Here is a 114,527-nt window from a genome sequence, read left to right as displayed (position 1 = left end):
CCGCGGACACGATCGCCAGGTCCAGCGGATCGCGCACGTCGTAACAGCCCACGCCGGGCGCGTTCAGGCAGGACTGGCCGTACTGCCAGACCCCGATGAAGGTGTACGCGCCGAACACGATCACCGAGGCCCCGGTCGCCAGACCGTCCAGACCGTCGGTGAGGTTGACGCCGTTGGAGTGCCCGGCGATCAGGATGTAGGCCCAGATCACGAAGAACACCGGCGTCAGGTCGAGCGCGGTGTCCTGCACGAAGGACAGGTGTGTGGACGCCGGGGTGAACCCGCGCGCGTCCTTGAACTGGATCGCCAGGAGCGCGAACGAGATGCCCACGAAGGACTGTCCGGCCAGCTTGGCCTTGGCCCGCAGACCCAGACTGCGCTGCTTGACGATCTTGATGAAGTCGTCGACGAAGCCGACCAGGCCCAGGCCCGCCATCAGATACAGCACCAGCAGCGCGGACGCGCTGGGTGTCTCCAGGGTGATCGCCTTGGCGCCGCCGTAACCCGCCAGCGCCGCCAGGATGATCACCGCGCCGCCCATGGTGGGCGTACCCCGCTTGCTGTGGTGTCCGGCCGGACCGTCGTCCCGGATGAGCTGGCCGTAGCCACGCTTGACCAGGATCCGGATCGCGAGCGGCGTACCGATCAGCGACAACACCAGGGCGATGCCGCCGGCGATGAGGATGGCCCTCACCCGTGCACCTCCGCGTTGCTCACGTCGTCCCCGGCGGCGTCCGCCAACAGCGCGGCCGCGAGCCGTTCCAGGGCCACCCCTCGGGACGCCTTCACCAGTACGACGTCGCCCGGGGCCAGTTCGCCCCGGAGTAGTTCGACGGCCGCCTCTACGTCGGGCACCAGCACCGACTCCTCACCCCACGAACCCTCGTTCTTCGCGCCCATGTCGATCCAGGCGGCCTCCCTGCCGCCCACGGCCACCAGCCGGTGGATGTTCAGGCGTACCGCGAGTCGCCCGATCGCATCGTGCTCGGTCAGCGACTCCTCGCCCAGCTCACGCATCTCGCCCAGCACGGCGAACGTACGATTGCCGCCCGCCATCGCGACGAGCGCCTTGAGCGCGGCTCGCATCGACTCGGGGTTGGCGTTGTACGCGTCGTTCACGACGGTCACCCCGTCGTCCCTGCGGGTCACTTCCATCCGCCAGCGGGAGATCGTACCGGCAGCGCCGAGGGCCGCCGCGATGTCCTCGACGGTCATGCCCACTTCGCGTGCCACCGCGGCACACGCGAGAGCGTTCGCCACGTGGTGCTCACCGTACAGGCGCAAGATCACCGGCGCACTGCCCTCCGGCACGCACAGCGTGAAGGAGGCTCGGCCCTGCTCGTCGAGTGTCACGTTCTCGGCCCGTACGTCCGCCTTCGCGCTCTCGCCGAAGGTGACCACGCGGGCCTTGGTGCGCTGCGCCATCGCCCGCACGAGCGGGTCGTCCTGGTTGAGCACCGCCACGCCGTCGGCGGGCAGCGCCTCGACGAGTTCGCCCTTGGCCCGGGCGATGCCCTCGCGACCGCCGAACTCGCCCATGTGCGCGGAGCCGACGTTGAGCACCAGACCGATCCGCGGCGGGGTGATCTCGCACAGGTAGGCGATGTCGCCGATGTGGCGTGCGCCCATCTCGGCGACCAGGTATCGGGTTTCCTCGGTCACGCCGAGGACGGTCAGCGGCAGGCCGATCTCGGTGTTGAAGTTGCCGCTCGGGGCGATCGTGGGGCCCATGCGGGCGAGCACCTGGCCGATCAGGTCCTTGGTGCTCGTCTTGCCGGAGGACCCGGTCAACGCGATCACCGTGGTGTTCGGCAGTCGGCCGGTGATCACCCGGGCGAGCACGCCCAGACCGCGGACCACGTCGTCCACGACGATCGCCGGGACATCGAGGTCGTGGTCGGCCAGGACCGCGACGGCACCGGCCTCGATCGCGGCGCGCCCGTAGTCGTGCCCGTCGACGTGTTCGCCGCGCACGGCCGCGAACAGCGAGCCGGGGCCGACCTTGCGGGAGTCCACGACCACCTCGGCGGTGATGCGGGCGTTCGGGTCCGCGTCGCCCGCGAGCCGCCCTCCGAGAGCTTTCGCGATCTCGGCAAGAGTGGTGGAAATCACTGGTTCGTCTCCTCGGCACGCGAGGTGCCGGTCGCCGGGACGCCTGGGTTCGGGGTCTCGGACGTCGGGGTGTGCGTTGATGGTGCGGGAGCCACGATCCTCGCATCGTCGGACTGCTTCGGGGACGCGGGGCCGCCGTGCATGGTTCTGGCCGCCGCGCGACGCAGCTCGACGCGGTCGTCGAAGGGGTGTTTGACCCCGTTCGCGAACTCCTGGCCCTGCTCGTGTCCCTTGCCCGCGACCACGACCGTGTCGCCCGGGCCGGCCTGCTCCACCGCGAGCCCGATCGCCGCGACCCGATCCGGCTCGACCAGCACGCTGCCGTGCGGGTCGGCGAGGCCCGGGATGCCGGTGAGCATCTCGGCCAGGATCGCCGACGGGTCCTCCGAGCGCGGGTTGTCGCTGGTGAGCACGACCCGGTCGGCGAACCGGGCGGCGGCGGCGGCCATCAGCGGGCGCTTGGCCCGATCCCGGTCGCCGCCCGCGCCGAGCACGATGGTCAGCGTGCCGGCGGTCACCGGGCGCAGCGCACCCAGCAGCGTCTCCACCGCGTCCGGAGTGTGCGCGAAGTCGACCAGGGCCAGGAACGACTGCCCCGCGTCCACCCGCTCCATCCGCCCGGGCACGCCCGGGGTGCGGCCCACGCCCTCGACCGCGTCCGCGAGCGATACGCCGCCCGCGGTCAGCGCGACGATCGCCAGCAGCGCGTTGGAGACGTTGAACGTGCCGGCCAGCCGCACGCTCGCCTCGGCCTTCTGCCCGTCCGGGCCCACCACGGTGAAGCGGCTGCCGTCCGGGCCCGGGTCGATGTCCTCGGCCCGCCAGTCGGCTTCCGGGGCGCCCGCCGCGGACACGGTCAGCACCGGCACGCTCGCCGTCTTCGCGAGCCGACGCCCGTAGGCGTCGTCCACGTCGATCACGCCGATCCGCGAGCGGCGCGGGGTGAACAGCTCGGCCTTGGTCTCGAAGTACTCCTCCATGGACGCGTGGAAGTCCAGGTGGTCCTGGGACAGGTTGGTGAACAGCGCGACGTCGTAGACGGTGCCGTCCACCCGGCCCAGCGCCAGCGCGTGGCTGGAGACCTCCATGACCGCGGCGGTGACGCCGTTCTCCCGCATCGACGCGAGCAGCGCCTGCACGTCGGTGGCCTCGGGGGTGGTGCGCACGCTGGGCACCACCTCCTCGCCGATCCGGGTCTCGACCGTGCCGATCACCCCGGTCGTGCCGCCGCCGGCGCGCAGTCCGCCGTCGAGCAGGTAGGCGGTGGTGGTCTTGCCGTTGGTGCCGGTGACGCCGAACAACACCAGGTCCTGCGCGGGCCGCCCGTAGACCCAGGCGGCGATCTCACCCAGTCGGCCGCGCGGATCGGCGACCACCAGGGTCGGCAGGCCGCTGTCGGCGGCCAGTTCGGCGCCCGCGGGGTCGGTCAGCAGGGCCACCGCCCCTGCCGCGGCGGCCTGTCCGGCGAACGCGGCACCGTGGAAGTTCTCGCCGGGAAGCCCGGCGTACAGATCCCCCGGGCGCACGGCCCGCGAGTCGTGGGTGACACCCGTCAGCGTCGTCTCCGGGTCGCTCGGGGCGCCGGTGAGGGGGACGGAGACGAACCCGGCCAGGCCGGTCAGCGGTTGGGGGCGCACCTCGGCTGGGCGGCGCAGATCACGGTTGGGCACGGCGGGCAGGCTACCGCGCTTTGGGCCGTCGACTCGTCCTCGGTGGTGCCGCGGCCGGCGACGGGGAAGCCGTCGCGAACGGGCGCGGCACCCTCACCACTCGATCGGCAGGTCCAGCGGCGCGCTGCCGCTCGGGGCGATCCGGCGGCTCTGCAGGGCGAACGTCATCACCTGTTGGAACACCGGTGCGCACAGGCTGCCGCCGCCGCCGTCGATGCCCGGCGCCTGGAGCGTGACGGACACCACGACCTGCGGGTTGTCCGCCGGGGCGAAGCCGATGAAGGACGTCGTGTAGCCGTTGTAGCGGCCGGTCTTGGGGTCGACCCGGTTCGCGGTGCCGGTCTTGCCCGCGACCCGGTAGCCGGGGATCCGGCCGTTCTTGCCGGTGCCGCCGTCGTCGGCGACCACCGTCTCCAGCATGTCGCTCACCTGGCGGGCGGTCTCCGGGCTGACCACCACGTTCGACTTGGGTGCCTCGGCGGGCTTGAACTTCCCGTCCGGGCCGGTGCTGCCCTTGACCAGGCTCGGTTCGATCCGCACGCCGCCGTTGGCGATGGTCTGGAACACCGAGGTGGCCTGGACCGAGTTGACCGACAGGCCTTGGCCGAACGGGATCGTGTACTGCTGGCTGCCGTTCCACTTCTGCGGCTGGGCCAGGATGCCGGGCGTCTCGCCCGGGAACTTCAGCCCGGAGGGCTGTCCGACGCCGAACCGGGTCAGGTAGTCGTGCAGCTTGGCGTTGGCCTCGGCCCGGTTGGGCGAGAGTTGTTCCGAGGCCAGGATCGTGCCGATGTTGCTGGACTTGGCCAGCACGCCGGCCAGGGTGAGCTGCTGGGTGGGGTGGTCGTGCTCGTCCTTGAACAGTTGGTCGGCGCGCGCGAGTCGGTTCGGCACGGTCACGTGCGTGCCGGGGGTGGCCCGGCCCTCCTGGATGACCGCGGCCATGGTCATCACCTTGCCGGTGCTGCCCGGCTCGTAGGCTTCCTCGACGGCCCGGTTGCCGAGGTTGTGCACGTCGCCGGGGCCGATGTGGTTGGGGTCGTAGCCGGGCGCGGTGGCCATCGCCAGGATCTGTCCGGTGCGCACGTCCTGGACCACGACCGTGCCGGATTCGGACTTGGTCTCGGTCACCTTGGCGCCGATCAACTGCTCGGCGTACCACTGGAGGTCGCGCGAGACGGTCAGTTGTACGTCGGCGCCGGGCACCGCCTCGCGGCCGGTGAGGTCGGAGGTGGGCACCCGACGGCCGTAGACCATCTCCTGGGTGGTCCGGCCGTCCTTGCCCGCCAGTCGGCCGTCCAGGGTCATCTCCAGGCCGCCGCCGCCGTGGCCGGTGGCGTTGACGAAGCCGACCAGGTTCGCGCCGACCGGTCCGGCCGGGTAGACCCGCTTGCTGTGCTTGGTCGAGTAGATGCCGACCAGGTCGTTGCGGCGTACCTTGCCCAGGTCCTTCTGCACCTGGCGGATGTGGTTCCACACCGCGGGCTCGACCTGTGCGGCGAGCACCACGTAGCGCGACTTGGGGGTGCGCAACTTCTCCTCGATGGCGACCGGGTCGCCGTTCACGAGCGGGGCCAGCGCCAGCGCGGTGGCGTGCGGGTCGTACTTCTGCACCTGGGCCGGGTCGGCGGTGACGTCGTACGCGTCCACCGACTTGGCCAGGCTGACCCCGAAGGCGTCGGTGAGCGAGCCGCGTTCGGCCGGGACATTGACCGTCTGGGTGCGCTTGGCGGCGGCCTGTGCGGCATAGGCGGGCGCGTCCAGGGCCTGCAACTGGAGCAGTCGGCCGGCGAACAGGGTCAGCACCACGCCGAGCGCGATCAGCCCGATCCGCAGCCGCTTGCGCGGGTCGCCCATCCGCACGGCGGACCGCGGCCGGCGGGCGGGCCGAGGCCGGCCGGCCGGATGCGCGTCGCGGGTGCGACCGGGCCGGGCCGCCCCCGGGCGCGGTCGGGCCGGGCGCACCGGGCGAGCGCCGGCGTGGTCGGCCCGAGCGGCGTCCCGAGCGCCGCGCGCACCCTCACCGCCGGTCGGGCGCGGACGCCGCACGCGTTCCGGCCGGCCGGGCGCCTCGACCCCGCGCGCGTCCGGCCGAGGGCGCGGCCGCGGGCCGGGACGCGCCCCCGCGCCACCCTCGACCGGTGCCTCGCTCGACCTCGGCCGGGGTCGCCGCGCGGCCGAACGTTCCTCGCGAGACCGCGCGGCGCCCTCACCCGCCCGCCGCCCGGCCCCGGCCGCACCCGCGCCGGATCCACCGTCGCCCGCGCCCGAGCGACTCGACCGGTCACCGTCCGCCGCTCCGCCGCGCGGGCGCACCGACCGCCCACCGGCCGCCGCGGCACCGTCCCGGCCACGCGCTCCCGAGCCCGAGCCCGCGTCCCCGGGCCGGGCCGAACGCCCACCCGAGCCCGCGTCCCCGGCCCGCAACCGCGACCAGAGCCCACCCGAGGCACCGGCGCCGGGCCGCGGTCGACCGGGCCGCCCACCGGAGGCCGATTCGCCGCCCTCCGGGCGCGCCGACCGCCCACCGGAGGCCGCGTCACCCGCACGTGGTCGGCCCTCCCGCCCACCCGAGGCACCCGACCGTGCCGAACCCTCGCCACCCGCCCCGACCTCACCCGAGCGCGGCCGAGCCGGTCGCCCGCCCGCCTCTGTCGCATCGCCGCCACGCGGCCGAGCCGGTCGCGCGCCGGCATCCCGGGCGCCCGAACGGCCCGCCCGAGGCGCGTCGGAGTCGGCGGCCCGACCACCGCGGCGCGCCGACGACGCGTCCTCGCCACCGGGCCGACGCGAACCCGAACGCGGGGCCCGGGCACCGGACTCGCCTGGCTCCCCGACACCTTCGCGGGGCCCACCCACACCGGCACCGCCCCGCCCCCCGGCACCCGCCCGAGGCCGACCCGCCCCGGACTCGCCCCGCCCGTCGTCGCCCGCGCGCGGACGCGCGCCACGCGGCGCGGGCGGGTCGGCACGCGGGCGTCGCCCGTCCGGCGCACCCGAGCCGTCGGCCGGGCGCGGCCGGGCGGCCGGCCGGGGCCGGCGGTCCGAGGACGCGGCCGGGTCGGCGCCACGCTCCGGGCGGGCCCGGCCGGCCGAACGCGGCTCGTCGGGATCACGCGGATCACGGGGGTCACGGCGTCCGTCGGTCAACGCGAGGTCCCTTCACCTGAATTGGGCCGCACGCCACTCACGGCGACTCATACGTACAACGAGCGAACGAGCGGGCGGCGCCGTTCCCGGCCGCACCACGTCGCCCGATCCCGCCACCGGGCGACCGGCCGACCGGCGACGGCACCCGAACCCGAGCAACCGACGACACCACGCACACCGGACGGGAGATCATCCGACCACCCCGCCCACCGAACACACCACACCCGCGCCCGAGGCCCACCGACCGGCGGCCCCACCCGGACCCGGCCACCCGAAAACGCGCACCCCCCGGCGGTTCGACGCCGCCGCACCACCGCCGACCGCGGCCCGCACCTCGTCCGACATGGTCGAGGAAAGCCGGAAGGGCAAGGCCGCGCGCCCGGCACCGAGCCGACCCGTCGAGCCGGGTGGGCCGGTCGCCGGGGTGGGCGAACCGGGGTGCGGCGAACACCGTCAACGGGTCGCTTCCGGCGTCGTGGAGCCGGCCGAGGCGACCGGCGCCTCGGCGGCCGGCGCAGCCGACGCGGTGGCCTCGGGCGTGCCGGAGGCACCGGCCGAGGTCGGCCCGGCCGACACGGGTGCCCCCGGCCCACCACCGGCCGCCGGCGGCGGTGCGGGCGACGTGGGGGCCGCCGGCGACACCGGGGCAACCGGTGTCTCGGGCACCAGCGGCGGCTTGGACGTGGCCGGCTTCGGGACGCCGAGCACCCGTCCGGTCGCCGGATCGATGAACACCGGGCTGCCGCCCGGGACCAGGCCCAGTTCCTGGGCGCGTCGCGCGAGGTCGCCCGGTGCGGCCTTGGCGTCCAGCTCCCGCTGGAGCGCCTCCCGGTCGTCGGTGAGCTGGTCCTGGCGCTTTTGCAACCGGCCCAACTCGAACGAGCCCTGGTTGAGCGCGGTGTTGAGCAGCAGCAGGGACAGCAGGCCACCACCGAGCAGGCCGACCACGAGCACCACGAACGGGGTGCGCGTCGAACCCTTGGCCTGGTGTGCGGCCAGCCGGATCCGGGTCATCGTCCTTGCCGCGCCGCTCATCCCCGGCTCCCCCGTCCGCCGCCCCGATTCACAGGTCTTCCCGCACCCGTTCCGCCGCTCGCAGCCGCACCGAGGCCGCGCGCGGGTTGTCCGCGTTCTCCCGCTCGCTCGCCTTCTCCGAGCCGCGGGTGAGCAACTCCAGCCGGGGCTGCAGGTCCTCCGGGACCACCGGCAGGTCCGGCGGCGCCTTGCTGGTGGCGCCGGCCGCGAGCACCCGCTTGGTCATCCGGTCCTCCAGCGAGTGGTAGGACATCACCACGATCCGCCCGTGCAGCGCCAGCGCCCGCACCGCCGCAGGCAACGCGCGCTCCAGGACCGCGAGTTCGCCGTTGACCTCGATGCGCAGCGCCTGGAACGTGCGCTTGGACGGGTTGCCGCCGGTGCGCCGCGTGGCGGCCGGGATCGCGGTGCGCACGATGTCGACCAGCCGCGCGCTGTTGGTGAACGGCTCCTTCTCCCGCTCGCGCACGATCGCGTCGGCGACCCGGCGGGCGAACCGCTCCTCGCCGAAGTCGCGCAGGATCCGGGCCAGATCGCCGGCGGTGTAGCTGTTGAGGATGTCGGCCGCGGTGATGCCCACGGTCGGGTCCATCCGCATGTCCAGCGGCGCGTCCTGCGCGTAGGCGAAGCCGCGATCGGCCCGGTCCAGTTGCAGCGAGGAGACCCCGAGGTCGAACAGGATGCCGTCGATCCGCTCGATGCCCAGTCGGTCGAGCACCTGCGGCAGTTCGTCGTAGACCGCGTGCACCAGCGTGGCTCGTTCGCCGAAGCCCGCCAGCCGGGCGCCGGAGCGCTCCAGCGCCTCGGGGTCGCGGTCCAGGCCGATCAGCCGTGCCTGGGGGAAGGCCGTCAGCAGGGCTTCGCTGTGCCCGCCCATCCCCAGCGTCGCGTCCACCACGACCGCTCCGGGCGCGCGCAGCGCGGGGGCGAGCAGTTCGACGCACCGTTCCAGCAGGACCGGAATGTGGGCGGGCGCCGTCACGGCCCCTCCACCATCGTCGCGTTCACTCCGGGCCCTTCGTCGTGCGGAAACCCGCAGTCTAGAGGCTGGGTCGCGAGGTGCCGGGAGAACATGCCGCCAGGTCCCCGCCCGCTCGTCTGGGGAAGTGACCTCTGGCACCGGGGAAGGAGTGCCAGAAAGCTCGGAGCGGGTGGAGACCTCGCCGCAGGTGCGCCGCGGTCGAGATCGCGTTCGGGAGGGGTGCGGGAGAGTGCGCGGCACCGGGCGTCGCCGCCTCGGTCACAGCAGGCCGGGCAGCACCTCCTCGGACAGTTCGGCGAAGGACTGCTCCTGCTCCGCGAGGTAGTCGTGCCAGGTCTTCGCCGCCCACAGCTCGACCCGGGTGTTGGTTCCGATCACCACGCAGTCGCGGCTGTCCCGGTCGAGCCCGGCGTAGTCCCGCAGCGGTTGCGGCACCAGCACCCGCCCCTGCTTGTCCGGCACCGCGTCGGAGGCACCCGCGTAGAAGACGCGCGTGTAGTCCCGGGCGGCCTTCGAGGTCACCGGGGCGCGGCCCAATTGTTCGGCGATCCGGGTGAACTCCGCGATGGGCCACACATAGAGGCAGCGTTCCTGCCCCTTTGTGATCACAAGGCCCTCCGCCAGCTCGTCCCGGAACCGGGCCGGCAGGATCAGCCGGCCTTTTTCGTCCAACCGGGGCTCGTACGTGCCCAGGAACACCGAGCACCTCCGGCCGCCACGTGGAGCTTTTCAGCTCCATTTCCCGCCACTCTACTCCACCAAACCCCACGGTCAACCCTTTTCGGGCGCGTCACTCTGTTCCCATCCGTGATAAAAGCCCAGGTCAGAAGGGGTACGTCGGGAGAACCACCCGATTGCGCGCCCCCCGCGCGCCACTCCCCCACATCGGGCGCGGGTTTCCACCTCCGCAGCATTGGGCTCCCGGTACGAACCTCCCATTTCGGGATTGGCACTCATAGACCCGAAATGGTGACGAGACCCTCGACGCGCGGGCAGTGTGACTCCCCCCACGAGGCGAAAGACGGCCGGGATCGGTACGGTCCTGACCATGGTCGATCGTCTTGTCGCTGCCAACCGCCACTATGCGGAGAAGTACCGCGATCCCGGCATGTCCGCGATGCCGGTCCGACACACCGCAGTCGTCACCTGCATGGACGCCCGCCTGGACGTGCACGCGATGCTCGGACTCGAACTCGGTGACACGCACGTGATCCGCAACGCGGGCGGCGTGGTCACCGACGACGTGGTGCGTTCGCTGACCATCAGTCAGCGACACCTGGGCACCACACAGGTCGTGCTGATCCACCACACCCGGTGCGGCATGCTCACCGTGACCGAGGACTTCCGCCGCGAACTGGAGGCCGACACCGGTCTGCGCCCGCAGTGGGCGGTCGAGGCGTTCGTCGATCTCGACGGCGACGTGCGCCAGTCGATGAACCGGGTGCGCAGGTCACCGTTCCTGCTGCACAACAACACGGTGCGCGGGTTCGTATACGACGTCACCACCGGCCTGTTGCGCGAGGTTTTCCCCCTCCCGGACGTGCAACCGGAAGACGCTCCCGAACAGTCCTAGGGTCCGTCGCCCCGATCCTGCCGACCCGAATTCCGGCTCGGCGCGGCACTATCGAGGAGACCGTCCCGTCTCGGCCGAGCCATTTTCTGCCGACCGGATCGTCCCTGCGGCGCGTCGACTACCCTCCGGAGTCGCATCGTGCGTCGTCCGGGCCGGCCAACGGGGTGACGGCAGCGCACGCGACCGGGAGAATCGGCCTGTGGCCCTACCCAGGGCGTGCACAACGCGGTTCCAGGGAGGGGCACGGGTGTCGACGTTCAACGATCAGGCCGGTCTGGGGGATCTGACGGTCACCACCGATCGGATCCGCGGGGCCATGGAGACCGTGATCGAGGGCAAGCCCGAGGTCGTCCGCCTCGCCTTGACCGTATTGCTGGCCGAGGGCCACCTGCTCGTCGAGGACGTTCCGGGAGTCGGCAAGACGATGCTCGCGAAGGCCCTCGCGCGCTCGGTCGATTGCGAGATGCGCCGGGTGCAGTTCACCCCGGACCTGCTTCCCTCCGACATCACCGGAGTAAGCGTCTTCGACCAGGAGAAGCGCGAGTTCGAGTTCAAGCCCGGCGCGATCTTCGCGAACATCGTGGTCGGCGACGAGATCAACCGGGCCTCGCCCAAGACCCAGTCCGCGCTCCTGGAGTGCATGGCCGAGCGTCAGGTCACCGTCGACGGCACCACCTACGAACTGCAGGCGCCGTTCATGGTGATCGCGACGCAGAACCCGGTGGAGATGGAGGGAACGTATCCTCTCCCCGAGGCACAACGGGACCGGTTCATGGCCCGGGTCTCGATGGGCTACCCCGCGGCGGACGCCGAACTGCGGATGATCGGCGGCCACAGCGCCGGCTCGCCGCTGACCGACCTGAGCCCGGTGGCCGACGCCGAGGACCTGGTCCGACTCGCGGACACGGTGCGCCGGGTGCACGTGTCCCCGGCCGTCGCGCGCTACGCGGTCGACCTGGTCGACGCCACCCGCCGCTCCCCCGAACTGCGCCTGGGCGCCTCGCCGCGGGCGACCCTGCACCTGGTCCGCGCCTCCCGCGCGGCGGCGGCGCTGGACAACCGCGACTACGTGCTCCCGGACGACCTGCAGGCGCTGGCCGTCGCGGTGCTCGCACACCGGCTGCTGCCGACCGCCGACGCGCAGATGGCCCGGCGCACCCCCGAGCAGATCGTCGCCGACATCGTCCGCCAGGTCCCGGTCCCCGGCTCGCCGAACGGGCAGCTCCCGCCGGCCCAGGGTCGGATCGGCGCCCCGCAGACCGTGCAGGTCCCGCCCGCGCCGCCCGCGCACCTGCCCTACCCCGGTGGCGTCCCGCAGCACAACGGCGGCCGGCCGTACCCGACACAGGCACCCACCGCGCACCAGGGCTACGCGCCGGTGCCGTCCGACGGTCGCCTCGGCGGCACGGGCTCCGGGGCGGCGCGCTGACGTGCGTACCGCCCTGTCCGGCCTGACGACGCGGGGGCGGTCCTTCCTCGCGGCGGGGGTCGCCGCGAGCATCTGCGCGGTGATCCTGGGCCAACGCGACCTGTTGCGGGTCGGTTTCCTGCTCACCGCGCTGCCTCTGGTGTCGGTACTGATCGTCGCCCGCACCCGGCACCTGGTCACCAGTGCCCGGGCGCTGGAACCGCCCCGGGTGGCGGCCGGTCACGAGTCACAGGTACGGCTGCGCGTGGACAACGTCTCGCGCATCCCCACCGGCCTGCTGATGCTGGAGGACCACGTGCCCTACGTGCTCGGCTCGCGACCGCGGTTCGTGCTCGACCGGATCGAGCCGCACGGCAGTCGGCACGTGTCCTACCGGGTCCGCTCCGACCTGCGTGGGCGCTTCCCGGTCGGGCCGCTGCGGTTGCGGATGGCCGACCCGTTCGGGATGTGCGAACTGACCCGATCCTTCGCCGCGCGGGACACCCTGGTGGTCACCCCGGCGGTACAACCGCTGCCCGCAGTGGACCTGGGCGGCGAGTGGACCGGCTACGGCGACAGCCACGCCCGCAACGTGTCCGCGTCCGGCGAGGAGGACGTGGTCCCGCGCGAGTACCGGCACGGCGACGACGTGCGCCGGGTGCACTGGCGCTCCACCGCCCGCCGCGGCGAACTCATGGTGCGCCGCGAGGAACAGGCGTGGCAGAACCGGGCCACCGTGATGATCGACACGCGCGCGGGCGCGCACGTGGGCGAGGGACCGGCCTCGTCCTTCGAATGGGTCGTCTCGGCCGCCGCCTCGGTGGGCGTGCACCTGTGCCGTCGCGGCTACACCACCCGGCTGCTCGACGCCGAGGGCGACGCCCTGGCCGGGGACCTGGAGGGGATCCGGGCCGCGCCCGGCGACCTGGAGGGCTTCCTGCTGGACGCGCTGGCCGTGGTGGAGACCGTGCCGGTGGCCGCACTCGACCAGGCCGAGCCCGCACTGCGTGATCCCAACGGCGGCGGGCTGACCGTGGCCGTGCTCGGCGCGCTGACCGAGGACGACGTCAAGCGGCTCGGTCGGGCCCGGCACCGATCCGGCCGCGGCGTCGCGGTCGTCCTGGACGTGAGCACGTGGGGCCGGGTACCCGGCGCGTTGCCGCACGACAGCGCGGTGGCCCTGCTGCGTCAGGCCGGCTGGCGGGTGTTGTCCGCCCGGGCCGGTTCGCGGTTGTCCGAGCTGTGGCGCTCGGCCGGTCGGGTGGGCGACCCCGCCGCGGCCGGTTCGATGTCCTTCGCCGGCACCTCGCGGGCGAGTGCTCCCGTCGCGCCCGCGAGCGCCGGCAACCCCTCGCCCCCGCCGCCGCGCCCGCGCGCGGCGCCCACGGTCGGGGGCGGCACCGTCGATGGAGGGGGAAGGTCATGACCGGTCGGCTGCGCCTGGCCCTGGTCGCGGGACTCGCGACCGCGCTGACGTCGTCCTCGCTGCTCCCGCTGGTCGACGCGGGCGGCTGGATCGCCCAGGGTCTGGGCGCGATCCTCCTGGTCGCCCTGGTCGGCGAGGGGGCCCGACGCATCCGGGTGCCCCGCCCGATCGTGGGGTTGACCCAACTCGCCGCGCTGGTGCCCTATCTGCTGCTCGTCTGCGTGCCCGACGCCAGCGGCCCGATCCCCACCCCGAGCAGCATCGACGCGTTCGTGCAACTGCTGCGCGTGGGCGGGCAGGACATCCGCGAGTTCACCACGCCCGCGCCGGCCTCGCCCGGGATCATCGCGATCCTGCTGCTGGTGATGGGCGGCATGGCCGTACTCGTGGACCTGATCGCGGTCACCTACGCCCAGGCGGCCCCCGCGGGCCTGCCGTTGCTGGCCCTCTACAGCGTGCCGGCCGCGCTGTCCCGGTCCGGACTGGGCTGGGCGATCTTCCTGATCGCGGCGCTGGCCTACGTGCTGCTGCTGCTCGCGGAGGGCCGGGAACGGTTGTTGCGCTGGGGTCGCCCACTGACCCCGCCGACCCCGCCCGGCTATCCGGCGCCGCGCCAGTACCGCCCACCCGCGCGCGGCGGCGGCCGGATCGGCCTGACCGCGCTCGCGGTGGCGGTGGCCGTCCCGGCGCTGATCCCGCTCAGCGCCAACCGGCTGATCGACAAGACCGACAACGGACCGCAGTCGCACCGCCTGACCACGATCAACCCCGTGGTCAAGCTCTCCGACGAACTGAACCGCGCGGACAACGTCGAGCTGATGCGCTACCGCACCAACGCGGCCACCCCCGGCTCGATCTACCTGCGGATCTCCTCCCTGGACCGATTCGACGGCCGCACCTGGCAGCCCTCGGAACGGCAACTGACCGACGTGCCCAAGGACTTCCCCAAGCCCGCGGGACTGGACCCGGCGGTGCGCACCGCCGAGGTGACCACCCGGATCGAGGCCAACGACGGATATCGGCAGGGCTCGTTGCCGATGCCCTACCCGGCGTCGCAGGTCCAGGTGAAGGGCAGTTGGCGGTTCGAGCCCGAAGGTCGGCTGCTGCTCGGCGACAACAAGCAGGACACCCGGGGGCTGGGCTGGACGGTGACCAGCCTGGACGTCGAGCCGACCCCGGCCCAGCTCAAGGCCGCCGGGCCGCCGCCGCCCTCGCTCGCGCCGTACGTGTCGTTGCCGCTGCCGGCCGACATGGTGAACCGGATCCGTCAGCAGGCGCTCAAGATCGGCGGGAACGGCACCTCCTACGACCGGGCCCGCAACCTGGAGGAGTGGTTCGCCCGCTCCAACCAGTTCCGCTACGACACCAAGGTCCCGCAGGGCAACGGCGCCTCCGCGCTGGAGAACTTCCTGGAGCAGAAGGTCGGCTACTGCGAACAGTTCTCCTCGGCGATGGCGGTGATGGCCCGCACGCTGGGCATCCCGGCCCGGGTCGCGGTCGGCTTCATCCCCGGCACCCTGCAGACCGATCTGACCTACAAGGTCAGCAGCCACGACGCGCACGCGTGGCCGGAGCTGTACTTCGCCGGAGCGGGCTGGATCCGGTTCGAGCCGACCCCCTCGCGGGGCAACTCGCCCTCCTACGCCCAGCAGGACGTCGCGCCGGTCGCGCCGTCCGCGCCGCCGGGCAGCGCGGGCGAACTGCCCACGAAGCAGCCGCAGAGCTCGCAGAGCGCGACGCCGTCGGCGTCCGCGAGCACCGCGCCGGTCACCGCCGGCGGTTCCTCGGACGGGCCCTGGTTCTCCGGCCGGGCGCTGTTGATCGGCTCGGCGATCCTGTTGGTCGTACTGCTCGCGGCGGCGCCGATGTTGGCCCGGGGCCGGGTCAGGGGGCGTCGACTCGCCGCGCTGACCCGAAACGTGGCGGCGGACGGGGCGAACACCGAACCCGGTGATCGTGCCGGGCCGGTGCTCGGCGGCTGGGCCGAGGTGTTGGACACCGCCCGCGACCTGGGCCATCCGGCACCGGACGGGGAGACGCCGCGGCAGGCGGCGCAGCGGTTGTTGCTCGTGCTCGCCGAGCGATCCGCGGCGGCGGACGACGCCGCGAACCCCGAGTCCGCCGCGCTGCTCGCGGCCCGCGAGGCGCTGCCGCGCGTCGCACTGGCCACCGAGCGGTTGTTGTACGCGCAGACCCCGCCGACCCGGGAGGCCGGGCTGGGCGAGGATGTACGGGCGATCCGCAAGGGCCTGCTCGCACGGGCCGGGCGCGGCGCGCGACTGCGCGCCACGCTGCTCCCGTCGTCGCTGCGCCGCCGGGGTCGACCGAGCCTGGCCGAGCGCCGGTACACGTTCGTCGAGCGGTTCCGACCGCGCCGTCGCCGCGGCGACGGCCCCGGGCCCACCGTGAAGCCGGCCGACGTCGGCTGAGTACGGCGGGGCCGGGGTGCAGCGGCCGCCCGAAACCTACGAAAAACGCCGCCGGCGGTGACTCCCGAGGATCTCGGGAGTCACCGCCGGCGGCGTTTGCTGTGTGCGTAGCGAATCACCCGGGTGGGTCGATGGGTCTCGACCCCGGGTCCGCCCGTCGGCCGGGCGGCGGCGGGGTCTCCCCCGCCGCGTCGTCCGGATCACCCGAAGGGTCAGCCGCCGTTTTCCTCGCGCCGACGGCGCCAGCGGTCCTCGATGCGGTTCATCACCTTGGCCTTGCGCCGGCGCGGTGCGCGCCCGGGAGCGCCGCCGCCTTCGCCCGCGTTGGCCGTCGCGGGTCCCCGGCGCCAGCCGGTGACCGCGAGGAGCGCCCCACCGAGCATCGCCAGAAAGCCGATGACGCTCACCCAGATCTGTTGGACCATCATGCCGGTCATCAACAGGACGATGCCGAGCAGGAATCCGAGGATTGCCTGGACGGTGCGTCGCCGGGTGTGCCGGCGCATGCCGGCTGCTTCGAGCGCTGTCGCGAATTTGGGATCTTCGGCGTAGAGCGCTCGCTCCATCTGCTCAAGCATGCGCTGCTCGTGCTCTGAGAGCGGCACGGCGTCCTCCTTCGTCGGCCGCGACGCGACCTTGCGGCCCTTTCAGGATAGGCAGGTAATCGCTGTCGTGAAAGCCACCCTCGGCACGGGCTCGAAGCCTGCTCCAAGATGATGGGTCACCACATCGATCCCCGCCCCTGTCGACACTCCTGCCCTGTCCGGCGCACGCTCATGTCCCCCGGTCAGGGCTTCGATGATATGCGGCCGGAGCGGGTTCGCGCTGAGGGGCGGGGCCACGTGGGTCACAGCCGCGTACCGGTCGTGATCCGCGGGGTCGGACTCAGCGCCCGGAACGCCCGTGCGAGCCGGATCCGGGGGTGAGCAGCGTGGCCGAGGTCAGCGCCGCGTCGCCGAACCGGCCGCGCACCGCGTCGGCCGCGCGCTCCGCCTCGCGCCGGCCCAGGAGCCGTTCGCCGAGCGCCAGTTGGCGCGGGTAGGCGCCGCCGACCAGGCCCTCCACCCGGATGCCCACCAGCCGCAGTCGAGCCCGTTCCAGGCCCAGTGCGCCGTGCAGCAGGCAGGCCACGCCGTAGATCTCGTGGCCCACGTCGGTGGCCTCGCGCAGGGTCCTGGACCGGGTGATGGTGCTGAAGTCGGCGAATCGGATCTTGATCGTGACGGTCCGCCCGGCCGCCTTCGCCCGGCGCAGTCGGGTCGCGGTGCGGTGGGCGAGGTCGAGCAGGGTGCGGCGGATCACGTCCGGGTCGTCCACATCGGTGGGAAAAGTCTCCTCCGCGCCGATACTGCGTTCGGGTTCCCACGGGATCACCGGACGCCGGTCCCGGCCCCACGCGAGTTCGTGCAGTCCGCGACCCGCGGCCGGGCCGAGCGCGCGGCTCAGGGTCTCGACCGAGGTGTGCGCGACATCACCGATGGTGGTCAGGCCCAGATCGGTCAGCAGCGCGCCGGTGCGTTCGCCGACGCCCCACAGCCGGTCCACCGGGAGCGGGTGCAGGAAGTCCACCACCTCCTCGGGACGGATCACGCTCAGTCCGTCCGGCTTGGCCAGTGCGCCGGCCAGCTTGGCGGTGAACTTGTTGTCGGCGATGCCGACCGAACAGGTGATGCCCTGCTCGTCGAGGATCCGGGCGCGGATGTTCTCGCCGATCGCCGCCGGCGGGCCGAGTCGGCGGGTGACCCCGGCCAGGTCCAGGAACGCCTCGTCCAGGGACAGCGGCTCCACCCGCGGGGTGATCGAGCGGAGCACCTCCATCACGCCGCCGGAGACCAGCCCGTAGTCGTCGTGGTCCGGTGACAGGAACACCGCGTGCGGGGCGAGCCGGCGGGCCCGGGAGGTGGCCTGGCCGGCGTGTACGCCCAGCGCGCGCACGTCGTAGGTGGCGGAGAGCACCACCCCGCGCGGGCCCTGGCCGGCCACCACCAGCGGGGTGTCGCGCAGTTCGGGGTTGCGGCGGATCTCGACGGACGCGTAGAAGGCGTCCATGTCCACGTGCATGATCGCCGGCGGGGCGGATCGGGCGGTGCTCATCCGGCACCGCCCGTACCGAGGATGCGATCGGGGTGCGGGTCAGCCCGCCGGCTTGCTCGCCAACAGGTGCAGTTGGGTGGCCAGGGCGCGGTACTCCGGCTGTTCGGCCGCGGCGCGTTCCAGGTCCAGGAGCGCGTCGAACGAGGCCGGGTCGTCGACCAGGACGCCCGGGACCAGGTCGGCGAAGACCCGGATCGCGTGCACGGGGCCGGCCTCCAGGCCGGTTTTGGCGACCAGTTCGGTGAGGTCGGCGACGGTGAACCGGCGCGGCAGCGGATCGGCCGGGCCGTATCGGCCCTCGGGGTCGGCGAGCAGGTCGCGGGCCTGGTCGAAGTGTCCGGCCAGGGCGCGGGCCAGGACCGCGCCGGTGCGGTTGGCCGCGAGCAGGCTGAGCGTGCCGCCGGCGCGCAGGGCGCGGACGATGTGCGCGAGGTCGGCCGCGGGGTCGTCGACCACCTCCAGCACGCCGTGGCACAACACCACGTCGGCGGCGTCCGGTTCGACCACGTCGAACAGGCCGTGCGTGTCGCCCTGGTAGGCCCGGACCAGGTCGGTGACGCCGGCCTCGGCGGCCCGGCGTTCGAACGCGGCGAGCGCGTCCGGGCTGGGGTCGACGACGGTGACCCGGTGGCCGAGTCGGGCGATCGGCACGGCGAGGTTGCCGGTGCCGCCGCCGGCGTCGAGCACGTCCAGGACGCCGCGCCCGGCCGCCTCGACCCGTCGGTCCAACGCCTCGCGCAGCACCTGCCACACGACGGCCGTACGCATCGAGCTGCGCCTGCGCGTCTGGTCGGACACGGACACCCTCCTCCGGAACTGGTCGGGTTCCACCTTAGGGCGTTGTGGACGATCATCCCGCGCTCCCGGGGCTGGCGTGCCAGAGCTTGCGCGGGGGTTGCTTGCCGGGGCCGCCGGCCGGGCGCAGGTCGGCGTACGGGGAGACCTTGAAGCCGCTCGCGTGCACCAGGACCCGGCGGGCGGCGGGGGCGGGGGCGGTGGGGGTCGACGCGGCCATCAGTTCGTGTACGGCCGGGATGCCGCCGGTGCTCCAGGCGTCGTACAGGGCTCCCAGCTCCCAGCAGCCGGTGGCCCGCAGCGACACGCCGCGCGGGCCGGTGCGCCGCAACACGCCGCGCACGACGAGCAGCCAGGAGTGGAACAGGGTGGCCGCGTACGGGTCCTGGGCGTCCTCGAAGAAGGTGGTGTCCACCGGTCCGGTGGCGTCGTCCAGGGTCAGGAAGATCACCCGGCGGCCGGTGCGGATCGGCGGGGTCTGGGTGGCCACCTTGACGCCGGCCACGAGCAGTTCGGCGCGGTTGCGCCGGTTCAGCAGGTCGCGGGCGCGGGTGATGCCCAGGTCGGCCAGGAACGGCGCGTAGAAGTCGAGCACGTGTCGGTCGGCGTCCAGACCGAGGATGTCGAGTTCGGCGCGGACCCGCTCGACGGCGGTGAACTCGGGCAGCCCGGTGGCCGGCGGCGTGTCGGGGGCCAGCCCGAGATCGAGCTCGGCGCCGCCCCGATGCCGCCCGGCGCGGCCGAGCCGGTCCAGGTCGGCGAGGTGCAGCAGCAGGTCGCGGCGGGTGCTGGGGGCCGGGTGCACGGTGTCGAACGCGCCGACGGTGATCAGCCGTTCGGTGGTCGGGCGGGACGCGCCGGCGCGGGCCCTGAAGTCGACCAGGGACGTGTACGGGCGGTGCGCCAGCACGTGGGCGACCTCGTCGGCGCCGATGCCCTTGATCTCGGCGAGCGGGATCCGCAGACCGGGCGTGCCGTCGGCGGCGGGCTCGACCCGGTAGACGTCGTCCGAGCGGTTGACGTCGACGCCCAGGATCGGCACGCCGAATTGGCGGGCGTCGTCCAGGATCAGCCGTTTGGGGTACATCCCCGGGTCGTGGGTGAGCACGCCGGCCAGGAACGCGGCGGTGTGGTGCGCCTTGAGCCACGCGGACTGGTAGGTGGGCACCGCGAACGCGGCGGCGTGCGCCTTGCAGAAGCCGAACGACGCGAACGCCTCCAGCACCTCCCAGATCTTGTCGATCACGGGAGTGCGGTAGCCGTGGGCCGCGGCTCGCTCGTACAGCCAGTCGCGGACGATCGGTTTCCGCTCGTGGCTGCCCAGCGCGCGCCGGGCCGCGTCGCCGCGGGCGAGATCGCATCCGGTGGCGATGTGGATGATCCGGATCACCTGTTCGTGGAAGACCACCACGCCGCAGGTCTCGGCGAGCGCGTCCCGGAAGTCCTCGTGGATGTAGTACGGCTCGGCCCAGCCCTGGCGGGCCGCCAGGAACGGGGTGACCATGTCGCTCTTGACCGGGCCGGGTCGGAACAGCGAGATGTCCACGATGATGTCCTCGAACGTCTCCGGGGCGAACTTGCCGATCAGCTCGCGCTGACCGGGCGATTCGATCTGGAAACAGCCCAGGGTGCGCTTGGAGCGGATCAGCTCGAAGGTCGCGGGGTCGTCGTACGCGATCGTGTCCAGGTCGGGGGCGGTGCCCTCGACGCGTTCGATCTCGGCCACCGCGTGTGCCATCGCGGACTGCATGCGTACGCCGAGCACGTCGAGTTTGAGCAGCCCGAGGTGCTCGACGTCCTCCTTGTCGAACTGGCTCATCGGGAAGCCCTGCGCGGAGGTCTCGACGGGGGTGCGGTCCAGCAGGGTGGGGTTGGACAGCAGTACGCCGCACGGATGCAGGGCGAGGTGTCGGGGCAGTCCGTCCAGGCGCGCGGCGAGGGCGAACAGGCCGTCCAGGCCGCCGTCCCGGGCGATTCGGCTGCCGCGCAGCTCGGGCAGGTCGCGGCGGGCCGCGGCGAGGTCGCGGGCGCGGATGTGCGGGAACGCCTTGGCCAGTTCGTCGATCTCGCCGGCGGCCAGGCCGAGCGCGGCGCCGACGTCGCGGATGGCGTGGCGGGCGCGGTAGGTCTCGGCCATCGACACACACGCGCAGCGCTCGGGGCCGAAGACCTCCATGATCCGCCGGTAGACGTCGGTGCGGCGGGCGGATTCGACGTCGACGTCGATGTCGGGCAGCGCGGCGCGTCGGTCCGAGACGAATCGCTCCATCAGCAGGCCGTGCCGCAGCGGGTCCACCCCGGAGATGCCGAGCAGGTGGTTGACCAGGCTGCCCGCGCCGGAGCCGCGGGCCGCGCAGCGCACACCCATCTCCCGGATCAGGTCGACCACGCCGGCCACGGTCAGGAAGTAGGACGGCAGGCCGAGTCGGCCGATCAGCGCGAGTTCGTCGTCCAGGCGGGTGCGCGCCTCGGTGGTGGGGGCGATGCCGCGCAGGCCCAGGCCCGCCTCGCAGCGGGCGCGCAGTTCGGCGGCGGCCCGGCTCGCGGGCACGCCGAGCACCTCCGGTTCGGGGTAGAACACGCTGCCGATGCCGAGGTCCTCGGCCGGGTCCAGGACCAGGTCGTCGGCGAGGGCGCGGGTGGCGTCGAGCAGTGCGGCGGCGGTGCCGCGGCCGGCCAGGCAGGTGATCTCGGCGGCGACGGCGACCATGTCGAGGGTGGGCTTGAGGTATTCCTCGGAGCCGGTGCGGCTCAGGTGGTGTCGGCCGAGCGGGACCAGTCGGCGGGCCGCGTCGAGCACGTCGGCGACCACGGCGTCCTCGCGGTCGGCGTAGCGCACCGCGTTGGTGAGCACGGCGGGTACCCGGTGGGTGTCGGCCAGGAGTGCCATCCGGGCCGCGTGGGCGGCCGAGCGGGCCCGGCCGAGCGGCGCCAGATGGCACACCAGTTCGACGAAGAGGGCGTCCTCGGCCAGCGCGGTCCGGGCCCGGGCGAGCAGCCGCTCGGCGCGCGCGGGCCGGTCGGCGGCGACCGCCCGGCCGATCTCCGAGTCGGGTCCGACCAGTACCACCACGGCGCCGTCGGTGGCGGCGAGCGCGTCCCACGTGGTCACCGGGTCGGCCCGGTCGCGCCGATGCGCGTCGCTGATCAACCGGCACAGCGCGCCCCAACCGGCCTTGCCCCGGGCCAGCACGGTGACCCGGGGGTGCCCGGCGTCGGTGAACGCGCCGCCGCGCGCCGGGGTGCGCCGACGCCGGCCCGGCTCGGCGGCGGCCGGTTCGATCGGCAGCACCGCCAGCTCGGCGCCCAGGATCGGCCGGATGCCCGCCGCGACGCACCCGCGCGCGAACGCGACGGCGCCGTAGACCCCGTCCCGATCGGTCAGTGCGAGCGTGTCCAGGCCGTGTTCGACCGCACGCTCGATCAGCGTGCGCGGATGCGCGACGCCGTAGCGCATCGAATGCCCGGACGCGACGTGCAGGTGCGCGAACGGGCGGTTCGGTCGGCTGGGTCGGTTCATCCGGTGCGTTCAATCGATAGGAGGGGGTGGGGCCGGGATCGGGGGCAGTGCGAGCAGGCGCACCACCAGGCGGAAGAAGGTCTCCACGTCGCGGATCAGGTCGTCCGCCTCGCGGCCGGTGACCGCGCCGGGCAGTCCGGCCTCGGCCGCGGCACGCTTGCGGGCGCCGGCGGCGAAGAAGGCCGCCCACTCGGTCAGCTCGGGCGCCACCTTCGGCAGCAGCTCCCAGGCACTGCGCGGGGCCCGCCGACGGCGGCCCGCCCGCTCGTCGTCGGCCTGCGCCCGGGCGGCGAGCACGGCCGCCGCCACCCGCAGCGCGGCCAGATGGGCGGTGGCGTACCGCTCCGCGGCGTCGCGGTCGACGGCGGCCTCGGTGAGCCCGCGCCGGGCCTGGGTCAGCAGGTCCAGCGCGCCGCGCGGGGCGGACGACCAGCGCACGGGCGCCCGTCGGATCGGCGGCGGCTCGGGTATGTGGGCGGACTGGTTCCAACTCGCGCTCGGGCTCGCACTCGCGCTCACCCGGTCACCTCCTCAATCGGCGGTCCGCGCCAGCGTCCAGGTCCCGGCGCCGGCGTCCAGGCTGAGGTCGTACACACCCAACGGCGCGCTGCGGCCGGCCCCGGCCTCCACGCGCCACACCTCGCGCTCCCCCGTCGCCACGACGGCGGTCCGCGAGCGCGCGTGTTGCCACCACTCGCCGGTCTCCACCCAGTGGCCGAGCACCTCCCGGACCACGTAGAGCCGGTCGTGCCACAGGAACCGCGCGGGGTCCCCACCGCTGCGCAGCACCTCTACCGGGTCGGTGTGCAGACGCGTCATCCAGCTCCTCCTCCGCCGAGGCCGGGAGCCGCGATGCGCTTCCCCACGCACCGCCGCCCCAGGCTGCCCATCCGCTTGCCCCGTGCCGTTCGAGTCGAACTCTTCATCGAACAAAAGTTCGATCTCGTTTGCCAGTAAAGCTCGCTCCCCCACCCACGTCAACGTCATTGCCGCAGCTCCGGGCGAACCGTCGTGTTCGAGTGATGTTCGAGCATGTTCGAGTGCACCGAATCACCCGTCGAGAGCGGGTTGCTCCCTTGCGTTCCACCGTGACAGGCGACACCGACACCGCACCGACACCCGCACCGAGCACCCGACCGACGTGCCACCCTTGACCGGGTGCGCCCACGTCTGCCCTCACCACTGCACGAGCTGTGCGATCCCCGATTGACCGCCCAGGGCCTACGCCTCGCGCTCAAACGGGACGACCTGATCCACCCCGAGGTGCCGGGCAACAAGTGGCGCAAGCTGAAGTACAACCTCACGGCGGCCCGCGAGCAGGGGCAGCGGACGTTGTTGACCTTCGGCGGCGCGTACTCCAACCATCTGCGGGCCACCGCTGCGGCCGGCCACGCGCTCGGGCTGGCCACGGTCGGCGTGGTGCGCGGCGAGGAACTCGCCGACCGCCCGCTCAACCCCTCGCTCGCCTTCGCCGTCGAACACGGCATGCGGCTGGTGTTCGTGGACCGGGCGACCTACCGGGCCAAGCACACACCGCAGGTGCTCGATCGGCTGCTCGCCGTGCACGGGCCCGCGTACCTGCTCCCGGAGGGCGGCAGCAACGAGGCCGCCGTGCGCGGTTGCGCGGAACTGCCCGCCGAGCTCGGCGACGACTTCGACGTGGTCTGCGTCGCGGTGGGCACCGGCGGCACCCTCGCCGGCATCGCGGCGGGCCTGCCGCCGGGGCGGCGAGCGATCGGCTTCGCGGCGCTCAAGGGCGGCTTCCTCGCCGCCGAGGTGGCCGAGCTCCAGCGGCGCACCCGCGGCGCACCGACCGACAACTGGCACGTGGAGCACGACTTCCACCACGGCGGCTACGCCCGCAGCGGCCCGGAGCTGGACACGTTCCTCGCCGACTTCGCGGCCCGGCACGACTTCGCGCCCGAACCGATCTACGTCGGGAAGATGTTGTTCGGCCTGTTCGCCCTCGCCGAGCGCGGCGCGTTCACCCCGGGCACTCGGCTGATCGCGGTGATCACCGGCTGATCCGGGACCTCGGCGGCCCCGGCACGAAGGCACCGGCTCCGCCTCCCCAGGCGAAGCCGGCCCCCGGACGACCCGCCGCCCCCCGGCCGGCCGATCGTCCCATCGGGACCGGCGCCCCCACGCCGATCCCGATGTCGTCGCGCCCCGCCGTTCCCCCGAACGGCGCTCCCCCGAGGCTTCCGTGGGCGCTTTCCCCGTGCCGACCACTCTGCCGGTCGGCGCCGGGGCCGGACATCCGTACGGATACTCAGAAGCGGGCCCGGGAATCGCCGTCCGTATCCGGGTTGATCACGATTTCCGACCCCGTCGCACACGCCGAAAAGAAATCTTCCTCGCGCGTACAACCCTCTGCGCGGGTCGCGAGTCTTACCAATCGTGACCCGCTGGGGGGTGGGCCCGTGGACCGTGGGGAGCGGTCGCGGGAAGGTGCGGGGGATCAGGCCCGGGGGGCGGGCCTGATCCCCCGCACCTGCATATACGCTGTGCCACCGTGGCTCGCATCGTGGTGGTCGGCGCAGGTATGGGTGGATTGGCGGTAGCCGCTCGGCTGGCCACGCTTCGGCACGAGGTGACGATCTGCGAACGGTCCTCGACGACCGGCGGGGCGTCCGGGTCGATCGTCCGGGACGGCTTCACCTTCACCACCGGCCCCGGGCTGCTCACGCTGCCGGCCGTCTACCGTGACCTGTTCCTCAAGACCGGCGCCGCGATCGAGGACGTCGTGGACCTGGTCCCGATCGCCACCGCCACCCGGGAGTCCTTCGCCGCCGCGCACGGACCGCGCACCGTCGTCGACATCCCCAACGCGTCCCGATCCGGGACGCACGACGCGTTCGAGTCGGGCTTCGGGCCCGGTGCGGGCGACGACTGGCAGCGGCTGCTGCACCGGGCCGGCGAGATGTGGGGCGTCACCCGCAAGAGCCACTTCGAGGCGCCGCTGCTGGCCGACCCGGCCGGGCCGGCCGAGCGGCTGCGCAGCGCGGGCGGGCGGGCCGACCTGCGCACCACCGCGCCCTGGCGCTCGCTGCGCTCGCTCGGCCGGAGCGGGCTGGGCGACCCCCGGCTGCGCGCCCACCTCGAACGTTTCGCCGCCGAGGCGGGCTGCCACCCCGGCAAGGCGCCCGCGACGCTGGCCACGCTGCCGTACCTGGAGGAGACCTTCGGGGTGTGGTGGGTGCGCGGTGGCCTGCACCGGATGACCGAGGCGCTGCACGCGCGCTGTGTGCAGCGGAAGGTGCAGGTACGTACCGACACCGAGGTGACCACGATCGAGCGCGCGGGCGGCCGGGTGTCCGGCGTGCTGCTCGCCGACGGCGGCCGGCTGGACGCCGACATCGTGATCACCGACCTGCCCGTCGATCCCGGGACCGCCGGGCTGCTGCCGGGCTCGAAGACTCCCGGGGCGGGCCGGGTGCCCGCCTCCTCGGCGGTGCTCGAACTGCATCTCGCGCTGCGCGGTCGCGCTCCCGAGACGCCGCACCGCAGCTACCTGTTCGCGGACGACCCCGAGCGCGAGCCGGACCTGCTGTTCGCCGACCGCGCGACGCCGCCGGCGGATCCCACGCTGTGCGTGCTGGCTCCCGACGACGAGACGCTGGCCCCCGAGGGGCACAGCGCGTGGACGGTACGACTGCGCGTGCCCCGGCAGGGCCCGGTGGACTGGGAGTCGGCCGCCGTCCGGGACGACTGCGCGGCGAACGTGCTCGACCTGATGGCCCGGCGCGGCCTGGACGTACGCGACCGGGTGTTGTGGTCGGTGCTGCGCACCCCCGCCGACCTGGCCCGGCACACCGGCGCTCCGGGCGGCGAGGTGCCGGGCGCGGGTGCCGACGGTTGGCGGGCCGCGCCGCGTCGGGTGCCGAACCGGTCGGCCGTACCGGGCCTGTTCTCGGTCGGCGCGAGTGCCCACCCGGGCGGCGGCCTGACCCGGGTCGGCATGTCCGCCGCACTGGTGGCGGAGCTGATCGGGCGCGCCTAGGACGGCCGGCGGGCCGGAGGGGGCTCAGCGGGCCTTGGCTCGGCGGCCCTTCGGACGGCGGCCGCTGATCGTCCAGCCGTGGTGGTACGCCTTGCGTACGTAGCGCGTGGTCAGGAACTGGCCGACGGCGAAGCAGAACACGCCGATGCCGATCAGCACCGGGTTCTTGATCCCCACGCCCGCGGCCACCCCGACGAAGCCGACGAAGGCGAGCACGCGGTAGCGAAACGGCGCGCCGTGTTGCCACAACACCTCGGTCAGCAACCACAGCCCGATCGGCACGAACAGGACGTAGAGCACCACCAGGCCGATCTGCACGGTCGCGATCCCTTCGTTACCGGCGCGTTGCCTCACCCTAGAGGGTGAACCGGCCGGCGGGGGCGAACCGGATCAGCCGGCTTGGCCCGATCCCTGGCCCGGGGTCACGCCCGAGGCCGCGCCCGAGCCGTCGCCCGACCCCGTGCCCGATCCTTCGTGCAGTCCGAGGTTCTGGTAGATCTCGGTGGTCGCCGTGGACCGGTTCAAGGTGATGAAGTGCAACCCCGGCGCACCTTCGGCGAGCAGCCGCTCGGACATCCGGGTCGCGAACTCCACCCCGACCGCCCGCACCGCCGCCCGGTCGTCGGCGACCGCCGCGACCGCCTCCGCCAGGTCGGTCGGCACCGAGCAGCCGCTCAGCTCGTCCGCCCGCACCAGCGTGGTCGGGCTGGTGACCGGCATCACCTCGGGAATGATCGGGATGTCGCAGCCGGCCGCCGCGACCCGGTCGCGCAGTCGCAGGTAGTCCTCGACCCGGAAGAACATCTGGGTGATCGCGTAGTCGGCACCCGCGCGGCACTTGGCCACGAAGTGCCGCACGTCCTCGTCCCAGCTCGTCGAGCGCGGGTGCATCTCCGGGAACGCGGCGACGCCCACGCAGAAGTCGCCGGACGCGCGCAGCAGTTCGACCAGTTCGATCGCGTAGGTGAAGCCGTCCGGGTGGGCCACCCACTCGCCCTTGACGTCGCCCGGCGGGTCGCCGCGCAGCGCGAGCACGTTGCGCACACCCGCGTCGGCGTACTGGCCGATGATGTTGCGCAGCTCGGCGCGCGAATGGCCGACCGCGGTCAGGTGCCCCACCGGGGTGAGCGTGGTCTCGGTGGCGATCCGCTCGGTGGTGTCCACGGTCAGGCCCCGGCTGGACCCGCCCGCGCCGTAGGTGACCGAGACGAAGGTCGGCGCCAGTGCCTCGACCCGACGGATGGCGTCCCACAGGGTGCGGGTGCCCTGCTCCGTCCTGGGTGGCATGAACTCGAACGAGAAGGACCGGGTGCCGTTCGCGAGCAGATCGCGAATGGCCGGGGTTCGACTGATGCGAGTGGATGCGGCACCGAGAGACATGCACGCAGGTTATCGGGCGGTCGGGCCCGCGAGAACGGCTTCCCACAGGGCGAGACGACCGGACTGCTCCGGATGGCCGGGCCCACCGGGAGTTAGGCTTCCCCCTATTCCCTCATCGTTTCATCGCCCTCGACGGAAGACTCCATGGCTGCCGATTCCTTCCCCGTACACCCCCTGGACCGGGACGGGCTGCGGCAGCGCGTCAATGCCGCGCTCGGCGAGTTCATGGACCGTCAGGCCGAGGTGCTCGCCGCGGTGGGCCGAGGCATGGTCCCGGTCACCGAGGCGCTGACCGACTTCGTGCTCGACGGCGGCAAGCGGCTGCGGCCCGGCTTCTGTTATTGGGGGTGGCGCGGCATCGCGGGTCCGGCGGCCCCGGACGAGGCGATCGTGCGCGCGGCCACCGCGTTGGAGTTGCTCCAGGCCAGCGCGCTGATCCACGACGACCTGATGGACAGCAGCGACACCCGCCGGGGCAAGCCCGCCGTGCACCGGCGGTTCGAGGGCCTGCACGGCGCGAGCGGCTGGGTCGGCTCGGGCGAGTCGTTCGGCTCCGCCGCGGCGATCCTGCTCGGCGACCTGTGTCTGTCCTGGTGTGACGAGATGTTCGGCGCGAGCGGGGTGGACGACCGGGCGCTGCGGGCGGCCAAGCCGTTGTTCGACGTGATGCGCACCGAGGTGATGGCGGGGCAGTACCTCGACGTGCTGGAGCAGGCGATGGGCGGTGGCTCGGTCGAGCGCTCACGGCGCGTGATGCGGTTCAAGTCCGCCAAGTACACGATCGAGCGGCCCCTGCACGTGGGTGCCGCGCTGGCCGGCGCCGACGAGGCCGCCCTGGCCGCCTACTCCGCGTACGGGCTGCCGCTCGGTGAGGCGTTCCAACTGCGGGACGACGTGCTCGGCGTCTTCGGCGATCCCGACCGGACCGGCAAGCCCGCCGGGGACGACCTGCGGGAGGGCAAGCGCACCGTGCTGCTCGCGCTCGCCGGCGAGCGCGCCTCCCGCGCCCAGGCCGAGGTGCTGGACACGCTGATCGGGGATCCGGGACTGAGCGACATCGGCGTCAAGGAACTGCGCGTGGTGATCGAGGACACCGGTGCCCTCGCCGACGTGGAGACGATGATCACCGAGCTGACCGAGCGGGCCCTCGCCGCGCTGGCCGTCGCGCCGATCGCCGAGGACGCGCGCGAAGTCCTGCGCGAGTTGGCCGACGCCGCCACCGTGCGCAGCGTCTAGGCCGGTTCCTTCGGGCGGGCGGGCGACGGCGAACGGGGTGCCGGGCGGCGCGGACCGGGGCCGCGCGGACTCGGCCGCCGCACCCCGGTCGGGGTGTGGGTCGTGCGTCGGGTCGGCGTGCAGCGCCTGCGGCGGGTTGCGGCCGACCAGGTAGATCCCGCCGATCATCGCGGCCAACACCAGCAGCGGGAACAGCAGCGCGCCCCCACCGTCCGATGCCGGGCCCGCGCGCCCGGGGCGGGCCGGGGGTCGGGCCGCGACGAGCCGGGGGCCGGGGATCGGCGGCTCCGGCGTGGGGTGCGGCGGCGGGTCGTGGTCGTGGGCATCCTCCGCGGACCCCGGACGGAGACGAACGTCGGGTGTGTCCATCTCGGCAGTCTGGCCGCTCGGTCCGCCCGGTTCGGTCGGAATGCGCCATCCGCGGGGCCGACCACCCGATCGGCCCCCACGTCCCGCCCCGGCGGAAATACCCCTGTCGCGACCAGCGTCGTCAGGGCAGCACGGCCACGAAGCTCGCGTAGTGGTCGTCGCTGTAGAAACGTTCGGCGTTCTTCCCGGTGACGATCCGGCGCGCGCCGCGATCGGCCGAGCCGGGCGTGCGGACCGTGTATTCGCGGTAGTGGCCGTCGGGTCGCGCCGGGAGCAGGTTCTCCCGGTTGCCGAAGACGATGCCGTCGCGCGGGTACGGGAACGGGCCGCCGGCCGCGATCAGCCGCAGCGTGTCGCGGGCCTCGGCCGGCAGTCGTGCGGCGGCGACGGTGCGCATCCCGGCGGGCGCCCACGCGGGGCGCGCGGGCGTGGCTTCGGTGCGCTCGGGCGTGGCCGCGCGGGCGGTCGGGGCGGTCGGGGCCGGACCGGGCCCGGCGCCGCCGCCCGAGTCGCCGTCGCGGGTGAGCGTGAGGGCCAGGGCGAGCGCCGCGACGAGCGCGAGCAGCGCGAGTACGACGAGGTTGCGCCGCCGACCACCGGACATATCCGGCATTCTGCCGGCTCGGCCTCCGCGCGGCGGCGATCTCGGCGGCGTGGGCGCCCGATGGCACCCGAACCGCCCAGGCGACCGGGCCGGCGCCCCGGCCCCGCCCTCGGACCCGGGCGCGGCCCGGGTGCCGGGTCAGCGTGCGGAGAGTCGCCGGACGAATTCCGCCGTCGCCTCGGCCGGATCCGCGGCCTCGGTGATCGCGCGCACGACCACCACCCGCTCCGCGCCCGCGGCCAGCACCTCGTCGAGGTTGCCCAGGTCGATGCCGCCGATCGCGAACCACGGTCGGGTCGGCCGCAGCGCCGCGGTGTACCGGACCAGGCCCAGGCCCGGCGCGGATCGGCCCGGCTTGGTCGGGGTCGGCCAGACCGGCCCGGTGCAGAAGTAGTCCACCCCGGGCTCGACGATCGCCGCGTCCACCTCGGCCTCGGCGTGCGTGGATCGGCCGATCAGCACGTCGCCGCCGACGATCGCGCGCGCCGCCGGGACCGGCAGGTCGTCCTGGCCCAGGTGCAGCACGTCGGGGCCGATCGTGTGCGCGACGTCCGCGCGGTCGTTGACCGCGAGCAGCTTGCCGTGCCGGCGGCAGGCGTCCGCGAACACCTTCAGGTATTCGAGTTCGGGGCGGGCCTCCAGGCCCTTCTGCCGCAACTGCACGATGTCCACGCCCGCGCCGAGCACCGCGTCCAGGAACGCGGGCAGGTCGCCCTGGCGCTCCCGGGCGTCGGTGCACAGGTACAGACGGGCGGCGGCCAACCGTTCCTGACGGCTCGTCATCCGCGCGGCCTCAGATCGCCAGCGCCTGGGCGCGGCGACGCACCTCGGTCATCCGGTTCTCCTGCAACGCCTGCACCGGTGTACCGGGAAGCGTGTCGTCCGGGGTGAACAGCCACTCCAGCGCCTCCTCGTCGGTGAAGCCCGAGTCCGCGAGCAGGGTCAGCGTGCCGACCAGGCCCTTGACGATGGTGGCGCCCTGGAAGAAGTCGGCGGGCACCTGGAGGGCCCGGTGTTCGCCGCGGCGCACGGCCAGGAACTTGCGCTCCTTGAGCTGCTGGCGGACCTTGAGGATGTCCACGCCGAGGATCTCGGCGATGTCGGGGAGTGTCACCCAGGCGGGGACGAGGGCTTCTGTTTTGGCGTCGATCTCGCTCACCCGGCCAAGTTTAGGTTCAGCGCCCGGTCCCGACCGCCGGCGCCCGGCGGTGGGACCGGCGCCAGGCCGTCAGAGCGCGACCGACTTGAGCGGGTTCTCCGGGTCGGCGAACCGCTCCCGGTCCACCGGGGTGCCCAGTTGCACGAGCTTGCGGCCCTGGGCCAGGTCGCGCGGTCGGGCGACGGCGAGCAGCGCCACCAGCCGGTCGCCGGCGAACCAGCCCGCGGTCCACTTGCCCTCCTCGTCCGCGCCCCGGAAGACCAGTTCGTCGCTCGCGCCGTGCCGGCCGACGTACTGGACCATCCGGCCGAACTGGTCGGACCAGAAGTAGGGGACCGGGTCGTACGCCTGGTCGCCGCCGAGCAGGTTGGCCACCAGCACGCGCGGCGCCTGGAGCGCGTTGTCCCAGTGTTCGACGTTCATCCGGGTGCCGTAGCGGGCGGACGGGAAGTCCACGCAGTCGCCGACCGCGTATACCCCGGGCATCGAGGTGGCCAGGTGGTCGTCCACCTCGACGAAGCCGCGCTCGTTGCGGGTCACGCCGGAGTCGGCCAGCCACTCGGTGGCCGGGCGCACCCCGATGCCGACCACGATCGCGTCGGCGCGCAGCCGGCGGCCGTCGGTCAGGTGCACCGCGCCCGCCTCCAGCCGATCCACCCGCGCGCCCACCAGCAGTTCCACGCCGGCCTCGGCGTACCACGGCACGAACCGGGCGCCGACGGCCTCCGGGAAGGGTCCGGCGAGCGGGGTGGGCAGGGCCTCGACCACGGTGGTCGGGCAACCGGCGGCGGCCGCGGCGGTGGCCACCTCGGCGCCGATCCAGCCCGCGCCGACGATCACCACGTGGGCGCCGGGCACCAGTGCGGCGCGCAGCGCGCGGGCGTCGTCGATGGTGCGCAGCACGTGCACGCCGGGGACCTCGGCGGCGCCGGGCAGGTCGATCACCCGCGAGCCGGTCGCGATCACCAGTCGGTCGAAGGCGATCTCGCCCGCGTCGGTGTCCACCACGCCCGGGCGCAGTCCGGTCGCGGTGCGGCCGAACAACACCTCGGTCTCCAGCGCGGCCCAGTCCGCCTCGAAGGACGTGTCGTCGGTCTTGCCGCCGAGCACCTCCTTCGACAGCGGCGGCCGGTCGTACGGCGCGTGCGCCTCGGCCCCGAGCAGGGTGACGCGACCGGTGTACCCCTGGTCCCGCAGCGCCACCACGGTTTGCAGGCCGGCCATGCCGGCGCCCACGACGAGCACGTTGTCCATGAAGGGCACCCTATGACGCGGCCCGAGACCGCCGACGCGCAGGGTCTTGACTCAGTCAAGGACATCGTCGGCGTACTCGGGCGCTCCCGGGCACCGGAAACCGGTGTCGTAGTGTGGAGAGGTCACGGGAGCCCGGTGAGACCGGGCTGAGAGGGGGGCTGCGAGCCCCCGACCGTCCGAACCTGATCCGGGTCATACCGGCGAAGGGAGTTCTTCTCACCATGGCCGGACCCACCATGTCCGAGCACCCCACCGACGTCGTCGTGGTCGGCGCGGGCGTCGTCGGACTGTCCGTCGCCTGGCGCGCCCGCACCCGCCACGGACTCTCGGTCACCGTCGTCGACCCGACCCCGGGCCGAGGTGCCTCGCACGCCGCCGCCGGCATGCTCACCCCCGTCTCCGAACTCCAGTACGGCGAGGAGAGCCTGCTCCGGCTGAGCATCGAATCGGCCCGGCGCTACCCCGAGTTCGCGGCCGAACTGGCCGAGGCCGCGGACCTGCCCTCGGGCTACCGCGCGTGCGGCACGATCGCGGTCGCGCTGGACGCGGACGACCGGGCCGTCCTCAAGGACCTGCACGCCTACCAGCAACGACTGGGCCTGCAATCGTCCTGGCTGACCAGCCGCGAGTGCCGGCGGCTCGAACCGATGTTGTCCCCGGCGATCACCGGTGGCCTGCACGTCGAGGACGACCACCAGATCGACAACCGTCGGCTGGTCGCGGCGCTGCTCGCGGCCTGCGCCCGGGCCGGCGTCGCCTTCGTGCGCGAGGGCGTCGAGCGGGTCCTGGTCGCCGACGAGCGCGCGTACGGCGTGCGTACGGTCGGCGGACGCGACCTGCTCGCGGACCAGGTGTTGCTCGCGGCCGGTTGCCGTTCGGCGCTGATCCCGGGCCTGCCGCCCGAGGTGGTCCCGCCGGTGCGGCCGGTCAAGGGCGAGATCCTGCGGCTGAAGGTACCGCCGGCGCTGCTGCCGCTGCTGTCCCGCAACGTTCGCGGCGTGGTCAAGGGCGGCAGCATGTACCTGGTCCCGCGCGCGGACGGCGAACTGGTGATCGGCGCGACCGAGCACGAACTCGGCCACGACACCGAGGTGACCGCGGGCGGCGTGTACGAACTCCTGCGCGACGCACACGAACTCGTCCCCGGCATCACCGAGCTGCCGCTGGTCGAGACGCTCGCGGGACTGCGCCCCGGCAGCCCGGACAACGCGCCGATCCTGGGCCGCTCCGCGCTGCCCGGCCTGGTGGTGGCCACCGGGCACTACCGGCACGGCATCCTGCTCACCCCGATCACCGCCGACACCGTGGCGGAGATCCTCGCGCACGGCACCACCCCCGAACTCGTCGCGCCGTTCGGGCCCGACCGCTTCGCGACCGCCGCCCGGAAGGTGATGGCATGAACGACACCGAGGTCCCCGTCGGCGGCACCGACGGCATCGAGGTCCGCGTCAACGGCGACCGGCGCCACGTCGCCACCGGCACCACCGTCGCCGAACTCGTGGCCACGCTGACCACCGCCGCCAAGGGCGTCGCGGTCGCGGTGGACGAGTCGGTGGTGCCGCGCGGGGCGTGGGCCGAGACCGTGCTCGACGCGGGCAGCCGCGTCGAGGTGCTGACCGCCGTCCAGGGAGGGTGACGGCATGGCCGACGACAAGGAAGACAAGCTGACGATCGCCGGGGAGTCCTTCACCTCGCGACTGATCACCGGGACCGGTGGCGCGCCGAGCCTGGAGATCCTGGAGCAGGCGCTGATCGCCTCGGGCACCGAGATCACCACGGTGGCGATGCGCCGGGTGGACCCGGGAACCGCGGGCTCGGTGCTGGACGTGCTGCGCCGGCTGGGCATCCGGGTGTTGCCGAACACCGCCGGGTGTTTCACCTCGGGCGAGGCGGTGCTGACCGCGCGGTTGGCCCGCGAGGCGCTGGAGACCGACTGGGTCAAGCTCGAAGTGGTGGCCGACGAACGCACGTTGTTGCCCGACGGGGTGGAACTCGTGGACGCCGCCGAACGGCTGGTCGACGACGGCTTCCGGGTGCTGGCCTACACCAACGACGACCCGGTGCTCGCCCGCCGGCTCGAACAGGTGGGCTGCGCGGCGGTGATGCCGCTCGGCTCGCCGATCGGCTCGGGCCTGGGCATCCGCAACCCGCACAACATCCGGCTGATCACCGAGCAGGCCGGTGTCCCCGTGGTGCTGGACGCGGGGCTCGGCACCGCCTCGGACGCGGCGCTCGCGATGGAGTTGGGCTGCGACGCGGTGATGCTGGCGACGGCGGTCACCCGGGCGCAGTCGCCGCGGTTGATGGCCGAGGCGATGCGGTACGCGGTGGACGGCGGTCGGCTGGCGTACCGCGCCGGGCGGATTCCGATGCGTCATCATGCGCACGCGTCGTCACCGATGGCCGGCATGCTGGAGGCGAGCCCCGAACACCCCGCCTTCTGAGCCGCACACCGGCCGTCGGCGGGGAACCGAGGGGAAGACCGTCGGCGTCCACAGGACAGTGGACCCTACACTCCTGAACATGGACACGACCTTGAACGATCCGCTCGTCGGGCGGCTGCTCGACGGTCGATACCGGGTCGATGCCCGAGTTGCCGCGGGTGGCATGGCCACGGTGTACCGGGCCCTCGACACCCGACTCGACCGCACCGTCGCCCTCAAGGTGATGCACGCCGGGCTCGCCCAGGACCCCGAGTTCACCCGCCGCTTCATCCTGGAGGCGAAGGCCGCCGCGCGGCTGTCGCATCCCAACGTGGTCAACGTCTTCGACCAGGGCACCGACGGCGCCGTCGCGTACCTGGCGATGGAATACGTCGAGGGCCGCACGCTGCGCGAGTTGCTCCAGGATCTGGGCAACATGACCCCGCGCGAGGCGTTCGGGGTGCTGGAGCCGATGCTGGCCGCGCTCTCCGCCGCGCACCGGGCGGGCTTCGTGCACCGTGACGTCAAGCCGGAGAACGTGCTGATCTCCGACGACGGCGGGATCAAGCTCGGCGACTTCGGGCTGGCCCGCGCGACCACCACGACCGCGACCGCCGCGACCGGCAAGGTCCTGGTCGGCACGGTCGCCTACCTCGCCCCCGAACAGGTCGAGCGCGGCGAGTCCACCCCGCGCTCGGACGTCTACGCGGCGGGTGTGGTGCTCTACGAGATGCTCACCGGCCGGCAGCCCCATCACGGCTCGACCGCGGTCGAGGTGATCTACAAGCACGTGCACGCCGACGTGCCGCCGCCCTCGCTCGCGGTGCCGGGTCTGTCGCACGCGTTGGACACGCTGGTGCGCGCGGCCACCGTGCGCGACCCCGAGCACCGGCCGAACGACGCCGAGACGCTGCTCACCCTGGTCCGCCGGACCCGGCACGCGATGCCGGACGCGGACCTGGACTTCGGCGCGGCGCTGCGCCTGCCGCCGCCGCCCGAGCCGATCCACGACAACGCCACCAGCGTGTTCCGCGCGGGCGAGGTGCTGCTGCCGCCGCACCTGGCACCGCTGGGCCTGAGCGTGGACTCGACCCAGGACGAACAGTCGCGCTACGGGGCCTACGACGACTCCTATCCGGCGGAGCACCACGAATACGCGCCGACCGCCGAGGGCGCCCCGCCGCCGCCGGACGCGCCGGGCGGCGGATATCCGCAGCAGCCCGCGCTGCCCGGTCGGCGCCGCCGGCGGGCCCCCTCGCGCGGGATGATCGTGCTCGCCATCGTGCTGCTGGTCGCCGCCGCGATCGGCGGCGGCGCGTGGTGGTACGGCTCGGGCCGGTACTCCGACGTTCCGGGCGTGCTGAACATGACCCAGGCCGACGCGGAGAAGCGACTCAAGGGGGCCGACCTCAAGGTCTCCTACGACGGCGACGGGGAGTTCAGCGAGACGATCGCCAAGGGCTCGGTGATGTCCACCGACCCGGCGCCCGGCAAGAAGGTGCTCAGCGGCTCGACGGTGAAGGTCAAGCTGTCCAAGGGTCCCGAACGGCACGTGGTGCCCACCCTGGTGAACCTCAAGGTGGAGGAGGCCCGGAAGGCGCTCGCCGACGCGGCCCTGAAGCCGGGCACCGAGACCCCGGTGGCGAGCCCCAAGCCGCCCGGCACCGTGGTGGGCAGCCAACCCGCCGTCGGCGAGCAACTCCAGCGGGACAGCGTGGTCGCGCTGATGGTCAGCCGGGGCCCGGACACCGTGGTGCCGGACCTGACCGGGCTGAGCCTGGACGAGGCCAAGGCCAGGTTCCTGCCCACGACCGGGGTGACCGTCGAGGCGGATCCGACCCAGCAGTTCTCGGACACGGTGCCGGTGGGCCGGATCATGTCCTCCACTCCGGGCACCAACGCGAGCGTGCCGTTCGGTACCAAGATCACCGTGGTGCTGTCCAAGGGTCCGGACCTGGTCCAGGTCCCGACGGTGACCGGGATGAACCCGGACGACGCGGGTCGCGCGCTGCAGGCCGTCGGGCTGCGGGTCAACAACCGGATGATCCCGCTGATCCCGGCGAACGTCGGCAAGCAGGACCCGGCGGCGGGCTCGATGGTCAAGCGCAACAGCGAGGTGTTCATCTCGAACTTCTAGTTCGCCCCGCCGAGCCGCCGACGCGGCACGGCACGTGCGAAGGCCCCACTCCGATTCACTCGGGTGGGGCCTTCGTATGTACGGGGCGCGGTCTCCGGGCGACTCAGGTCAGCGCCGGGCCCTGACCGCTCTCCTCCTGGTAGGAGTAGCGCTGCTCCTGCCACGGGTCACCGATGTTGTGGTAGCCCCGCTCCTCCCAGAAACCGCGCTTGTCGGCCACCATGTACTCGATCCCGCGCACCCACTTGGGGCCCTTCCAGGCATACAGGTGCGGCACGATCAACCGGACCGGGAAGCCGTGCTCGGCGGTCAGCGGCTCGCCGTTGTGGTGGGTGGCCAGGATGGTCTGATCGTTCGCGAAGTCGAACATCCGCAGGTTCGAGCTGAAGCCGTACTCCGCCCAAACCATCGCGTGGGTGACCTCCGGGGCGGGCGGGGCGATCTCCAGCAGCTTGGCGATGGTCAGCCCGCTCCACTCGTTGCCGAGCATGCTGAACTTGGTCACGCAGTGGAAGTCGGCGATCACGGTGTCGTGCGGCAGCGCCGAGAACTCGTCGTAGTTCCAGCAGTGCTTGTCCCCCGAGGCGGTCGCACCGAAGACGCGAAAGTCCCATATCTCGGGCTTGAACCGCGGAACCGGTCCGTAGTGCAGAACGGGCCATCCGCGCTGGATGCGTTGGCCCGGCGGAAGTCGCGGATCGCGGTCCGGAGCCTCGGTCCCACCTTGTGCCGCTTCCGTATGCCCCATACCTCACATGGTCCCAGACGCCCCGACCGACCAACGACCGCCCCTACCACACCCTTGGTCACCGACAGTCACCATTCGTGATCCCGAGGTCGGCACTTCGCCCCCGGCACCCTCCGACCGGGAACGCATCGCGTCCTGACCCAGGCGTGCGCCCGACCGGGCACCGCGCCGGATCGCTTCCACCTGGTGGCGAGCGATCCCGCGGGCACTCCCGAGGAGTACCCGGACGCCGACGGGGCCGGCGTCCGGGCGCCGGCGCACAACCTCTGGGGTGCGCCCGCGGACTCCGCCGCCGCGAGCGACGACTTCCCGATCCGGTTCGCCGGACAACATCACGACGCGGAGACCGGTCACCACTACAACTTCCAGCGCTACTACGACCCGGAGAGCGCGCGATATCTGTCCGCGGATCCGCTGGGCCTGGCCCCGGGACCGAATCCGTACGCCTTTGTGGCCAACCCGTTGTCCGGGATCGACCCCCTCGGCCTGGTGGAATGCCCGGCCGTCGGCTTCACCGAGGACACCGTGGGTAGGGCGTTCGACGGCATGCGCGGCGGCGGCGGTCACGCCATTGGGCATCTGTTCGACGAGAGGGACGGCCCCGGCGTGTTGCCGAACAAGGGCAGCCCGGACGCGAAGATGAAGGCGTTCCAGGAGGCCGCCACGCCGATCCCGACCCATCCGACGAAGACGTTCGACCGGCGGATGGGCGATGCCATGACGAAGGCGTTCGCCGGCAAGGTGAACGGGCGCGACGTCGTAATGTTCGTCGCCAAGGACGGGCCGTACGCGGGGAAGGTCATCTCCGCCGTCGCTCCGGATGCCGCCAAGGCCGCACTGTGGGGGCTGTCGTGAACGAATTGGAACAGGCGCTGCGCTGGGACGGCGTGGACGCGATGGTCAGCCTCTTCGCGGTCCGCCCGCGAACGGCGCCCGCGACCGCCGACCCGCTCGTGCCGGACCCGGCTCCGGTCGCCGTCGGCGTGCATGTGCCGCACGACGCGGACGCGGTGTTGCCCGACCTGGTCGTCGTCGAGTGCGATCTCACCTACCAGCGGCTGCCCGCGGACCTGCCCGCGCTGCTCACCGGGATCCTGGAGCAGGCGTGCGCCGACGGCGCGGTGCTCGCCTGGCTGGGGTTCGAGGGGTCGTTCCACTTCGAGCACCTGCTCACCGCCGACATCGCGGATCAGATCTACGGCGTCTGCTCGAACGACCTGGGCCCCCGCCTGGCGCCGACCCGGGCGGTTCGGCGGGACGAGCACTGGCGAACCACGATCTCGACCTACCGGGAAATCCTCCGGGAAAGTGGGCGAGCGCGCTGAGCACGGCGGCCCCGCCGAGTGGGACATGTTCGACATCGGAAGGCAAGGCTGCCCTTCGTGGCGGAAGTGCTACCAAAAGTGACAGGATTCGAAGGAAACTCCTGCCTCTTGCGCGCTCGGGGTTCCCCCGTGTCCCACCCACACCGAAAGGTGCGTCGCGATGCACAGTGACCCGCAGATCATCGAGCTTCTGAACGAACAGCTCACCGCGGAGCTCACCGCGATCAATCAGTACTTCCTGCACGCGAAGATGCAGGAGCACCGGGGCTACATCAAGCTCGCGGCCTGGACGCGCCACGAGTCGATCGACGAGATGAAGCACGCCGAGAAGCTCACCGACCGCATCCTGATGCTGGAGGGGCTGCCGAACTACCAGCGGCTGAACGCGCTGCGGATCGGCCAGAACCTGGAGGAGATGTTCCGCGCCGACCTGGCGGTCGAGATGGAGGCCGTCGAGCGGCTGCGGCGCGGCATCCCGTTGATGCGCGAGAAGGGCGACGCGACCTCGGCCAACATCTTCGAGGACATCCTCGCCGACGAGGAAGAGCACGTCGACTACCTGGAGACGCAGCTCGGCCTGCTCTCCGAGGTGGGCGAGCAGCTCTACATCGCGGGCCTGCTCAAGCAGCCGAACGAGAGCTGACCGCGCGCCGGGACACCCTCCGCGGGACGCGTCGCGGACACCGCGACCCCCATCCGGACAACCGGCCGGATTGTGTCACCGATCACCCGGTATTCCCCCCGGCGAGCGCTGAGGTTACCCTTACCTAAGTAGCCTCGCCGCTGGGGGGAATCTCCGTGTACGTCTGCATGTGTTTCGGTGTCACCGACAAACAGGTGAACGACCGGATTGCCGATGGCGCGCGCAGCATGCGTGAGATAGCCCAGTCCTGCGGCGGTGCCGGCACCGACTGCGGGCGTTGCGTCAAGAGCATCACCGCGATGTTGCCCCGGGACGAGTCGCGTCGCCGCCGTCGCGAGCTGTGCGGCGAGGCCGAGACCTGCGCGACGACCGCGTGCTCCGGCGCCCCCGCCGTCGAGCCGGTCGCCCTGCCGATGCCCACGGTCGCCGTCGCGGCCGCGGCCGTGCCGGACAACGTGATCCCGCTGCGCCGACACACCGCCGCCTGAGCCCGACGCCGGGCCGGCTTTCAGCCCTTCGCCGCCTGCGCGATCGCCGTCGCGGCCCGCGCGCACCCGGCCGCGTCCACATCCATGTGGGTGACCAGCCGGATCAGCCGAGGCCCGAACGCCGACACCAGCACCCCCTCCGCCCGGCAGCGCTCCGCCACCGCGGCCGCGTCCGGCTGCCCCTCGCCCAGTTCGACCAGCACGATGTTGGTCTCCGGGTCGACCACCACGAAGCCCGCGTCGCGCAGCCGATCGGCCAGCTCCCGCGCGTGCTCGTGGTCCTCGGCCAGTCGCTCGACGTGGTGCCGCAGCGCGTACAACCCGCCCGCCGCCAGGATGCCCGCCTGCCGCATCCCGCCGCCCATCCGGTGCCGCATCCGCCGCGCCTCGGCCTCGTACTCGGCGGGCAGCAGCACCACCGAGCCGGCCGGGGCGCCCAGACCCTTGGACAGACACACGCTGAGCGTGTCGAACAGCGCCCCGTACGCCCGCAGCGGCGTGCCCGTCGCCACGTGCGCGTTCCAGATCCGCGCGCCGTCACAGTGCAGCGGCAGGTCGTGGCCGTGCACCAGGTCGCGGATCGCGGTCAGTTGCTCCAGCGGGTAGACCGAACCGCCGCCCCGGTTGTGCGTCTGCTCGACCGCGACCAGGTCGGTACCCACGGTGTACGGGTTCCCGACCCGGATCAGCCGGGCCAGGTCGGCGACCTCCAGCAGGCCGCGCGGGCTCAGCGTGGTCCGGGTCTGCACGCCGCCGTGCCAGGCCGCCGCCGCGTCCTCGTGCGCGACGATGTGCGCGTCGGCGTCCAGGACCAGTTCACCGCCCGCCGGCACGGACAGCCGCACGGCGAGCTGATTGGCCATCACCCCGGTCGGCGCGAACAGCGCGAAGGAGTGCCCGAACAGGTCGGCGACGTATTCCTCCAGCGCCCGGACGGTGGGGTCCTCGGCGTAGACGTCGTCGCCGACCTCGGCGTTCGACATCGCCGCGCGCATCGCGGGGCCGGGCTTGGTGACGGTGTCGCTGCGCAGGTCGGTGAAGGTCATACCGGCAGCATTCCAGACGCGCCGAAGGGCGGACCCCGGGGAGGGTCCGCCCTTCGGCGATCACGTCGGCGCCGGATCAGCTCTTCCGGTACATCTCCGCGACCAGGAACGCGAGGTCGAGCGACTGGCTGCGGTTCAGCCGCGGGTCGCACGCCGTCTCGTAGCGCTGGTGCAGGTCGTCGACGAAGATCTCGTCGCCGCCGCCCACGCACTCGGTGACATCGTCGCCGGTGAGCTCGACGTGGATGCCGCCCGGGTGGGTGCCGAGCGCGCGGTGCACCTCGAAGAAGCCCTTGACCTCGTCCAAAACGTCGTCGAAGCGGCGGGTCTTGTGCCCGCTGGACGCCTCGAACGTGTTGCCGTGCATCGGGTCGGACACCCACACCGGCTGCGCGCCGGCCGCGGCCACCTTCTCCACCAGGGCCGGGAGGTTGTCCCGGACCTTGCCCGCGCCCATGCGCACGATGAAGGTCAGCCGGCCCGGCTCACGCTTGGGGTCCAGCTTGTCGATCAGCGCGAGCGCGTCCTCGGGCGAGGTGGTCGGGCCGAGCTTGACGCCGATCGGATTGCGGATCCGGGACGCGAACTCCACGTGCGCGCCGTCCAGCTGCCGAGTGCGCTCGCCGATCCAGACCATGTGGCCGGACACGTCGTACAGGTCGCCGGTGCGCGAGTCCACCCGGGTCAGCGCGTCCTCGTAGTCCAGGATCAGCGCCTCGTGGCTGGCGTAGAACTCCACGGTGCGGAATTCCTCGGGGTCGGTCCCGCACGCGTGCATGAAGCGCATCGCGCCGTCGATCTCGGCCGCGAGCCGCTCGTAGCGCTCACCCGAGGGCGACAGCGCGACGAAGTCCTGATTCCAGGCATGCACCTGGCGCAGGTCCGCGTAGCCGCCCGTGGTGAACGCGCGCACCAGGTTCAGCGTCGCGGAGGACGAGTGGTACATGCGCTTGAGCCGCTCGGGGTCCGGGGTGCGCGCGGCCTCGGTGAAGGCCAGCTCGTTGACCGCGTCGCCCCGGTAGGACGGCAGGGTCACTCCGTCGCGGGTCTCCATGCCGCTGGAGCGCGGCTTGGAGTACTGCCCGGCCATCCGACCGACCTTGACCACCGGCACCGAGGCCGCGTAGGTCAGCACGACGGCCATCTGCAGCAGCGTCTTGAGCTTGTTCTTGATCGCGTCGGCGGTGTTGCCGACGAAGGTCTCCGCGCAGTCGCCGCCCTGGAGCAGGAACGCTTCGCCCTTCGCCACCGACGCGAGCCGACCACGAAGCTGGTCGCACTCGCCGGCAAAGACGAGCGGCGGATAGGAACGCAGGTCCGCGAGGGCGGAGCCCAGGGCCTCGTTGTCCGGCCACTCGGGCTGTTGGGCCGCCGGGAGGGTACGCCAGGATTCGATGTCGTTCAGGGTCACCGCTCAAGACTAAGCGGAGTGGCAACCCGATTGGACCCACCGCCCGGAGAGCGAGACGCCGACTCGGCCCGCCCGCTAGGCTGCGGCCGTGATTGCGATCGAATTCCATCGGAGTTTCTGGTGGCCCGTCCCTGCGGCGGCCCACTGACTTCGCGATCACCTTGACGATCCGACGGCCGCCCGGCAGGGCGGCCCTTTGTTTTTCCCGGACCGGGCGCTGCGCCCGGAAGCGGAGGACAACGGCGGATCGCCCGGTCGGGAGGGCGTCTCTTCCCACCGAGGAGCACCCATGCGCACCGCCGACGCCCTGTCCCCGCTGTTCTCCGCGGCCCCGCCGCCCTTCGCGCTGATCCGCCGCGAGCACTCGTCCGACGTCGAGCTGCTCACCGGCGAGATCGTCGACGTGGACGACCTCGCCGACCTCCCGCTGTCGCAGGCGGGCGGCCTCGGTCACGAATTGCTCGCCCTGGTGCCGTACGCGCAGATCCGCGAGCGCGGCTTCGAGTGCCACCGGGACGGCACGCCGCTGCGCTGCCTCCGGGTCACCGGACAACTGCGGCTGCCCCTTGACGAGGTACTGGCGGCGCTGCCGGACGGCCCGGTCGAGCTGCGCGGCGGCGGCTTCGACGTGGACGACGAGACCTACGCCACCATCGTCAAGCGGGTGATCCAGGACGAGATCGGCACCGGCGAGGGCGCCAACTTCGTCATCCGGCGCGACTACCGCGACCACATCCGGGGCTACACGCCGGCCACGGCGGGCACCCTGCTGCGCCGGCTGCTGACCCGGGAGAGCGGCGCCTACTGGACCTACCTGATCCACACCGGCGACCTCACCCTGATCGGCGCGAGCCCGGAGCGGCACGTCAGCTCGGTGGGCGGCGAGGTGGTGATGAATCCGATCAGCGGGACCTACCGGCATCCGGCCCAGGGGCCCTCGCGCGAGGGATTGCTGGCCTTCCTGCGCGATCCCAAGGAGATCGACGAGCTGTTCATGGTGGTCGACGAGGAGCTCAAGATGATGAGCGCGGTGTGCGACCTCGGCGGCGCGGTCGAGGGCCCGTTCCTCAAGCCGATGGGCCACCTCACGCACACCGAGTACCTGCTGCGCGGGATCACCTCGCACGACGTCGCCGAGGTGCTGCGCGGCACGATGTTCGCGCCGACGGTCACCGGCAGCCCGCTGGAGAACGCGTGCCGGGTGATCCGTCGACACGAGCCGACCGGGCGCGGCTACTACTCCGGCGTGCTCGCGCTGATCGGGCGCGACGACCTGGGCCGGCGCACGCTGGACGCGCCGATCCTGATCCGCACCGCGTACATCAACCCCGACGGCGCGCTGCGGGTGCCCGCGGGCGCCACCCTGGTCCGGCACTCCCGACCCGAGGACGAGGTCGCCGAGACGCACGCGAAGGCGGCCGGGGTGCTGGCCGCGCTCGGTGTGGTGCCCGCCGCCGAGCACACCACCGGCGCGACGCTCGCCACCGACCCCGAGGTGGGCGCGTTGTTGGCCGCGCGCAACACCGCGCTCGCGCCGTTCTGGCTGCGTCCGCGCGACGAGAGCGCGCTGCGCGCCCCCGAGCTGGCGGGCCGGCAGGTGCTCGTGGTGGACGGCGAGGACACCTTCACCGCGATGCTCGCCCACCTGCTGCGCACGCTCGGCCTGCGGGTGGAGGTCCGCTCGTACGACGACGTGACCTCGCGGCGGGTGCGCACCGCCGAGCTGGTCGTGCTCGGCCCCGGGCCGGGCGACCCGCGGGACGCGGCGCACCGCAAGATCCGGTTGATGGGCGCGCTGCTGCGGACCCGGCTGGACGCGAGCGGGCCGCTGCTCGCGGTCTGCCTGGGGCACCAGTTGTTGGCCCGCGAACTGGGCCTGGACCTGGTCCGCAAGGCGCGGCCGTATCAGGGCAAGCAGGTCGGCATCGACTTCTTCGGCCGGCCGGAACGGGTCGGCTTCTACAACGCGTTCGCGGCGGTGCGACCGGCCGCCGGCGTGCCCAACGTCGAGTTCGCGGCGGATCCGGAGAGCGGCCTGGTACACGCCCTGCGGTCGAGCCGGATGCGGCTCGCGGGCGTGCAGTTCCACCCGGAGTCGGTGCTCACCCACAACGGCCTGATCATCGTGCGGGAGTTGCTCGCCGGGCTGTGAGGCCGACTCCCGAAGCCGCCGCGCCCGGCCCGAAACGACCGGGTGCGGCGCTCGGGACCCGGCCGGCACCCGGCCCCGGCGTCGCACCGGCGTGCGACGATAATCGCGTTGCTCGCCACGGTGCGGCGGAGGATCCTCGACCCCGTTCGTTGACCGGTTTCCAGTGGAGGGGGTTCCCGTGGGCTCCGATTGTCCGCCGCACGACCCCGTCGACTGGAGCGGTCGCAGACGCTGCCGCAAATGCGGAGTGACCTTCGGTGGGCCGCGTCCGCTGCCACCGTCGCCACCGGAAGCCGATGGCTGACCCGCCGCTCCCGCCGCCGCACTTCCATACGGCGCCGCGCACCCCCTGGGACGCACTGCCCACGGACGCGCGCGCCGCGGTCGAACGGTGTGCGGGACGCGTGCTGGCCGTCGCCACGGTGTGGGCCGGATTCAACTGCGAGTTCGCCGCGACCGTGACCACCGAACGGTCCCGCTACTTCGTCAAGGGTGTCCCGCGCGATCACCCGGCAATCCCGCAGCAGCGGGTGGAGGCCCGGGTCGCCCCGCATGTGGGGGCCGTCTCGCCGCGGCTGCGCTGGGAGGTGCGGCTGGACGACTGGGTGCTCCTGGGCTTCGACCACATCGTCGGCCGACACGCCGATTTCGCGCCCGGCACCGCGGATCTGCCGCTGGTCGCGGACGCGCTGCGCCGACTGGGCCGGGTCCCCGTCCATGATCTGCCGCTGCCGCGGATCGAGGAGCGCTGGCGCTCGCTGTTGACCAGCCGTCAGTTGGAACTGCTGCGCGGCGAGAGCCTGTTGCACACCGATCTGCATCCGCACAACGTGCTGATCGGCGATCGCGGCCCCCGCGCCTACCTGGTCGACTGGGCCCAGCCCGCCCGGGGCCCGGCGTGGATCGAGGTCACGCTCGTGGCCAGCCGGCTGATGGACGAGGGACACACCGCCGAGCAGGCCGCCTCGTGGGCGGACCGATTCGCCTGCTGGCGCACGGTATCCGGCGAGGCCATGGAGACCTTCGTCTTCGCCGCCACCAACCAGTGCGCGCGCGGCATCGGCGCCACCCACGCGGCCCCCTGGAACGCCCGCCTGACCGCCCTCGCCCAGGCCCGCGCGGCCCGGGCCCACCGCCGCGCGTACTCCCCCGAGCCCATGCGATCGCCCGGCCGGCCGATCCCCGAGTGAACCGCAACAACCGAACCCGTCCTTTGGAGGCACCGATGTCCGACCTCGACGCAACACCCAGTCCGCGCAAGTGGGTCGCCGACCAGGCCCGGCTCTACGAGGAGTCCGGCGGCACCAAGGGCACCACCATGCAGGGCGCGCCGTGTCTGCTCCTGGACACGCTCGGCCGCAGGAGCGGCGTCCGACACCGCACCGTGCTGATCCACGGACGCGACGGCGAGGACCACCTGATCGTGGCCTCGCTCGGCGGCTCGGACCACCACCCGCTGTGGTACCTGAACCTGACCGCCGACCCGAGGGTATGGCTGCGGGTGGGCACCGAACGGTTCGCCGCGATCGCCGAGACGCTCTCCCCCGAGGAGAAGGCGCGGGTGTGGCCGCACCTGGTCGAGGTGTTCCCGCCCTACGAGGGCTACCAGCGCAAGACCGAGCGGGACATCCCGGTGATCCGACTGCGTCGTACCGACGATCGACACGATTCCTGAGCCGGAATCCACCGGCCGGCCCGCACCCTCCGTCCAAAGTGGGGGCCGGCGTGTACCGCCCGGTTATATGGGTGGGAGCCGGCGCGTACCGCCCGGTAGGCTCCGGCCGTTCGCCCCGACGGTCGAGCACGCTCCTTCCTACGACGGGTACCCCGCATGCGCCTGCGTCGCTGTCTCGCCTCGACGGCCTTCCTCGTGCTGCTCGCCTCGCCCGTCGCGCACGCGGCGCCGCTCCCCGATCCCGCCGCCGACCAGGCGTCGGCGCAGACGCAGCAGGCCGAGCTGATCGGGTTGCCGGATCGGATCCGGCCGGCCGCTCCCGTCGAGGTCACCGCGAAGCTGCGCAACACGGGTGCGGTCGGGTTGTCGCTGACCCCGGTGGTGACGATCACCGGGGATCGCCGGATCGCCCCCCACCAGGCCCGGGTGGAGGTGCTGGATCCGACCCTGGGCACCTGGGTGGTCAGCACGCTGGACACCTCCGCCGCCGCGCCGCTGCCGTTCCCCGGTGGGCACGGCGAGACCTCGGGGCGGCTGGCACCGGGCGCCTCGGTCGAGTTCCGGGTGCGTTTCTCGATCGCGGCGAACGTCCCGGCGCAGTTCGTCAGCGTCGGCGTCGGTCCCCGCCAGGGGACTCCGGCCGGCGCCGGCGAACCACGCTTCACCAGCGGCTTCTTCGCCGAGACGATGTTGCTCGGGCCGGACGGCGGCCTGCCCACCCGCCCGCCGCCGCCCGGCGAGACCCGCGGCCCGTCGGTGCCCGACGCGGCGCCGGATCGTATGGGCGGCGTCGCGAAGGTGTTGCCGACCCAACGGCGCGGCTCCGGCGCGACGTTCGCGCTGACCGGCGTGCCCGGTTGGCTGCGGGCGGGCGGCGGCGCCGCCGAGTTCCGACTCACCCTCTCCAACGACACCGACCGGGTGCTGGCCGGGGTGCGGCCGGAGTTGATATTCACCACCGGCCAGTCGCCGATCACGCCCGGACAAGTGGTGGTCGAGGCTTACGACTCCTACCGACCCGGCTGGAACCCGGTCGATCTCACGCTGCTCACCGACCCGGCGAACGGTCGCAGCGCGCACCTGTCCGGAGCCCTGTCGCCGACTTCTTGGGACGAGCAACGTCCGTTGCCGCCGGGCGAGTTGGCGACCATCGCGATCCGGGTGTCGATCCCGGCCGGCTCCCCGGTGGCCGGAGGCGACCTCGCGGTGCTGGCCGGCGGCGGCCCGCCCGGACAGGTACCGGCCCGGCTCGTCTCCCGCAGCGACTTCCAGGTCTTCCACGTGCCCAACCCCGGCGCGCCGGGCGGCACTGCCCGGCTGCGCCCCGAACTGCCGCCGACCGCCCCGGACTCGGCGGCCGGGCAGCGCAAGGAGGACGAGAACGACCCGTTCACCCTGGCCACCGTCGCGGTCTGGGTCGCGCTGGCCGGCCTCGGCGCGACGATCGTGCACTTCGCGCGCAAGAACCGCCGGCAGAGCGTCGGGGCCGGACTCGGACCCGACGCCTGACTCGGCGTCATCCGTGCTCGCGGATCAGCCGAACAACACCTTCGCCTCGTCGTACAGGGCCGCCGGCACGGTCTTGAGTTCGCGGGTCGCCGCCTCCAGCGGCACGGTCACCACGTCCGTGCCCTGCAGCGCGACCATCCGGCCCCAGTCGCCCGCGTTGACGGCGTCGATCGCGTGGAAGCCGAACCGGGTGGCCAGCCAGCGGTCGAACGCGGTGGGCGTGCCGCCGCGCTGCACGTGGCCGAGCACGGTGGTGCGCGCCTCGTGGCCGGTGCGCTTCTCGATCTCCGAGGCCAGCCAGTCGCCGATGCCGGACAGCTTGACGTGGCCGAACGCGTCCAGCGTCCGGTCCTTGGTGACCATCTGGCCGGCCAGCGGGATGGCTCCCTCGGCGACCACGATGATCGGCGCGTAGTTGGTCCGGAAGCGGCTTTCCACCCACCCGCAGACCTCTTCGACGTCGAAGTTCTGCTCCGGGATCAGGATCACGTTCGCGCCGCCGGCCATCCCGGAGTGGATCGCGATCCAGCCCGCGTGCCGGCCCATCACCTCGACGATCAACACCCGCCGGTGCGACTCGGCGGTGGTGTGCAGCCGGTCGATCGCCTCGGTGGCGATGTTGACCGCGGTGTCGAAGCCGAAGGTGTAGTCGGTCGCGTTGAGGTCGTTGTCGATGGTCTTGGGCACCCCGACGACCTTGACGTCGTGCTCGTGCAGGCGGGTCGCGACGCCGAGGGTGTCCTCGCCGCCGATCGCCACCAGCGCGTCCACCTCGAACTTGGCCAGGTTCTCCCGGATCCGCTCGATGCCGCGATCGACCTTGATCGGGTTGGTCCGGGACGAGCCCAGGATGGTTCCGCCGCGCGGCAGGATGCCGCGTACGGCCTTGACGTCCAGCGGCATGGTGTCGCCCTCGAGCGGGCCGCGCCAGCCGTCCCGAAAGCCGATGAAGTCGTACCCGTAGTCCTGGACGCCCTTGCGGACGACCGCCCGGATCACCGCGTTCAGGCCCGGGCAGTCGCCGCCGCCGGTCAGTACTCCGACACGCATCGAAATCTCCGATTTCTTCCGTCCGGCACGATTCGCGGCCCACGCTACCGGTGCGAGAAGCCACCTCGACTCTTCCCACCACCCGTTCGAGGTACCCGACTTGATCGCATCGATCGGCCCGCGTCCGGGCGCGCTCGCTCCGACGGCCTCAGTCGTCCAGGCCCTTCTCGATGGCGTAGCGCACGAGTTCGACCCGGTTGTGCAGTTGCAGCTTGTTCAAGGTGTTCTGTACGTGGTTCTGCACGGTGCGGTGGGACAGGAACAACCGCTGGGCGATCTGCTTGTAGGACAGGCCCTTGGCGACCATCCGCAGCACCTCGGTCTCGCGGTCGGTCAGCCGCGGCGCGGCCGGGCCCTTGTCCGCGTCCTTGCGCGGCGGGTCGGTGGCCATCCGACGGAACTCGCCGAGCACCAGCCCGGCCAGCCCGGGAGTGAACACCGGGTCCCCGACCGCGGTCCGGCCCACCGCGTCGACCAGTTCCTCGCGACTCGCGGACTTGACCAGGTATCCGGTCGCGCCCGCCTTGACCGCCTCCAGCACGTCCTCCTGCTCGCCGCTCGCGGACAACACCAGGATCCGTACCGAGCGGTCCTGCCGGACCAGTTCGCGAGCCACCTCGACGCCCGGCAGCTTGGGCAGGTGCAGGTCCAGGATCACCACGTTCGGCGAGGTGGCCCGGGCCCGGCGGATCGCCTCGGGGCCGTCGCCGGCGGTGGCGACCACGTCGTAGCCGGCCGCCGCGAGGTCGCGGGCCACCGCCTCGCGCCACATCGGATGATCGTCGACGACCAGGACCTTCAGCGGCGTCGAAGCCGGTTCGGCGGTCGGTGTGGGTGTACTCGTGTCGCTCATCCGCTCCCCTGCCTGGGCACCCGGAACTCCAACTCGGTGCCTTCTCCCGTCACCGACGACCACACCACGGTGCCGCCGAGATCGCGCACCCGGCCCTCGATCGACTGGGCCACGCCCAACCGGCCCTGGGCCCGGGCGGTCGCCAGTCGGTCCGGGGCCATCCCCGAGCCGTCGTCCCGGACGCTGATCACGATCTCGTCCGGTTCGTCCTCGACCAGGATCCACGCGTTGGCCTGCTCGCCGGCATGCCGACGCACGTTGTCCAGGGCCGCCGCCACGGCCGCGGTCACCTCGCGCGCGGCCGGCGTCGGCAGCAGGACCGGTGTACCCGGCGAGGACACCGTCACCCGCGCGCCGGCGAACGCGCCCAGCAACACCCGCAGATCCTGTCGGGCCGGGTCGCCGCCCTCCCCGGAGCCGGGCAGGTCGGCCGACTCGATCCGGGCGGGCGTCGCCGAGATGAGTTGCCGCAGTGCCACCTCCTGCTCGCCGGCCAGCCTGCCCAGGCCCGCCGCGTCACCGCCGATCTCGGCCCCGCGGCGTTGTACCAGGGCGAGCACCTGGAGCACGCTGTCGTGGATGTCCCGGGCCAGCCGCTCCCGCTCGCGGGTGGCCGCCTCCAGTTGCAGCGCGCGGGCCAACGCCTGTTCGCTGACCCGGGCGATCTGCACCACGTAGCCGACCGCGCCGCCGGCGAGCAGCAACAGCACGGTGTTGTGCTGGTTGTCGGCGGTGAGCGCGCCGCGCTCGGCCACGTTGGACGCGCCGATCGCGAGCGCGGCCAGCGCACCGGTGCGCCAACCACCCTTGATCGCACAGGCCAGCACCGGCGCCGAGGCCCACACGGTGGGCAGCGTCATGGTGCCCTGGGCGATCCGCTCCGGGTCGTCCAGCCAGCGGGTGGCCAGCACACAGCTCACCGCCACGCACACGTCGATGATCAGCAGCGGCGGCGCGCGGAACCCGGGGCTGCGGAAGCCGTACGCGGTCGCCGCCGTCCAGATGGTCAGCAGCGCCATGATGGCCCAGCCGCCGGCCGGATAGCGGTACTCGTCCGCCACCTGCGCGTAACGCACGACCGCGTAGCTCAGCGCGAGCACCCGAAAGACCGTGAGTGCCCGCCAGAGCGACTGTTCGACCCCCACGTGAACCCCCAGGATGTGCCGAGTGCGCCCGGTCAGGCGGCGGGTCGGCCGGAACCGCCCGACGCGTCGTTCGGGTCGGCCGCGGCGCCGGCCTCCGGATCGGTGGCGTCCGTCTTCTCGGCCGCCTTGGCCGCCTGCCTGCGGGCCTCGTCGATCCGCTTCTTGGCATCGGCCGCGTACGTGTCGACGTACTCCTGGCCGGACAGTTCCATCAGCGCGTACATGATCTCGTCGGTGATCGCGCGCAGGATGAAGCGGTCGTCCTCCATGCCCTCGTAGCGGGAGAAGTCCAGCGGCTCGCCGACCTTGATCCCCACCCGCATCACCTTGGGCACGATCTTGCCGGGCGGCTGGATCTTCTCGGTGTCGATCATCGCCACCGGGATCACCGGGGCGTGCGACTCCAGCGCGAGCCGGGCGATCCCGGTCTTGCCCCGGTACAGCCGGCCGTCCGGCGAACGGGTGCCCTCGGGATAGATGCCGAACAGGTGCTCCTCGCGCAGCACCTTGAGTCCGGCGTTCAGCGCGGCCTCACTGGCCCGGCCACCGGTGCGGTCCACCGGGAGTTGGCCCACGCCCTTGAAGAACGCGGCGGTGAGCCGGCCCTTGACCCCGCGTCCGGTGAAGTAGTCCGACTTCGCCAGGAAGGTGATCCGCCGCGGGACCACGACGGGCAGGAAGAAGGAGTCCGAGAACGAGAGATGGTTGCTCGCCAAAATGGCCGGGCCCCGGTCCGGGATGTGCTCCTCGCCCTCCACCCAGGGGCGGAAGAAGAGCCTCAACACGGGGCCGACGATCATCTTCATCAGCCGGTAGAACAACCCTGACCTCCTCCTCGGGACAGGACGAACCCTAGAGCATGCCTTCCCGCCCGGACCCCGGTACGGCCAGGTCCGACCGACCCCGGGCGCGGGCGGCGAAAGCGGGCGCACGGGGCCCGGAGCCGGATCGCGCCCCGGGACGAAGGCGGGCATCCCGGGACGGGTGCGACCGGCGTCGCGCCGCTGTACGCATCGCGCACCCCCGTGGGACGATTCCGGAGCGCCCGGGTGTTGGGAGTAGTAGGCGGAACCACTCGCCGTCCGACCCCGTTATGGAACCTGTATCGCCGTCGTCCACCGGCCGGCACACCTTCGGGCCGACCACCCGGTCGGCCCGTCTCGCCAAGCCCGTCACCCCGAAGGAGCCCGTTGGTGTCGATCCTGCCCGGTGCCGAGCCCCACCACCACGACGGCGGCCCCGTCGGCGTCCTGCTGTGCCACGGCTTCACCGGCACGCCGCAGTCGATGCGGCCGTGGGCCGAACACCTCGCCGAGGCCGGTCTGTCCGTGTCGCTGCCGCTGTTGCCCGGGCACGGCACCCGCTGGCAGGACATGAACCTGACCACGTGGCAGGACTGGTACGCGGCCGTGGACCGCGCGTTCGACCGGTTGCGCGAGCGCTGCGACACGGTATTCGTGATGGGCCTGTCGATGGGCGGCGGTCTGGCCCTGCGGCTGGCCCAGCAACACGGCGACGAAGTGGCCGGCCTGGTGCTGGTCAATCCCTCGGTACAGGCCGACGACCCCAAGGTCAGGCTGTTGCCGGTGTTGCGCCACGTCATACCGTCGGTGCCCGGCATCGCGTCGGACATCCGCAAGGAGGGCTCGGTGGAGCTCGCCTATCCGCGCACGCCGGTGAAGGCGGCGTACTCGCTGTCCCGCTTCTGGCGTGTGGTCGGCGCCGATCTGCCACAGGTCACCCAGCCGGTGCTGCTCCTGCACAGCCCGCACGATCATGTGGTCTCGCCGGCCAACTCGGAGACGGTGCTGGCCCGGATCTCCTCCACGGACGTCACCGACGTCCTGCTCAACGACAGCTACCACGTGGCGACGCTCGATCACGACGCGGAACGGATCTTCGCATCCAGCCTGGAGTTCGTACACCGGCTCGCGCCGGACGCACGGACTCCGGAGACGGCCGAGAGGGACTGAACGAACGGTGCGCGGACGTGGCAACGGACTCGACGCGGAGTCCTTCAAGCCCCTGACCGACCTCGACCCCGAGGCGGCGGACGTGATGCTGGTCGCCCTGCGGGAAGCGGGGGTCGCGGCATACGTCTCGACGTTGGAGCCTCGGGACGCGGACGAGGAACCCGAACAGATCGAACGGCTGTGGGTGGACGCGACGGCGACGTCGCGGGCCCGGGCGATCCTGCGCTCGCTGACCGAGCCCTCCTCGCCCCGCTCCCGGGCCAAGGAGGCGACGGGCGGACCCGCCGACATCCCCCAGGTGGATCCGCTGCGCGCGGAGGGCGCCGACCGGGCGGAACCGGCGAAGCGGGCCGAGCCCGCCGAGGCCGCGACACCCGCCGAACGCCCGGGCGACGACGAGGTGTGGGCGCAGATCGTCGCGTCCTTCGACACCGACGTGGCCGACCCGGTCCCGCGCTGGCCGGTCGCCGAGGACCTGGGCGGCGAGCGTCCCGAGCGCGACGAGCCGCCCACCGACGGGTCGTTCAAGGTCGCGGTGCCCGCCGCGGGGCCGCGCGACTACTCGCTGGCGCCACCGGGATCGCCGGTGATCGACGAGTTGGACGAGGACCCGGAGGAACACTTCGTCCCGCCTCCGCCGCCCCCGCTGCCCAAGACCGACGCGGCCACCAAGGTCGCCTGGATCGCGCTGGTGGGCGGTCCGCTCTACCTGCTCGTGTCGGTGCTGCTCGGCCGCCCGGTCGGGCCGTGGACCTCGTTCGCCGCGTTCGCCGCGTTCACCGGCGGATTCGTCGCGCTGGTGGCACGGATGCGGCGAGATCGGGACGAGGACGACCCGGACGACGGCGCGGTGGTCTGACTCGGCGTCACCCGGGTCGGCGGCGGCGGGTTTCGACGAGACGTCATCCCGCATTCCGAGTCCGGGTCCGGGTACCTTCCTTGCGTGGACGCGGATAACGAGGGACGCCTGATCGGCGAGCGCTACCTGCTCGCCGACCGACTCGGGCGAGGCGGCATGGGTGCGGTCTGGCGGGCCCGGGATCAGGTCCTGGGCCGCGAGGTCGCGGTGAAGGAGATGCTGCCGCAGCCGGGGGCGGACGACGCCGAGCGGGCCCGGCTGCGCGAGCGCGCCGCCCGCGAGGCGCGCGCCGCCGCCCGGCTGAGCCACCCCTCGGTGGTCCGCGTCTACGACGTGGTCGAGGAGGACGATCGGCCTTGGATCGTCATGGAGTTGGTGCCCTCGCGCTCGCTGGCCGAGCTGATTCGCGCCGACGGCCCGATGGCCGCCGACCGGGTCGCCGAGATCGGCCTGACCATGATCGACGCACTGCGCACCGCACACGCGGCCGGCATCCTGCACCGGGACGTCAAGCCCGGCAACGTGCTGATCACGCTCGACGACCGGGCCGTGCTCAGCGACTTCGGCATCGCGGTGGTCGAGGGCGACTCGTCGGTGACCCAGTCGGGCGTGGTGCTCGGCGCGCCGGCGTACATTCCGCCGGAACGGGCCAAGGGCCTGAATCCGACGGCGGCTTCGGACCTGTGGTCGCTCGGCGCCACCCTCTACGCGGCGGTCGAGGGCAAGGCCCCCTTCGAGCGCTCGACGCCGCTGGCCACGCTGACCGCGATCGTCAGCGAGGAGCCGGCGCCGGCCAAGCACGCGGGCGCGCTCGACCCGGTGTTGCGCGCGCTGTTGGCCCGGGACCCGCAGGAGCGGCCGGACGCGGCGGAGGCCGAGGCCATGCTGCGGGAGGCCCTGCGCAAGATCCGGGAGGAGAACTCGGCCACCCGGGTGCTGCCGCTCCCGCCGGTACCGCTGTTGCCCCGCCCCGCACCGAAGGCGCCGGCGGTGGAACCCGAGCCGGCGTCGAGGGCGGAGTCGACGGCCGAATCGATACCCGCGGCGGTGCCCGCGATGCGCTCGATCGAGCCGGATCCGGACGAAATACCCCGGGGCGACGCGGAGATGGCGTCCCCGCTCGTCCCACCCCCCGCACCACCCGACACATCCGAGCGCCCGGCCCGCACCTGGCCCCGGCTGCCGCTGCCGGCCGCGATCGCGGCCCTGGTGGTCTTCGGCGTCGTGATCGGCCTGATCCTCTTCCTGATCGCCCCCGGGGACGACAAGAAGCCCACCGCGAAGGGCACCGGCGACACCAACTCGCCCGTCCCTCAGGACAGTCCGTCGGCATCGACCTCGCCGAGCAGCGCCGCGTCCGCCCCGGCGGCGGGCTCACTCACCCAGCCGCCGCCGAACACCGAACCGCCGCAAACCGGGGCCGGCAGCCCACCCGCGCAGACCACACCGCCGACCGAGCCACCGCCGACCGGCTCGAACGGCCTGCCGGCGGGCTGGACTTCGTACACGGGTAACACCACCGGCTACCGGATCGGCCTGCCCCCTGGGTGGAGCAAGGTCAAGACCGACCAGTCGCAGGAGTTCTTCGCCAACGCGGAGCGCACGCTCAAGCTCAACGTGGACACCGTGCCCAGTTCGCCGACCGACCCGGTCCAGGACTGGAAGGATCTGGAGCCCGACGTACGCCGCAGTTTCCCCAACTACCAAAAGGTGTCCATCGAGAAGGCGACGTACCGCGACTACCCCGCCGCCGCCTGGCACTTCACCTACGGCAGTTCGGTCAGGCACCACGTGCTCAACCTGGGCTTCACGGTCCCGTCCGGCCGGGGCTATTCGCTCTACATGGACACCCCGGACGCGGTCTGGAACGACCCGGCCACCCAGGAGTTGTTGGCCGGCTTCATGGCCAGCTTCCAGCCCTGACCCCGCGCCCCACCCTCAGCCGGCGGGCACCCGCAGGACGGCCAGCACCGGGCGGTGGTCGGAGGCCGCGGCGTACTCGGCGTCCGTGACATCGTCGGGCACGCCGCACCCGAGCACCTCGATGCCCCCGGAGGCGAACACGCCGTCCACCCGGCGACCGGGATCGCGGCGCGGCGAGGTGAACTCCGAGCCGTCGGGCGCGATCGCGTAGCCGTCCTGCAACTCCTCGGCCAGCCGGTCCCACCCGGGCCGACCGGCCGATTCGTTGAAGTCCCCGGCCAGCACCCGGTGTTCGACACCGAGCCCGGCCAACCGGCGCAACACCAGCTCGACGTGCGCCGAGCGCTCGGCGGCGTCCAGGCCCAACTGCGTGGCGGCCACCGCGAATTCCGCGCCGCCCACCTCGACCACGGCGCCGGCCATCCCGCGCTGCCCCAGCCCGGGCGTACGCGGCAACAACACGTCCTGCGCCCGGCGCACCCGCACCCGCAGACCCCCCAGCAACAGCGGGCCGGCCGCAGTGCCCCCGCCGGTTATCACCACCAGGCCGCACTCGCGTGCGAACCGGGCCACCGCGTGCCGCCACCGCAACGATCGCGGCGCCTCCTGGACACACAGCAGATCCGGCGCGCAGTGTCGAACGATGCGCACCACGGCCTCCCGGTCGTCGCGCAACGAACGCACGTTGTACGACATGACCCGGATCTCACCGGTACCGACAGTCACAGGAGCCCCCTTGCCCGGTTTCCGGCCGCTCGCCCGGATCGACCGGCTCGTCCGTCCGCCCGACGCACGGGCGGTGTGTCGCACGCGAAGTCGCGGTACGGGTCAGTGCCGGGCCAGGTCCGCCGCGCCGACCAGTCCCGCGTCGCTGCCCAGCGAGGCCACCACGACCTCGGCGCCGAGCCGGTGGCCCCGGCGCAGCACACTGCGGTAGGTCTCCAGGGCGGGGACCAGCAGCAGGTCGCCCGCGTCCGAGACACCGCCGCCGATCACGAACGCGGCGGGGTCCAGCACCGCCGACAGGTCGGCCAAGCCCTGGCCGAGCCACGTGCCCAGTTCGCGGAAGGCGGCGAGCGCGACCGGGTCGCCCAGCAGCGCGGCCTGGGTGACGTGCGGGCCCTGGATGCCGGCGGGCGTGCCGTTGCCGAGCGCGAGCAGCTTCTCCGCGGCCTCGGGCATGCCGGCCGCGCGGTCGCGGGCGTAGCGGGTCAGCGCGCTGCCGCTGGCGTACTGCTCCCAGCAGCCGTAGTTGCCGCACGGGCAGGCGATGCCGTTCGGAACCACCCGCATGTGTCCGGGCTCACCCGCTATCCCGCCGCCGCCCCGGTACAACTCGCCGCCGAACACGATCGCCCCGCCGATGCCGGTGCCGACGGTCACGCACATCACGTTGGTGTGACCCGCGGCGGCGCCGAAGCGGACCTCGCCCCACGCGGCCGCGTTGGCGTCGTTCTCCACCACGACCGGGAGGCCGATCAGCGCCTCCATCCGGTCCCGCAGCGGTTCGCCGACCCACGCGCCGACGTTGGCCGAGAACAGCACCGTCGACCGGTCCGCGCCGATGAAGCCGGCCGCACCGAGCCCGACCGCCTCCACGACGTGGTTCTGCCGCAGGGTGTCCACCGCCTCGGCGATCACCTGCGCGGTGCCATCGGCGTCCTTGGGGGTGGCGATCTTGAGCCGATCGAGGATCACCCCGTCGGCGTCGACCACGCCCGCGAGGATTTTGGTGCCACCGATGTCGACACCGATCGTGAGTCCCATGTCGTCCCAAGCTCGTTCGCGTGCATTGCCCGCAACGGATCGTACTGGTCCCTTCCCCGGGTCCACCCCACCCGTACGCCCGCAGGTCACCGCGGGGATGCCCGCTCACGGGCCGGCGGAGGGGCACCCGACCACGCCCGGGCGCGCACTCGCGCTATTCGTCGTCGAGCCGAATCCGCTCGGTCTCGGCCGGCTTCGCGGCCCACCGACGCTCGCGATCGCCGACGAAGGCCCGGTACGCGGACGCCAACTCGGCCCCGGCCGCGGCCAGGTGCGCGGCGACCTCGGGATGCCTGCGCACGACCTGCTCGCGCACCGCGTCGGCCTGCTCCACGAGGGTCTCGGCCAACCTGCGCGCCTCCTCGGCCAACCGCGCGGCGGGCGCCTCGTCCCCCTTGTCGCCCCCGCTCAACGAGTCGGCGAGCCTGCGCGCCTCCTCCCCCAGCCGCGCCCAGGGATCGGCCCGCTCGCCGCCGTCCCGCTCGGCACGCACTCGATCGTCGGCGTCCCCGGCGTCCGCATCGGCCGGCGGCACCCGATCCGTGCTGTCCGCCCACGCACCCGCGTCGTCCTTTGCCCCGCCCTTGCCCGTCACCCGCTCATCAGGATCCATCCGACGCATTGTCCGCGCTCCCGCGGCGCAACGCGAACACGACGGCGCACCGCCGAAGGCGGAACCGCGCCCCTCGGCAAGCCCACGAGGCACGAAACCGAGCCCGGCCCCTACACGGCGGTCTCCGCCGGCCGCCGATCGGCACCGCCCGGCGCCGCCCGCTCCCCCGCCCCGGCCACGTCCCCGACGGCCCGACTCGCCCGCCACAACCGCCGGCCCGACACCACCGTCGCCGCCACCAGCAGCGCGTTGCGCAACCCGAGGGCGAGCACCGCGTGCGGCCGGGAGCCGAGCAACTCACCGAACCAGATCGGGAATTCGAGCACAGTGAGCGGCATCGCACACAGCAGCAGCACGGCCACCGGACGCTGTGTGGTGTCCGGCCGCACCAGGCACACCGCCGCCAGCCCGATCAGCCACACCAGATACTGCGGGCTGATCACCCGACTGGTCACCACGAAGATCAGCACCGCGCACAGCGCCGCGTCGCACGCCGTCGCGCCGGTGAACCGACGCGCCCGCACCCGCCACCACACCAGCCAACCGAAACCGAGCACGCCTGCGACCAGGCCGAGCCGGCCGACCGCCAGGACGTACGGGCCGTGGAACTCCAGCGAACCGTAGCTCTCCCGCACCTCACCGCTCCAGCCGAACCGGGTCGCCAGGTGGAAGCCCATCGCGAACACCGACTCGACCTCGATGCCGCGTTCGCGCTGAAAGCCCACGAACGCGAACGCGCCGGGCAACACGGCGGCCCAGCCGAGCACCACGGCCGCGCCGCCGAGCAGGGTCCAGCCGTACACCCGGGCCGTTCGGGTCCGCCCGCGCAGGCCGACGAAGATCAGCACCGGCCAAACCTTGACCGCCGTCGCGACCCCCGCCAGCAGACCCGCGAGCCGGGTGCGATCGCCGCGCCGGCCACCGATCAGCAGCAGCGCGGCCACCGTCGGCGCGGTCACCGCGAGGTCGTAGCGAGCGAGCACTATCGGTCCGAGCAACGGCACCGCCACGACCCACAGGGCCGCCCCGTGTGGCAGGCCCCCGCGCCGGATCGTCCGCGCCAACAACCACAACACCACCGCGTCGGCGACGACCATCACCAGGTAGACCGACGTCGCGTAGTCGAACGGCAGCAGCCCGGGCAGCAGCAGCACCCCCGCCGCACCCGGCGGGTACTGCCAGCGCACGTCGTCCGCCGGAAAGGTCCCCGAGCGCAGCACGTGGAACCACTCGCGATAGATGGCCCGCGCGTCGCCGGTCACGAACGGCCACGGATTGGGCACCACGTCCATCGCGGTGAGCAACAGCAGGAGTCGGGTCGCCACCCAGACCGATGCGATGGCCCACAGGACCCCGGACGGACTGCGTAACAAGCTCCGCGGGTGGTGCGAACGAGCAAGGCTCACCCCCGGATCGTATCGACGCCGGCGGCACCGATCCCCCGGTCTGGGATCCTCGATCGTGATGAAGACCTTGATCGTCACCAACGACTTCCCGCCGCGTCCCGGCGGCATCCAGTCCTTCGTGCACTCGATGGCCCTGCGGCTGCCCGCCGACGGCGTCGTGGTCTACACGTCGTCGTGGAAGGACCGGGCGGAAATGGCCGCGTTCGACGCGGCACAACCCTTCCCGGTGGTGCGCGACCGCACGCCGATGCTGGTGCCCACGCCCGGTGCGGTCCGCCGGGCCCGCGAGATCGCCCGCGCCGAGGGCTGCGACACCGCGTGGTTCGGCGCGGCGGCGCCGCTGGGCCTGATGGCGCCCCAACTGCGCGCGGTCGGCGTCGAGCGGCTGGTGGCCACCACGCACGGGCACGAGGCGGGCTGGGCGGTACTGCCCGGGGCGCGGCGGTTGTTGCGGCGCATCGGCGAGGGCGTGGACACCGTCACCTATCTGGGCGAGTACACCCGCGCGAAGATCGCCCCCGCGCTCACCCCGGCGGCCGCCGCCCGGATGGTGCAACTGCCGCCCGGTGTGGACGAGAAGCTCTTCCGCCCGGACGTGGGCGGGGTCGAGGTGCGCGCCCGGCACGGGTTGGCCGATCGGCCCGTGGTGGTGTGCGTGTCGCGCCTGGTCCCGCGCAAGGGCCAGGACGTACTGATCCACGCCCTGCCGCGAATTCGGCGGCGGGTGCCGGACGCGGCCCTGCTGATCGTCGGCGCCGGACCGTACCGGGACCGGCTGGAGGCGATGGTGGACGAGGTCGGGGTACGCGATTCGGTGGTGTTCACCGGCGCCGTGCCGTGGGCCGAGTTGCCCGCGCACCACGAGGCCGGTGACGTGTTCGCGATGCCGTGCCGGACCCGGCGCAAGGGGCTGGACGTGGAGGGCCTGGGCATCGTCTACCTGGAGGCGTCCGCGGTGGGCCGGCCGGTGGTGGCGGGCGACTCGGGCGGTGCGCCGGACGCGGTCCTGGCCGGGGAGACCGGCTACGTGGTGAACGGGCGTTCGCCGGCCGATGTCGCGGACAAGGTGGCGGGCCTGCTGGCCGACCCGGCACTCGCCGCCCGGATGGGCGCGGCGGGCCGGCGCTGGGTGGAGCGGGAGTGGCGCTGGGATCTGCTGTCGGGGCGGCTGCGCGGGCTGCTGGACCCCGACGGGGCGACCTGAGCCGGCTCGTGCCGCAGGCGGCCGGCCCGGGAACCCCCCGGACCGCCCGCCTGCGTCGTCGGCAGCGCCCGCCGTGTGCTCAGCCCTCGTAGATCTTCTCGATGTCCTGCTCGAAGTCCCGCAGCACCAGGTTGCGCTTGAGCTTGAGGGACGGCGTCACGTGGCCGCTCTCCTCGGTGAAGTTGATGGTCAACACCCGGAACTTGCGCACCCCCTCGGCCCGCGACACGGCCTTGTTGCCCTCGTCGATCGCGTCCTGCACGGCGGCCAGCAGGTCCGGGTCCTCGGCGAGGTCGGCAACGCTCGCGTCGGCGGGCTTGCCGTGTTGTTCCTTCCAGGTCGGGAAGGCCTCCGGGTCGATGGTGATCAGCGCGCCGACGAACGGGCGGCGGTCGCCGACCACCATGCACTCGCTGATCAGCGGGTGGGCGCGGATGCGGTCCTCGATCACGGCCGGGGCGATGTTCTTGCCGCCCGCGGTGACCAGGATCTCCTTCTTGCGTCCGGTCACGGTCAAAAAGCCGTCGTCGTCCAACACGCCGATGTCGCCGGTGCGGAACCAGCCGTCCTCGAACGCGTCGGCGGTGGCCGCGTCGTTCTTCCAATAGCCGGTGAACACGTTCGGACCCTTGGCCATGATCTCGCCGTCCTCGGCGATCCGCACCGTCGAACCGGGCACCGGCCGGCCGACCGTACCGATGCGAATCCCGACCGCCGGGTTGACCGTGTGCGCGGCGCAGGTCTCGGTCAGGCCGTAGCCCTCCAGGACGGTGAAGCCGATGCCGCGGAAGAAGTGTCCGAGCCGGGTGCCCAGCGGCGCGCCCCCGGAGATCGCGTGGGTGGCCTGGCCGCCCAGCGCCGCGCGCAGCTTGCCGTAGACCAGCTTGTCGAACACCTTGTGCTTGAGCCTGAGGCCCAGGCTGATGCTCGCCGCGTCCATGCCCTCGCTGTAGGCGATCGCCGTTTCGGCCGCCATCTCGAAGATCCGGCCCTTGCCGTCCGCCTGTGCCTTGGCCGAGGCCGCGTTGTAGACCTTCTCGAACACACGGGGCACCGCGAGCACGAAGGTCGGCTGGAAGGACGCGAGTTCCTTGGTCAGGTCCTTGACGTCGGGACAGTGCCCGATGCGTACCCGGGCCATGATGCAGCCGATCTCCAGGATCCGGCCGAGCACGTGCGCAAGCGGCAGGAACAGCAGACAGCTCGACTTCTCCGGGACGAACAGCTGGGTCAGCAGCGCGACCACGTTGCCCAGCTCGGCCTGGAAGTTGCCGTGTGTGAGGATGCAGCCCTTGGGCCGCCCGGTGGTGCCGGAGGTGTAGATGATGGTCGCCACCGAGTCGGCGCGCAGGGTCGCGCTGCGCTCCTCGACCACGGCGTCGGACACGTCCTGCCCGGCGCCGACCAGCGCGGCCACGGCGCTCTCGCCGACGCCCTCGTCGATCCGCCACACGTGCTTGAGCTCGGGCAGCCGCTCCCGGGCCCGCTCGATCGCGCCCTCGTGCGCGGAGGTCTCCACGATCACCGCACGCGCGCCCGAGTCGATCAGGATCCATTCGAGCTGCTCGGCCGAGGAGGTCTCGTAGATCGGCACCGAGATCGCGCCGGCGCACCAGATGGCGAAGTCGACCAGCGTCCACTCGTAGCGCGTGCGCGACATCAGGCCGATCCGGTCGCCGGGCTCGATGCCCGACGCGATCAGGCCCTTGGCGATCTCGTACACCTCGGCCAGGAACCGGGTCGAGGTCACATCGGTCCAGCGTCCGCCCACCTTGCGGGCGAGCGCCGGGGCATCCGGTGCCTCCGCGGCGTTGCGCTTGATGAGGTCGGTCAGGTTGCCCTCGGCGGGAACCTCGGCCAGGGCCGGGACGCTGCACTCGCGCACTGATGCTCCTCGTTGCGGTCTCGGCGCCGGGGTACGGCGCTGCCGTTTGCCGTGTCCGTGTCGGTCCGTCGCCGGCGTGTCGAACTCGCCGGTGGGCCCACGGGTCTGTGCTTCGGTCGGTTCTTCGGTCGGTGCTTCGGCTGTTTCTTCGGTGGGTCCGGTCGGTGCGGCTCTTCGTCGGCCCTGTCGAGTCGTCGACGGTGGCAGACGTTACTGGCAAGTAGGTCCGGGGGACAGAGGTCACGAGGATCCTGTGCCCGGGCTCACGCCACGGACAAGGCCCCGGCCGGATCGACGCGGATCCGGTCCGCGGACCGACGGTCCATCCGTCCCGATTCGGTGGTGCATGTCGAGAGTATCGATTCGCCGTGACGCACGGGTGTGACGGAGGCAACCCCGACACGCCGTCGGTTTCGGTTCCGAGCCGTCAGTACAGTGACGGGCATGCGGGTCCACGTGGTGAGCGACGTCCACGGCGCTGCCGAGGCACTCGCCCACGCGGGCGACGGCGCCGACGCCCTGGTGTGCCTGGGCGATCTGGTGCTCTTCCTCGACTATCACGACCTCGACCGGGGCATCTTCACCGACCTGTTCGGGGTGGAGAACACCCGCAGGCTGCTCGCGTTGCGCAACGCCCGCCGGTTCACCGAGGCCAGGGCGTTCTCCGGGGCGTTGTGGGCGGACGTGCCGGGCGGTGCCCGCGCGGCGATCGAGCAGGCGGTGCGCCGGCAGTACGCCGCGCTGTTCGCGGCCTTCCCGACGCCGACCTACGTCACCTACGGCAACGTCGACGTGCCCGACCTGTGGCCGGACTACGCGCGTGCCGGGGTGACCGTGCTCGACGGCCAGGTCGTCGAGATCGGCGGCCGCACCTTCGGCTTCGTCGGCGGCGGGCTGCGCACGCCGATGCACACGCCGTACGAGATCTCCGACGAGGAGTACGCGGCCAAGGTCGCCGCGGTCGGTCGGGTCGACGTGTTGTGCTGCCACATCCCGCCCGCCGTGCCGGACCTGACCTACGACGTGGTGGCCCGCCGGTTCGAGCGCGGCAGCGAGGCGGTGCTGCGGGCCATCCACGAGACCCGACCCGACCTGGTGTTGTTCGGTCACGTGCACCAGCCGCTGCGGGCGCGGATGCGGATCGGACGTACCGAATGCGTCAACGTGGGGCATTTCCAGGCCACCGGCAAACCGTACGTCCTCACCTGGTGAGCCGGTGCCGCGTACGCGCAGGTCGGGCACGATAGCCTTCGAGCGGATCGGTTGTACGCGGACATCCGGTGATGTCCGTCCGGGACAGCCATAACAGCTACGCGAGCTTCCGGAGGACTCCTCACGATGGCTGAACGGACCAGCTCGACCATCACGATCGACGCCACGCCGGCCGAGGTCATGGCCGTCATCGCGGGGTTCGAGGGCTATCCCGAGTGGACCGGCGAGGTCAAGGAGACCGAGGTCCTGGAGGTCGACGACGCGATCGGGCGCGCGGTGCGCGTGCGGTTCAAGCTCGACGCCGGGGTGATCAGCGACGAGCACGTGCTCGGTTACACGTGGGACGGCGACCGCGAGGTGCGCTGGACCCTGGTGACCAGCCAGATGCTCAAGGCGCTCGACGGTCGCTACGCGCTGAGCCCGATCAGCGGCGGCACCGACGTCACCTACGAACTGACCGTGGACGTCAAGATCCCGATGCTGGGCATGCTCAAGCGCAAGGCCGAGAAGGTCATCATCGACCGCGCCCTGACCGGGCTCAAGAAGCGCGTCGAGAGCTGAACCGGCGGTGACGCGGGTCCTGCTGGTCACCGGCATCCCCGGGGCCGGACGCACCACCGTGGCGGCGGCGACGGCGGTGGCCTCGGCGCGGGCCGGGCGACGCACGCTGCTGCTCGCGGCCGACGGCACCCGCGACCTGGACGCGGTGCTCGATGTGCCGGTGGGCGCGGACCCGTTCGACGCGCTGCCGAATCTGACCGTGCAGCGGGTCGCCGCGCGGGCCGAGTTCCAGCGCGAGTTCCTCCTGGTCCAGGATCGGTTGAGCCAAGCGCTCGCGGTGGTCGGGGTGGATCCGCTGGATCCCGAGGAGATCACCGTGTTGCCCGGCGCCGGCGATGTGCTGGCGCTGCGGGTGCTCGCGCGGGCGGTGAACGCGCGGCGCTACGAGTTGATCGTGGTCGACCTGCCCGCCGTCGAACGAGCGGTGCCGGCGCTGGCGTTGCCGGAGGGACTGGCCCGTTACCTGGACCGGTTGTTGCCGGTCGAGCGTCAGGCGGCCCGGGCCCTGCGGCCCGTGCTGGCCGCGGTCGCGGGGGTGCCGATGCCCGAGGACTGGGTCTACGACACGGCTCGACGGGTGAACATCGAGCTGGAGGTGTTGCGGACGCTGGTGTCCGCGCCCACGACGACGGTCCGGGTGGTGGTCCGGCCCGGGACGGTCGCGCTGGCCGCGGCGCGGCGGGCCGCGTCGGCGCTGGCGCTGTTCGGCCACCGGATCGAGGACGTGATCGTGAACGGGGTGGGCGCCGCCGACTCGCCCGATCCGGTGGTGCGTTCCCGGGCCGAGGTGGCGCGCGAGACGGTGGACGCGCTGTGCGCGCTGTTCCCGCGGGTGCCGCTGGCACAGATCCCGACCCTGGCCGCCGAGCCGCTGGGCGCAGCCGAACTCGCGGACGTGGCGGCGCACTTCGCACCGGTCGGGCCGGGCGGCCGGACCGACGACGAGCACCTGATCGAACGCGACGGCGAGCGGCTGACGTTGCTGCTTCCGCTGCCGGGCACCGATCGCGACGATCTGGACCTGCTGCGCCGCGGCGACGAACTGGTGATCACGGTCGGCCCGAACCGCCGCCTGTTCAAGCTCCCGTCGGCCCTGCGCCGCTGCGTGATCGAGGGCGCGGGTCTGCGCGACGGCGTGCTGCGGGTGCGCTTCGTGCCGGACCCGGCGGTCTGGATGCGCCCGAGCACGTAGCCGGTTCGCCCGTCCCGCCCGGCTCACCCCTTCCCGTGCAACCGCTCCCAGTCGCGCGCGAGCGCGATGCGCTCGGGGGCGGAGGGGTGTGAGCCGAACAGGAACTGCAGGATCGGGTTCGGCGTGACGTTGGAGCGGTTGGCCACGGCCAGGCTGTGCTGCATCCGGATGAAGGCGTCCGGGTCGCGGGTCAGGTCGAGCGCGTGCACGTCGGCGCGCGCCTCCAGCCGCCGACTGATCAACATCTCGCCGGGCCCGGCCACCGTGCCGATCACCGCCACGACCGCGAGCAGCAGGGCCAACGAACGCGGGTCGCCCGGACCGTCCGCGCCCGCCCGACGCAGCAGCGGCGCGCACGTCATCAACAGCCCCAGCGCGCACACGCCCGCCGCGAGCGCCGCCGCGCCGATCAGCGTCCCGTGCAGCACGTCGTTGCGCTTGGCGTGCCCCAGCTCGTGTGCCGCGATCAGCTCCACCTCGCGCGGATCCGCGTCCCGCACGGTCGTGTCGTAGACCACGATCCGCCGGGTCGAGCCGAACCCGGACACGTACGCGTTGAGCGCGGTGGTCCGCCGGGACGCGTCCGCGACCAGGACGTCCCGGACCGGCACCCCGTCCCGCTCGGCCAGTTGCATCAGCGACGTGCGCAGCGGCCCCGGCGGCATCGAGTGGAACTTGTTGAACGCCGGTTCGACCAGCAGCGGATACAGGAACGAGATCGCCACCACGAGCAGCGCGCCGGCGCCCGCCGCGAGCAGCCAGCCGGCCCGGGGCAGCGCCCGGATCAGCGCGTACAGGCCGAGCGCGACCAGCAGGAGCAGCCCGGTGGACAACGCGAAGCCCTTGGCCAGGTCCAGCCACCAGCTCCCCCACGACTGCACGGACAACCCGTACCGTCGCCGGACCACCTCCAGCCGGGCCGCGAACGGCAGCGTCGCCAGCCGGCCGATCAGGGCCAGCACCAGGCCGCCGAGCAGGATCCGCCACGCCCACCCCCCGCCCACGGGCCGGGCCACCGCCTCGATCACCCGCGCACCGAGGGGGGTGAGCCCGAGCACGAGCGAGACCACCAGCGACAGCGCCATGGACAGGTACGCGGGCGGCCGGGCGGCCCGGGCCAACGAGCGGCCCCGGGCGATCTCGGCGGTGGTGAAGTCCCGGGCCGCGTCCGGGTGGGTGAAGCCGCCGGGCGGCTCCGCCAACGGGCGCCACGGCGTGGTCACCACGACCGCCACCAGCAGCACCAGGCCCGTGCACACCAGGCAGATCAGCAACAACCTCTGGACCGACATGCCCGCCGTACCCCCGTCATCCGGCCTGCGTCCGCAGGTAGTCGAGCCAGGTCTTGGTGAAGGCGTCGGGGTTGGTGCCCAGCACGGACACCATCGCCGACGCGAGCGCCGAGGCCGGGTCGGGCGCGTTGACGCCGGGCGGCCGTTCGGCGCCGACCGTACGGTACAACTCGACCAGCTTGACCTGTCCCCACCGCTCGGCGATCAGTTTGCACGCCAACCAGCCCATCTCGTACGCCTGGGGCAGGTCGTCCTGCGTGGTCTCGAAACTCGGGTCGGCCGGAAACTGCGTGGGCACCTTGCCCGCCTTCACGTCCCGACGCAGTTCGGGGGCGGCCGTGCGCATCGTCTGCGCCGATTCGAGGTAGCCGACGTAGTCCGCGAAGCCCTCGGACAGCCAGGTCGGGGTCCAGGCCCGGGTGAACGCCCGACTCGCCACGTGGGTGATCTCGTGCGCCATCACCACCCGACGCTCCAGGTCGCCCAGTTCGCGAAAGGCGTCCGGATTGACGATCACCCGGTCGGCGGCGGCGGCGTCCGCGGCCGCGCCGCGTTCACCCGTGGTCACCGCCGCGATCTTGAGATATTTGCTCGGTTCGGCGCCGAGCAGCCGGGCCATCTGCGCCTGGGTGCCGGGCACCACGACGACCGTACGCCCGGGCCAGGACTCCCCCCAGACCGCGCTGACCTGGGGTACCGCCTTGTCCGCGGTGTCCGCGTACGCGCGCAGCTCGTCCCGGGTGCCGATGCCGAGCACCGTGCTGTGCGTGCCCTGGACGACGGTGACCGGCCCCAGGTCCCACACCTGGGTCGGGGTGCGCATCCCGGCCGCGGTGCCGTCGGTGTCGGCCGCGAGGTACCAGGTGCCGGCGCGCAACACGAAGGTCAGGTACTGCGGCACCCGTACCGGGGTCACGTCGTGCCCGGTGATCCGGTAGAGCAGGTCGACCTGTGCGGTGAAGGCGGGCGCGCCGAGGGCGCTCTTGCGCGCGGCGGAGAGTTCGAACACGTCGGGGGTGACGATCTCGTACTCCCACCCGGCGAACGGCACCTCGGCGATGTTGTCGAAGACGCCGATCTGGGTCTGGCGGAACGCGGCGTCCTGCGGGTCCAGGCCGGCGGTGAACGCCTCGCGGTCGCGGGAGAGGAACGCGGCCGCGCGCCGGTCCAGGAGTGCGCCGACCGCGGTCCGACGCGCGTTGGCGTGTTGTTCGCCGCCGTCCGCCGCGGGCCGGCCGGGACCGTCGAAGGCGCCGGCGTGCGGTCGTGACGGCGCGTCGGTCACCGTGTCCGAGACGAACCGGGTGACTCCGAGGACGGCGCCGAGTTGGGCGAGCGCGCACAGCACGACCAGGACGGGCAGCAGGCTGCGGATCCGGCGCGCGGCCCGATTCGGGTCATCCACGTGGTCGATCGTAACGTGGGCGGCACGAACGGCCGGCCGAACCGGACCGGGCGGCCCCGAACGAGGTCGCCGACCGCGGCGCGGGTCACCCGGGTCGGACGGCCCCGCCGATCGGCTCGCGCAGTTGGGCGCCGACCGCCGCGAGCATGCCCTCGGCCGCGAACAGACGCAGCGCCGTCAGCGTTTCCTCGTCCAGTTCGGTGTGGTCCGGGTGAGCGGCGCGCTCGCCGTACTCGCCGGAGTCGGCATACGGAGAGACACCCGATAATTCGGGCGATACGTCGGAATCCATCGATCGAGCGCTGATCAACGCCGGCCCGATCGAGGCCGGTATCACGCAGCCGGCGCGGCTGCGGCCTCGGTGCGTACGACAGGCGATGCGCATGTGGCTTCTCCCCTTTCGTCGACTTTCCCGGTCAACGGTAGGGAGCGGCACCGACACGCGGTGCGAACGGCGGCCGGAGTCAGCCTCGGGTGAGCCTGCGCAGCAACATCGTCGAGGGCACCGGTCGGGCGCCCGCCTTGCGCACGCCCTCGGCCACCTCGCGGTCGGTGGAGACCACCACGACCGGACGGCCCGGCGGCTCGGCCCGGACCAGCCTGCGGATCAGCTCGTCGGCCGTCTCGCCCGGCTTGCTGAACATCACCCGCACCCCGCGCGCGGGCGCCAGCAGCACCGGCGCGTCCAGTTGTGCGCCGTCGAACACGCAGGTCACCTCGCAGCCGGTCTGCGCGGCGAGCCCGGTGAGCCCGCCGACCAGCCGGTCGCGCTGCTTGTTCAGCGCGAGCGTGGGGTAGCCGGTCTTGGTCACGTTGTAGCCGTCGATCACCAGGTGCGCCTGCGGCAGCGCGAGCAGTTGGTCGAGCAGAGCCGGATCGTCGCCCTCCAACGCGCGCTGGGCGATGTCCTTTATCCCGGACGCGCCCGGCACCACCGCGTCCACCAGGTCGGCGGGCCGAATGCCCACCGGCGGCAGCGCGAGTTCGCGGCGCAGGCCCTGCGCGGCCTCCAGAACGGTGTCCAGGAGCAGCCGGACCCGGGTGTCCTCCATGCTGCGGCCCTCGCGGGCGGCCCGGCGGCTGGCCTCCAGCGCCGATTCGACCTCGGCGACCCGACCGCGCAGTCGGCGGGCCTCCTTCTCCGCGGCGGCGATCGCGGTCTGCGCCTCGACCCGCACCGCGTCCAACTCGGAGCGGGCCCGGCGGGCCTCCTTCTCCTCGTGCTTGGCACTGCCCTGCAGGCCGCGCACCTGGCGGCGCAGGTGGTCGGCCTCCTTGCGGGCCGTCTCCAGCTCCGCGCGCAGCCGTTCGTGCTCGGTCTTGGAGGCCGCGCGCAGTACGCCGACCTCGCGCTCCAGGCGGGACAACGTCTCGGCGGCCTCGGCCTCGGCGCGGTCGGCGGCGGCCTCCTTGGCCGCGTCGCCGGCGGTCTCGATCAACCGGACCCAGCCGCGCGGGCGCAGCAGGTACGCGGCGGCGGCCACGTCGAGCGGGTCGGCCGCGGCGGGCACCTTGCCGGCCTCCAGCGCCTCGGAGATCTCCGGCAGGCCCTTGCGGAAGCGCTCCGCTATGCGCTGCCGGAACACCGGGTCGTTCTCCAGCGCGGCGGCCAGCGGGGTCGCGGCGAACTTGGCCCGGCGCTGGTGGGTGAAGCGGGCGAACCGGCGCAGCGGGCCGGGCACCTCGTCCGCGGTCATCGTGCCGAGCGCGTCCGCGGCCACCGAGATCACCCGGACCCGAACCGCCTCGGGCAACGGCCCGGACAGCGCCTCGGGCTCGGCGGGCTGCGAGTCGGCGGGGCGGGAGTCCGCAGGCGGCGGCTCCGCGCGTGACGCCCGGGCCGGCGGGGAGTCGGCGCCTCCCGGTCCGGCCGGGTGCGCGTGCGCCCCGGGATCGGTGCGGCCGTCCGGCTCCGGGTCGACCGCGTGGTCGACGGGCCCCTCGGGCTCGGCGGGGACGCCGGACAGGTCGGTCCCCGCCTCGGTCCGGGCCTGCGGGTCGAGGTCGGGCTCGGCTGCCGGCACCGCCTCGGCGGCCTCGGCGGCGTGCGCAGGCGTGACCTCGTCCGCGCGGGTATCCGGTCCGCTCACTGCTCCTCCGGTCCTTCCCGTTCCCTTGAGGCCCCTCCCCGCGTCACCGTTGCCGGGACGCCGACGCCTTGATCATGGCGCGTTCCGGACCGGGGACGGCCGCGCCGGGCCGCCCCGATGCCGAAACGATGCACAGTCCCATTGTCGCCGCACGGTCTCGGCGCTCAGCTCGCGTCGGGGCGCGCCACCAGCTCGACGGAGTCGGTCGCGTTGCACCAGCGGCAGCGCACCGACTCGATCTCGTCGGAAACGATCTCGCGTTCCTCGACCCGGGCGACGCCCGCGAGGTCGAGGTGGGTGAACTCGACCGCCTTGGTGGTCCGCGTCACGTCGAACCGGGTCAGGTTGCCGCAGAGCGAGCAACGCCACCGGGTGTCCTCGGTGGGGGCCTGGATCGACATGCGTGTTCCTTTCCTGTTTGGTCCGCGAGTCCTGTTCGGTCGCGAGCTTTTCCGATCGCGAGTGGTCCGCGTACACCCATGATGCCGGGCGGCGAGAGGTACCTGGGCGCGGCCGTGTCGGGCCGGAAACGTACCGTCCGGTACATGAGCAGCACCGCGCACCGGGATTGCCGGTCACGAGGTTCGGCGGGTCAGGGCTTGCCGGCGGCCGACCCGCCGCGGCGTTCCCGCCCGCCGGACAGTATCGCCCCGGGCCACGAGTTGCGAACCATGCACGGATCCCGAGCGATTCGTGACGAGGTGGAACGACAGGTGTTCACGGTCGTGGATCTGGAGACGACCGGCCTGGATCCGCAGGAGGCCCGGATCACCGAGATCGCCGCGGTCCGGGTGCGCGGGACGGATCGGTTGGGCGAGTTCGCGACGTTGGTCGCGCCCGGCGTGCCGATCCCGGAGTTCATCACCGACCTGACCGGGATATCCGACGACCTGGTGGCCGACGCGCCGCCGCTGCACCTGGTGTTGCCGGCGTTCGCCCACTTCGCCGAGGACGCCGTGCTGGTCGCCCACAACGCCCCCTTCGACGTGGGCTTTCTGCGTGCGGCGAGCCTGGCGTGCGGTCGGCCGTGGCCCGATCTGCGGGTGGTGGACACGCTCGCGCTGGCCCGCGCGCTGCTGCCGCCGGGCACGGTGCCGAACATGCGCCTGGGCACCCTCGCGCGCTACTTCGAGGCCCCCACCGACCCGACCCACCGCGCGTTGGCCGACGCCCGGGCGACGGCGCACGTGCTGCGGGCGTTCATCGGCCGGATGCACGAGAGCGGGCGGCACGAGTTGGCCGACCTGCTCGACCTGGGTCGACCGCCGGCGCCCAGGGCGTGGCCGGGGCAAACCACTCCGATCGGGTGACCCTCCGGGCGTGTCGATCGGGCGGTTCTTCCGCCCGTGGTGGCTGCCCGCGTGGGTCGCGCGCCGACTAAGCTCGGGCATCTTGTCGTCGAGAGCCGGAGGACTACCCCGTGATCACCGCGATCGTGCAGGTCAAGACGCGTGTGGACCAGACCCCGGAAATCGCGGAGGCGATCGCCGCGATCGAGGGCGTGAGCGAGGTCTACTCGGTGACCGGCGAGTTCGACCTGATCGCCATGGTGCGCGTCCGCGCCCACGACGACCTGGCCGACGTCATCCCCGGCCGCCTGAACAAGGTCCCCGGCGTGGAAGCCACCACCACCCACATCGCCTTCCGCACCTACTCCCACCACGACCTCGAAGCCGCCTTCGCCATCGGCCTCGAATAGCTCCGCCCCCGGGCGCCCCACAAGCGCCCGGGGCCGCCCGCCACCGCGACAAGCCCCGCCCGGGCCGACCGAACCGGCCCGGACGGCGTTCGAGGACACCCCCGGCGGGGCCGCCACCCGGCCCGTTCGGCACTTGAAGACCCCCGGCCGGCAAGGCCGAGAACCTACGCCGCCGGCAACTGCCGTGTGCGCGGGTCCGCGTCCGGAACACACCGCCCGCCATCAACCGTGTAGCTCCACAACGCCCCCCGCTCCACAAGCTCGCGCACCGCGGCCACAAAGCGGTCCAGATGCTCCACCGGCGTCCCGAGCCCGAAACTCACCCGGATCGCGTTGAGGTTCTGCTCTCCCTCGGGCGCGTCCGGGGACCCACACTCGGTCGGCTGATCGGCCCGCCCGCCCAACAGGTGCCGCACCAGCGGATGAGCGCAGAACAACCCGTCCCGCACCCCGATTCCGTACTCCGCCGACAACACCGCCGCGAACCGCGAGCTGTTCCACCCCTCGACCACGAACGACAACACGCCCACCCGCGCCGACTCGGGCCCGAACAGCTCCAGCGCCCGCACCGCCGGAATCGCCGCCAACCCCGCCCGCAGCCGTGCCGACAGCGCCTCCTCGCGAGCGACCAGCGCCGCCGGCCCCGCCTCGGTGATCGCCCGACACGCGGAAGCCAACGCGTAGGCGCCGATCACGTTCGGCGATCCCGCCTCGTGCCGAGCCGACCCGCTCTGCCACTCCACGTGGTCCCGGCTGACCGCCTTGCTCGCCCCGCCACCGGCCAGGTACGGCTCGGCCGCGTCCAACCAGTCTCCCCGACCCGCCAATACGCCCGAGCCGAACGGCGCGTACAACTTGTGCGCCGACAGCGCGATCCAGTCCACGTCCAGGTCGGCCACCGACACCGGGTGATGCGGCGCCAGTTGCGCGGCGTCCAGCACGATCCGCGCCCCGTGCCGATGCGCGACCTCGGCCAGCTCGGCGACCGGGAAGATCTCGCCGGTCACGTTCGAGGCACCGGTCACGCACACCAGCCGAGGCCCGTCGCCGGACCCGGCGAGTGCCGCCTCCAGCGTCGCGACCGCCTGCGCCGGCGATCCGGGCGCGGCCAGTTGGGTCACCCCCGCGTGCCGGCGCCACGGCAGCAGCGCCGCGTGGTGCTCGGTCTCGAAGACGAACACCCGGGTGCCCCGCGGCAGTACCGAGGCGAGCAGGTTCAGCGAGTCGGTCGTGCCGCGGGTGAACAACAGCGTGTCGTCGGCCCGCAACCCCAGAAAGCTCGCGACCGTGGCCCGACTCTGCTCGTACAGATCGGTGGACAACTGGGACAGGTAGCCCGCGCCCCGATGCACGCTTCCGTAATACGGCAGGTAGGCGGACACGTCGTCCCACACCCGCTGCAGACACGGCGCGCTCGCCCCGTAGTCGAGCGCGGCGTACTCGACCTCGCCACCGGTCACCAGCGGAACGAGCACATCCCGACCGACCACGGGCAGCGGAGCGGCGATGGCGACGTCACAGTCGAGGGCGGCGGCGGAAGTGGTGTCGACAGACATGGCGAAACTCCTCGGCAGGCACGGAACACCCCGGCGCATGTCGATTGATCGACATTGAACGGCGCCGGTTGATCCGCTGATGAAAAGTGATCTCGGGACCGGGCCGATGACGACCCGGGAACGACGCGCGAGAACTCAGCGCGTACGGAATAGGGCGATTCGCCCGTTTCGAGAAAGAGATTTCACGCCATCACATGCTCCCCAGGTACAGGACCCGGGTCACATGAAGCATCGACTGCCGTCATGCGAGGGGTCCGCGCTTGCCAGGACGCCTTACGACGCCTGACCGTGTCATCACCCGGGGCACCCCACCGCGGAGCGAGGGTTGCCGGACAGCAAGCCGGGGCTTTCCACTGTCACTCGTGACCTGCGCAGAATTATTACCGGATGCAACGTCGCGCGCAACGACGGCCCCATCGTTCCCACATCCTGGACGCCGGTCGGGCGGGCCGCGCACGACCCACCCGACCGCCGAGCCCGCTACCCCTGTGCGAACGAACGCGTCGTGGCCACCCACCGCTCGAGCGCGGCCTGCGCGGCCCCCGAGTCGATCGCCTCGGCGGCCCGATCGATCCCGGCCGCCAACTGCTGGGTCAGCGACCCCTCGCCCGTACCCAACGCGGCCAGCGCCGCCGCCGAGTTCAACAACACCGCGTCCCGCACGGCACCCTTCTCCCCCGCGAAAAGCCTGCGGGCGACCTCCGCGTTGAACGCCGCGTCACCGCCGCGCAACGTCTCGATCCCGTTCAGCGCGATCCCCAGGTCGCGCGGATCCACCCGGTCCTCGCGCACGTCGCCGTCCCGCACGATCCACACCTGCGACGTGGTGGTGACGGTCAACTCGTCCAGCCCGTCGTCGCCGCGGAACACCAGCGCGGTCGCGCCGCGATCGGCCAGCACCCCGGCCACGATCGGCGCCATCCGCAGATCCGCGACCCCGATCGCGTGGAACCGCACCCGGGCCGGATTGGTCAACGGCCCGAGGAAGTTGAACGTGGTCGGCACCCCCAACTCGCGCCGCGCCTGCGCCGCGTGCCGCAGCGACGGGTGGAAGCGCTGCGCGAAGCACAGCGTGATGCCCGCCTCCTCGGCCGTGCGCGCCACCTGATCCGGAGTCAGGTCCAGCACCACCCCGAGCGCTTCGAGCACGTCGGCGGCCCCGCTCGACGAGGACGCCGCCCGGTTGCCGTGCTTGACCACCGTCTCGCCCGTACCCGCCACCACGATCGCGGACATCGTCGAGATGTTCACGGTCCGGGCCAGGTCGCCGCCGGTACCGACGATGTCGACGGTCCGGCCGGGCACCTCGATGGTCGACGCGTGCGCGTACATCGCCTGTACCAGGCCGGAGACCTCGTCCACCGTCTCGCCCTTGGCCCGCAGCGCGATCACGAACCCGGCCACCTGCACCGGGGTCGCCTCGCCGGTCATGATGTGGTCCATCGCCCACGCTGTCGCGTCGGCGGGCAGGTCGTCGCCACGCATGAGCGCCGCCAGGAGGTCCCGCCAGGAACGGGCCGCCGGGTTGCCGCCGCTCTTGTTCGTAGAGGTCGAGGCGCCCATGGTCCGCTCCCGCTGTGTCATCGGATAAGTCCGCGACAGCGTACCCACCGGGCCGGGCCCGGCCGGGCGGTTATCCGGGATGCGGTCAGGCCGGCTGACGTCCCGCGATCCGACCGCGGATCAGGTCGGCGGCGGCGTCCGCGAGCGTGCGCGGGTCCAGCGGGTGGGCGACCACCGCGTCCGCGCGGCACCACGTGGCCAGCCACGCGTCCTGCGGGCGACCGACCAGGGTCAACACCGGCGGGCAGTTGTAGATCTCGTCCTTGAGCTGACGGCACACACCCATGCCACCGGCCGGGGCGGTCTCCCCGTCCAGGATCACCAGATCGATGCCGCCCTTGTCCATCGCCTCGATCACGGCGGGCTCGGTGGCGCATTCCAGGTATTCCACGAACGGCACGTCGACGGCGGGCCTGCGCCCGAGCGCGAGGGTGACCTTCCGACGGGTGTTGCGGTCGTCGCTGTACACGAGGACGGTCATGGTCTCGCCGCGCGTCATGTCCACCTGCCTGTGTCTGGGCTGCGAATCTTCGGGGCTGCGCATCTTCAACGCTTGTTCGGCTACGGGGGCAACACTCGGACCGACCAGGATGTTAGCGCTTTCCGGCGGGAAAATGTGTGCCTCGTCACGCCCTCGTCCCGGCTCGCCCACACCCGCCGCGCCGGCCGCGCCCGCGACTCACCCGCGCGCGAGCACCTCGTAGCCCTGCGCGTCCCCGCCCAACCGCTGGGCCAGGCCCGCCATCCGGGTCCGCTCCCGGGCCGGCTCCAGGCCGGTGAGCACCTGCTGTCGGGAGATCAGCACCCGCAGCGGAAGCTCGTCGGGTGTCGGCGCCACCACCGCCCAGCCGTCCGGCGTCAGGATCCGGGCCGCCTCGTCCGCCGCCGCCAGGTCCGGCAGCGTGAGCACGTGCCGCATCACGAACACCCCGGTATCCACCGGCACTCCGGCCGCCCGCAGCTCCGCGACCACCGCCGAATCGGCCCGAGCCGGATCGAAGCACGAACCGACGACGGTGAGCGTGCCGTCGTCCACGAGCACGGGGGCGGGCTCCGGTCGCCGACGGCGCAGGAAACGTTCGAGGATCATGCCGCGACGCTACTGGGCCGCGTCGGCCGACCGCGGTTCGGACCCTCGGGCGACCCGGACGGCCGAGTCGGCCTCCCCCGTTCGGGCAGAGTCACCCGGAAGAGTGCTCTTCGGCACGGATTTTCCGGCCGCTTCCAGGCCCGGCTCGGCACCCTCGCCGGCCTCCGCCGCCTCGCGTGCCAACCGCTCCTCGCGCGCCTTGCGGCCCGCCTCGATCAGTTCGAGCCGATCCAGCCGACGATCCTCGCGGACCGCCTCGCGCTCCGACGCCCGAGCCCACTGCACGAACAACACCAGGAAGACCAGCAGTCCGATGATGTCGCCGCTGCCCCACAGGATTCCGCCCGCCGTGCCCTGGTCCGAAAGCGGACTCGCGCCCCAGTCCCGACCGAGGTCGTTGTACCAGTCACCGGCCAGGACGTTGGACGAACTCATGATCGCGATACCCAGCCACGCGTGGAACGGCAACGTCGCGAACACCGCGAGCAACCGCATCGGATAGCTCGCGCGCGGCATCGGATCCAGTCCCAGCAGTGGCCAGAACCACATGCAGCCGATGATCACGAAATGCACGTGATTCATGTCGTGCATGAACGTGTTCCGCAACGTCAGCTCGTACCAGGGCGTGAAGTACAGGGCGAACGGGTTGAGCACGAAGATGAATCCGGCGAAGGCCGGGAAGGTGACCACCTTCGCGTATCGGCTGTGCAGCAGGGCGTTGAGTCGATTGCGCCACTTGGCGGGCAACGTCCGCAGGGCGAGGGTGATCGGTGCGCCGAGCGCCAGGAAGATCGGCGTGATCATCGCCAGCACCATGTGCTGGACCATGTGCACGCTGAGCAGCACGGTGTCGTAGGCGGCCAGCGCCGACTCGGTCGCGAGCAGGAACGTGCCCAGCCCCAACCCCAGGAAGGAGAAGCTGCGCCACCGCGACCACGAGTCCCCACGGGCTCTGAGCTTGTGCACGCCGTACAGATAGAGGCCGCCGAACAGCATCGCGACCAGAATCGGGATCGGTTCGAACACCCACCCGGTCAGGAGCCGAATGGGGGTCAGTTCCGGCGGTACGTTCCCAGGGGTCGCGTGTGCCAGAAACATCCCGGCATCGCCTGCAGAGCCACTCACGGAACCAGAGCCTAACCCCGACACGTTCTACAAGGGTTACCCCCCGAAGTGTGGGCAGATCCGGCGACCGCAATAATGGCCGCCGTGGCGACAGCAACTTCACTAGAAACCGGGCCCCCCTCACACGGGACACACGGGACGCTCAACCGTCCCAACTTGGTCAGCATCGGCACGATCGTCTGGTTGGCGTCCGAGCTGATGTTCTTCGCGGCCTTGTTCGCGATGTATTTCACGATCCGCTCCGTCACCGGTGCGGACGCTTGGCGTGAGCACGCCAGTGAGCTGAACATCCCGTTCTCGACGGGCAACACGACGATCCTCGTGCTGTCCTCGCTCACCTGCCAGCTCGGCGTCTTCGCGGCCGAACGCGGTGACGTCAAGAAGCTCAGAATGTGGTTCGTCATCACCTTCGTGATGGGCGCCGTCTTCGTCGGCGGCCAGGTGATGGAGTACACGGAGCTGGTCAAGGAGGGCACGACTCTCTCGTCGTCGGCTTACGGTTCGGTCTTCTACCTGACCACCGGCTTCCACGGCATGCACGTGACAGGCGGTCTGATCGCCTTCCTGCTGATCCTCGGACGCACCTACGCGGCCCGACGGTTCACACACGAGCAGGCCACGGCCGCAATCGTCGTCTCGTACTACTGGCACTTCGTCGACGTGGTCTGGATCGGTCTGTTCTTCACGATCTACGTCATCAGGTAGACGTCCCGACACTCACTACGCAGACGACATTGGACCGGGGTTTTCCGTGAAAAAGCTCTCCGCGCGGCGACGCCACCCCTTGGCGGCGATCGTCGTACTCATCTTCGCGCTCGCGGCTACTGGGGGGCTGTACGCCGCGTTCGCGCCTGCCAAGAAGGCGGAGGCGGACGACTCCGCCTCCATCGCGGTCGAGGCGGGCAAGAAGCTCTACCTGAGTGGATGTTCGACCTGCCATGGGCTCGACGCCCAGGGCTCCTCCGACGGCCCCTCCCTGGTCGGCGTCGGCGCGGCCGCCGTCGACTTCCAGGTGTCGACCGGCCGGATGCCGCTTCAGCAGCCCGGCGCGCAGGCGCCGCGCAAGCCCGAGGTCTACACCGAAACGCAGATCGCGCAGCTTTCCGCGTATGTGGCCTCGCTCGGCGTCGGACCCAAGATCCCGACGGCGAACATGTACGCGCCCGACGGCGACGTCGTCAACGGCGCCGAGTTGTTCCGCACGAACTGCTCGCAGTGCCACAACTTCTCCGGTGAGGGCGGTGCCCTGACCGAGGGCAAGTTCGCTCCGCCGCTGAAGGACGTGGACCCGAAGCACATCTACGAGGCCATGCTCTCCGGCCCGCAGAACATGCCTTCGTTCCCGGACAGCACGATGCCCGAGCAGCAGAAGAAGGACATCGTCACGTACGTCCACGAGACGACCAAGAAGGAGCCGAACCCCGGCGGCCTGGGTCTCGGCCGCCTCGGCCCGGTCTCCGAAGGTCTGTTCGGGTGGGTCATCGCGCTCGGTCTGCTCATCGGATGCGCGATCTGGATCGCCGCTCGGACCCCCAAGGCCAGGACCAAATGAGTAGCCAGGACAAGTCTGAAGTGCCTGAAGAGCACCTGCCCGAGGTACACGCCTCGGCACATGTTCCGGCGGAAGGCGACCCGTTCGCCGACCCCGGCCTGCCGGCCCACGAGCCGCGTGTCACCGACATCGACGAGAAGGCCGCCAACCGCGCCGAGCGTCAGGTCGCGTTCCTCTTCGTGATCTCGATGTTGTCCACGATCGGTTTCATCTGGGCGTACGTCGGCATCGACAAGTACCGCATCATCGACATCTTCTTCTTCGGGAAGATCGGTGCCCAGAACCTCGCGCTCGGCGGCTTCCTCGGCCTCGCGCTGTTCTGCATCGGCGCCGGCGCGATCCACTGGGCGCGCACGTTGATGACGGACGAGGAGATCGTCCAGGAGCGGCACGAGTTCACCTCGGACCCGGAGACCCGCGAATACGCGATCCGCGAGTTCAGCCAGGGTGCCGCGGACTCGGTGATCGGTCGCCGCCCGCTGATTCGGCGCACGATGATCGGCGCGATGGCCCTGGTGCCGTTGTCCGGCGTCGTGCTGCTGCGCGACCTCGGCCCGCTGCCCGGCACCAAGCTGCGGCACACCGACTGGAAGCCGGGCGTGGAGCTGATCAACGAGGCGACCGGCCTGCCGATCAAGCCGAACGACATCGTCAAGGGCTCGCTGACCATGGTGCTGCCCGACGGGCTGGTCGAGAAGTACGGCCCGGCCGGCCAAAAGGAAGAGCTCTCGCACGGCTGGCTGGAGAAGGCGGGCATGTCCGCGGTCCTGGTCGTCCGGCTGGAGCCGGAGGACATCAAGTCCAAGAAGGAACTGGACTGGGGCTACGAGGGCATCGTGGCGTACTCGAAGATCTGCACCCACGTGGGTTGCCCGATCGGCCTGTACGAGCAGCAGACGCACCACCTGCTCTGCCCGTGCCACCAGTCCACCTTCGACCTGGCGGACGACGGCAAGGTCGTGTTCGGCCCGGCCGCGCGCTCGCTGCCGCAGTTGAAGATCCATGTGAACGAGGCGGGTAACCTCGCCGCGTCGCAGGACTTCGCCGAACCGGTCGGCGCGAGCTTCTGGGAGCGTGGCTGATGTCGAGCGAACAACCCAAGGGCGGGGCGAACAAGAGCACCCCGATCCCGGACAACGCGGCCGTTCGCGCGGCCGACGCGCTGGACAGCCGGCTGGGCATCTACGGCGCGGCGAAGAAGAACCTGCGCAAGGTCTTTCCGGACCACTGGTCCTTCATGCTCGGTGAAGTGGCGCTGTACAGCTTCATCGTGCTGCTGCTGACCGGTGTCTTCCTGACCCTGTTCTTCAAGCCGAGCATGCAGGAGGTCGTCTACGACGGCTCCTACGTGCCGCTCCAGGGCATTCACATGTCCCAGGCGTACGCGTCGACGCTGGACATCAGCTTCGACATCCGCGGTGGTCTGGCGATGCGTCAGATCCACCACTGGGCGGCGCTGATCTTCGTGTCGTCGCTGTTCGTGCACATGTTCCGGATCTTCTTCACCGGAGCGTTCCGGAAGCCGCGCGAAATAAACTGGCTGTTCGGCTTCCTGCTGCTGATCCTGGCCATGGTCAACGGCTTCACCGGCTACTCGCTCCCGGACGACCTGCTTTCGGGTACCGGTCTGCGCATCGCCGAGGGTGTGGTCCTGGCCATCCCGCTGGTCGGCACGTACGTGCAGTTCTTCCTGTTCGGCGGGGAGTTCCCGGGCGAGGACATCGTGCCCCGCCTGTTCACCATCCACGTGCTGCTGATCCCGGCGATCATGGTCGGTCTGGTGACCGTGCACCTGATCCTGGTCTTCTACCAGAAGCACACCCAGTTCCCCGGCCCGGGCAAGACCGAGAAGAACGTGGTCGGCCTGCCGCTGCTGCCGGTCTACGCGGCCAAGGCCGGTGGCTTCTTCTTCATCGTGTTCGGCATCACCGCCTTCCTGGGCGGCATGGTGCAGATCAACCCGATCTGGGCCTACGGTCCATACAACCCGGGGCAGATCACGGCGGGTTCCCAACCGGACTGGTACATCGGGTTCCTCGAGGGTTCCCTGCGCATCATGCCGAACTGGGAATGGAACATCTGGGGACACACGCTCAGCTTCAACGTGCTGATCCCGTCCCTGGTCCTGCCCGGCGTGCTGTTCACCTTCCTGGCGATGTACCCGTGGATCGAAGGCTGGATCACCGGCGACAAGCGTGAGCACCACCTGCTGGACCGCCCGCGCAACATGCCGGTACGCACCGGCCTGGGCGTCGCCTGGATCGTCTGCTACGGCGTGCTGTGGGTCTGTGGTGGCAACGACATCATCGCCACCCACTTCCACATGTCGATCAACACGATCACCTGGATCGGCCGCGTCGCGTTCTTCGTCGCGCCCGTGCTGGCCTACCTGGCCACGGTGCGGATCTGCAAGGGTCTGCAGCGCCGCGACCGGGACAAGGTCCTGCACGGTCGCGAGACCGGTGTGATCAAGAAGCTCCCGCACGGCGAGTTCATCGAGATCCACGAACCGCTGGACGCCGCGGTGCGGCACACCCTCACCGCCCACGAGCAGCCCAAGCCGTACGAGCTGGAGGCCGCCGAGGACGAGAACGGGGTGGCCCGCAAGGTCAAGCGTTCGCAGAAGCTGCGTTCGAGGATGTCGCACTGGTACTTCGCCGAGCCGATCGAGAAGCCGACGGCCGAGGAGTACAAGGAACTGACCAGCGGACACGGTCACCACTGACGCGACCGGGGCCGGGCTGCTGACGCCACATCGGCACGACCCGTAGGACGCGCAGGAACGACGAAGGGCCCCACCGGATCTCTCCGGTGGGGCCCTTCGCGTTACGCCCCGCAGACGGCCGCACGGGACTTCGCGGATCGTTCTCGCGCAGCGGTGTCGTCGATGCGCTCACAGTCCACGCGTGGTGGCCGCGCCGACCGTGCTGTGGGTCAGCCACTGCGCCCAGTCCAGGTTCCATTCGCCGTAGCCGTTGCCGATCGGCTCCATCGCCTTGGCATCGCCGGTGTTCACCACGGTGACCACATCGCCGACCTTGACCTGGTCGTAGAACCACTTGGCGTTCTCGTCGCTCATCCCCACGCAGCCGTGGCTCACGTTCTCACTGCCCTGCGCGCTCACCGACCACGGCGCGGCGTGCAGGAACTCGCCGCTCCAGGTCACCCGGGTGGCCCACGAGACGTCCAGCCGGTAACCGTCGCTGCTGTCCGCCGAGATGCCCACCGTGGTGCCGTCCATCAACACGTGCGGGGCCTTGCCGAGCACCACCTTGGTGCCCGAGCGGGTGGTGAAGCCGGGCTTGCCGGTGGTCACCGGCACCGTCTTGAGGTCGGTTCCGTTGCGCTTGACCGTCATCGTGTGCGCCGCGGAGTCCACGGTCGCCACCACGGCGTCGCCCACCTCGAAGCCGAACGACGCGCCCGGGCCGCCGTAGACGCCGTTGCCGAAGTCGACCCCGAGCAGGCTGGTGGCCACCGAGACCCTGGTGCCCACCGGCCAGTACTCCCTGGGCCGATAACGCACGGTCGTGTCGTCCACCCAGCCCCAGGCGCCCTCGACCGGCGTCGAGGCGGACACCAGGAGCCGCTTCTCCACCTCGGCGCGCTGCGCGGGGTCGGTGACCGGCTTTTGCAGCGTGACGGTGATCGGCATGCCGATCCCCACCGTGGTGTCGGCCTCCGGCAACATCGAGGCCACCCCCCGCTCGGCCTCCGGCGCCAGCGTGGTGAAGGTCTCGGTGCGGGTCGCGGTCAACCCGAACGCGTCGACCGCCGCCGCGGTCAGCGTGTAGGTGGTGTTGTACGCCAGCGGTACCGAGTTGGTCCACGTCGCGTCGCCGGCCGCGTTGCCGCCGGGCACCGGCTTTCCGTCCGGGCCGGTCAGGCTCACCGCGTACAGCCGGCCGCCGCTCGCACCGACGGTCACCGGCCGGCCCGGCTGCGCGGGTCGATCGGTGCGCACGTCCACCGTGAGCCGGGCCACGCTCTTGGCGGGCCGGTCGATCTCGGTGCCGCGCTGCTTCTGCCACGTGCCGCATCCGGTGACGAACACGAGTGGCAGCGCCGAGGTGAGCGCCCAGCCGATCCAGCGGAGGCGAACACTCCCGTTCCGATTCACTCTCGACCTCCAGCCGTGCTCAACGAACGCGATCCGCCCGTGCCGGTGGGGCGCGGGCTACGCGGAGTTGTTGCATCGAGAGTGGCCGGGAACGCCCTGCTTCATTCATCCGAACGTACAAACCGCCCGATCGCGCCATGCCGACCATCGGTCGGATCGCGCGATCGGGCGGTTCGCCCTACCGTGTGAAACCTCGTGCGGGAACCTCGTGCGTGCCGGCGCTCAGCCGGCCGGGGTGCCCGCCGTCCCGCCGCCCAGCGCGCTGCCCTTGACCCAGGTCGCCCAGTCGACGCTCCAGCCGCCGAGCCCGTTGCCGGCCTTGACGGTCTTGTCGGTGCTGTTGATCACCTCGACCGGGTCACCCTGGGTGACCAGATCGAAGAACGTCTTGGCGTTCGAGGCGCCCAGCCCGATGCAGCCGTGGCTGTCGTTTTGCCGACCGAACTTGCCATCGTTCCACGGCGCGCCGTGGGCGTAGGTGCCGGACGCGGTCAGGTGCACCGCGTGCCGGACGTTCTTCATGTTGTACGCGGAGCCCAGACCGACCGTCTCGGAGTCCATCGTGATGCCGTCGACCTTGTCCAGCACGACCATCGTGCCGCCCCAGGTCGGGTAGTTCGGCCCGCCGGCCGAGATCGGCAGGTCCTCGATCCGGGACCCGTCCTTGCTGACCACCATGTGCTTGGACTTGAGGTCCGCGGTGGCCACGAGCGAGCGCCCGATGGTGAACTTGATGTCCTTGGTCTGCTTGCCGTACAGACCCGGCGCCGCCTTCGCGCCGGTCAGGTTCGCCTTGAGGTTCACCTTGGTGCCGCTCGCCCAGTACTTCTCCGGGCGGTAGTCGATCCGGTCGTTGCCGTCGAGGTCCTTGAGCCAGGACCACGAACCCTGCACCGCCGGCTCCGCGACCACCTTGAGGTTGCGCTCGATCGCGGCCTTGTCCTTGATCGGCTCGTTGAACTTCAGCGAGATGATCGCGCCGACGCCCCACGTGCTGTCCGGCTCGATGTTGAAGTCGGCCACGAACGTGTCGTCGGCGGCCTTGGTGTTGAACTTGCTCTGCGCGGTGACCTCGGCGCCGTCGGCGTTCGCGGCCTTGGCCGCCACCGTGTAGGCACCGCCGTTGGCCAGGGGTGCGGCCGGCTTCCAGCCGATGCCGTCGGGGCTGAGCTGCCCCTCCACGGTCTTGCCCTTGGCGTCGGTGACCACGACCGAGGTCAGCTTGCCGCCGGTCGCGTCGACCTTGAGGGCGCCGTCCGTCTCCACGCTCTTGGTGCCGTCGGCGGGTGTGATCGCGATGGTGGCGGGAGCCGCCGCCTTCTTGTTCGGACCGGTGCTCGAACCACCGGAGTTGCCTCCGGTCCCACCCGAACCGGTCTTGCCGCCGTCGGACGAGCAACCTGCGATGAATATGAGCGGCGCCACCATGAGTCCCGCGAAGAGGCGTATTCCGCCGCCCGCTACCCCCGTGCGCGATGCTCCGTGTATCCGGGGCACGCGTGTTCCTCCCTCGTCCTGGAACTCCCTTGCGTCCATTTGACGCTTCGACCCCCGGTCGGGGTTGCTACGACCGGCGAACAGTCACACACCGGTGACATTCGGGGGATCTTCAAGGAAGTCCTCTGTAGATACCACACAAGGCCGATCACCCATTCGGGTGATCGGCCTTGTGGCGAAACCGTATTGCGAAGGTTGCGAATCGGTAGCGCTAGTAGCGCTGGTCCGCCCCCCGGTAGAACTCGAAGACCCAGCCCCAGACGCCGATCGCGACGATCGGCGCGGCGAACATCGCGAGCCACCAGCCGAAGATGACGCCCAGGAACAGCAGCGCCGAACCGACCGCCAGCATCAGCGGCTGCCAGCTGTGCGGGGCGAAGAAGCCCAGCTCGCCGGCGTCGTCGGCGATCTCGCCCTCTTCGTTGTCCTGCGCGAGCAGGTCCATCCGGCGCGCGGTGAAGATCAGGTAGAACCCGATCATCAGCGACAGACCGAAGGTCAGCGACAGCGCGGTGGTACCGGTCGGGTCCTCGGAGAGCACCCAGTAGACGATCGTCACCGGCAGCAGGAACACGGCCAGGACGGCGAACAGGACACCGTTGAACTTCACTTCTCGGCTCCCTTCGGCGGCTCGGGCAACGCCTCGGAACGCTCGTCGGTGAGGTACTCCAGCGCGGCGATCTCCGGGTGGTGGAGGTCGAACGCGGGAGCCTCGGAACGGATCCGCGGAATGCTCGTGAAGTTGTGCCGCGGCGGCGGGCAGGAGGTCGCCCACTCCAGCGAACGACCGTAGCCCCACGGGTCGTCCACGGTGATCTTCTTGCCGTACTTGTGCGTCTTCCAGATGTTGTAGAAGAACGGCAGGATCGACAGACCCAGCAGGAACGAGCCCAGGGTCGAGATCGTGTTCAGCGTGGTGAAGCCTTCCGAGTCCAGGTAGTCCGCGTACCGACGGGCCATGCCCTCGGCACCCAGCCAGTGCTGCACCAGGAACGTGGTGTGGAAGCCGATGAACAGCGTCCAGAAGGTGATCTTGCCGAGCCGCTCGTCGAGCATCTTGCCGGTGAACTTGGGCCACCAGAAGTGGAAGCCCGCGAACATCGCGAACACCACGGTGCCGAACACCACGTAGTGGAAGTGCGCCACCACGAAGTAGGTGTCGGAGACGTGGAAGTCCAGCGGCGGCGAGGCCAGGATGACGCCGGTGAGACCACCGAACGCGAAGGTCACCAGGAAGCCGACGGTCCACAACATCGGTGTCTCGAAGGACAACGAGCCGCGCCACATGGTGCCGATCCAGTTGAAGAACTTGACGCCGGTGGGTACGGCGATCAGGAACGTCATGAAGGAGAAGAACGGCAACATGACCGCGCCGGTCGGGAACATGTGGTGTGCCCACACGGTGACCGACAGGCCCGCGATCGAGATGGTCGCGGCGATCAGGCTCTTGTAACCGAACATCGGCTTGCGCGCGAAGACCGGGATGATCTCCGACACGATGCCGAAGAACGGCAACGCGATGATGTACACCTCGGGATGGCCGAAGAACCAGAAGAGGTGCTGCCACAGGATCGGTCCGCCGTTGGCCGGATCGAAGATGTGGGTGCCGAACTTGCGGTCGGCCTCCAGCGCGAACAGCGCGGCGGCCAGGACCGGGAACGCCATCAGGACCAGGACCGAGGTCAGCAGCACGTTCCAGCAGAAGATCGACATCCGGAACATGGTCAGACCGGGCGCGCGCATGCAGATGATCGTGGTGATGAAGTTGACGGCACCGAGGATGGTGCCGAAGCCCGACATCGCCAGACCCATGATCCACATGTCACCGCCGATGCCCGGCGAGCGGACCGCGTCGGACAGTGGCGCGTACGCGAACCAGCCGAAGTCGGCGGCACCCTGCGGGGTGATGAAGCCGGCCACCGCGATGATCGAGCCGAACAGGTAGAGCCAGTAGGCGAACATGTTCAGGCGCGGGAACGCGACGTCGGGCGCGCCGATCTGCAGCGGCATGATCCAGTTCGTGAAGCCGGCGAACAGCGGCGTCGCGAACATCAGCAGCATGATCGTGCCGTGCATCGTGAACGACTGGTTGAACTGCTCGTTCGACATGAACTGCGTACCGGGGCGGGCCAGCTCCGCGCGCATGAGCAGCGCGAGCACACCACCGATGCAGAAGAAGACGAACGAGGTGATCAGGTACATCGACCCGATCGTCTTGTGGTCCGTGGTCGTCATCCACTTGATGACGATGTTCCCGGGCTCCTTGCGGCGGACCGGCGGAGGTCCGTCCGGGGCCACGGTCTGTGGCTCACTGAGGATTGTCACTCGTCACTTCTTCCCGTGCGCTTCAACGGGGGCCGGCTCGTTGATCTTGCTGCGCAGCTCGCCGGTCTGGCCCTTCGCGGCCAGCTCCTTCAGGTGCTGGACGTATTCGGCCTTGTCCACGATCTTCACGTTGAAGAGCATGCGCGAGTGGTCCACACCGCACAGTTCGGCGCACTTGCCGCCGTACGTGCCCTTCTTCGTCGGGACGACCTCGAACTTGTTCGTTCGGCCCGGGATGATGTCCTTCTTGTAAAGGAAGTTCGGGACCCAGAACGAGTGGATGACGTCCGGCGAGGTCAGATCGAACCGGACGGACTCCTTCACGGGCAGGTAGAGCGTCGGCGGCTTGCCGGGCGTGCCCTGCTCGTAGACGTCGACCGTGCCGTCGGCCGGGTCGCCCTTGTAGTTGAAGGACCAGCTCCACTGCACACCGACCACGTTGATCACGTTGTCGGGATTCTTGGAGAGTTCTTCGAGCTTGGTCTCGTCACGCGCGGTGAAGTAGAAGAAGACCGCGATCATGATGCCGGGGATGACCGTGTACAAAACCTCGATGGGGAGGTTGTAGCGCGTCTGCGGCGGGATCTCGATCTTGGTGCGCGACCGGCGGTGGAACGCGACGCTCCACAGGATGAGCCCCCACACCACGGCCCCGACGATCAGCGCTGCAATCCAGGCGCCCTGCCAGAGCGACAGGACTCGCGGACCCTGTTCGGTGACAGGGTTGGGCAGGCCGAGTCTCGGCAGGTCCTTGGAATCGACGGAGCAGCCGGTGGCGGTCGCAATGACGAGGCCCAGAGCCAGCAGCTGCGGCACCCTGCGCCGCATCCAGCGCCGCGGCGAGCGGTCGGAGCCGTAGGGACTCACGTAGCGCCTTCCCGAATGTCTCGCCCGCGCGCGAGTCGAGGTGGGGAACTTTTCTTCCCTGGCGACCCGTTGCGCGGACAGGTATGGATGTTTCTGCGGGCCAAACCCTACTCCAGCCCTATTCGGGTCGCGCGCGGAGGTCTGGTGTGGCGGACCGGGTAGATGTGCCGGTGCGTCCGTTCGGGCGAACGGCCCGAACGTGTCCGGGATTCGGGTATTGGCTACGGTCCGACGCATGGCGTATTTCGACGCGGCCTCCACCGAACCGCTGCACCCGGCCGCGAAAGCGGCCTTCCTGAGCACTCTCGACGAGGGCTGGGCCGATCCCGCGCGCGGGTATTACGACGGCCGACGAGCCCGAATGCTCCTCGACGCCGCGCGGGAGACGGTGGCATCCGTACTGGGCACTCGATCTGATGAAGTGTCATTCACCACATCCGGGACACAGGCGGTCCAGTTGGGCATGCTCGGCGTGCTCGCGGGCCGTCGTCGGGTGGGCACGCACCTGGTCCTCGGCGCGGTCGAACACTCCTGCGTATTGCACACCGCGGACGCCCACGCGGCTCGTTCGGAGCAGCGTGGCTCGGTCGCGGAAATCACCCGGACGGGGGTGGACCGTACGGGCCGCCTCGACGTGTCGGCGTTCGGCTCGGCCCTTCGTTCGGACACCGCGCTCGCGTGCGTGCAAAGCGCCAACCACGAGGTGGGTACGGTGCAGCCGATCGCCGAGGTGGTGACGGCGTGTCAGGCGGCGGGCGTGCCGCTGCTGGTGGACGCCGCGCAGTCGGTGGGCCGGCTGTCGGTGCCGGACGGCTGGTCGGTGCTGACCGCGAGCGCGCACAAGTGGGGCGGTCCGGCGGGGGTCGGTCTACTCGTGGTGCGCAAGGGCACCCGCTTCTCGTCGTCGCTGCCCTACGACGAACGCGAGGCGCGCCGGGTACCCGGCTTCGAGAACGTGCCGGCCATCGTCGCGGCGGCGGTCGCGCTGGGTGCGGTGAGCACCGAGTCGGCCGAGGAGGACCGCCGACTGTCCGGCCTGATCGACCGCATCCGCACCCGCGTTCGCGAGACGGTGCCCGATGTCGAGGTGGTCGGCGATCCGGTCGACCGACTCCCGCACATCGTCACCTTCTCCTGCCTGTACGTCGACGGCGAGGCCCTGCTGACCGAGTTGGACAAGGCCGGCTTCGCGGTGTCCTCGGGTTCCTCGTGCACGTCCTCGACGCTGACCCCCAGCCATGTCCTGGAGGCGATGGGGGTGTTGTCCCACGGCAACATCCGCGTATCGCTGCCGCGCGGCACGGCCGAGGCCGAGGTGGACCGCTTCCTGGCCCTCCTCCCACCCCTGATCGCCGACCTCCGCGCGACAGTCGCCCACACCCCCACGCCGGCAGCCCCCGAAGCCGCGGCCGAAGGCGTGATCGTCAACGCCCTCGGCCGCCGCTGCCCGATCCCGGTGATCGAGTTGGCCAAACGCATCCTCGACGTCGAGGACGGCACCCTGGTCACCGTCCTCTCCGACGACGAGGCCTCAGCCCTCGACATCCCCGCCTGGTGCGAAATGACCGGCCACGACTTCATCCGCGCCACCCCCCACCCCCAAGGCACCGCCTACACAGTCCGCCGCCACCAACCCCAAACCCCACCCAACGCCTGAGCCAAACCACACCCAACCCAACGCCAAACGCCGGCCGGGCCCAATCAGCCCGGCCGGCGCATGAGGCCACTCAGCCCCGCCGGCGCATGAGGCGAACCCAGCCCGGCCGGCGCTTGAGGCCACTCAGCCCCGCCGGCGCTTGAGGCGAACCCAGCCCGCCCGGCGCATGAGGGCAACCAGCCCGGCCGGCGCATGAGGCCACTCAGCCCCGCCGGCGCATGAGGCGAACCCAGCCCGGCCGGCGTTCGAGGCCAAGCAGCCTCGCCGGCGTTTGAGGCGAACCCAGCCCGGCCGGCGCTTGAGGCCAAGCAGCCCCGCCGGCGCATGAGGCGAAACCCGGCCCAACCGAGCGCATGAGGCCACCCGCCCGCCAAAGGCCGAGTGCGTCACGAAGCCAAGTGCGCCGCAACCTCACTCGCAGCCGAATCCCCATAGGCCTTCGCGAACCGCCCCAGGAACGAGGCCCGTCGCAACGAATACTCCTGCGTCCCGACCGTCTCGATCACCAACGTCGCCACCATGTTCCCCACCTGCGCCGCCCGCTCCAACGACAATCCCCACGAGATCCCCGCCAGGAACCCGGCCCGGAACCCGTCCCCGACCCCCGTCGGATCGACCTTGGCGTCCTCCGCAGGACAAGGCACGACGATCGTCTCCCCGTCCGCCCGCTCGACCTTGACCCCGCTCGGCCCCAGCGTGGTGACCCGCACCCCCACCTTCTTCAGGATGTCGGCCTCCGACCACCCGGTCTTCTGCACGATCAGCGCACTCTCGTACTCGTTCGTGAGCAGATAGGCCGCACCGTCGATGAGCCGCCGAATGTCCTCGCCCTCCATCCGAGCGAGCTGCTGCGAGGGATCGGCCGCGAACGCATAGCCCCGATCCCGGCACTCGTCGCTGTGCCGCAACATCGCCTCGGGGTCGTTCGCCCCGATCACGACCAGGTCCAGGCCGCCGACCCGGTCGGCCACCGGGCGCAATTCGATCTCGCGGGCCTCACTCATCGCGCCGGTATAGAAGGACGCGATCTGGTTGTGCTCCTCGTCCGTCGTGCACACGAACCGAGCGGTGTGATGGGTCGGCGAGATGTGCACGGACTCGGTGTCCACGTGGTGCCGGTCCAACCACGAGCGGTAGTCGACGAAGTCGGCCCCGGCGGCACCGACCAGGATCGGCGACAGCCCCAGACACCCCATGCCGAAGCAGATGTTCGGCGCGACACCACCGCGCCGGATGTCCAACTTGTCGACGAGGAAGGACAGCGAGACCACGTGCAGCTTGTCGGAGACGAGCTGGTCGGAGAACCGACCCGGAAACGTCATGAGGTGGTCGGTCGCGATCGAACCGGTCACGGCAATGCGCATGGCGCGTGTCTCCTATGTGGAGGACGGGGAAGTGGCGTACTGGGAGTACGAGAAGGGGGAAACTCGCACACGTTATCCCACCTCGGTCGTGCACCCGGTCGAAAACTACCGGTCGGTAGACCGTGCCGTCACGCTCCGTGCGACCTACGCTGAAGATCCCCGGTACAAGGAGTCGTGAAATGTCCCCGATGCCCGTGATGCGATCCCAGGCCGAGCCCGAGACGCTCGAAGACCTGCGCGGTGACTGCCGTCACATCGACGCGTCGTGGACCACGTTGGGCCCGGAGCGCCTGCCGGCCAAGGCCGTGCCCGCCGGCTCGCACGCCCCCGCCACCGAGATTCCCGCGCACGGCGCCACCCTGGTGGCCGGCATGTCCGAGTACGGCGACTGAAACACGGCGCCGGCCCGCGACCGATCCGACCTCCGGGGAACCGCGCCGCCCGGTCCCGCGTCCGATCGGCATGCGTACCCACGGTGAGCACGACGCAGACCTTCGACCCGAACCCACCGCGCCCCGACGGCCGTTGATCGTCGGGCTCGCGATCGTCGCGGTGCTCGGCATCGGCGGCGGCACCTGGGCGGTGCTCGGCGACGGCGATTCGCCCCGTCCGAGCGTCGCCGGCCCGGCCGACCGGGGCGGCCCCGCCGCCGTCGACCCGGCCGCACCGTCCGCCGGCCCCGCCCAGGCCCATCCGGGCGCACCCGCCACCGGCAACGGCGCGAACCCGGGCGGCTCGACGTCCTCCCCGAACCTGTCGCCCGGCGCGGCGCACACCTACTACCCGGCCCAGCGCGACACCCGCTTCAGCCGCTACACCCTGGCCCCGGACGGCCGCACCCTGACCGCGTGGTTGTGGACCGGCCAGTGCGAGCGGGACCGCCTGGTCGTCGCCCGCGAATCGGCCGGCCAGGTGGCCATCCGGGTGGAGATCACCCCGCTGGCCGACGTGTGCACCGACATGGCCGTGGAGAATTCGGTGAACGTGACGCTTCCCACACCCCTGGGCACCCGCGCCGTCGTCGACGCGGAGACCGGCGCGACCATCACCCCGGGCGGCAATCCGTTCTCGGCGGGCTGACCGAACCCGCACACGGCGACGCCGCGCCGGCCCTGATGGGCCGACGCGGCGTCGAGGTGTCGCGAAGCGACGAATCAGTGGAACGAGTCGCCGCAGGCGCAGGAACCGGCCGCGTTCGGGTTGTCGATCGTGAAGCCCTGCTTCTCGATGGTGTCCACGAAGTCGATCGTGGCGCCGCTCAGATACGGCGAGCTCATCCGGTCCGTGACGACCGAGACGCCGTTGAAGTCGGCCACGACGTCGCCGTCGAGCGAACGCTCGTCGAAGAAAAGCTGGTACCGCATGCCGGAACAACCGCCGGGCTGGACGGCCACGCGCAGCGCGAGATCGTCGCGACCCTCTTGCTCCAGCAGAGTCTTGACCTTGGCCGCCGCCTCATCGCTGAGGAGGATGCCACCGGTCGTGGTGGTCTCGTCCTGGACAGTCATCTGCAAGCTCCCACGTGGTGGTTCGACATTCGTACGCCACTTCCACCCTCGGCAACCGACGGCGGCTCGGCCCTATTCCCACATCATGCTTCGGGCCCTCGCGTTTTACTCATGGTCGCACACCCCCACTCTCGTCAACCTGACACGAACAGGATAGGATTGTTAGTGTCAATTAGACGAGAAGAGGTGCGCGCCGTGACCGCGACACACGATCTGGACCTGCCGCCCGGGGTGCAGCCGACGCCGCTCGCGCTGCTGATGCTCGGGCGCGCCGCCGACCCGCGCAGCGAACGGGGCGTCGAGTGTCCCGGCGACCTGCCCTCGCCGTCCGACCCGGACCTGGTGGCCCGGGCCCGGGCGGCGAAGGAGCGGCTCGGCGACCGGGTATTCATCCTGGGCCACCACTACCAGCGCGACGAGGTGATCGAATTCGCCGACGTGACCGGCGACTCGTTCAAGCTCGCGCGCGAGGCGGCGGCCCGTCCGGACGCGCCGTACATCGTGTTCTGCGGTGTGCACTTCATGGCCGAGAGCGCCGACATCCTCACCTCCGACGACCAGCAGGTGATCCTGCCGGACCTGGCCGCGGGCTGCTCGATGGCCGACATGGCCACCTCGGAGCAGGTCGAGGAGTGCTGGGACGTGCTCGCCGACGCGGGCATCGCGGACACGACCGTGCCGGTCTCGTACATGAACTCGTCGGCCGACATCAAGGCGTTCACCGGCCGCAACGGCGGCACGATATGCACCTCCTCCAACGCCAAGCGGGCCCTGGACTGGGCCTTCGAGCAGGGCGAGAAGGTGCTGTTCCTGCCGGACCAGCACCTGGGCCGCAACACCGCGGTGCTGGAGCTGGGGCTGAGCCCGGACGACTGCGTGTTGTACAACCCGCACAAGCCCAACGGCGGCCTCACCCGCGAGCAGTTGCGCGCGGCGAAGATGATCCTGTGGCGCGGACACTGCTCGGTGCACGGGCGGTTCGACGTGAGCTCGGTCGAGGACGTACGCGCCCGGATCCCCGGGGTCAACGTGCTCGTGCACCCGGAGTGCCGGCACGAGGTGGTCACCGCGGCCGACTACGTCGGCTCGACCGAATACATCATCAACACGCTCGACGCGGCCGAGCCGGGTTCGGCGTGGGCGATCGGGACCGAGCTCAACCTGGTCCGCCGGGTGGCCGCCGCACACCCCGACAAGCAGGTCGTCTTCCTGGACAAGACGGTGTGCTTCTGCTCGACGATGAACCGGATCGACCTGCCGCACCTGGTGTGGACGCTCGAATCGCTGGTCGAGGGCAATGTGGTCAACCGGATCCGGGTGGACGCGGAGACCGAGAAGTTCGCCAAGGTCGCGCTCGACCGCATGCTGGCCCTGCCGTAAAGCGGCCGGCCACGACAGTGAGCGGGCGGTGTGCCCCGGGAGCCCCGGGGCACACCGCCCACACGCAGCACGGAAGAGCGGATACGCGTCAGGTGGTCCCGGGGCGCCCCGGGACCAGTCCGTCCACGCCGAGCATCTCCCTGACCTCGTCCACATGCGCGTCCCCGGCCGGCAACAGCAGGTCCGAGGGCACGATCTCGTCATTCGGCACCGAGATGCCGACCTCGCGGACCTTGGACAGGAGCGCATCCAAGGCCGCGCGGAAGGCGGCGTCGTCGCCACCCTCGATCGCGACCTGAAGCTCGTCGTCGAAGCGGTTGAGCACATCCAGATGCTCCGCCGCGACGTCGAGCTGGCCCTCACCCACGATCCGCACGATCATGTGCCGTCTCCCTTGTCGAAACGCGGCCGGGGCTGTCCGGGACCGATCGCCGGCGGCGGGGTGCCACCGGAGAGCTCGGCCTTCATCCGCTCCAGCTCCAGTTCCACGTCCGACGTACTGGACAAACGCTCCAGCTCGGCGGTGATGTCGTCCTTCGCCATCCCGGTCGGGTCGTCGAGCGCGCCCGAGGCGAGCAACTCGTCGATCGCGCCCGCCCGGGCCTGCATCTGCGCGGTCTTGTCCTCGGCCCGCTGGATCGCGAGTCCGACGTCGCCCATCTCCTCGGAGATGCCGGCGACCGCGCCGCCGATCCGCGCCTGGGCCTCGGCGGCCGTGTAGGTCGCCTTGATGGTCTCCTTGCGGGTACGGAACGCGTCCACCTTGGCCTGCAGTCGCTGCGAGGCCAGGACGAGCTTCTCCTCCTCCGCCTGGAGGTTCTGGTGTTGGGTACCGAGGTCCGAGATCTGCTGCTGCACACCCGAGCGGCGCATGAGCGCCTCGCGGGCCAGATCCTCGCGACCGAGCGCCAGCGCCTTGCGGCCCTGGTCCTCGAGCTTGCCCGACTGCTGTTGCAGACCGGTCATCTGCAATTCGAGCCGCTTGCGGGAGGTGGCCACATCGGCCACGCCCCGGCGCACCTTCTGCAACAGCTCAAGTTGCTTCTGGTACGAGTAGTCGAGCATCTCGCGCGGATCCTCGGCCTTGTCGAGGGCCTTGTTGGCCTTCGCGCGGAAGATCATCGCCATTCGCTTCATTACACCGCTCATGGGCCTCGCGTGCCCCCTTCGTAGGCAACCCGTGCTGCTCCCTGAAGCCTAAATGCCCAAGCGACCTTGTGGCAGCAGGGCTTTGCCTCACTTGACGTGTTCCCGCCCGTGAGAGTTCCGCATCCGGGTCGCACCGGATCCGGGGAGCCTTGAAATGTCCACCGGCTCGAACACGTAGGCTTTGAGCGTGTTCCGACGACGTTCCCAAGCAGAGCCCGAGACCGCCGAGCAGTCCCTGGAGCGTCTCCAGGGTTCGCAGGCCGTCCGTGACCCCCAGGCCCCCAAGGGCCGTCCGACGCCCAAGCGCAGCGACGCCCAGGCCAACCGCAAGACCAAGGTGTCCGTCTCCAAGGACCCGAAGCAGGCGCGCAAGCAGGCCCGGATGCGGATGCGCGAGGAGCGCGAGACGCAGCGCCAGGCACTGCTGACCGGCGACGAGCGGGCGCTGCCGGCCCGCGACCGGGGGCCGCTGCGCCGGTTCGCCCGCGACTACGTCGACGCGCGCTACACGGTGGGCGAGTTCTTCCTGCCCTCGGCCGTGATCATCCTGATCCTGAGCATCCTGCCCAGCCTCGCGGTGAAGAACTTCTCGCTCTTCCTGTGGATCGCGGTGATCCTGCTGATCATCCTGGACTCCATCCGGGTCAACCTGGGCCTGAAGAAGGCGTTGCGGGCGAAGTTCCCCAAGGAGAACCTCAAGGGCGTCACGCCCTACGCGCTGATGCGCAGTCTCCAGCTCCGTCGGCTGCGGCTGCCCAAGCCGCAGGTCAAACGAGGCGAGAAGGTCACATGACCACGATCACCGGGCTGACCGGCGACCTGCACACCCAGGTCCGTCGCGAATTGGTGGCCCGCCAATTGGCCGAGCACATGACGCGACTGCGCGACCGGGGCCCGCTGCGGGTGCTGGACGTCGGCTGCGGACCGGCCTCGCCCGGCATACTGCTCGCCCGCGCCGGACACATCGTCACCTCGGTGAACACCGATACCGACGTGCTCACCAAGCTGCACGAGGATCTGGTCCACGAGAGTTCGGATGTGCAGGGGCGAATGCGCCTGGTCGAGGGCGACGGCGCCGAGGCCGGCCGGCACTTCCCGCCGGGCAGCTTCGACCTGGCCATCTGCCACGACGTGCTGGAGGCCCAGCCCGAGCCGGACGGCATGCTCGCCGCGCTGGCCCGGATGATGACCCAGGGCGGGCTGATCTCGGTCACCTCGCGCAACGCCGGTTCGTTGGCGATGCGCGCGGGCGCCGCGGCCCAGTGGACCGCGACGCTCAAGGGCCTGTCCGCGACCACGTATCCCAACCCGGCCGGCGGCACGTTGCGCGCGGACACCGTCGAGGGCCTGTGCACGGTGCTCGCCGACCTGGGCGCGCCGGTGCTGGACTGGTACGGGGTGGGCGTCTTCAGCGGTCTCCAGCCGGACGACGCCGAGCCACCGCGCGGCCAGAAGGCATGGACGAACCTGCTCGCCTGCGAGGAGGACGCGTCCCGCCGCGACCCGTATCGGTTGATCGCGCCGGTCCTGCACGTGGTCGGCGAGAAGACGGTGCGCTGAGCCGCACCCGCCGTCGCGATGGGAGCCGTGTGAGTGGTGATGCCGCCGTCGTCGCGTGAGGCGTCCGACATAGGGTGTTCGCATGGAATTCCGACACCTCGGCCGCAGCGGTCTCGAGATCAGCGAGATCGCGTACGGCAACTGGCTCACCCACGGCTCCCAGGTGGAGGAGGACGCGGCGCTCGCGTGTGTGCGGGCCGCGCTCGACTGCGGGATCACCACCTTCGACACCGCCGACGTCTACGCGGAAACGCGGGCGGAATCGGTGCTGGGACGGGCGCTGAAGGGTGAGCGCCGCGAGGGCCTGGAGATCTTCACCAAGGTCTACTGGCCCACCGGCCCCGGTCGCAACGACCGGGGTCTGTCGCGCAAGCACATCCTGGAGTCGATCGACGGTTCGCTGTCCCGGCTGGGCACCGACTACGTGGATCTCTACCAGGCACACCGCTACGACTACGCGACCCCGTTGGAAGAGACCATGCTGGCCTTCGCCGACGTGGTCCGCTCCGGCAAGGCGCTCTACATCGGCGTCTCCGAGTGGAACGCCGAGCAGATCCGCGCCGGCGCCGAACTCGCCCGCGAGCTGCGGGTGCCGCTGATCTCCAACCAGCCGCAGTACTCGATGTTGTGGCGGGTGATCGAGGCCGAGGTGGTGCCGGCCTCCGAGGAGCTGGGGCTGGGCCAGATCGTCTGGTCGCCGATCGCCCAGGGCGTGCTCACCGGCAAGTACCTGCCCGGGCAGCCGCCGCCGGCCGGATCGCGCGCCACCGACGACAAGGGCGGCCAGGACTTCGTCTCCCGGATGCTCACCGACGACGTGCTCACCCGGGTGCAGCAGTTGCGCCCGCTGGCGGAGGAGGCCGGGCTCTCGCTCGCCCAGCTCGCCGTCGCGTGGGTGCTGCAGAACCCGAACGTGTCGGCGGCGATCATCGGCGCGTCCCGTCCGGAGCAGGTGCACGAGAACGTCAAGGCGGCCGGCGTCAAGCTCGACGAGAGCCTGCTGACCCGGATCGACGTGCTCCTGGACCCGGTGGTCAACCGGGATCCGGCGCTCACCCTGAGCCCGACCACTCGCCCGTAGCGGTCGCTTGGGATGATGAGAGGCGCGGCCTCGGCCGCGCCTCTCGCATGCTCGGTCGCGGGAGGGATCAGCCCTCGGCGGCGCGCAGGCTCATGTGCTCGTACACGACGGCGTCGTCCTCGAGCAGGCTCACCTGTTCGATGCCGGCCGCGAGCAGGTCCTTCCAGATCTCGCCGAGCCAGCTCTCCGCGTCCGACTGGTTCGTGAAGTCCTCTGCCTGCGGTCCGTCGACCGGGGCACCGTTCGCGTCCTCGTACCGCCACACCCACGACATGTCGGGCTCCTCACCTCGGGATCTCGGACCGTCATAAAGACCTGCACAGTAGATCAAGCCCGACCACCTCATAGCCAGGAGCACGACGACACCCATGGAGCTGACGCTGCTCGGCACGGCCGGTCCCAAGGGCTGGCCCCAGCCGTTCTGCACCTGTGCCTCCTGTCTGGGGTGCACCGGTCCCGTGGTGCGCGGACCCGCGTGCGTGCTGCTCGACGGCACGCTGCTGCTCGACTGCGGGCCCGAACCCGCGCACGCGGCCGCACGGGCCGGACACCCGCTGACCGGGGTGCGGAGACTGCTCCTGAGCGGTCCGGCCGAGTCCGCGCCGCTGGCCTGGCTGCCCGCCGCCGGGCTGGTCGAGGTGATCGCGCCGTCCGGACCACCGGCCTGGCTGCCCGCGCCCTCGGCGGGCGGACCGCAGTGGCGGCAGGTGGCCGAGGAGGACACCCTCGACCTGGACGGGCACCGCATACGGGTGTTGCCCGGCGGTACACCCGGCCGCGTCGCGTACGAGGTCACCGGCACCGACGGGACGCGTCTGCTGTACGCGCCGCCCTCGACGCTGCCACCCGAGGCCGAGGCGGTCCGGGCCTGGACGCGCGAGGGCGGGCACTACGACGTGGTGCTCCTGGACGTGGTCTCGTGGCCGGAGCGGCTGGCCACGCTGCGCCGCGACGGTGCGGTCACCGAGGACACCGACGTACTCGCGATACACCTGTCGCACGAGTCGCCTCCGGGCGAGGAACTGCACCGTCGGCTGGCCGCGTGGGGCGCCCGTGCGGTGCCCGACGGCGGCCTGGTCCGGGTCGGCGCGGACGCCTCGCCCGCACCGCGCCCGCATCGCACGCTGGTCCTGGGCGGCGCCCGCTCGGGCAAGTCGGCGGAGGCCGAACGGCGCCTGGCGGCCTGCCCCGACGTGCTCTACGTGGCGACCGGCGGCACCCGCGAGGACGATCCCGAGTGGGCCGAGCGGATCGCGCTGCACCGCGATCGACGCCCGGACACCTGGCACACCGCCGAGACGGTCGAGCTGACCCGGCTGCTCGCCGAGGCCCGGCAGCCGCTCCTGGTGGACTGCCTGTCGTTGTGGCTGACTGCGGTGATGGACACGCACGGCGCGTGGGACGACACGCGGTGGGCGGCGGGCGGGCGCGAGGCGGTCCGGGCCGACATCGTCGCCCTGGCCGCCGCGTGGCGGGCCTGCCGGGTCCCGGTGGTCGGCGTCAGCAACGAGGTGGGCAGCGGCGTGGTGCCCCCGACGCCGGCCGGCCGCCGCTTCCGCGACGAACTCGGCCGACTCAACGCCACCATCGCCGGCGAATCCGACGAGGTGCTGCTGGTCGTCGCCGGCCAGGTGCTCACCCTGCGCAGCCTCCCCCGCCGCGCCCGGCACGCGGCGTCCTGACCGTCGGGGCGGCCCCGGCCGCCCACCCCGGCGCGGCCGGCCGCGCCGAGGTTCGCCTCGGCCCAGGGCGGCAAGACCACCGCGCCGATCGGCGCGCCCCGCGTAGTGCTGTTCGCCGCCGACCACGGCGTCGCCGCCCACGACGTGTCGGTCCGCCGACCGGGCTGGACCGCGCGCGAGGTCCGGGCCACCCTCGGCGCGGCCGGCCGCGCCGGCCGAGCACCCGTCGCCGCAGGTCCGACCACGCAACTACCCTGACCGGGTGACAATCGACCTCGACTCCCTGGCCGCACAGGTGGAGCGCCCCGACGACGACGCCCGCGCCCGCGTGCGCGAACACCTCATCGCCGTGACGGGCGCGCCGAGCGCCTACGGCCGACTCGAAGATCTCGCGATCTGGTTCGCCTCGGCCCAGGGCGGCAAGACCACCGCGCCGATCGGCGCGCCCCGCGTGGTGCTGTTCGCCGCCGACCACGGCGTCGCCGCCCACGACGTGTCGGTCCGCCGACCGGGCTGGACCGCGCGCGAGGTCCGGGCCACCCTGGAGGGCACCTCGGCCGCGGCCACCTTCGCGGCGGCCGTCGGCGCGCCGATCCGGATCGTCGACATCGCCGTCGACGCCGAACCCGACGCGTTCCCCGAGCATGTCTCGCGGGATCGGATCCGCCGCGCGTCCGCGCCCGTGGACACCGCCGACGCGCTTGCCCCCGGCGAGGTCGAGCGGGCGTTCCGGATCGGTATGGACAGCGCCGACGCGGAGATCGACTCGGGCGCCGACGTGCTGCTGCTCGGCTCGCTGGGCGCGGCCGCGACCACCCCGGCCGCGGTGCTGATCGGCGCGCTGACCGGGATGGACGCGGCGGCCGTGATCGGTCGCGGCTCCGGCATCGACGACGCGACCTGGATCCGCAAGTGCGCCACCATCCGCGACGCGCTGCGCCGGGCCCGGCCGGTGCTCGGGGACCCGATGCGGCTGCTCGGCGTCAGCGGCGGGGCGGACTTCGCGGCGATGACCGGATTCCTGCTCCAGTGCTCGATCCGGCGCACCCCGGTGTTGCTGGACGACGTGGCCACCGCCGCGGCCGGGCTGGTCGCGCAGCGCATCTCGTACCGCTCCCCCGACTGGTGGCTGGCCGGCCACGTCACCCCCGAGCCGGGCCACGTCAAGGCGCTGGACCGGCTCGCCCTGGAACCCGTACTGGACTACAAGGTCAAGGGCGGGGAGGCGATCGGCGCGCTGCTCGCGCTGCCGGTGCTGCGTGCCGCGGTCGACCTGGTGGCCCGGGTGCACCCCGCCCCGTGAGTTCGGGTACCACCTCGGCCGGCCTGCGCCTGGCGTTCGGCATCCTGTCGGTGATCCCGGTCCGGGTCGATCGGGTGGACCGCCCGGTGGCCGGCCGGGCGATGGCCTGCGCGCCGCTGGTCGGCCTGGTCCTGGGCGGTCTGGCGGCCGGCGTGCTGGCGCTCGCCGCCCGGGCCGGCACCGGCGCGTTCACCGCCGCGACACTCGCGATCGGCACCCTGGCGCTGCTCACCCGCGGGCTGCACCTGGACGGCCTGGCCGACACCGCCGACGGCCTCGGTTCGGCCAAGCCCGCACCGGACGCGTTGCGGATCATGAAGGCGTCCGACATCGGCCCGTTCGGTGTACTCAGCCTGTTGTTCCTGGTGTTGCTCCAGGTCGGCGCGCTGGTCCGGCTCCAGCAGCACGGCTCGGGGCCGGCCGCGGCGGGTCTGGTGCTGGCCGCGGTGACCGGCCGCGCCGCACTGTCGGTTGCCTGCGGACCGGGGGTGCCCTCGGCCCGGCCCGACGGACTCGGCGCGATGGTCGCCGGCACCGTCGGGCGCGCGGTGCTCCTGGCCTGGTCGCTGGTCCTGCTCGCCGCCGCCGGGCTGTACGGCGTGCTCCAGGGCCCCGCCGAAGCACTGCGCGCGGCGGCTGCGGTCGGTGCCGGACTCGCCGCCGGCGCCCTGCTGTTGCGGCACACCACCCGCCGATTCGGCGGGATCACCGGCGACGTGCTGGGCGCCGTCGTGGAGATCTCCGGATGCGTCGCGTTGCTGGTCCTGTCCACTGGCTGAGATGTTTGCCGGGAAGGCGTGAAATGCTGAACGCGAACGTATCTTCCATACGGCTCGTTATCGCTCGACGAGGCATCCTCAGCAAGGATCGCCGCGTCGGTGCCCCACCGATCGTGTGGGCACTCAGCATCCTCGAGAGATGAGAGACAGGACACTCGTGACCACACTGAGTATCGGCTCCACCGCGGCCCTTTCCCTGCGCGCCGACGTGCTCGTGATCGGCTCCGTCAAGGGCGAGGACGGCGCCGTTCTCGCCGCCGGCAGCGAAAGCATCGCCGCCGCGTTCGACGGCCGACTCACCGACACCCTGTCCGCCCTCGACGCCACGGGCGCCGAGGGCGAACTACACCGCGTCCCGACCTTCGGCGCGGCCAAGGCCCCGCTCGTGCTGGTGATCGGCCTCGGCGAGCAGCCCGCCGACGGCTTCACGCACGAGACGCTGCGGCGCGCCGGCGGCACCGTGGCCCGGGCGCTCGCGGGCGTCAAGAAGGCGGGCGTGGCCCTGCCCCTGGCCGGTGCGGAGGCGGTGGGTGCGTTCGGGGAGGGCGTACTGCTCGGCGCGTACTCGTTCGAGACCTACCGGGAGAAGTCGCGCGAGGGTCGCAAGGACGCGGTCAAGGACGTGGTGCTGCTCGGCATCAAGGGCCGCGACAAGGCCGCCAAGGCCGCCGTGGAGCGCGCCGAGATCGCCGCGCAGAGCGTGAACCACGCCCGCGACCTGGTCAACACCCCGCCGAACGACCTGACCCCGAAGGACTTCGCCGCGATCGCGGTGGACACCGGCAAGAACGCGGGCTTCAAGGTCGAGGTGCTCGACGACAAGGCGCTCGCCAAGGGCGGCTTCGGCGGCATCCTGGGCGTCGGTCAGGGCTCGGCCAACAAGCCGCGGCTGGTCCGGCTGGGCTACACGCACCCCAAGGCCAAGCGCACCATCGCGCTGGTGGGCAAGGGCATCACCTACGACTCGGGCGGCATCTCGCTCAAGCCGGCCGGTTCCAACGAGACGATGAAGATGGACATGGGCGGCGCGGCGGCCGTCCTGGGCGCGGTCACCGCCGTGGCCCGGCTGGGCCTGGAGGTCAACGTGACCGGCTGGCTCGCGCTGGCCGAGAACATGCCCTCGGGCACCGCGATCCGTCCCGGCGACGTGTTGCGGATGTACGGGGGTCGCACGGTCGAGGTGCTCAACACCGACGCCGAGGGCAGGCTGGTCCTGGCCGACGCGATCACCCGGGCGTGCGAGGAATCGCCGCAGATGCTGATCGACGTCGCGACGCTGACCGGCGCGATGATGGTCGCCCTGGGCAACGACATGTACGGGATCATGGCCAACGACGACACCTTCCGCGACGCGGTGCACGACGCCGCGACGCGTGCGGGCGAGCAGTCCTGGCCGATGCCGCTGCCGGCGGACATGCGCAAGCAGATGGACTCGCCGATCGCGGACCTGAAGAACATGGGCAGCTCGCGGATGGGTGGCGGCCTGATCGCCGGCATCTTCCTCCAGGAGTTCGTGGCCGACGGCGTGAGCTGGGCGCACCTGGACATCGCCGGTCCGGCGTTCCACGAGGGCGAGGCCGGCGGCTACCGGTCCAAGGGCGGCACCGGCGTGGCCGTGCGCTCGCTGCTCCAGGTCGCGCAGGACGTGGCGGACAACCGGATCTGATCGACGGCCGCTCGTCGCCGCTCGTTCGATCCGGCCCGGCCGGGGCACGCAGGCGCCCCGGCCGGGCCGGCGGTGCGACCCGGGTCGCTCAGGAACCGTCGGCGGACTGCCGGCGGGTCCACTCGCGCATGCGCTTGGGGTAGCCCACCAGGGCCGCCTCGTACACCGGGATGCCCAGCTTGCGCGCGAGGCCGCGCGCGGCGCCGGGATCGGCGACCCGACGGCGGGTCCACTCGCCGGTGTCGGCGATGAACACCACGGTGGTCCCGCTCAGCGTGGTCACCGGCTCGATGTACGCCTCGACTCCCTTGCGGCTGCGCGCGAACTCGCTCAGGTGCGCCGCCGCGGCGGCGGCCTGCCTGCGATCGGGCGCCTCCGGGCCGGCACCGCGTTTGCGTCGGAACAACCCCACGGGGATTTCCTTCCTGTCGTCGTACGCGCGTGTCCTCCGCGTCGGTCCGCCGCGCGGAGGTCGTGATCGTGCCGGAACAACGAGCCACAACGGCCCGTTGTGCCCCCGATCCGCCATTTCGGCGCGGCCCTTGTGGGACAGGCAACACCGGGGCGGAGTGCTCGGTCGCTCCCGACAAGTGGGAGGATGTTGTACCGGCACTTGAGACCTTCCACAAGAAGGGGGTGCTACCCGCCGCGTCCCGCGCGGGTGGGCATCGCAATCACAGGAGGACGTGACGTGGCGAACGACGCCGGAGCCGTTTTCGATGTAGTCATTCTCGGAGGCGGGAGCGGCGGCTATGCGTGCGCCCTTCGCGCGGCCGAACTGGGTATGCGGGTCGTCCTGGTCGAAAAGGGCAAGCTCGGCGGCACGTGTCTGCACAACGGCTGCATCCCGACCAAGGCGCTGCTCCACGCCGGCGAGGTCGCGGACCAGACCCGTGAGAGCGAGCAGTTCGGCGTCAAGTCGACGTTCGACGGGATCGACATCTCGGCCGTGCACGCGTACAAGGACGGCGTCATCTCGCGCCTGTTCAAGGGCCTGACCGGGCTGATCAAGAGCCGCAACATCACCGTCGTCGAAGGCGCCGGCAAGCTCGTGTCGCCGACCGCGGTCGAGGTGAACGGGCAGCGCTACGAGGGTCGACACGTGGTACTCGCGACCGGCTCCGTGCCCAAGTCGCTGCCGGGCCTGGAGATCGACGGCAACCGGGTGATCAACAGCGACCACGCGCTCGTGCTCGACCGGGTCCCGCAGTCCGCGGTGGTCCTGGGCGGCGGCGTGATCGGCGTCGAGTTCGCCAGTGCCTGGAAGTCCTTCGGTGTCGACGTGACCATCGTCGAGGCGCTGCCGCACCTGGTGGCCCTGGAGGACGAGGCGAGCAGCAAGCTCCTGGAGCGCGCCTTCCGTCGGCGCGGGATCAAGTTCGAACTCGGTTCGCGCTTCGCCGGTGTCGAGTACACCGACGCGGGTGTCCGGGTCTCGCTGGAGAACGGCAAGCAGATCGAGGCCGAGCTGCTGCTCGTCGCCGTCGGTCGCGGCCCGGTCTCGGCGGGCCTGGGCTACGAGGAGGCCGGCGTCGCGATGGACCGCGGCTACGTCCTGGTCGACGAGTACTGCGCCACCAACGTGCCGACGATCTCGGCCGTGGGCGACCTCATCCCCACCCTTCAGCTCGCCCACGTCGGTTTCGGCGAGGGCATCCTGGTCGCCGAGCGGATCGCCGGGCTGAACCCGGTGCCGATCGACTACGCGGGTGTGCCGCGCGTGACCTACTGCGACCCGGAGGTGGCCTCGGTCGGCCTCACCGAGGCGCAGGCGGTCGAGCGTTACGGCTCGGACAAGCTCGCGACGATCAGCTACAGCCTCGGTGGCAACGGCAAGAGCCAGATCCTCAAGACGACCGGCCAGGTCAAGGTCGTCTCGGTCAAGGACGGCCCGGTCGTCGGCATCCACATGGTCGGCGCCCGCATGGGTGAGCTGACCGCGGAGGCCCAGTTGATCTACAACTGGGAGGCCCTGCCGGCCGAGGTCGCCCAGCTCATCCACCCGCACCCGACGCAGTCCGAGGCGCTTGGCGAGGCCCACCTCGCGTTGGCGGGCAAGCCGCTGCACGTCCACGACTGACGACGCGCCCGCAATCGCGCCCCGTCATCCAAGACACACGCCTTGAAGCGTTGAGAAGGAGTCATTGACCCATGCCGGTCTCCGTAACACTGCCCGCGCTCGGCGAGAGCGTGCAGGAGGGCACCATCACCCGCTGGCTCAAGCAGGAGGGTGAGCGCGTCGAGCTGGACGAGCCCCTGCTCGAGGTCTCGACCGACAAGGTCGACACCGAGATCCCCTCCCCCGCCGCCGGCATTCTGGTGTCCATCAAGGCCCAGGAAGACGACACGGTCGATGTCGGCGCCGAACTGGCCGTGATCGACGACGGCACCGGTGCCGCGGCGCCGGCTCCGGCCGCCGCGCCGGCTCAGGAGGCCCCGGCCCCGGCCGCACCGGCTCCGGCCGCGCCCGTCGAGGCCGCGCCGGCTCCCGTCGAGCAGGCCGCGCCCGCCGCCGCGCCCGCCGGTGACGTGCAGGGCACCCCGGTGCTGCTGCCCGCGCTCGGCGAGAGCGTGCAGGAGGGCACCATCACCCGCTGGCTCAAGCAGGAGGGTGACACGGTCGAGGCCGACGAGCCGCTCCTGGAGGTCTCGACGGACAAGGTCGACACCGAGATCCCGGCGCCGATCGGTGGGGTGCTGCTGAAGATCAGCGTCGCCGAGGACGAGACGGTGGAGGTCGGCGCCGAGCTGGCCATCATCGGCGCGCCCGGTTCCGCGCCGGCCGCAGCGCCCGCTCCGGCGGCGCCCGCTCCCGCCCCGGCGGCTCCGGCTCCGGCGGCTCCGGCTCCGGCGGCTCCGGCTCCGGCGGCTCCGGCTCCGGCGGCTCCGGCTCCGGCGGCTCCGGCTCCGGCGGCTGCCGCGCCGGCTCGGCAGGCCGCTCCGGCGCCTGCGCCCACGCCGGCTCCGGCGCCCGCTCCGGCTCCGGTCGCGCAGCCGGCCGCCCCGCAGCTCACCCCGCCGGCCGAGGCGGACGGCGCGTACGTCACGCCGCTCGTGCGCAAGCTGGCCGCCGAGCACAACGTGGACCTGGGCGCGATCGCGGGCACCGGCATCGGTGGTCGCATCCGCAAGCAGGACGTCCTGGAGACGGCCCGCAAGCAGCAGGCGGCCCAGGCCGCCGCCGCGGCATCGGCTCCGGCCGCCGCCCCGGCCGCGCCCGCCGCCAAGGCTCCGGCCGCGGTCGAGCCGTCGCCGCTGCGCGGTCGCACCGAGAAGCTCTCGCGCATGCGCACGGTGATCGCCAAGCGCATGGTCGAGTCGCTGCAGACCTCGGCCCAGCTCACCACGGTCGTGGAGGTGGACGTCACCAACATCGCCCGCCTGCGCGACCGGGCCAAGAACGACTTCGTGGCGCGTGAGGGCGTCAAGCTGTCGTTCATGCCGTTCTTCGCGAAGGCGGCCGTCGAGGCGCTCAAGGTCCACCCGGTCCTGAACGCGTCGATGGACCTGGCCGCCGGCACCGTGACCTACCACGACGCCGAGCACCTGGTGATCGCCGTGGACACCGACCGCGGCCTGATGGTCCCGGTCATCCACAACGCGGGTGACCTGAACATCGCGGGTCTCTCGCGCAAGATCTCCGACCTGGCCGAGCGCACCCGCACCAACAAGGTGAGCCCGGACGAGTTGGCGGGCGGCACGTTCACGCTGACCAACACCGGTTCGCGCGGCGCGCTGTTCGACACGCCGATCTTCCCGCAGCCGCAGGTCGCGATGCTCGGCACCGGCGCGGTCGTCAAGCGCCCGGTCGTGGTCAACGACCCGACGCTCGGCGAGGTCATCGCGGTGCGTTCGATGGTCTACCTGGCCCTGTCCTACGACCACCGCCTGGTGGACGGCGCGGACGCGGCCCGCTTCCTGCAGACGGTGAAGACCCGTCTCGAGGAAGGCGCCTTCGAGGGCGACCTCGGCCTCTAGGACACGGCGCCGCGGGCACGTCGCGCGGCGGGCGGTCATTCGGCGAAGGCGGTTCGGACATCTCGTCCGGGCCGCCTTCGGCGTTCGGCCGCCCGGTGGGCAAGGATGACGACATGCGTATCGCCGTAACCGGTTCGTCCGGCCTCCTGGGTTCCGCTCTCGTCCGCTCGCTGACCGCCGACGGACACCAGGTGGTCCGGCTGGTCCGCCGGGCCCCCACCGAGCCGGACGAGGTCCGCTGGGACCCGCACGCGGGCACCGTGGACACCGCCGCGCTCGGCCCCGTGGACGCGGCGGTGCACCTGGCCGGCGCCGGCGTCGGCGACAAGCGCTGGACGGCGGCGTACAAGCGCGAACTGCACGACAGCCGAGTCCTGGGCACCGCTGCCGTCGCCCGCGCGCTGGCCGGCCTGAAGCCCACGCCGCGCGTACTCCTGTCCGCCTCCGGAGTGGGCTACTACGGCGACACCGGCGATCGCGAGGTGGACGAGTCGTTCCCGGCCGGCAGCAGCTTCCTGGCCGCCCTGTGCGTCGAATGGGAGGCCGCCACCGCACCCGCCGCCGAGGCCGGCATCCGGGTCGTGCACCTGCGGACCGGGCTGGTGCTCGCCCGTTCGGGAGGCGCACTGGGGCCGATGTTCCCGCTGGTGAAGGCGGGGCTGGGCGGCCGGCTCGGCTCGGGTCGGCAGTACTGGAGCTTCATCTCGCTCGCCGACGAGATCGCCGCGATGCGCCACGCCCTCGACCACGCCGACCTGGCCGGCCCGGTCAACCTGACCGCCCCGCACCCGGTCACCAACGCCGAGGTGACCAAGGCCCTGGGCCGGGCCCTGCACCGCCCCACCATCCTCCCGGCCCCCGCCTTCGCCCTACGCGCCGTCCTGGGCGAGTTCGGCGCCGAAATCCTCACCGGCCAACGCGCCCTCCCCCGAGCCCTCCTCACCTCCGGCTTCACCTTCACCCACCCCACCATCACCCCGGCCATCGCCGCGGCCCTGACGAACTGACCCCACAGGGCACACGAAAAAGACCGCCGACCGCGCTGTCCGCAGCGGTCGACGGCCTCGTCTTCCATCGGGCTCACCCCTGGTGGTGCTTCGATCCGGAATCCGCCCCCTACCGAGGGGGGTCAGCCGTACGCGCGTCCGGAGCATCGACTGTTTCCGGGTGATCCCGAGAGCCGGGATCGGTGCCCCGGTTCAGTTCGCACCGCACCTGCCGCCAGGCACGAATGATCTGTGGCAATCGCGACAGCACCTCTGTGATCTGCGTAAGGAGCAGCGTGACGCAGCCGAAGGCGGCAAGGATGACGAGGGTCATCTCGTCCCACTTCACAGGGCTCCGTCCTCTCGCTGTCCGGTCGGAACCCCGATCGTCGATTCGTCGTAGGTCGCAGTTGTATCGGTATTTCCAAACATGTCGATACCTCGTGCCGCCCCGGCCGGCGTGTCGGGTCACGTACCCGGTGAACCGCTGATGTCGGTATGCGGAGTCGGGGACCACACCCCTGTGCGACTTCCTCGGGTGCCGGGGCCCGGAGGAAAATGTCGCCCGCCGACTCTCCGGGAGCCGGGTGTATCAATGCTTCGTTCCGGTGCAAGGACCTACCCGACTGGGGTCTGTCAAGGAACGGGTGAGCCGAGTGGGTGCGCTAGCCGAAAAGGGCCCGGCGGGAAATCCAGTCGAGAGCGTCCGCACCCAGGCGGTCCGGAGCTTCGTGCAACGCGGCCTCCACCGCCGCGAGGTCGGTCAGCGCCTCCGGGGCGTCCGACCGATCCGCCGCAGCGAGACGCTCCATCGCCGAGGTGACGGCAGCCGACCATCCCGGCATGCCGAAGTGTGTGGACGCAGTGAACGCCGCCGACATGGCTCGGTGCAACAGCCCCGCGCGCCAACCCTGTTTACGCATCATCTCCGCGGTGAACCAGACCCGGTCGTCGATGTGCCGGACGAACTCGGCCCCGGATTCGGACATTGTTCGCAATACAAAGCGGGAGCCGCCGGCCCACGGCAGGTCCAGATTCGAGGCGACGGCCACGAACGCGAGCAGCGCCTCCGGACCGTCGTCCCGCGCGGCCACCAACGACGCGCGAGCTCTGCGGTAGAGATCGACGCTCTGTGCGAAAACCTCCCCGTCACTCGGCCCGTCATCGGCCGCATGGATCTCGTCCAGCGGCCCCTCGCGCCATGCGTCGGAGACCAGACCGACCGCAGCGGCGTTCAAAAGCACGTCCGTGTCGTCCGCATCGATGCCGAAGTGGGCCAAGACGGTGGGGGCTTGTTCCTCGATGTCCATCGGCAGGGAACACTCCTCCTCGGACTCGGCCCTCCCCACGAGAGATGCGAGCCTGGATGACAATGGTTCGGGCTGCGGCTTCTCCACGGTGATCCCGTGCTCGACCAGATCGTCGAAGACGGCGTCAGGCCCACAGTCGATGTGTGTGGAGTCATGACGTCCCGAGCAACTTTCCGGGCACTCGAACTCCTCGCACATCTCCGGTTCGTCGGGCTGTACCTCGTTGATCAGGTGATAGGCGAGTCGCTCCGACACTGCCTCGCGCGCCGTAATCATCGCCAGGTCGAGCCGGAAGGCCTCGTCCTTCAACTCCGAGAGCTCGCGATCCACCGAGGCGGGCGGTTCCGGCACTTCCGGAACCCAGGTGTACGCGGACTCGAGCGAGATCAGCAGCCATGCGACCCGCAGTGCCGCGGTGTCGTCGCCCCGGGCCAGGTCGGCCACGGCCTCGGCAGCCTGCCGCACGCTGACGAGCCGACCGAGATGGCGTTCTCGCACCGGCATCCAGGCCGCAGCCTCCGCTCGTGCCCGCTCGGCATCCTGGACCCGTGCGGCGTCGCGGGTCCGTCGCGCCCGGGTGACCGACCGGGTCAGACAGGGGCGGCACCCGAACAGCCCGGACGTCGGTGTCGGCCCGAGCGGTATGGCGGCGAGGTCCTCGCCGAACGAATCGTCGCAGAGACAGCAGTCCAGCCCACCCACGTGTCGCGATGTGGGCATGTTGGGCAAGGCGGCGCGGATGGTGGCATGGGCATAGGCAGGGATATGCATACGGGGCAACTCCTCGGAGGTGGGCGCTCCTTCGGCGCCTCCTCCATGCTGACCTCGCCGATCGGCCACAAGTCACGGTTTGGCGGGCGCAACGGCGAACTTGACGAATACTGACTCGGCCCTGGCCTGCGACTTCTACCGTATTGGCGAAACTTGACACCGCAAGCACGGAGGAATCCCCTTGGCAGCGTCCAACAGCACACCCCAACCGACGGGTTCACACCGCGAGTTGGTCGAGGCATTACAGGAACTGCACCGCGCGGCAGGACGCTCGAGCTTTCGCAAGGTGAGCACCCTCATCCGCAGCCGCGACGACCAGTTGTCGGACGCCAGCCATGAAACCGTGCGCTCTGCCGTCAACGGGCTACGAGTGCCGCGCTGGGAGACCGTCCACGACATCGTCGTGGTCCTCGCCGGGCTGTGCAGCCCACCCCGGGACGAGGAGTCCGAGACAGCCAGGTTCCTGCCGCTGTGGCGCGCGATCGGCGAGGGAGAATCCGGCGCGCTGAAGTCGTTCCAGGAACTCGTCAACAGCGGCTGGGGAGGTGAGGACGGCAAGTGGACACCGGAGCAGGTCATGGGCGTGATGATCAACCCCTTCAGTGCCATCGAGATCCATCCGTCGCTCGCCGTGCCGCACGAACCACTGATGTCGGAGGACGATTGGGTCCGCATCATGGCTCGGCAAATCGAGGAACAGGGAGTCGAACACACGCTGCGGGTCCTGCTGCACATGCTGAAAGGTGACTACGTCGGGGCGGAGGAGGGCGCGCCGTACGGCTACGGCAATCCCGACCGCGAGGCCATCAATGCGCAGGCAGCTTTTCGATATGGGTGCCAGGAGATCCTCCGGCGGCTGGGCCGAGAGCCCAACCTTCTCGCGGAATCGATCCGCGCCATGCGCGCCGACGAGACGATGGACCGAGACGAACGAGCGGAGATGCTGGAAAACGAGTCGGACCTGAGCTTGATGCGCGAGGTGATGATCGTGACTCCGGAAACCTGGGATGAGGTGTCGGAGGGAGCACATCACATGATCTTCGGCTATCTGATCAAACAGATCGGCCCGGTTGGCCCGTTCGGACTGCCCGATGCCGAGCGGTTCGGGATTGTCTGGCGCATCCCCGAAATACCTGCGGCGTAGCCGAAACGCCAGGGCCCATCGGCGAAGTCGACGATGGGCCCTGAGGGGATTCGAGTTGCTGTCCGGCACATGCAAGCACTGTCTAGCGTGCCAGCAGCGCGCGGAGTTGATCGATGGTCAGCCATGGATTGCTGCGATGCACCATGCGGTGGCAGTTGGCATAGATCAGGGCGAGATCGGACAGCGTGGTCTCGCCCTCGCCGGCCACATGCAGCGGAACGACGTGGTGGCACTCGATATATCCGGCACCGTGCGCGCCGTACTTCGCCTCGAAGTCGAAGTCGCACACGGCGCAGCCCAAGTGGCCTTGCTCGCTGAGGACTTCGGCGAGCTTGCGTTCCCTCAAGCTGTGGTTGCGCTCCGGGTAGAGATGACGTCGAGCAAGGATGCGTCCTTCCGGAGCGCTGTATTCCTCAAGTTCTTCGAGCGGCGCCTTGGGCAGCCTGAGGAACTCGCCGGAGCGCAGTCCCGACCTGATGCGCTGCGCCGCCGCGGCCATGTTCGCCGGCGCCGAAAGAAACGCATTCAAAACCTCATAGTCCAACTTGTTTCCGTTGGTGCGGGCCAGTTTGCCGAAATTATCCGGATGGCAGGTCCGGATGTCCACGATCTTGCGCGCGACACCGTTGGCGTTGCGGAAGGTCTCTCCTCGCGTGGACTCGGGGTGGAAAGGAAGCTTCTGCAACAGGCGGGACAGTTCGACTACGCGCTTGTCGCTCGCCTCGATTTGCGCCCAGCCGTTGCTCGCCAACAAAGCGCAGGCAAGAACCAACTCGTCCCAGACCCAATCGGGGTTGCGCTTCGGTGTACGTACTTCGAATCCGAGCTTCAGCAGCCATCCGGCAGCGGCAGCCTTGCCGGCGCTGAACTCGTCGGACTTGAGCACCCTGCCGTGGCAGTACCGGTGTGCCACGCCTGCGATGGCCTTGGAGTCGTACTCCTTGCCGTCGTGAACCAGAACGTACTTTCGGGCCGGCCTGAAGCCGTAGGTCTCGAGGAACTCTTCGGTTCCGGTCGATCGCACTCCGCAAGGGCCTGCATGACGGCGTCGCGGGTCAGCTCCCCGATTTTCATTGACCGAGTCTTGCAGCGGAACGGGGTCGGGTGCCACAGCCCGCACACGGAATCCCGTCAACGCCAAGACGGCCCCGGGACTCGTGGTCTCCGGGGCCGTCTCGGGGCCGTGCAGCGTTGCCCGACGCCGACCAACGACGACTGCCACCGATGGGCGGCCGGGCTGGTCAGGGAGCCTGTGCGGCTCGGCGACGCGGGTCGCTTGGCTCCGACGATTAAATGTCGAAGTAGAGCTCGAACTCGTGCGGGTGCGGGCGCAGGCGGACCGGGTCGATTTCCTTGGTGCGCTTGTATTCGATCCAGGTGTCGATCAGGTCCTGGGTGAAGACGCCGCCTTCGAGGAGGTACTCGTGGTCGGCTTCCAGCGCGTCGAGGACCTCGGCGAGGGTGCCGGGGACCTGGGGCACGGCCTGGTGCTCGTCGGGGGCCAGTTCGTACAGGTCCTTGTCGACCGGCTCCAGCGGCTCGATCTTGTTCTTGATGCCGTCCAGGCCCGCCATCAACTGGGCGGCGAAGGCCAGGTACGGGTTGGCCGACGGGTCCGGGACGCGGAACTCGACGCGCTTGGCCTTGGGGTTGCTGCCCGTGATCGGGATGCGGATGCAGGCCGAGCGGTTGCGCTGCGAGTAGACCAGGTTGACCGGCGCCTCGAAGCCCGGGACCAGGCGGTGGTACGAGTTCACCGTCGGGTTGGTGAAGGCGAGCAGCGACGGGGCGTGCTTGAGCAGGCCGCCGATGAAGTAGCGGGCGGTGTCGGACAGCCCCGCGTAGCCCTGCTCGTCGTAGAAGAGCGGCGAGCCGTCGGTCCACAGCGACATGTGGCAGTGCATGCCCGAGCCGTTGTCACCGAAGATCGGCTTCGGCATGAAGGTCGCGGTCTTGCCGTTGCGCCACGCGACGTTCTTGACGATGTACTTGAACAGCATCAGGTCGTCGGCCGCGGCCAGCAGCGTGTTGAACTTGTAGTTGATCTCGGCCTGGCCGGCGGTGCCCACCTCGTGGTGCTGGCGCTCGATCTCCAGGCCCGCGGCTTCCAGCTCCAGGGAGATCTCCGCGCGCAGGTCGGCGAAGTGGTCGACCGGCGGGGTCGGGAAGTAGCCGCCCTTGTAGCGGACCTTGTAGCCGCGGTTGTTCTCCTCCGCACCGGTGTTCCAGGCGCCCGCCTCGGAATCGATGTGGTAGAAGGACTCGTTCGCGCCGGTCGAGAAGCGCACGCTGTCGAACACGTAGAACTCGGCCTCGGGGCCGAAGTACGCCGTGTCGGCGATGCCGGTGCCGGCGAGGTAGCGCTCGGCCTTCTTCGCGACGTTGCGCGGGTCGCGGCTGTACTCCTCATCCGTCAGCGGGTCGTGGATGAAGAAGTTGATGTTGAGCGTCTTGTCCTTGCGGAACGGGTCGAGCCGCGCCGTGGACAGGTCGGGGCGAAGCGCCATGTCCGACTCGTGGATCGCCTGGAAGCCGCGGATCGAGGATCCGTCGAACGCCAGCGTCTCGGTCGGGTCGAACGTCTTCGCCGGGACCGTGAAGTGCTGCATCACGCCAGGCAGGTCGCAAAAACGAACGTCGACGAACTTGACGTCGTTGTCGGCGATGTATCGCGACACCTCTTCGGCGTTGTTGAACATCAATCCTCCTCGACCCGGCGCCAGGCGCGGGTAGTTGCGTTCGCGGGGAGCGGCCTCCTCCCCGGTGGCCACTAGGCCATGAAGGTAGGCGGGAGCGGTTTCCCGTCGGTGTCCCTCGTGTTTCCGGGATGTTACGCACACACCCGTACGGTCTAGCCCGTCTTGCCTGGATGCATGTCCATGATCAACCTCCTCACGCGCACCCCGGGGCGGGTGAATCGGCCCGGCTCGTCTACTTTGGACGGGTGGACGAGAACACGACCGCATCGCGGAAACAGGCCCCCGGGGCGGCGGCCGAAGACTTCGGCTACCGCGGCAAGCGTCTCGGGCTGCCCGAGGACGGACCCAACTCGCTCGCGCCGACCGGACGCAGGCTGATCGCCCTGCTGATCGACTGGAGCATCTGTTACATCATCGCACTGTCCTTCCTGGGCGGCGGCGACCTCAACGACCCCGGGACGAGCTGGGGCACCCTCGCCCTGTTCGCCGCCGAGAACCTGCTCCTGGTGAGCACGATCGGCTGGACCTTCGGTAAGCGCATCATGGGCATCCGGGTGGTGTCGGTCACCCGCGACACGCTGTTGCCGCTCGCGGTCGTGGTGCGCACCTTCCTGCTGTGCCTGGTGATCCCGCCGGCGATCTACGACCGGGACGGGCGCGGGTTCCACGACAAGGCGGTCGGCACCGCCGTGGTGCGCGCGTAGCTCGTAAGCCACCCGGGCCGGGTAGCCCATACGGGACGGCGAATGCGCCGGGTGGGTGACAACGGAAAGAGCGGCGGGGGGGCGGGGGGGGGGGCCCCCCCCGCGGGGGGGGGGGGGGGGGGGGGGGGGGGGGGGCCCCCGGGGGGGGGGGGGGGGGGCGGGCGGCGGGCGTTGCGCCGGGTGGGCCTTCCTCGACTCTGGCCGCGGTGGGGCCTTCGGTGGGCTA

General features: G+C 71.6%; 104 protein-coding genes and 2 riboswitches (1 of these 106 only partly in view). Of the genes, 49 read left to right on the top strand and 55 right to left on the bottom strand.

The genetic code is table 11. The features are described from left to right. From mraY to mraZ, 7 genes are all read right to left on the bottom strand, one after another. Window positions 1-694 carry the 5' portion of a phospho-N-acetylmuramoyl-pentapeptide-transferase gene (gene mraY / locus ACH4U8_RS18135; RefSeq protein ID WP_355537423.1) on the bottom strand. 365 nt of this gene lie to the left of the window's left edge, so 694 of the gene's 1,059 nt are visible here — the first part of the coding sequence; it begins with the start codon at window positions 692-694; its stop codon lies beyond the left edge, outside the window. Beyond that, window positions 691-2,112: a UDP-N-acetylmuramoyl-tripeptide--D-alanyl-D-alanine ligase gene (gene murF, locus ACH4U8_RS18130; protein ID WP_360305060.1), complete on the bottom strand. Its 1,422-nt coding sequence runs from the start codon at window positions 2,110-2,112 to the stop codon at window positions 691-693. Before murF ends, mraY begins: the two co-directional genes overlap by 4 nt. Next, window positions 2,109-3,782 (bottom strand): UDP-N-acetylmuramoyl-L-alanyl-D-glutamate--2,6-diaminopimelate ligase, encoded by a 1,674-nt coding sequence (locus ACH4U8_RS18125; protein WP_360305058.1) that lies wholly within the window; start codon window positions 3,780-3,782, stop codon window positions 2,109-2,111. The genes murF and ACH4U8_RS18125 overlap by 4 nt, the downstream gene beginning before the upstream one ends. A gap of 93 nt (window positions 3,783-3,875) precedes the next feature. After that, window positions 3,876-5,639 carry a penicillin-binding protein 2 gene (locus ACH4U8_RS18120; protein WP_360305056.1) on the bottom strand — a complete coding sequence of 588 codons (1,764 nt, stop codon included), beginning with the start codon at window positions 5,637-5,639 and terminating at the stop codon, window positions 3,876-3,878. A 1,746-nt stretch (window positions 5,640-7,385) separates the two neighbouring features. Beyond that, entirely contained in the window at window positions 7,386-7,967 is a 582-nt protein-coding gene (locus ACH4U8_RS18115; protein ID WP_360305054.1) for a hypothetical protein, read from the bottom strand. Between the two features lie 28 nt (window positions 7,968-7,995). After that, a complete protein-coding gene (gene rsmH / locus ACH4U8_RS18110; RefSeq protein WP_360305052.1) occupies window positions 7,996-8,949 on the bottom strand; it encodes a 16S rRNA (cytosine(1402)-N(4))-methyltransferase RsmH in 954 nt (317 codons plus the stop codon). Between the two features lie 258 nt (window positions 8,950-9,207). Next, window positions 9,208-9,648, bottom strand: coding sequence for a division/cell wall cluster transcriptional repressor MraZ (mraZ, locus tag ACH4U8_RS18105; protein ID WP_360305050.1), 441 nt, complete (start codon window positions 9,646-9,648; stop codon window positions 9,208-9,210). A 349-nt stretch (window positions 9,649-9,997) separates the two neighbouring features. Here mraZ and ACH4U8_RS18100 point away from each other — a divergent pair, with 349 nt between their 5' ends. The 4 genes from ACH4U8_RS18100 to ACH4U8_RS18085 all read left to right on the top strand — a co-directional run bounded on the left by ACH4U8_RS18100 (window position 9,998) and on the right by ACH4U8_RS18085 (window position 15,785). Next, window positions 9,998-10,522: a carbonic anhydrase gene (locus ACH4U8_RS18100; RefSeq protein WP_360305048.1), complete on the top strand. Its 525-nt coding sequence runs from the start codon at window positions 9,998-10,000 to the stop codon at window positions 10,520-10,522. 247 nt (window positions 10,523-10,769) lie between these two features. After that, window positions 10,770-11,951 carry an AAA family ATPase gene (locus ACH4U8_RS18095; protein ID WP_360305046.1) on the top strand — a complete coding sequence of 394 codons (1,182 nt, stop codon included), beginning with the start codon at window positions 10,770-10,772 and terminating at the stop codon, window positions 11,949-11,951. Window position 11,952: 1 nt separating this feature from the next. Beyond that, a complete protein-coding gene (locus tag ACH4U8_RS18090; RefSeq protein ID WP_395778738.1) occupies window positions 11,953-13,356 on the top strand; it encodes a DUF58 domain-containing protein in 1,404 nt (467 codons plus the stop codon). Then, the gene (locus ACH4U8_RS18085; RefSeq protein WP_395778736.1) at window positions 13,353-15,785 is read left to right on the top strand and encodes a transglutaminaseTgpA domain-containing protein; all 2,433 of its coding nucleotides are present in this window, start codon (window positions 13,353-13,355) and stop codon (window positions 15,783-15,785) included. Before ACH4U8_RS18090 ends, ACH4U8_RS18085 begins: the two co-directional genes overlap by 4 nt. A 212-nt stretch (window positions 15,786-15,997) precedes the next feature. On the opposite strand, the gene ACH4U8_RS18080 is transcribed toward ACH4U8_RS18085, so the two are convergent. The 6 genes from ACH4U8_RS18080 to ACH4U8_RS18055 all read right to left on the bottom strand — a co-directional run bounded on the left by ACH4U8_RS18080 (window position 15,998) and on the right by ACH4U8_RS18055 (window position 23,013). Further along, on the bottom strand, window positions 15,998-16,390 hold the full coding sequence (locus ACH4U8_RS18080; RefSeq protein WP_026218737.1) for a DUF3040 domain-containing protein: 393 nt from the start codon (window positions 16,388-16,390) through the stop codon (window positions 15,998-16,000). A gap of 280 nt (window positions 16,391-16,670) precedes the next feature. Next, on the bottom strand, window positions 16,671-17,879 hold the full coding sequence (gene dinB / locus ACH4U8_RS18075) for a DNA polymerase IV (protein WP_395778734.1): 1,209 nt from the start codon (window positions 17,877-17,879) through the stop codon (window positions 16,671-16,673). 39 nt (window positions 17,880-17,918) lie between these two features. Continuing rightward, window positions 17,919-18,677 (bottom strand): methyltransferase domain-containing protein, encoded by a 759-nt coding sequence (locus ACH4U8_RS18070; protein ID WP_360305038.1) that lies wholly within the window; start codon window positions 18,675-18,677, stop codon window positions 17,919-17,921. Between the two features lie 52 nt (window positions 18,678-18,729). Further along, window positions 18,730-22,194: a DNA polymerase III subunit alpha gene (locus tag ACH4U8_RS18065; protein ID WP_395778732.1), complete on the bottom strand. Its 3,465-nt coding sequence runs from the start codon at window positions 22,192-22,194 to the stop codon at window positions 18,730-18,732. A gap of 9 nt (window positions 22,195-22,203) precedes the next feature. Beyond that, on the bottom strand, window positions 22,204-22,713 hold the full coding sequence (locus tag ACH4U8_RS18060; RefSeq protein WP_379992149.1) for an SAV_6107 family HEPN domain-containing protein: 510 nt from the start codon (window positions 22,711-22,713) through the stop codon (window positions 22,204-22,206). A 12-nt stretch (window positions 22,714-22,725) separates the two neighbouring features. Next, complete coding sequence (locus ACH4U8_RS18055) at window positions 22,726-23,013, bottom strand: DUF6504 family protein (protein WP_355534641.1); 288 nt, start codon at window positions 23,011-23,013, stop codon at window positions 22,726-22,728. 339 nt (window positions 23,014-23,352) lie between these two features. On the opposite strand from ACH4U8_RS18055, the gene ACH4U8_RS18050 reads away from it, so the two are divergent. Together ACH4U8_RS18050 and ACH4U8_RS18045 are read left to right on the top strand one after the other, a co-directional pair. Continuing rightward, window positions 23,353-24,219: a 1-aminocyclopropane-1-carboxylate deaminase/D-cysteine desulfhydrase gene (locus ACH4U8_RS18050; RefSeq protein WP_395778730.1), complete on the top strand. Its 867-nt coding sequence runs from the start codon at window positions 23,353-23,355 to the stop codon at window positions 24,217-24,219. Window positions 24,220-24,709: 490 nt separating this feature from the next. Next, on the top strand, window positions 24,710-26,197 hold the full coding sequence (locus tag ACH4U8_RS18045) for a phytoene desaturase family protein (RefSeq protein WP_395778728.1): 1,488 nt from the start codon (window positions 24,710-24,712) through the stop codon (window positions 26,195-26,197). Window positions 26,198-26,221: 24 nt separating this feature from the next. Here ACH4U8_RS18045 and ACH4U8_RS18040 read toward each other — a convergent pair whose 3' ends face one another. Together ACH4U8_RS18040 and metF are read right to left on the bottom strand one after the other, a co-directional pair. Continuing rightward, entirely contained in the window at window positions 26,222-26,515 is a 294-nt protein-coding gene (locus ACH4U8_RS18040) for a hypothetical protein (RefSeq protein ID WP_360305030.1), read from the bottom strand. A 72-nt stretch (window positions 26,516-26,587) separates the two neighbouring features. Next, window positions 26,588-27,577, bottom strand: a complete 990-nt coding sequence (metF, locus tag ACH4U8_RS18035) for a methylenetetrahydrofolate reductase [NAD(P)H] (RefSeq protein ID WP_395778726.1) — start codon at window positions 27,575-27,577, stop codon at window positions 26,588-26,590. A gap of 144 nt (window positions 27,578-27,721) precedes the next feature. On the opposite strand from metF, the gene ACH4U8_RS18030 reads away from it, so the two are divergent. Next, on the top strand, window positions 27,722-28,813 hold the full coding sequence (locus ACH4U8_RS18030) for a polyprenyl synthetase family protein (protein WP_360305026.1): 1,092 nt from the start codon (window positions 27,722-27,724) through the stop codon (window positions 28,811-28,813). Between the two features lie 490 nt (window positions 28,814-29,303). On the opposite strand, the gene ACH4U8_RS18025 is transcribed toward ACH4U8_RS18030, so the two are convergent. From ACH4U8_RS18025 to ACH4U8_RS18010, 4 genes are all read right to left on the bottom strand, one after another. Beyond that, window positions 29,304-29,786, bottom strand: coding sequence for a ribonuclease domain-containing protein (locus ACH4U8_RS18025; RefSeq protein ID WP_395778724.1), 483 nt, complete (start codon window positions 29,784-29,786; stop codon window positions 29,304-29,306). Window positions 29,787-29,924: 138 nt separating this feature from the next. After that, a complete protein-coding gene (gene thiE / locus ACH4U8_RS18020) occupies window positions 29,925-30,569 on the bottom strand; it encodes a thiamine phosphate synthase (protein WP_360305022.1) in 645 nt (214 codons plus the stop codon). Between the two features lie 10 nt (window positions 30,570-30,579). Beyond that, window positions 30,580-30,945: an Rv2175c family DNA-binding protein gene (locus tag ACH4U8_RS18015; RefSeq protein WP_360305020.1), complete on the bottom strand. Its 366-nt coding sequence runs from the start codon at window positions 30,943-30,945 to the stop codon at window positions 30,580-30,582. A 69-nt stretch (window positions 30,946-31,014) separates the two neighbouring features. Further along, window positions 31,015-32,199, bottom strand: a complete 1,185-nt coding sequence (locus ACH4U8_RS18010) for an NAD(P)/FAD-dependent oxidoreductase (protein ID WP_395778722.1) — start codon at window positions 32,197-32,199, stop codon at window positions 31,015-31,017. Between the two features lie 114 nt (window positions 32,200-32,313). After that, window positions 32,314-32,425, top strand: a riboswitch (TPP riboswitch). A gap of 10 nt (window positions 32,426-32,435) precedes the next feature. Here ACH4U8_RS18010 and thiO point away from each other — a divergent pair. The 4 genes from thiO (at window position 32,436) to pknB (ending at window position 36,759) form a co-directional block, all read left to right on the top strand. Beyond that, window positions 32,436-33,599, top strand: a complete 1,164-nt coding sequence (gene thiO, locus ACH4U8_RS18005) for a glycine oxidase ThiO (RefSeq protein WP_360305461.1) — start codon at window positions 32,436-32,438, stop codon at window positions 33,597-33,599. Beyond that, on the top strand, window positions 33,596-33,835 hold the full coding sequence (thiS, locus tag ACH4U8_RS18000) for a sulfur carrier protein ThiS (protein ID WP_360305016.1): 240 nt from the start codon (window positions 33,596-33,598) through the stop codon (window positions 33,833-33,835). The genes thiO and thiS overlap by 4 nt, the downstream gene beginning before the upstream one ends. A 4-nt stretch (window positions 33,836-33,839) precedes the next feature. Continuing rightward, window positions 33,840-34,643 (top strand): thiazole synthase, encoded by an 804-nt coding sequence (locus tag ACH4U8_RS17995; protein WP_360305014.1) that lies wholly within the window; start codon window positions 33,840-33,842, stop codon window positions 34,641-34,643. A gap of 79 nt (window positions 34,644-34,722) precedes the next feature. Continuing rightward, window positions 34,723-36,759 carry a Stk1 family PASTA domain-containing Ser/Thr kinase gene (pknB, locus tag ACH4U8_RS17990; RefSeq protein ID WP_360305012.1) on the top strand — a complete coding sequence of 679 codons (2,037 nt, stop codon included), beginning with the start codon at window positions 34,723-34,725 and terminating at the stop codon, window positions 36,757-36,759. Between the two features lie 103 nt (window positions 36,760-36,862). Here pknB and ACH4U8_RS17985 read toward each other — a convergent pair whose 3' ends face one another. Beyond that, complete coding sequence (locus tag ACH4U8_RS17985) at window positions 36,863-37,507, bottom strand: sulfite oxidase-like oxidoreductase (protein WP_395778720.1); 645 nt, start codon at window positions 37,505-37,507, stop codon at window positions 36,863-36,865. Window positions 37,508-37,693: 186 nt separating this feature from the next. Here ACH4U8_RS17985 and ACH4U8_RS17980 point away from each other — a divergent pair, with 186 nt between their 5' ends. From ACH4U8_RS17980 to ACH4U8_RS17965, 4 genes are all read left to right on the top strand, one after another. Next, window positions 37,694-38,362, top strand: coding sequence for an RHS repeat-associated core domain-containing protein (locus tag ACH4U8_RS17980; protein WP_395778718.1), 669 nt, complete (start codon window positions 37,694-37,696; stop codon window positions 38,360-38,362). After that, window positions 38,359-38,832 (top strand): hypothetical protein, encoded by a 474-nt coding sequence (locus tag ACH4U8_RS17975; protein ID WP_395778716.1) that lies wholly within the window; start codon window positions 38,359-38,361, stop codon window positions 38,830-38,832. The genes ACH4U8_RS17980 and ACH4U8_RS17975 overlap by 4 nt, the downstream gene beginning before the upstream one ends. Window positions 38,833-38,992: 160 nt before the next feature. Continuing rightward, the gene (gene bfr / locus ACH4U8_RS17970) at window positions 38,993-39,475 is read left to right on the top strand and encodes a bacterioferritin (RefSeq protein WP_360305004.1); all 483 of its coding nucleotides are present in this window, start codon (window positions 38,993-38,995) and stop codon (window positions 39,473-39,475) included. A 167-nt stretch (window positions 39,476-39,642) separates the two neighbouring features. Next, window positions 39,643-39,963 carry a (2Fe-2S)-binding protein gene (locus tag ACH4U8_RS17965; RefSeq protein WP_360305459.1) on the top strand — a complete coding sequence of 107 codons (321 nt, stop codon included), beginning with the start codon at window positions 39,643-39,645 and terminating at the stop codon, window positions 39,961-39,963. A 20-nt stretch (window positions 39,964-39,983) separates the two neighbouring features. Here ACH4U8_RS17965 and ACH4U8_RS17960 read toward each other — a convergent pair whose 3' ends face one another. Beyond that, a complete protein-coding gene (locus tag ACH4U8_RS17960) occupies window positions 39,984-41,009 on the bottom strand; it encodes a GntG family PLP-dependent aldolase (RefSeq protein WP_360305002.1) in 1,026 nt (341 codons plus the stop codon). Window positions 41,010-41,085: 76 nt separating this feature from the next. Continuing rightward, complete coding sequence (locus tag ACH4U8_RS17955; protein WP_360305000.1) at window positions 41,086-42,420, bottom strand: class II 3-deoxy-7-phosphoheptulonate synthase; 1,335 nt, start codon at window positions 42,418-42,420, stop codon at window positions 41,086-41,088. 289 nt (window positions 42,421-42,709) lie between these two features. Between ACH4U8_RS17955 and ACH4U8_RS17950 the strand changes: the two genes are divergently transcribed. From ACH4U8_RS17950 to ACH4U8_RS17935, 4 genes are all read left to right on the top strand, one after another. Continuing rightward, window positions 42,710-44,572, top strand: a complete 1,863-nt coding sequence (locus ACH4U8_RS17950) for an anthranilate synthase family protein (RefSeq protein ID WP_395778715.1) — start codon at window positions 42,710-42,712, stop codon at window positions 44,570-44,572. Window positions 44,573-44,868: 296 nt separating this feature from the next. Beyond that, window positions 44,869-45,762, top strand: a complete 894-nt coding sequence (locus tag ACH4U8_RS17945) for a phosphotransferase family protein (protein ID WP_395778713.1) — start codon at window positions 44,869-44,871, stop codon at window positions 45,760-45,762. 35 nt (window positions 45,763-45,797) lie between these two features. Beyond that, entirely contained in the window at window positions 45,798-46,247 is a 450-nt protein-coding gene (locus ACH4U8_RS17940) for a nitroreductase family deazaflavin-dependent oxidoreductase (protein WP_360304994.1), read from the top strand. A 156-nt stretch (window positions 46,248-46,403) separates the two neighbouring features. Next, a complete protein-coding gene (locus ACH4U8_RS17935) occupies window positions 46,404-47,756 on the top strand; it encodes a hypothetical protein (RefSeq protein ID WP_395778711.1) in 1,353 nt (450 codons plus the stop codon). Window positions 47,757-47,780: 24 nt separating this feature from the next. Here ACH4U8_RS17935 and ACH4U8_RS17930 read toward each other — a convergent pair whose 3' ends face one another. The 4 genes from ACH4U8_RS17930 to ACH4U8_RS17915 form a co-directional block, all read right to left on the bottom strand. Continuing rightward, on the bottom strand, window positions 47,781-48,806 hold the full coding sequence (locus tag ACH4U8_RS17930) for a 6-phosphofructokinase (RefSeq protein WP_395778709.1): 1,026 nt from the start codon (window positions 48,804-48,806) through the stop codon (window positions 47,781-47,783). 148 nt (window positions 48,807-48,954) lie between these two features. Beyond that, on the bottom strand, window positions 48,955-49,659 hold the full coding sequence (locus tag ACH4U8_RS17925; RefSeq protein WP_360304988.1) for a response regulator transcription factor: 705 nt from the start codon (window positions 49,657-49,659) through the stop codon (window positions 48,955-48,957). Continuing rightward, window positions 49,656-50,804, bottom strand: a complete 1,149-nt coding sequence (gene macS, locus ACH4U8_RS17920) for a MacS family sensor histidine kinase (protein WP_395778707.1) — start codon at window positions 50,802-50,804, stop codon at window positions 49,656-49,658. Before macS ends, ACH4U8_RS17925 begins: the two co-directional genes overlap by 4 nt. 32 nt (window positions 50,805-50,836) lie before the next feature. Next, on the bottom strand, window positions 50,837-51,625 hold the full coding sequence (locus ACH4U8_RS17915) for a lysophospholipid acyltransferase family protein (protein WP_395778705.1): 789 nt from the start codon (window positions 51,623-51,625) through the stop codon (window positions 50,837-50,839). 372 nt (window positions 51,626-51,997) lie between these two features. On the opposite strand from ACH4U8_RS17915, the gene ACH4U8_RS17910 reads away from it, so the two are divergent. The 3 genes from ACH4U8_RS17910 to ACH4U8_RS17900 all read left to right on the top strand — a co-directional run bounded on the left by ACH4U8_RS17910 (window position 51,998) and on the right by ACH4U8_RS17900 (window position 55,559). Then, a complete protein-coding gene (locus ACH4U8_RS17910) occupies window positions 51,998-52,777 on the top strand; it encodes an alpha/beta fold hydrolase (protein WP_360304982.1) in 780 nt (259 codons plus the stop codon). Between the two features lie 7 nt (window positions 52,778-52,784). Further along, window positions 52,785-53,636 carry a hypothetical protein gene (locus ACH4U8_RS17905; RefSeq protein ID WP_395778703.1) on the top strand — a complete coding sequence of 284 codons (852 nt, stop codon included), beginning with the start codon at window positions 52,785-52,787 and terminating at the stop codon, window positions 53,634-53,636. An 84-nt stretch (window positions 53,637-53,720) separates the two neighbouring features. Next, window positions 53,721-55,559 carry a protein kinase gene (locus ACH4U8_RS17900; protein ID WP_395778701.1) on the top strand — a complete coding sequence of 613 codons (1,839 nt, stop codon included), beginning with the start codon at window positions 53,721-53,723 and terminating at the stop codon, window positions 55,557-55,559. Between the two features lie 15 nt (window positions 55,560-55,574). Here ACH4U8_RS17900 and ACH4U8_RS17895 read toward each other — a convergent pair whose 3' ends face one another. From ACH4U8_RS17895 to ACH4U8_RS17880, 4 genes are all read right to left on the bottom strand, one after another. After that, window positions 55,575-56,285, bottom strand: coding sequence for an endonuclease/exonuclease/phosphatase family protein (locus tag ACH4U8_RS17895; protein ID WP_395778699.1), 711 nt, complete (start codon window positions 56,283-56,285; stop codon window positions 55,575-55,577). A gap of 102 nt (window positions 56,286-56,387) precedes the next feature. Further along, window positions 56,388-57,326 (bottom strand): ROK family glucokinase, encoded by a 939-nt coding sequence (locus ACH4U8_RS17890; protein WP_360304974.1) that lies wholly within the window; start codon window positions 57,324-57,326, stop codon window positions 56,388-56,390. A gap of 154 nt (window positions 57,327-57,480) precedes the next feature. Beyond that, window positions 57,481-57,939, bottom strand: a complete 459-nt coding sequence (locus ACH4U8_RS17885; RefSeq protein WP_395778698.1) for a DUF5304 family protein — start codon at window positions 57,937-57,939, stop codon at window positions 57,481-57,483. Window positions 57,940-58,049: 110 nt separating this feature from the next. Continuing rightward, window positions 58,050-59,264 (bottom strand): glycosyltransferase 87 family protein, encoded by a 1,215-nt coding sequence (locus tag ACH4U8_RS17880; protein WP_395778696.1) that lies wholly within the window; start codon window positions 59,262-59,264, stop codon window positions 58,050-58,052. Window positions 59,265-59,400: 136 nt separating this feature from the next. Here ACH4U8_RS17880 and ACH4U8_RS17875 point away from each other — a divergent pair, with 136 nt between their 5' ends. Beyond that, complete coding sequence (locus ACH4U8_RS17875) at window positions 59,401-60,549, top strand: glycosyltransferase family 4 protein (RefSeq protein WP_395778694.1); 1,149 nt, start codon at window positions 59,401-59,403, stop codon at window positions 60,547-60,549. Window positions 60,550-60,628: 79 nt separating this feature from the next. On the opposite strand, the gene ACH4U8_RS17870 is transcribed toward ACH4U8_RS17875, so the two are convergent. Continuing rightward, window positions 60,629-62,434, bottom strand: coding sequence for an AMP-dependent synthetase/ligase (locus ACH4U8_RS17870; protein WP_360304966.1), 1,806 nt, complete (start codon window positions 62,432-62,434; stop codon window positions 60,629-60,631). Between the two features lie 444 nt (window positions 62,435-62,878). Here ACH4U8_RS17870 and ACH4U8_RS17865 point away from each other — a divergent pair, with 444 nt between their 5' ends. The 3 genes from ACH4U8_RS17865 to ACH4U8_RS17855 all read left to right on the top strand — a co-directional run bounded on the left by ACH4U8_RS17865 (window position 62,879) and on the right by ACH4U8_RS17855 (window position 65,399). Continuing rightward, window positions 62,879-63,646 carry a metallophosphoesterase gene (locus ACH4U8_RS17865; protein ID WP_360304964.1) on the top strand — a complete coding sequence of 256 codons (768 nt, stop codon included), beginning with the start codon at window positions 62,879-62,881 and terminating at the stop codon, window positions 63,644-63,646. A 126-nt stretch (window positions 63,647-63,772) separates the two neighbouring features. Beyond that, window positions 63,773-64,207: an SRPBCC family protein gene (locus ACH4U8_RS17860; RefSeq protein ID WP_360304962.1), complete on the top strand. Its 435-nt coding sequence runs from the start codon at window positions 63,773-63,775 to the stop codon at window positions 64,205-64,207. Between the two features lie 7 nt (window positions 64,208-64,214). Next, entirely contained in the window at window positions 64,215-65,399 is a 1,185-nt protein-coding gene (locus tag ACH4U8_RS17855; RefSeq protein WP_395778693.1) for an ArsA family ATPase, read from the top strand. Between the two features lie 23 nt (window positions 65,400-65,422). Here ACH4U8_RS17855 and ACH4U8_RS17850 read toward each other — a convergent pair whose 3' ends face one another. The 5 genes from ACH4U8_RS17850 to ACH4U8_RS17830 all read right to left on the bottom strand — a co-directional run bounded on the left by ACH4U8_RS17850 (window position 65,423) and on the right by ACH4U8_RS17830 (window position 70,587). Beyond that, window positions 65,423-66,691: a M48 family metallopeptidase gene (locus ACH4U8_RS17850; protein WP_360304958.1), complete on the bottom strand. Its 1,269-nt coding sequence runs from the start codon at window positions 66,689-66,691 to the stop codon at window positions 65,423-65,425. A 16-nt stretch (window positions 66,692-66,707) separates the two neighbouring features. Then, window positions 66,708-68,096, bottom strand: coding sequence for a hypothetical protein (locus tag ACH4U8_RS17845; protein WP_395778691.1), 1,389 nt, complete (start codon window positions 68,094-68,096; stop codon window positions 66,708-66,710). Window positions 68,097-68,181: 85 nt separating this feature from the next. Beyond that, window positions 68,182-68,481, bottom strand: coding sequence for a hypothetical protein (locus ACH4U8_RS17840; RefSeq protein WP_395778689.1), 300 nt, complete (start codon window positions 68,479-68,481; stop codon window positions 68,182-68,184). 79 nt (window positions 68,482-68,560) lie between these two features. Next, window positions 68,561-70,186 carry an NYN domain-containing protein gene (locus ACH4U8_RS17835; RefSeq protein ID WP_395778687.1) on the bottom strand — a complete coding sequence of 542 codons (1,626 nt, stop codon included), beginning with the start codon at window positions 70,184-70,186 and terminating at the stop codon, window positions 68,561-68,563. A gap of 164 nt (window positions 70,187-70,350) precedes the next feature. Further along, window positions 70,351-70,587, bottom strand: a complete 237-nt coding sequence (locus tag ACH4U8_RS17830) for a hypothetical protein (protein ID WP_020552989.1) — start codon at window positions 70,585-70,587, stop codon at window positions 70,351-70,353. 300 nt (window positions 70,588-70,887) lie between these two features. Here ACH4U8_RS17830 and ACH4U8_RS17825 point away from each other — a divergent pair, with 300 nt between their 5' ends. Next, window positions 70,888-71,496, top strand: a complete 609-nt coding sequence (locus tag ACH4U8_RS17825; protein ID WP_395778685.1) for an exonuclease domain-containing protein — start codon at window positions 70,888-70,890, stop codon at window positions 71,494-71,496. A 110-nt stretch (window positions 71,497-71,606) separates the two neighbouring features. After that, window positions 71,607-71,885, top strand: a complete 279-nt coding sequence (locus ACH4U8_RS17820; protein WP_360304948.1) for an Lrp/AsnC ligand binding domain-containing protein — start codon at window positions 71,607-71,609, stop codon at window positions 71,883-71,885. 164 nt (window positions 71,886-72,049) lie between these two features. Here the strand turns inward: ACH4U8_RS17820 and ACH4U8_RS17815 are convergent, their stop codons facing one another. The 5 genes from ACH4U8_RS17815 to ACH4U8_RS17795 all read right to left on the bottom strand — a co-directional run bounded on the left by ACH4U8_RS17815 (window position 72,050) and on the right by ACH4U8_RS17795 (window position 77,219). Next, window positions 72,050-73,441, bottom strand: coding sequence for an aminotransferase class V-fold PLP-dependent enzyme (locus ACH4U8_RS17815; RefSeq protein ID WP_360304946.1), 1,392 nt, complete (start codon window positions 73,439-73,441; stop codon window positions 72,050-72,052). Between the two features lie 251 nt (window positions 73,442-73,692). Further along, window positions 73,693-73,809, bottom strand: a riboswitch (SAM riboswitch). A gap of 112 nt (window positions 73,810-73,921) precedes the next feature. Further along, window positions 73,922-75,025 (bottom strand): anthranilate phosphoribosyltransferase, encoded by a 1,104-nt coding sequence (gene trpD / locus ACH4U8_RS17810; protein ID WP_379989563.1) that lies wholly within the window; start codon window positions 75,023-75,025, stop codon window positions 73,922-73,924. A 64-nt stretch (window positions 75,026-75,089) separates the two neighbouring features. Then, window positions 75,090-75,503, bottom strand: a complete 414-nt coding sequence (locus ACH4U8_RS17805) for a response regulator transcription factor (RefSeq protein ID WP_020552994.1) — start codon at window positions 75,501-75,503, stop codon at window positions 75,090-75,092. A gap of 180 nt (window positions 75,504-75,683) precedes the next feature. Continuing rightward, window positions 75,684-76,094, bottom strand: a complete 411-nt coding sequence (locus tag ACH4U8_RS17800) for a hypothetical protein (protein WP_360304944.1) — start codon at window positions 76,092-76,094, stop codon at window positions 75,684-75,686. Window positions 76,095-76,103: 9 nt separating this feature from the next. Then, a complete protein-coding gene (locus ACH4U8_RS17795; RefSeq protein ID WP_360304942.1) occupies window positions 76,104-77,219 on the bottom strand; it encodes a cytochrome c oxidase assembly protein in 1,116 nt (371 codons plus the stop codon). Window positions 77,220-77,294: 75 nt separating this feature from the next. On the opposite strand from ACH4U8_RS17795, the gene ACH4U8_RS17790 reads away from it, so the two are divergent. From ACH4U8_RS17790 to ACH4U8_RS17775, 4 genes are read left to right on the top strand one after another with little or no spacing between them, the layout of a single operon-like run. After that, window positions 77,295-77,924, top strand: coding sequence for a heme-copper oxidase subunit III (locus ACH4U8_RS17790; protein WP_360304941.1), 630 nt, complete (start codon window positions 77,295-77,297; stop codon window positions 77,922-77,924). 46 nt (window positions 77,925-77,970) lie between these two features. Next, entirely contained in the window at window positions 77,971-78,771 is an 801-nt protein-coding gene (locus ACH4U8_RS17785) for a cytochrome c (RefSeq protein ID WP_360304939.1), read from the top strand. Next, entirely contained in the window at window positions 78,768-79,853 is a 1,086-nt protein-coding gene (locus tag ACH4U8_RS17780; RefSeq protein WP_360304937.1) for a Rieske 2Fe-2S domain-containing protein, read from the top strand. The genes ACH4U8_RS17785 and ACH4U8_RS17780 overlap by 4 nt, the downstream gene beginning before the upstream one ends. Continuing rightward, window positions 79,853-81,496, top strand: coding sequence for a cytochrome bc complex cytochrome b subunit (locus ACH4U8_RS17775; protein WP_360304935.1), 1,644 nt, complete (start codon window positions 79,853-79,855; stop codon window positions 81,494-81,496). Before ACH4U8_RS17780 ends, ACH4U8_RS17775 begins: the two co-directional genes overlap by 1 nt. Window positions 81,497-81,664: 168 nt before the next feature. Here the strand turns inward: ACH4U8_RS17775 and ACH4U8_RS17770 are convergent, their stop codons facing one another. The 5 genes from ACH4U8_RS17770 to coxB form a co-directional block, all read right to left on the bottom strand. Then, on the bottom strand, window positions 81,665-82,891 hold the full coding sequence (locus ACH4U8_RS17770) for an Ig-like domain-containing protein (RefSeq protein ID WP_395778683.1): 1,227 nt from the start codon (window positions 82,889-82,891) through the stop codon (window positions 81,665-81,667). 222 nt (window positions 82,892-83,113) lie between these two features. Next, window positions 83,114-84,319: an Ig-like domain-containing protein gene (locus tag ACH4U8_RS17765; protein WP_395778681.1), complete on the bottom strand. Its 1,206-nt coding sequence runs from the start codon at window positions 84,317-84,319 to the stop codon at window positions 83,114-83,116. 280 nt (window positions 84,320-84,599) lie between these two features. Further along, entirely contained in the window at window positions 84,600-84,998 is a 399-nt protein-coding gene (locus ACH4U8_RS17760) for a cytochrome c oxidase subunit 4 (RefSeq protein WP_360304929.1), read from the bottom strand. Then, window positions 84,995-86,713 carry a cytochrome c oxidase subunit I gene (ctaD, locus tag ACH4U8_RS17755; protein ID WP_360304927.1) on the bottom strand — a complete coding sequence of 573 codons (1,719 nt, stop codon included), beginning with the start codon at window positions 86,711-86,713 and terminating at the stop codon, window positions 84,995-84,997. The genes ACH4U8_RS17760 and ctaD overlap by 4 nt, the downstream gene beginning before the upstream one ends. A 3-nt stretch (window positions 86,714-86,716) precedes the next feature. Next, complete coding sequence (coxB, locus tag ACH4U8_RS17750) at window positions 86,717-87,580, bottom strand: cytochrome c oxidase subunit II (protein ID WP_360304925.1); 864 nt, start codon at window positions 87,578-87,580, stop codon at window positions 86,717-86,719. Between the two features lie 235 nt (window positions 87,581-87,815). Here coxB and ACH4U8_RS17745 point away from each other — a divergent pair, with 235 nt between their 5' ends. Then, complete coding sequence (locus ACH4U8_RS17745; RefSeq protein ID WP_395778679.1) at window positions 87,816-89,237, top strand: cysteine desulfurase/sulfurtransferase TusA family protein; 1,422 nt, start codon at window positions 87,816-87,818, stop codon at window positions 89,235-89,237. 386 nt (window positions 89,238-89,623) lie between these two features. Here the strand turns inward: ACH4U8_RS17745 and ACH4U8_RS17740 are convergent, their stop codons facing one another. Next, window positions 89,624-90,601: a carbohydrate kinase family protein gene (locus ACH4U8_RS17740; protein WP_360304921.1), complete on the bottom strand. Its 978-nt coding sequence runs from the start codon at window positions 90,599-90,601 to the stop codon at window positions 89,624-89,626. A 179-nt stretch (window positions 90,602-90,780) separates the two neighbouring features. On the opposite strand from ACH4U8_RS17740, the gene ACH4U8_RS17735 reads away from it, so the two are divergent. Beyond that, complete coding sequence (locus ACH4U8_RS17735) at window positions 90,781-90,993, top strand: hypothetical protein (protein WP_360304919.1); 213 nt, start codon at window positions 90,781-90,783, stop codon at window positions 90,991-90,993. 70 nt (window positions 90,994-91,063) lie between these two features. Next, window positions 91,064-91,681, top strand: a complete 618-nt coding sequence (locus tag ACH4U8_RS17730; RefSeq protein ID WP_395778677.1) for a hypothetical protein — start codon at window positions 91,064-91,066, stop codon at window positions 91,679-91,681. Between the two features lie 74 nt (window positions 91,682-91,755). Here ACH4U8_RS17730 and ACH4U8_RS17725 read toward each other — a convergent pair whose 3' ends face one another. Continuing rightward, window positions 91,756-92,109 (bottom strand): iron-sulfur cluster assembly accessory protein, encoded by a 354-nt coding sequence (locus ACH4U8_RS17725; RefSeq protein ID WP_126638364.1) that lies wholly within the window; start codon window positions 92,107-92,109, stop codon window positions 91,756-91,758. Between the two features lie 195 nt (window positions 92,110-92,304). Here ACH4U8_RS17725 and nadA point away from each other — a divergent pair, with 195 nt between their 5' ends. After that, window positions 92,305-93,489: a quinolinate synthase NadA gene (gene nadA / locus ACH4U8_RS17720; protein WP_379991917.1), complete on the top strand. Its 1,185-nt coding sequence runs from the start codon at window positions 92,305-92,307 to the stop codon at window positions 93,487-93,489. A gap of 88 nt (window positions 93,490-93,577) precedes the next feature. On the opposite strand, the gene ACH4U8_RS17715 is transcribed toward nadA, so the two are convergent. Next, a complete protein-coding gene (locus tag ACH4U8_RS17715) occupies window positions 93,578-93,871 on the bottom strand; it encodes a hypothetical protein (RefSeq protein WP_360304915.1) in 294 nt (97 codons plus the stop codon). Then, window positions 93,868-94,626 (bottom strand): PspA/IM30 family protein, encoded by a 759-nt coding sequence (locus ACH4U8_RS17710; protein ID WP_360305453.1) that lies wholly within the window; start codon window positions 94,624-94,626, stop codon window positions 93,868-93,870. The genes ACH4U8_RS17715 and ACH4U8_RS17710 overlap by 4 nt, the downstream gene beginning before the upstream one ends. A gap of 199 nt (window positions 94,627-94,825) precedes the next feature. Here ACH4U8_RS17710 and ACH4U8_RS17705 point away from each other — a divergent pair, with 199 nt between their 5' ends. The 3 genes from ACH4U8_RS17705 to ACH4U8_RS17695 all read left to right on the top strand — a co-directional run bounded on the left by ACH4U8_RS17705 (window position 94,826) and on the right by ACH4U8_RS17695 (window position 97,279). Continuing rightward, window positions 94,826-95,431, top strand: coding sequence for a DUF3043 domain-containing protein (locus ACH4U8_RS17705; protein WP_360304913.1), 606 nt, complete (start codon window positions 94,826-94,828; stop codon window positions 95,429-95,431). After that, window positions 95,428-96,198 carry a methyltransferase domain-containing protein gene (locus tag ACH4U8_RS17700; RefSeq protein ID WP_360304911.1) on the top strand — a complete coding sequence of 257 codons (771 nt, stop codon included), beginning with the start codon at window positions 95,428-95,430 and terminating at the stop codon, window positions 96,196-96,198. Before ACH4U8_RS17705 ends, ACH4U8_RS17700 begins: the two co-directional genes overlap by 4 nt. An 82-nt stretch (window positions 96,199-96,280) precedes the next feature. Further along, the gene (locus tag ACH4U8_RS17695) at window positions 96,281-97,279 is read left to right on the top strand and encodes an aldo/keto reductase family protein (RefSeq protein ID WP_395778675.1); all 999 of its coding nucleotides are present in this window, start codon (window positions 96,281-96,283) and stop codon (window positions 97,277-97,279) included. Window positions 97,280-97,346: 67 nt separating this feature from the next. On the opposite strand, the gene ACH4U8_RS17690 is transcribed toward ACH4U8_RS17695, so the two are convergent. Continuing rightward, a complete protein-coding gene (locus tag ACH4U8_RS17690; protein ID WP_360304907.1) occupies window positions 97,347-97,553 on the bottom strand; it encodes a hypothetical protein in 207 nt (68 codons plus the stop codon). 94 nt (window positions 97,554-97,647) lie between these two features. Here ACH4U8_RS17690 and ACH4U8_RS17685 point away from each other — a divergent pair, with 94 nt between their 5' ends. From ACH4U8_RS17685 to ACH4U8_RS17665, 5 genes are all read left to right on the top strand, one after another. Next, window positions 97,648-98,961 (top strand): bifunctional adenosylcobinamide kinase/adenosylcobinamide-phosphate guanylyltransferase, encoded by a 1,314-nt coding sequence (locus ACH4U8_RS17685; protein WP_395778674.1) that lies wholly within the window; start codon window positions 97,648-97,650, stop codon window positions 98,959-98,961. A 105-nt stretch (window positions 98,962-99,066) separates the two neighbouring features. Then, complete coding sequence (locus ACH4U8_RS17680) at window positions 99,067-99,219, top strand: hypothetical protein (protein WP_395778672.1); 153 nt, start codon at window positions 99,067-99,069, stop codon at window positions 99,217-99,219. 4 nt (window positions 99,220-99,223) lie between these two features. Then, window positions 99,224-100,264: a nicotinate-nucleotide--dimethylbenzimidazole phosphoribosyltransferase gene (locus ACH4U8_RS17675; RefSeq protein WP_360304903.1), complete on the top strand. Its 1,041-nt coding sequence runs from the start codon at window positions 99,224-99,226 to the stop codon at window positions 100,262-100,264. Continuing rightward, a complete protein-coding gene (locus ACH4U8_RS17670) occupies window positions 100,261-101,043 on the top strand; it encodes an adenosylcobinamide-GDP ribazoletransferase (RefSeq protein WP_360304901.1) in 783 nt (260 codons plus the stop codon). The genes ACH4U8_RS17675 and ACH4U8_RS17670 overlap by 4 nt, the downstream gene beginning before the upstream one ends. Before the next feature lie 157 nt (window positions 101,044-101,200). Beyond that, window positions 101,201-102,709 carry a leucyl aminopeptidase gene (locus ACH4U8_RS17665; RefSeq protein ID WP_360304899.1) on the top strand — a complete coding sequence of 503 codons (1,509 nt, stop codon included), beginning with the start codon at window positions 101,201-101,203 and terminating at the stop codon, window positions 102,707-102,709. A gap of 88 nt (window positions 102,710-102,797) precedes the next feature. Here the strand turns inward: ACH4U8_RS17665 and ACH4U8_RS17660 are convergent, their stop codons facing one another. Next, window positions 102,798-103,121, bottom strand: coding sequence for a hypothetical protein (locus ACH4U8_RS17660; RefSeq protein ID WP_360304897.1), 324 nt, complete (start codon window positions 103,119-103,121; stop codon window positions 102,798-102,800). Window positions 103,122-103,400: 279 nt separating this feature from the next. Here ACH4U8_RS17660 and lpdA point away from each other — a divergent pair, with 279 nt between their 5' ends. The 3 genes from lpdA (at window position 103,401) to ACH4U8_RS17645 (ending at window position 107,694) form a co-directional block, all read left to right on the top strand. After that, window positions 103,401-104,789 (top strand): dihydrolipoyl dehydrogenase, encoded by a 1,389-nt coding sequence (lpdA, locus tag ACH4U8_RS17655; protein WP_360304895.1) that lies wholly within the window; start codon window positions 103,401-103,403, stop codon window positions 104,787-104,789. A gap of 71 nt (window positions 104,790-104,860) precedes the next feature. Beyond that, window positions 104,861-106,687 carry a 2-oxoglutarate dehydrogenase, E2 component, dihydrolipoamide succinyltransferase gene (gene sucB, locus ACH4U8_RS17650; RefSeq protein WP_395778671.1) on the top strand — a complete coding sequence of 609 codons (1,827 nt, stop codon included), beginning with the start codon at window positions 104,861-104,863 and terminating at the stop codon, window positions 106,685-106,687. A 113-nt stretch (window positions 106,688-106,800) separates the two neighbouring features. Next, the gene (locus ACH4U8_RS17645; RefSeq protein ID WP_395778669.1) at window positions 106,801-107,694 is read left to right on the top strand and encodes a TIGR01777 family oxidoreductase; all 894 of its coding nucleotides are present in this window, start codon (window positions 106,801-106,803) and stop codon (window positions 107,692-107,694) included. A gap of 644 nt (window positions 107,695-108,338) precedes the next feature. Here ACH4U8_RS17645 and ACH4U8_RS17640 read toward each other — a convergent pair. Next, on the bottom strand, window positions 108,339-109,754 hold the full coding sequence (locus tag ACH4U8_RS17640; RefSeq protein WP_395778667.1) for a hypothetical protein: 1,416 nt from the start codon (window positions 109,752-109,754) through the stop codon (window positions 108,339-108,341). 286 nt (window positions 109,755-110,040) lie between these two features. Here ACH4U8_RS17640 and ACH4U8_RS17635 point away from each other — a divergent pair, with 286 nt between their 5' ends. Then, window positions 110,041-110,898 carry a hypothetical protein gene (locus ACH4U8_RS17635; RefSeq protein ID WP_395778665.1) on the top strand — a complete coding sequence of 286 codons (858 nt, stop codon included), beginning with the start codon at window positions 110,041-110,043 and terminating at the stop codon, window positions 110,896-110,898. Window positions 110,899-110,980: 82 nt separating this feature from the next. Here ACH4U8_RS17635 and ACH4U8_RS17630 read toward each other — a convergent pair whose 3' ends face one another. Beyond that, on the bottom strand, window positions 110,981-111,922 hold the full coding sequence (locus ACH4U8_RS17630; protein ID WP_395778663.1) for an HNH endonuclease: 942 nt from the start codon (window positions 111,920-111,922) through the stop codon (window positions 110,981-110,983). Window positions 111,923-112,187: 265 nt separating this feature from the next. Further along, a complete protein-coding gene (glnA, locus tag ACH4U8_RS17625) occupies window positions 112,188-113,597 on the bottom strand; it encodes a type I glutamate--ammonia ligase (protein ID WP_360304885.1) in 1,410 nt (469 codons plus the stop codon). A 245-nt stretch (window positions 113,598-113,842) separates the two neighbouring features. On the opposite strand from glnA, the gene ACH4U8_RS17620 reads away from it, so the two are divergent. After that, window positions 113,843-114,301, top strand: a complete 459-nt coding sequence (locus tag ACH4U8_RS17620; RefSeq protein ID WP_360304883.1) for an RDD family protein — start codon at window positions 113,843-113,845, stop codon at window positions 114,299-114,301. Window positions 114,302-114,527: the final 226 nt, after the last annotated feature.

Origin of the sequence: Embleya sp. NPDC020886, assembly GCF_044333915.1 — a bacterium.
Lineage (GTDB): Bacteria > Actinomycetota > Actinomycetes > Streptomycetales > Streptomycetaceae > Embleya.
Note: the sequence above shows the minus strand (reverse complement) of the source record. Positions and strands in the feature narration are given on the sequence as shown.

What these genes read in the sequence shown, in the direction of transcription:
- ACH4U8_RS17815 (WP_360304946.1), bottom strand. Translation starts at nt 73,441, where the DNA reads ATGTCTGTCGACACCACTTCCGCCGCCGCCCTCGACTGTGACGTCGCC.
- thiS (WP_360305016.1), top strand. Translation starts at nt 33,596, where the DNA reads ATGAACGACACCGAGGTCCCCGTCGGCGGCACCGACGGCATCGAGGTC.
- ACH4U8_RS17930 (WP_395778709.1), bottom strand. Translation starts at nt 48,806, where the DNA reads ATGCGTGTCGGAGTACTGACCGGCGGCGGCGACTGCCCGGGCCTGAAC.
- ACH4U8_RS17940 (WP_360304994.1), top strand. Translation starts at nt 45,798, where the DNA reads ATGTCCGACCTCGACGCAACACCCAGTCCGCGCAAGTGGGTCGCCGAC.
- ACH4U8_RS17935 (WP_395778711.1), top strand. Translation starts at nt 46,404, where the DNA reads ATGCGCCTGCGTCGCTGTCTCGCCTCGACGGCCTTCCTCGTGCTGCTC.
- ACH4U8_RS17730 (WP_395778677.1), top strand. Translation starts at nt 91,064, where the DNA reads ATGCGTACCCACGGTGAGCACGACGCAGACCTTCGACCCGAACCCACC.
- ACH4U8_RS17725 (WP_126638364.1), bottom strand. Translation starts at nt 92,109, where the DNA reads ATGACTGTCCAGGACGAGACCACCACGACCGGTGGCATCCTCCTCAGC.
- ACH4U8_RS17865 (WP_360304964.1), top strand. Translation starts at nt 62,879, where the DNA reads ATGCGGGTCCACGTGGTGAGCGACGTCCACGGCGCTGCCGAGGCACTC.
- ACH4U8_RS17805 (WP_020552994.1), bottom strand. Translation starts at nt 75,503, where the DNA reads ATGACGCGCGGCGAGACCATGACCGTCCTCGTGTACAGCGACGACCGC.
- ACH4U8_RS17945 (WP_395778713.1), top strand. Translation starts at nt 44,869, where the DNA reads ATGGCTGACCCGCCGCTCCCGCCGCCGCACTTCCATACGGCGCCGCGC.
- ACH4U8_RS17715 (WP_360304915.1), bottom strand. Translation starts at nt 93,871, where the DNA reads ATGATCGTGCGGATCGTGGGTGAGGGCCAGCTCGACGTCGCGGCGGAG.
- ACH4U8_RS17645 (WP_395778669.1), top strand. Translation starts at nt 106,801, where the DNA reads ATGCGTATCGCCGTAACCGGTTCGTCCGGCCTCCTGGGTTCCGCTCTC.
- ACH4U8_RS17950 (WP_395778715.1), top strand. Translation starts at nt 42,710, where the DNA reads ATGCGCACCGCCGACGCCCTGTCCCCGCTGTTCTCCGCGGCCCCGCCG.
- ACH4U8_RS17745 (WP_395778679.1), top strand. Translation starts at nt 87,816, where the DNA reads ATGGCGTATTTCGACGCGGCCTCCACCGAACCGCTGCACCCGGCCGCG.
- ACH4U8_RS17735 (WP_360304919.1), top strand. Translation starts at nt 90,781, where the DNA reads ATGTCCCCGATGCCCGTGATGCGATCCCAGGCCGAGCCCGAGACGCTC.
- ACH4U8_RS17690 (WP_360304907.1), bottom strand. Translation starts at nt 97,553, where the DNA reads ATGTCGTGGGTGTGGCGGTACGAGGACGCGAACGGTGCCCCGGTCGAC.
- ACH4U8_RS17860 (WP_360304962.1), top strand. Translation starts at nt 63,773, where the DNA reads ATGGCTGAACGGACCAGCTCGACCATCACGATCGACGCCACGCCGGCC.
- ACH4U8_RS18055 (WP_355534641.1), bottom strand. Translation starts at nt 23,013, where the DNA reads ATGACGCGTCTGCACACCGACCCGGTAGAGGTGCTGCGCAGCGGTGGG.
- ACH4U8_RS17985 (WP_395778720.1), bottom strand. Translation starts at nt 37,507, where the DNA reads ATGGGGCATACGGAAGCGGCACAAGGTGGGACCGAGGCTCCGGACCGC.
- ACH4U8_RS18065 (WP_395778732.1), bottom strand. Translation starts at nt 22,194, where the DNA reads ATGAACCGACCCAGCCGACCGAACCGCCCGTTCGCGCACCTGCACGTC.
- ACH4U8_RS18085 (WP_395778736.1), top strand. Translation starts at nt 13,353, where the DNA reads ATGACCGGTCGGCTGCGCCTGGCCCTGGTCGCGGGACTCGCGACCGCG.
- ACH4U8_RS18030 (WP_360305026.1), top strand. Translation starts at nt 27,722, where the DNA reads ATGGCTGCCGATTCCTTCCCCGTACACCCCCTGGACCGGGACGGGCTG.
- ACH4U8_RS17685 (WP_395778674.1), top strand. Translation starts at nt 97,648, where the DNA reads ATGGAGCTGACGCTGCTCGGCACGGCCGGTCCCAAGGGCTGGCCCCAG.
- trpD (WP_379989563.1), bottom strand. Translation starts at nt 75,025, where the DNA reads ATGACACAGCGGGAGCGGACCATGGGCGCCTCGACCTCTACGAACAAG.
- pknB (WP_360305012.1), top strand. Translation starts at nt 34,723, where the DNA reads ATGGACACGACCTTGAACGATCCGCTCGTCGGGCGGCTGCTCGACGGT.
- ACH4U8_RS17800 (WP_360304944.1), bottom strand. Translation starts at nt 76,094, where the DNA reads ATGATCCTCGAACGTTTCCTGCGCCGTCGGCGACCGGAGCCCGCCCCC.
- ACH4U8_RS18025 (WP_395778724.1), bottom strand. Translation starts at nt 29,786, where the DNA reads ATGTCCGGTGGTCGGCGGCGCAACCTCGTCGTACTCGCGCTGCTCGCG.
- ACH4U8_RS17790 (WP_360304941.1), top strand. Translation starts at nt 77,295, where the DNA reads ATGGCCGCCGTGGCGACAGCAACTTCACTAGAAACCGGGCCCCCCTCA.
- bfr (WP_360305004.1), top strand. Translation starts at nt 38,993, where the DNA reads ATGCACAGTGACCCGCAGATCATCGAGCTTCTGAACGAACAGCTCACC.
- ACH4U8_RS18010 (WP_395778722.1), bottom strand. Translation starts at nt 32,199, where the DNA reads ATGGACAACGTGCTCGTCGTGGGCGCCGGCATGGCCGGCCTGCAAACC.
- dinB (WP_395778734.1), bottom strand. Translation starts at nt 17,879, where the DNA reads ATGAGCACCGCCCGATCCGCCCCGCCGGCGATCATGCACGTGGACATG.
- ACH4U8_RS17965 (WP_360305459.1), top strand. Translation starts at nt 39,643, where the DNA reads ATGTGTTTCGGTGTCACCGACAAACAGGTGAACGACCGGATTGCCGAT.
- ACH4U8_RS17710 (WP_360305453.1), bottom strand. Translation starts at nt 94,626, where the DNA reads ATGAAGCGAATGGCGATGATCTTCCGCGCGAAGGCCAACAAGGCCCTC.
- ACH4U8_RS18100 (WP_360305048.1), top strand. Translation starts at nt 9,998, where the DNA reads ATGGTCGATCGTCTTGTCGCTGCCAACCGCCACTATGCGGAGAAGTAC.
- sucB (WP_395778671.1), top strand. Translation starts at nt 104,861, where the DNA reads ATGCCGGTCTCCGTAACACTGCCCGCGCTCGGCGAGAGCGTGCAGGAG.
- ACH4U8_RS17830 (WP_020552989.1), bottom strand. Translation starts at nt 70,587, where the DNA reads ATGTCGATCCAGGCCCCCACCGAGGACACCCGGTGGCGTTGCTCGCTC.
- ACH4U8_RS17960 (WP_360305002.1), bottom strand. Translation starts at nt 41,009, where the DNA reads ATGACCTTCACCGACCTGCGCAGCGACACCGTCACCAAGCCCGGCCCC.
- ACH4U8_RS17890 (WP_360304974.1), bottom strand. Translation starts at nt 57,326, where the DNA reads ATGGGACTCACGATCGGTGTCGACATCGGTGGCACCAAAATCCTCGCG.
- ACH4U8_RS17995 (WP_360305014.1), top strand. Translation starts at nt 33,840, where the DNA reads ATGGCCGACGACAAGGAAGACAAGCTGACGATCGCCGGGGAGTCCTTC.
- ACH4U8_RS17765 (WP_395778681.1), bottom strand. Translation starts at nt 84,319, where the DNA reads ATGGTGGCGCCGCTCATATTCATCGCAGGTTGCTCGTCCGACGGCGGC.
- thiO (WP_360305461.1), top strand. Translation starts at nt 32,436, where the DNA reads ATGTCCGAGCACCCCACCGACGTCGTCGTGGTCGGCGCGGGCGTCGTC.
- ACH4U8_RS17700 (WP_360304911.1), top strand. Translation starts at nt 95,428, where the DNA reads ATGACCACGATCACCGGGCTGACCGGCGACCTGCACACCCAGGTCCGT.
- ACH4U8_RS18120 (WP_360305056.1), bottom strand. Translation starts at nt 5,639, where the DNA reads ATGGGCGACCCGCGCAAGCGGCTGCGGATCGGGCTGATCGCGCTCGGC.
- glnA (WP_360304885.1), bottom strand. Translation starts at nt 113,597, where the DNA reads ATGTTCAACAACGCCGAAGAGGTGTCGCGATACATCGCCGACAACGAC.
- ACH4U8_RS17850 (WP_360304958.1), bottom strand. Translation starts at nt 66,691, where the DNA reads ATGTCGGTCCAGAGGTTGTTGCTGATCTGCCTGGTGTGCACGGGCCTG.
- ACH4U8_RS17740 (WP_360304921.1), bottom strand. Translation starts at nt 90,601, where the DNA reads ATGCGCATTGCCGTGACCGGTTCGATCGCGACCGACCACCTCATGACG.
- ACH4U8_RS18115 (WP_360305054.1), bottom strand. Translation starts at nt 7,967, where the DNA reads ATGAGCGGCGCGGCAAGGACGATGACCCGGATCCGGCTGGCCGCACAC.
- ACH4U8_RS17695 (WP_395778675.1), top strand. Translation starts at nt 96,281, where the DNA reads ATGGAATTCCGACACCTCGGCCGCAGCGGTCTCGAGATCAGCGAGATC.
- ACH4U8_RS17775 (WP_360304935.1), top strand. Translation starts at nt 79,853, where the DNA reads ATGTCGAGCGAACAACCCAAGGGCGGGGCGAACAAGAGCACCCCGATC.
- ACH4U8_RS17840 (WP_395778689.1), bottom strand. Translation starts at nt 68,481, where the DNA reads ATGCGCATCGCCTGTCGTACGCACCGAGGCCGCAGCCGCGCCGGCTGC.
- ACH4U8_RS17640 (WP_395778667.1), bottom strand. Translation starts at nt 109,754, where the DNA reads ATGCATATCCCTGCCTATGCCCATGCCACCATCCGCGCCGCCTTGCCC.
- metF (WP_395778726.1), bottom strand. Translation starts at nt 27,577, where the DNA reads ATGTCTCTCGGTGCCGCATCCACTCGCATCAGTCGAACCCCGGCCATT.
- ACH4U8_RS17780 (WP_360304937.1), top strand. Translation starts at nt 78,768, where the DNA reads ATGAGTAGCCAGGACAAGTCTGAAGTGCCTGAAGAGCACCTGCCCGAG.
- thiE (WP_360305022.1), bottom strand. Translation starts at nt 30,569, where the DNA reads ATGACGAGCCGTCAGGAACGGTTGGCCGCCGCCCGTCTGTACCTGTGC.
- ACH4U8_RS17925 (WP_360304988.1), bottom strand. Translation starts at nt 49,659, where the DNA reads ATGAGCGACACGAGTACACCCACACCGACCGCCGAACCGGCTTCGACG.
- ACH4U8_RS17885 (WP_395778698.1), bottom strand. Translation starts at nt 57,939, where the DNA reads ATGGATCCTGATGAGCGGGTGACGGGCAAGGGCGGGGCAAAGGACGAC.